At 63.3% G+C, this 111310-nt stretch carries 113 protein-coding genes and 2 tRNA genes (2 of these 115 only partly in view); 66 read left to right on the forward strand and 49 right to left on the reverse strand.

Annotation, left to right across the window (positions count from 1 at the left end; translation table 11 throughout):
- From FFI89_RS14685 to FFI89_RS14695, 3 genes are all read left to right on the forward strand, one after another.
- On the forward strand, positions 1–1699 hold the 3' portion of the coding sequence (locus tag FFI89_RS14685) for an acetyl/propionyl/methylcrotonyl-CoA carboxylase subunit alpha (RefSeq protein ID WP_138837655.1). The gene continues 317 nt to the left of window position 1, outside the view; the window shows 1699 of its 2016 coding nt (coding positions 318–2016); its start codon lies off the left edge, out of view; its stop codon occupies positions 1697–1699.
- Positions 1700–1841: 142 nt separating this feature from the next.
- Positions 1842–2705, forward strand: coding sequence for an oxaloacetate decarboxylase (locus tag FFI89_RS14690; protein ID WP_138837658.1), 864 nt, complete (start codon positions 1842–1844; stop codon positions 2703–2705).
- Between the two features lies 1 nt (position 2706).
- On the forward strand, positions 2707–3006 hold the full coding sequence (locus FFI89_RS14695; RefSeq protein ID WP_138837660.1) for an acylphosphatase: 300 nt from the start codon (positions 2707–2709) through the stop codon (positions 3004–3006).
- Positions 3007–3174: 168 nt separating this feature from the next.
- On the opposite strand, the gene FFI89_RS34330 is transcribed toward FFI89_RS14695, so the two are convergent.
- The 4 genes from FFI89_RS34330 to FFI89_RS14710 form a co-directional block, all read right to left on the reverse strand.
- Positions 3175–3327: a hypothetical protein gene (locus tag FFI89_RS34330; protein WP_168212892.1), complete on the reverse strand. Its 153-nt coding sequence runs from the start codon at positions 3325–3327 to the stop codon at positions 3175–3177.
- Between the two features lie 113 nt (positions 3328–3440).
- The gene (locus tag FFI89_RS14700; protein WP_138837662.1) at positions 3441–5417 is read right to left on the reverse strand and encodes a diguanylate cyclase domain-containing protein; all 1977 of its coding nucleotides are present in this window, start codon (positions 5415–5417) and stop codon (positions 3441–3443) included.
- 187 nt (positions 5418–5604) lie between these two features.
- The gene (locus FFI89_RS14705) at positions 5605–7140 is read right to left on the reverse strand and encodes a PAS domain-containing sensor histidine kinase (RefSeq protein ID WP_138837664.1); all 1536 of its coding nucleotides are present in this window, start codon (positions 7138–7140) and stop codon (positions 5605–5607) included.
- An 83-nt stretch (positions 7141–7223) separates the two neighbouring features.
- Positions 7224–8075 (reverse strand): LysR family transcriptional regulator, encoded by an 852-nt coding sequence (locus FFI89_RS14710; RefSeq protein ID WP_138837667.1) that lies wholly within the window; start codon positions 8073–8075, stop codon positions 7224–7226.
- A gap of 121 nt (positions 8076–8196) precedes the next feature.
- Between FFI89_RS14710 and FFI89_RS14715 the strand changes: the two genes are divergently transcribed.
- Positions 8197–8625, forward strand: coding sequence for a 4-oxalocrotonate tautomerase family protein (locus FFI89_RS14715; RefSeq protein WP_138837668.1), 429 nt, complete (start codon positions 8197–8199; stop codon positions 8623–8625).
- A 9-nt stretch (positions 8626–8634) separates the two neighbouring features.
- Here FFI89_RS14715 and lipB read toward each other — a convergent pair whose 3' ends face one another.
- Complete coding sequence (gene lipB, locus FFI89_RS14720; RefSeq protein ID WP_138837670.1) at positions 8635–9363, reverse strand: lipoyl(octanoyl) transferase LipB; 729 nt, start codon at positions 9361–9363, stop codon at positions 8635–8637.
- 64 nt (positions 9364–9427) lie between these two features.
- Here lipB and FFI89_RS14725 point away from each other — a divergent pair, with 64 nt between their 5' ends.
- From FFI89_RS14725 to FFI89_RS14735, 3 genes are all read left to right on the forward strand, one after another.
- Positions 9428–9670, forward strand: a complete 243-nt coding sequence (locus FFI89_RS14725) for a FliM/FliN family flagellar motor switch protein (RefSeq protein WP_074814426.1) — start codon at positions 9428–9430, stop codon at positions 9668–9670.
- Between the two features lie 98 nt (positions 9671–9768).
- Positions 9769–9853 (forward strand) — tRNA-Leu (locus tag FFI89_RS14730).
- Between the two features lie 200 nt (positions 9854–10053).
- On the forward strand, positions 10054–10428 hold the full coding sequence (locus FFI89_RS14735; RefSeq protein ID WP_138837672.1) for a hypothetical protein: 375 nt from the start codon (positions 10054–10056) through the stop codon (positions 10426–10428).
- Positions 10429–10450: 22 nt separating this feature from the next.
- On the opposite strand, the gene FFI89_RS14740 is transcribed toward FFI89_RS14735, so the two are convergent.
- Positions 10451–11815: a polysaccharide deacetylase family protein gene (locus tag FFI89_RS14740; protein ID WP_138837674.1), complete on the reverse strand. Its 1365-nt coding sequence runs from the start codon at positions 11813–11815 to the stop codon at positions 10451–10453.
- A gap of 210 nt (positions 11816–12025) precedes the next feature.
- Positions 12026–12820: a polysaccharide deacetylase family protein gene (locus FFI89_RS14745; RefSeq protein ID WP_138837676.1), complete on the reverse strand. Its 795-nt coding sequence runs from the start codon at positions 12818–12820 to the stop codon at positions 12026–12028.
- Positions 12821–12927: 107 nt separating this feature from the next.
- Here FFI89_RS14745 and mgtE point away from each other — a divergent pair, with 107 nt between their 5' ends.
- The 4 genes from mgtE (at position 12928) to FFI89_RS14765 (ending at position 16687) form a co-directional block, all read left to right on the forward strand.
- Positions 12928–14364, forward strand: coding sequence for a magnesium transporter (gene mgtE / locus FFI89_RS14750; protein WP_138837678.1), 1437 nt, complete (start codon positions 12928–12930; stop codon positions 14362–14364).
- Between the two features lie 85 nt (positions 14365–14449).
- Positions 14450–14821, forward strand: coding sequence for a DNA-binding transcriptional regulator (locus FFI89_RS14755; protein WP_138837681.1), 372 nt, complete (start codon positions 14450–14452; stop codon positions 14819–14821).
- 84 nt (positions 14822–14905) lie between these two features.
- Complete coding sequence (locus tag FFI89_RS14760) at positions 14906–15724, forward strand: aldo/keto reductase (RefSeq protein WP_138837683.1); 819 nt, start codon at positions 14906–14908, stop codon at positions 15722–15724.
- A 39-nt stretch (positions 15725–15763) separates the two neighbouring features.
- Positions 15764–16687 (forward strand): hypothetical protein, encoded by a 924-nt coding sequence (locus FFI89_RS14765; protein WP_246669464.1) that lies wholly within the window; start codon positions 15764–15766, stop codon positions 16685–16687.
- Positions 16688–16704: 17 nt separating this feature from the next.
- Here the strand turns inward: FFI89_RS14765 and FFI89_RS14770 are convergent, their stop codons facing one another.
- A complete protein-coding gene (locus FFI89_RS14770; RefSeq protein ID WP_138837685.1) occupies positions 16705–17754 on the reverse strand; it encodes a malate/lactate/ureidoglycolate dehydrogenase in 1050 nt (349 codons plus the stop codon).
- A 33-nt stretch (positions 17755–17787) separates the two neighbouring features.
- Positions 17788–18465 carry a DUF599 domain-containing protein gene (locus tag FFI89_RS14775; protein ID WP_138837687.1) on the reverse strand — a complete coding sequence of 226 codons (678 nt, stop codon included), beginning with the start codon at positions 18463–18465 and terminating at the stop codon, positions 17788–17790.
- Positions 18466–18574: 109 nt separating this feature from the next.
- On the opposite strand from FFI89_RS14775, the gene FFI89_RS14780 reads away from it, so the two are divergent.
- From FFI89_RS14780 to FFI89_RS14800, 5 genes are all read left to right on the forward strand, one after another.
- A complete protein-coding gene (locus tag FFI89_RS14780; protein ID WP_138837689.1) occupies positions 18575–19228 on the forward strand; it encodes a glutathione S-transferase family protein in 654 nt (217 codons plus the stop codon).
- Positions 19229–19320: 92 nt separating this feature from the next.
- Complete coding sequence (locus FFI89_RS14785) at positions 19321–19689, forward strand: YidB family protein (RefSeq protein ID WP_138837691.1); 369 nt, start codon at positions 19321–19323, stop codon at positions 19687–19689.
- Positions 19690–19898: 209 nt separating this feature from the next.
- Positions 19899–20102 carry a hypothetical protein gene (locus FFI89_RS14790; RefSeq protein ID WP_138839284.1) on the forward strand — a complete coding sequence of 68 codons (204 nt, stop codon included), beginning with the start codon at positions 19899–19901 and terminating at the stop codon, positions 20100–20102.
- Between the two features lie 153 nt (positions 20103–20255).
- Positions 20256–21230 carry a hypothetical protein gene (locus tag FFI89_RS14795; protein ID WP_138837693.1) on the forward strand — a complete coding sequence of 325 codons (975 nt, stop codon included), beginning with the start codon at positions 20256–20258 and terminating at the stop codon, positions 21228–21230.
- A gap of 41 nt (positions 21231–21271) precedes the next feature.
- Positions 21272–21712, forward strand: coding sequence for a DUF1489 family protein (locus tag FFI89_RS14800; RefSeq protein WP_138837695.1), 441 nt, complete (start codon positions 21272–21274; stop codon positions 21710–21712).
- A gap of 12 nt (positions 21713–21724) precedes the next feature.
- Here the strand turns inward: FFI89_RS14800 and FFI89_RS14805 are convergent, their stop codons facing one another.
- Positions 21725–22486, reverse strand: a complete 762-nt coding sequence (locus tag FFI89_RS14805) for a hypothetical protein (RefSeq protein WP_138837697.1) — start codon at positions 22484–22486, stop codon at positions 21725–21727.
- Between the two features lie 79 nt (positions 22487–22565).
- On the reverse strand, positions 22566–23417 hold the full coding sequence (gene panC / locus FFI89_RS14810; protein ID WP_138837699.1) for a pantoate--beta-alanine ligase: 852 nt from the start codon (positions 23415–23417) through the stop codon (positions 22566–22568).
- Positions 23418–23752: 335 nt separating this feature from the next.
- On the opposite strand from panC, the gene FFI89_RS14815 reads away from it, so the two are divergent.
- Complete coding sequence (locus FFI89_RS14815) at positions 23753–24676, forward strand: division plane positioning ATPase MipZ (protein ID WP_138837701.1); 924 nt, start codon at positions 23753–23755, stop codon at positions 24674–24676.
- 38 nt (positions 24677–24714) lie between these two features.
- On the opposite strand, the gene FFI89_RS14820 is transcribed toward FFI89_RS14815, so the two are convergent.
- Entirely contained in the window at positions 24715–25794 is a 1080-nt protein-coding gene (locus FFI89_RS14820) for a zinc-binding alcohol dehydrogenase family protein (RefSeq protein WP_138837703.1), read from the reverse strand.
- A gap of 126 nt (positions 25795–25920) precedes the next feature.
- Between FFI89_RS14820 and FFI89_RS14825 the strand changes: the two genes are divergently transcribed.
- The 4 genes from FFI89_RS14825 (at position 25921) to FFI89_RS14840 (ending at position 29539) form a co-directional block, all read left to right on the forward strand.
- Positions 25921–26694: a helix-turn-helix transcriptional regulator gene (locus tag FFI89_RS14825; RefSeq protein ID WP_138839286.1), complete on the forward strand. Its 774-nt coding sequence runs from the start codon at positions 25921–25923 to the stop codon at positions 26692–26694.
- 303 nt (positions 26695–26997) lie between these two features.
- Positions 26998–27882: an alpha/beta fold hydrolase gene (locus tag FFI89_RS14830; protein WP_138837705.1), complete on the forward strand. Its 885-nt coding sequence runs from the start codon at positions 26998–27000 to the stop codon at positions 27880–27882.
- Between the two features lie 111 nt (positions 27883–27993).
- Entirely contained in the window at positions 27994–28764 is a 771-nt protein-coding gene (locus tag FFI89_RS14835; RefSeq protein ID WP_138837707.1) for a VWA domain-containing protein, read from the forward strand.
- Between the two features lie 46 nt (positions 28765–28810).
- Positions 28811–29539 carry a DnaJ domain-containing protein gene (locus FFI89_RS14840; protein WP_138837709.1) on the forward strand — a complete coding sequence of 243 codons (729 nt, stop codon included), beginning with the start codon at positions 28811–28813 and terminating at the stop codon, positions 29537–29539.
- 275 nt (positions 29540–29814) lie between these two features.
- On the opposite strand, the gene FFI89_RS14845 is transcribed toward FFI89_RS14840, so the two are convergent.
- Complete coding sequence (locus tag FFI89_RS14845) at positions 29815–31683, reverse strand: D-alanyl-D-alanine carboxypeptidase (protein WP_138837711.1); 1869 nt, start codon at positions 31681–31683, stop codon at positions 29815–29817.
- 404 nt (positions 31684–32087) lie between these two features.
- Between FFI89_RS14845 and FFI89_RS14850 the strand changes: the two genes are divergently transcribed.
- The gene (locus FFI89_RS14850) at positions 32088–32426 is read left to right on the forward strand and encodes a phasin family protein (protein ID WP_138839288.1); all 339 of its coding nucleotides are present in this window, start codon (positions 32088–32090) and stop codon (positions 32424–32426) included.
- Between the two features lie 84 nt (positions 32427–32510).
- Here the strand turns inward: FFI89_RS14850 and FFI89_RS14855 are convergent, their stop codons facing one another.
- Complete coding sequence (locus FFI89_RS14855) at positions 32511–33863, reverse strand: pilus assembly protein (protein ID WP_138837713.1); 1353 nt, start codon at positions 33861–33863, stop codon at positions 32511–32513.
- A gap of 506 nt (positions 33864–34369) precedes the next feature.
- Here FFI89_RS14855 and clpS point away from each other — a divergent pair.
- The 4 genes from clpS to FFI89_RS35190 all read left to right on the forward strand — a co-directional run bounded on the left by clpS (position 34370) and on the right by FFI89_RS35190 (position 38375).
- Positions 34370–34702: an ATP-dependent Clp protease adapter ClpS gene (clpS, locus tag FFI89_RS14860; RefSeq protein WP_074814338.1), complete on the forward strand. Its 333-nt coding sequence runs from the start codon at positions 34370–34372 to the stop codon at positions 34700–34702.
- Between the two features lie 255 nt (positions 34703–34957).
- Positions 34958–37378 carry an ATP-dependent Clp protease ATP-binding subunit ClpA gene (gene clpA / locus FFI89_RS14865; protein ID WP_138837717.1) on the forward strand — a complete coding sequence of 807 codons (2421 nt, stop codon included), beginning with the start codon at positions 34958–34960 and terminating at the stop codon, positions 37376–37378.
- A gap of 416 nt (positions 37379–37794) precedes the next feature.
- Positions 37795–38190 (forward strand): GGDEF domain-containing protein, encoded by a 396-nt coding sequence (locus FFI89_RS35185; RefSeq protein ID WP_256379184.1) that lies wholly within the window; start codon positions 37795–37797, stop codon positions 38188–38190.
- Positions 38190–38375 carry a diguanylate cyclase gene (locus FFI89_RS35190; RefSeq protein WP_256379185.1) on the forward strand — a complete coding sequence of 62 codons (186 nt, stop codon included), beginning with the start codon at positions 38190–38192 and terminating at the stop codon, positions 38373–38375. Before FFI89_RS35185 ends, FFI89_RS35190 begins: the two co-directional genes overlap by 1 nt.
- 63 nt (positions 38376–38438) lie before the next feature.
- On the opposite strand, the gene FFI89_RS14875 is transcribed toward FFI89_RS35190, so the two are convergent.
- Together FFI89_RS14875 and FFI89_RS14880 are read right to left on the reverse strand one after the other, a co-directional pair.
- On the reverse strand, positions 38439–38795 hold the full coding sequence (locus FFI89_RS14875) for a PilZ domain-containing protein (protein ID WP_138837719.1): 357 nt from the start codon (positions 38793–38795) through the stop codon (positions 38439–38441).
- Between the two features lie 155 nt (positions 38796–38950).
- Positions 38951–39853, reverse strand: coding sequence for a dioxygenase (locus tag FFI89_RS14880; protein WP_138837721.1), 903 nt, complete (start codon positions 39851–39853; stop codon positions 38951–38953).
- Between the two features lie 150 nt (positions 39854–40003).
- Here FFI89_RS14880 and FFI89_RS14885 point away from each other — a divergent pair, with 150 nt between their 5' ends.
- The 5 genes from FFI89_RS14885 (at position 40004) to tsaA (ending at position 43830) form a co-directional block, all read left to right on the forward strand.
- A complete protein-coding gene (locus tag FFI89_RS14885; RefSeq protein WP_371722516.1) occupies positions 40004–40927 on the forward strand; it encodes a lytic transglycosylase domain-containing protein in 924 nt (307 codons plus the stop codon).
- Positions 40928–41124: 197 nt separating this feature from the next.
- A complete protein-coding gene (locus FFI89_RS14890) occupies positions 41125–41862 on the forward strand; it encodes an AzlC family ABC transporter permease (protein WP_138837727.1) in 738 nt (245 codons plus the stop codon).
- Complete coding sequence (locus FFI89_RS14895; protein ID WP_138837729.1) at positions 41859–42203, forward strand: AzlD domain-containing protein; 345 nt, start codon at positions 41859–41861, stop codon at positions 42201–42203. Before FFI89_RS14890 ends, FFI89_RS14895 begins: the two co-directional genes overlap by 4 nt.
- A 57-nt stretch (positions 42204–42260) precedes the next feature.
- Positions 42261–43232, forward strand: coding sequence for a tripartite tricarboxylate transporter substrate binding protein (locus tag FFI89_RS14900; RefSeq protein WP_138837731.1), 972 nt, complete (start codon positions 42261–42263; stop codon positions 43230–43232).
- A gap of 106 nt (positions 43233–43338) precedes the next feature.
- Positions 43339–43830: a tRNA (N6-threonylcarbamoyladenosine(37)-N6)-methyltransferase TrmO gene (gene tsaA / locus FFI89_RS14905; protein ID WP_138837733.1), complete on the forward strand. Its 492-nt coding sequence runs from the start codon at positions 43339–43341 to the stop codon at positions 43828–43830.
- Between the two features lie 131 nt (positions 43831–43961).
- On the opposite strand, the gene FFI89_RS14910 is transcribed toward tsaA, so the two are convergent.
- The 4 genes from FFI89_RS14910 to FFI89_RS14925 all read right to left on the reverse strand — a co-directional run bounded on the left by FFI89_RS14910 (position 43962) and on the right by FFI89_RS14925 (position 47025).
- Complete coding sequence (locus FFI89_RS14910; protein ID WP_138837735.1) at positions 43962–44384, reverse strand: HIT family protein; 423 nt, start codon at positions 44382–44384, stop codon at positions 43962–43964.
- Positions 44385–44435: 51 nt separating this feature from the next.
- Positions 44436–45683, reverse strand: coding sequence for a GNAT family N-acetyltransferase (locus FFI89_RS14915; RefSeq protein ID WP_138837737.1), 1248 nt, complete (start codon positions 45681–45683; stop codon positions 44436–44438).
- A 106-nt stretch (positions 45684–45789) separates the two neighbouring features.
- Positions 45790–46542, reverse strand: a complete 753-nt coding sequence (locus tag FFI89_RS14920) for a glycerophosphodiester phosphodiesterase family protein (protein ID WP_138837739.1) — start codon at positions 46540–46542, stop codon at positions 45790–45792.
- Positions 46543–46557: 15 nt separating this feature from the next.
- Entirely contained in the window at positions 46558–47025 is a 468-nt protein-coding gene (locus FFI89_RS14925; RefSeq protein WP_092508244.1) for a RidA family protein, read from the reverse strand.
- Positions 47026–47264: 239 nt separating this feature from the next.
- Here FFI89_RS14925 and FFI89_RS14930 point away from each other — a divergent pair, with 239 nt between their 5' ends.
- The gene (locus tag FFI89_RS14930) at positions 47265–48131 is read left to right on the forward strand and encodes a cell envelope integrity EipB family protein (protein WP_138837741.1); all 867 of its coding nucleotides are present in this window, start codon (positions 47265–47267) and stop codon (positions 48129–48131) included.
- Positions 48132–48254: 123 nt separating this feature from the next.
- On the opposite strand, the gene FFI89_RS14935 is transcribed toward FFI89_RS14930, so the two are convergent.
- Positions 48255–49562, reverse strand: coding sequence for a DNA polymerase IV (locus tag FFI89_RS14935; RefSeq protein WP_138837743.1), 1308 nt, complete (start codon positions 49560–49562; stop codon positions 48255–48257).
- Positions 49559–49858, reverse strand: a complete 300-nt coding sequence (locus FFI89_RS14940; RefSeq protein ID WP_138837745.1) for a DUF3572 domain-containing protein — start codon at positions 49856–49858, stop codon at positions 49559–49561. Before FFI89_RS14940 ends, FFI89_RS14935 begins: the two co-directional genes overlap by 4 nt.
- Before the next feature lie 251 nt (positions 49859–50109).
- On the opposite strand from FFI89_RS14940, the gene FFI89_RS14945 reads away from it, so the two are divergent.
- Both FFI89_RS14945 and FFI89_RS14950 read left to right on the forward strand, forming a co-directional pair.
- Positions 50110–50475, forward strand: coding sequence for a response regulator (locus FFI89_RS14945; protein WP_027538546.1), 366 nt, complete (start codon positions 50110–50112; stop codon positions 50473–50475).
- A 12-nt stretch (positions 50476–50487) separates the two neighbouring features.
- The gene (locus FFI89_RS14950) at positions 50488–51861 is read left to right on the forward strand and encodes a PleD family two-component system response regulator (protein WP_138837747.1); all 1374 of its coding nucleotides are present in this window, start codon (positions 50488–50490) and stop codon (positions 51859–51861) included.
- 41 nt (positions 51862–51902) lie between these two features.
- On the opposite strand, the gene FFI89_RS14955 is transcribed toward FFI89_RS14950, so the two are convergent.
- On the reverse strand, positions 51903–53120 hold the full coding sequence (locus FFI89_RS14955; RefSeq protein ID WP_138837749.1) for a serine hydrolase: 1218 nt from the start codon (positions 53118–53120) through the stop codon (positions 51903–51905).
- Positions 53121–53219: 99 nt separating this feature from the next.
- A complete protein-coding gene (locus FFI89_RS14960; protein WP_168213161.1) occupies positions 53220–53819 on the reverse strand; it encodes a TetR/AcrR family transcriptional regulator in 600 nt (199 codons plus the stop codon).
- Positions 53820–54025: 206 nt separating this feature from the next.
- Here FFI89_RS14960 and FFI89_RS14965 point away from each other — a divergent pair, with 206 nt between their 5' ends.
- The 3 genes from FFI89_RS14965 (at position 54026) to FFI89_RS35195 (ending at position 57481) form a co-directional block, all read left to right on the forward strand.
- Positions 54026–55258: an MFS transporter gene (locus tag FFI89_RS14965; RefSeq protein ID WP_138837753.1), complete on the forward strand. Its 1233-nt coding sequence runs from the start codon at positions 54026–54028 to the stop codon at positions 55256–55258.
- 599 nt (positions 55259–55857) lie between these two features.
- Entirely contained in the window at positions 55858–57174 is a 1317-nt protein-coding gene (locus FFI89_RS14970) for an ammonium transporter (RefSeq protein WP_305764656.1), read from the forward strand.
- A gap of 178 nt (positions 57175–57352) precedes the next feature.
- A complete protein-coding gene (locus tag FFI89_RS35195; protein ID WP_256379186.1) occupies positions 57353–57481 on the forward strand; it encodes a hypothetical protein in 129 nt (42 codons plus the stop codon).
- Positions 57482–57579: 98 nt separating this feature from the next.
- On the opposite strand, the gene FFI89_RS14975 is transcribed toward FFI89_RS35195, so the two are convergent.
- The 7 genes from FFI89_RS14975 to topA form a co-directional block, all read right to left on the reverse strand.
- The gene (locus FFI89_RS14975) at positions 57580–58110 is read right to left on the reverse strand and encodes a hypothetical protein (protein WP_138837757.1); all 531 of its coding nucleotides are present in this window, start codon (positions 58108–58110) and stop codon (positions 57580–57582) included.
- Between the two features lie 197 nt (positions 58111–58307).
- Positions 58308–58475, reverse strand: a complete 168-nt coding sequence (gene rpmG, locus FFI89_RS14980) for a 50S ribosomal protein L33 (RefSeq protein WP_027537094.1) — start codon at positions 58473–58475, stop codon at positions 58308–58310.
- Positions 58476–58663: 188 nt separating this feature from the next.
- Positions 58664–59989: an LLM class flavin-dependent oxidoreductase gene (locus FFI89_RS14985; RefSeq protein ID WP_138837759.1), complete on the reverse strand. Its 1326-nt coding sequence runs from the start codon at positions 59987–59989 to the stop codon at positions 58664–58666.
- Between the two features lie 212 nt (positions 59990–60201).
- Positions 60202–60939: an NUDIX domain-containing protein gene (locus FFI89_RS14990; protein ID WP_138837761.1), complete on the reverse strand. Its 738-nt coding sequence runs from the start codon at positions 60937–60939 to the stop codon at positions 60202–60204.
- A 37-nt stretch (positions 60940–60976) separates the two neighbouring features.
- Positions 60977–61417: a DUF983 domain-containing protein gene (locus FFI89_RS14995; protein ID WP_138837763.1), complete on the reverse strand. Its 441-nt coding sequence runs from the start codon at positions 61415–61417 to the stop codon at positions 60977–60979.
- Positions 61411–63792 (reverse strand): ribonuclease R, encoded by a 2382-nt coding sequence (rnr, locus tag FFI89_RS15000; protein WP_138837765.1) that lies wholly within the window; start codon positions 63790–63792, stop codon positions 61411–61413. Before rnr ends, FFI89_RS14995 begins: the two co-directional genes overlap by 7 nt.
- Positions 63793–66546 (reverse strand): type I DNA topoisomerase, encoded by a 2754-nt coding sequence (topA, locus tag FFI89_RS15005; protein WP_138837767.1) that lies wholly within the window; start codon positions 66544–66546, stop codon positions 63793–63795.
- Positions 66547–66755: 209 nt separating this feature from the next.
- Between topA and FFI89_RS15010 the strand changes: the two genes are divergently transcribed.
- Positions 66756–67019: a hypothetical protein gene (locus tag FFI89_RS15010; protein ID WP_168212894.1), complete on the forward strand. Its 264-nt coding sequence runs from the start codon at positions 66756–66758 to the stop codon at positions 67017–67019.
- Between the two features lie 6 nt (positions 67020–67025).
- Here the strand turns inward: FFI89_RS15010 and FFI89_RS15015 are convergent, their stop codons facing one another.
- Positions 67026–67502 (reverse strand): helix-turn-helix domain-containing protein, encoded by a 477-nt coding sequence (locus FFI89_RS15015; RefSeq protein WP_138837769.1) that lies wholly within the window; start codon positions 67500–67502, stop codon positions 67026–67028.
- A 112-nt stretch (positions 67503–67614) separates the two neighbouring features.
- Between FFI89_RS15015 and FFI89_RS15020 the strand changes: the two genes are divergently transcribed.
- Together FFI89_RS15020 and FFI89_RS34335 are read left to right on the forward strand one after the other, a co-directional pair.
- Complete coding sequence (locus tag FFI89_RS15020) at positions 67615–68388, forward strand: SDR family oxidoreductase (RefSeq protein WP_138837772.1); 774 nt, start codon at positions 67615–67617, stop codon at positions 68386–68388.
- Positions 68389–68578: 190 nt separating this feature from the next.
- Complete coding sequence (locus FFI89_RS34335; protein ID WP_168212895.1) at positions 68579–68737, forward strand: hypothetical protein; 159 nt, start codon at positions 68579–68581, stop codon at positions 68735–68737.
- A 74-nt stretch (positions 68738–68811) separates the two neighbouring features.
- Here the strand turns inward: FFI89_RS34335 and FFI89_RS15025 are convergent, their stop codons facing one another.
- The gene (locus FFI89_RS15025; RefSeq protein WP_138837774.1) at positions 68812–69420 is read right to left on the reverse strand and encodes an FMN-dependent NADH-azoreductase; all 609 of its coding nucleotides are present in this window, start codon (positions 69418–69420) and stop codon (positions 68812–68814) included.
- A gap of 96 nt (positions 69421–69516) precedes the next feature.
- Here FFI89_RS15025 and FFI89_RS15030 point away from each other — a divergent pair, with 96 nt between their 5' ends.
- Both FFI89_RS15030 and FFI89_RS15035 read left to right on the forward strand, forming a co-directional pair.
- Positions 69517–69948: a helix-turn-helix domain-containing protein gene (locus tag FFI89_RS15030; protein WP_138837775.1), complete on the forward strand. Its 432-nt coding sequence runs from the start codon at positions 69517–69519 to the stop codon at positions 69946–69948.
- Between the two features lie 417 nt (positions 69949–70365).
- Positions 70366–70773: a hypothetical protein gene (locus FFI89_RS15035; RefSeq protein WP_138837777.1), complete on the forward strand. Its 408-nt coding sequence runs from the start codon at positions 70366–70368 to the stop codon at positions 70771–70773.
- Positions 70774–70947: 174 nt separating this feature from the next.
- On the opposite strand, the gene FFI89_RS35200 is transcribed toward FFI89_RS15035, so the two are convergent.
- Entirely contained in the window at positions 70948–71076 is a 129-nt protein-coding gene (locus FFI89_RS35200) for a hypothetical protein (RefSeq protein ID WP_256379188.1), read from the reverse strand.
- A gap of 90 nt (positions 71077–71166) precedes the next feature.
- On the opposite strand from FFI89_RS35200, the gene FFI89_RS15040 reads away from it, so the two are divergent.
- The gene (locus FFI89_RS15040; RefSeq protein ID WP_138837778.1) at positions 71167–72153 is read left to right on the forward strand and encodes an ABC transporter substrate-binding protein; all 987 of its coding nucleotides are present in this window, start codon (positions 71167–71169) and stop codon (positions 72151–72153) included.
- Between the two features lie 15 nt (positions 72154–72168).
- Here the strand turns inward: FFI89_RS15040 and dprA are convergent, their stop codons facing one another.
- Entirely contained in the window at positions 72169–73272 is a 1104-nt protein-coding gene (gene dprA / locus FFI89_RS15045; RefSeq protein ID WP_138837780.1) for a DNA-processing protein DprA, read from the reverse strand.
- A gap of 125 nt (positions 73273–73397) precedes the next feature.
- Here dprA and FFI89_RS15050 point away from each other — a divergent pair, with 125 nt between their 5' ends.
- Positions 73398–74639, forward strand: coding sequence for an amidase (locus FFI89_RS15050; protein ID WP_138837781.1), 1242 nt, complete (start codon positions 73398–73400; stop codon positions 74637–74639).
- Between the two features lie 110 nt (positions 74640–74749).
- On the opposite strand, the gene plsY is transcribed toward FFI89_RS15050, so the two are convergent.
- From plsY to FFI89_RS15065, 3 genes are read right to left on the reverse strand one after another with little or no spacing between them, the layout of a single operon-like run.
- Positions 74750–75343, reverse strand: a complete 594-nt coding sequence (gene plsY / locus FFI89_RS15055; protein WP_138837782.1) for a glycerol-3-phosphate 1-O-acyltransferase PlsY — start codon at positions 75341–75343, stop codon at positions 74750–74752.
- Between the two features lie 50 nt (positions 75344–75393).
- Positions 75394–76695 carry a dihydroorotase gene (locus tag FFI89_RS15060; RefSeq protein ID WP_138837783.1) on the reverse strand — a complete coding sequence of 434 codons (1302 nt, stop codon included), beginning with the start codon at positions 76693–76695 and terminating at the stop codon, positions 75394–75396.
- A gap of 1 nt (position 76696) precedes the next feature.
- The gene (locus FFI89_RS15065) at positions 76697–77650 is read right to left on the reverse strand and encodes an aspartate carbamoyltransferase catalytic subunit (RefSeq protein ID WP_138837784.1); all 954 of its coding nucleotides are present in this window, start codon (positions 77648–77650) and stop codon (positions 76697–76699) included.
- 227 nt (positions 77651–77877) lie between these two features.
- Here FFI89_RS15065 and FFI89_RS15070 point away from each other — a divergent pair, with 227 nt between their 5' ends.
- From FFI89_RS15070 to FFI89_RS15080, 3 genes are read left to right on the forward strand one after another with little or no spacing between them, the layout of a single operon-like run.
- On the forward strand, positions 77878–78624 hold the full coding sequence (locus FFI89_RS15070; RefSeq protein ID WP_246669465.1) for a M15 family metallopeptidase: 747 nt from the start codon (positions 77878–77880) through the stop codon (positions 78622–78624).
- Positions 78625–78646: 22 nt separating this feature from the next.
- A complete protein-coding gene (locus FFI89_RS15075; protein ID WP_138837785.1) occupies positions 78647–80290 on the forward strand; it encodes an acyl-CoA dehydrogenase family protein in 1644 nt (547 codons plus the stop codon).
- A gap of 34 nt (positions 80291–80324) precedes the next feature.
- On the forward strand, positions 80325–81095 hold the full coding sequence (locus tag FFI89_RS15080; RefSeq protein WP_138837786.1) for a CPBP family intramembrane glutamic endopeptidase: 771 nt from the start codon (positions 80325–80327) through the stop codon (positions 81093–81095).
- 60 nt (positions 81096–81155) lie between these two features.
- On the opposite strand, the gene FFI89_RS15085 is transcribed toward FFI89_RS15080, so the two are convergent.
- From FFI89_RS15085 to ruvX, 3 genes are all read right to left on the reverse strand, one after another.
- Positions 81156–81557 carry a hypothetical protein gene (locus tag FFI89_RS15085; protein WP_138837787.1) on the reverse strand — a complete coding sequence of 134 codons (402 nt, stop codon included), beginning with the start codon at positions 81555–81557 and terminating at the stop codon, positions 81156–81158.
- Between the two features lie 140 nt (positions 81558–81697).
- Positions 81698–82627: an AEC family transporter gene (locus tag FFI89_RS15090; protein WP_138837788.1), complete on the reverse strand. Its 930-nt coding sequence runs from the start codon at positions 82625–82627 to the stop codon at positions 81698–81700.
- Positions 82628–82629: 2 nt separating this feature from the next.
- Entirely contained in the window at positions 82630–83112 is a 483-nt protein-coding gene (ruvX, locus tag FFI89_RS15095) for a Holliday junction resolvase RuvX (protein WP_138837789.1), read from the reverse strand.
- 42 nt (positions 83113–83154) lie between these two features.
- Here ruvX and FFI89_RS15100 point away from each other — a divergent pair, with 42 nt between their 5' ends.
- Entirely contained in the window at positions 83155–83370 is a 216-nt protein-coding gene (locus FFI89_RS15100) for a hypothetical protein (protein ID WP_138837790.1), read from the forward strand.
- Here FFI89_RS15100 and FFI89_RS15105 read toward each other — a convergent pair.
- Positions 83357–84238, reverse strand: a complete 882-nt coding sequence (locus FFI89_RS15105; protein WP_138837791.1) for a LysR family transcriptional regulator — start codon at positions 84236–84238, stop codon at positions 83357–83359. The genes FFI89_RS15100 and FFI89_RS15105 overlap by 14 nt on opposite strands.
- Positions 84239–84352: 114 nt before the next feature.
- Between FFI89_RS15105 and FFI89_RS15110 the strand changes: the two genes are divergently transcribed.
- Together FFI89_RS15110 and FFI89_RS15115 are read left to right on the forward strand one after the other, a co-directional pair.
- Positions 84353–85336, forward strand: a complete 984-nt coding sequence (locus FFI89_RS15110) for a nitronate monooxygenase family protein (protein WP_138837792.1) — start codon at positions 84353–84355, stop codon at positions 85334–85336.
- Between the two features lie 36 nt (positions 85337–85372).
- Positions 85373–86449, forward strand: a complete 1077-nt coding sequence (locus FFI89_RS15115; RefSeq protein WP_138837794.1) for a nitronate monooxygenase family protein — start codon at positions 85373–85375, stop codon at positions 86447–86449.
- Positions 86450–87026: 577 nt separating this feature from the next.
- On the opposite strand, the gene FFI89_RS15125 is transcribed toward FFI89_RS15115, so the two are convergent.
- A complete protein-coding gene (locus tag FFI89_RS15125; protein WP_138837798.1) occupies positions 87027–87257 on the reverse strand; it encodes a DUF1127 domain-containing protein in 231 nt (76 codons plus the stop codon).
- A gap of 162 nt (positions 87258–87419) precedes the next feature.
- Here FFI89_RS15125 and FFI89_RS15130 point away from each other — a divergent pair, with 162 nt between their 5' ends.
- Positions 87420–88985, forward strand: coding sequence for a winged helix-turn-helix domain-containing tetratricopeptide repeat protein (locus FFI89_RS15130; protein ID WP_138837800.1), 1566 nt, complete (start codon positions 87420–87422; stop codon positions 88983–88985).
- Positions 88986–89176: 191 nt separating this feature from the next.
- On the opposite strand, the gene FFI89_RS15135 is transcribed toward FFI89_RS15130, so the two are convergent.
- From FFI89_RS15135 to FFI89_RS34340, 3 genes are all read right to left on the reverse strand, one after another.
- The gene (locus FFI89_RS15135) at positions 89177–90076 is read right to left on the reverse strand and encodes an MBL fold metallo-hydrolase (RefSeq protein ID WP_138837802.1); all 900 of its coding nucleotides are present in this window, start codon (positions 90074–90076) and stop codon (positions 89177–89179) included.
- A gap of 118 nt (positions 90077–90194) precedes the next feature.
- A complete protein-coding gene (locus tag FFI89_RS15140) occupies positions 90195–90986 on the reverse strand; it encodes an alpha/beta fold hydrolase (protein ID WP_138837804.1) in 792 nt (263 codons plus the stop codon).
- Between the two features lie 237 nt (positions 90987–91223).
- Positions 91224–91388 (reverse strand): hypothetical protein, encoded by a 165-nt coding sequence (locus FFI89_RS34340; protein ID WP_168212896.1) that lies wholly within the window; start codon positions 91386–91388, stop codon positions 91224–91226.
- 406 nt (positions 91389–91794) lie between these two features.
- Here FFI89_RS34340 and gatC point away from each other — a divergent pair, with 406 nt between their 5' ends.
- From gatC to FFI89_RS15185, 9 genes are all read left to right on the forward strand, one after another.
- Positions 91795–92082, forward strand: coding sequence for an Asp-tRNA(Asn)/Glu-tRNA(Gln) amidotransferase subunit GatC (gene gatC, locus FFI89_RS15145; RefSeq protein WP_138837806.1), 288 nt, complete (start codon positions 91795–91797; stop codon positions 92080–92082).
- A gap of 32 nt (positions 92083–92114) precedes the next feature.
- Positions 92115–92330, forward strand: coding sequence for a hypothetical protein (locus FFI89_RS15150; protein ID WP_074814169.1), 216 nt, complete (start codon positions 92115–92117; stop codon positions 92328–92330).
- Complete coding sequence (gatA, locus tag FFI89_RS15155) at positions 92327–93802, forward strand: Asp-tRNA(Asn)/Glu-tRNA(Gln) amidotransferase subunit GatA (RefSeq protein WP_138837808.1); 1476 nt, start codon at positions 92327–92329, stop codon at positions 93800–93802. The genes FFI89_RS15150 and gatA overlap by 4 nt, the downstream gene beginning before the upstream one ends.
- A gap of 2 nt (positions 93803–93804) precedes the next feature.
- Positions 93805–94101 (forward strand): hypothetical protein, encoded by a 297-nt coding sequence (locus tag FFI89_RS15160; RefSeq protein WP_138837810.1) that lies wholly within the window; start codon positions 93805–93807, stop codon positions 94099–94101.
- Between the two features lie 102 nt (positions 94102–94203).
- Positions 94204–95586 (forward strand): patatin-like phospholipase family protein, encoded by a 1383-nt coding sequence (locus FFI89_RS15165; RefSeq protein WP_138837812.1) that lies wholly within the window; start codon positions 94204–94206, stop codon positions 95584–95586.
- A gap of 91 nt (positions 95587–95677) precedes the next feature.
- Complete coding sequence (gatB, locus tag FFI89_RS15170; protein WP_138837814.1) at positions 95678–97162, forward strand: Asp-tRNA(Asn)/Glu-tRNA(Gln) amidotransferase subunit GatB; 1485 nt, start codon at positions 95678–95680, stop codon at positions 97160–97162.
- A gap of 1639 nt (positions 97163–98801) precedes the next feature.
- Positions 98802–99068: a hypothetical protein gene (locus tag FFI89_RS15175; RefSeq protein ID WP_138837816.1), complete on the forward strand. Its 267-nt coding sequence runs from the start codon at positions 98802–98804 to the stop codon at positions 99066–99068.
- Between the two features lie 327 nt (positions 99069–99395).
- Positions 99396–99487: transfer RNA gene (locus tag FFI89_RS15180), tRNA-Ser, on the forward strand.
- A 1034-nt stretch (positions 99488–100521) separates the two neighbouring features.
- The gene (locus FFI89_RS15185) at positions 100522–102117 is read left to right on the forward strand and encodes a porin (protein ID WP_138837818.1); all 1596 of its coding nucleotides are present in this window, start codon (positions 100522–100524) and stop codon (positions 102115–102117) included.
- 381 nt (positions 102118–102498) lie between these two features.
- Here FFI89_RS15185 and FFI89_RS15190 read toward each other — a convergent pair whose 3' ends face one another.
- Complete coding sequence (locus FFI89_RS15190; RefSeq protein ID WP_138839293.1) at positions 102499–104709, reverse strand: lytic transglycosylase domain-containing protein; 2211 nt, start codon at positions 104707–104709, stop codon at positions 102499–102501.
- A gap of 297 nt (positions 104710–105006) precedes the next feature.
- Here FFI89_RS15190 and dapA point away from each other — a divergent pair, with 297 nt between their 5' ends.
- Genes dapA through FFI89_RS15210 form a run of 4 tightly spaced genes read left to right on the forward strand, consistent with a single transcriptional unit; the run spans position 105007 to position 107456 of the window.
- Entirely contained in the window at positions 105007–105897 is an 891-nt protein-coding gene (gene dapA, locus FFI89_RS15195; RefSeq protein WP_138837820.1) for a 4-hydroxy-tetrahydrodipicolinate synthase, read from the forward strand.
- 44 nt (positions 105898–105941) lie between these two features.
- Positions 105942–106358, forward strand: a complete 417-nt coding sequence (gene mscL / locus FFI89_RS15200) for a large conductance mechanosensitive channel protein MscL (RefSeq protein ID WP_138837822.1) — start codon at positions 105942–105944, stop codon at positions 106356–106358.
- 1 nt (position 106359) lies between these two features.
- A complete protein-coding gene (gene smpB, locus FFI89_RS15205) occupies positions 106360–106833 on the forward strand; it encodes an SsrA-binding protein SmpB (protein ID WP_138837824.1) in 474 nt (157 codons plus the stop codon).
- A gap of 47 nt (positions 106834–106880) precedes the next feature.
- Positions 106881–107456: a peroxiredoxin gene (locus tag FFI89_RS15210; protein ID WP_138837826.1), complete on the forward strand. Its 576-nt coding sequence runs from the start codon at positions 106881–106883 to the stop codon at positions 107454–107456.
- On the opposite strand, the gene FFI89_RS15215 is transcribed toward FFI89_RS15210, so the two are convergent.
- The gene (locus tag FFI89_RS15215) at positions 107371–108105 is read right to left on the reverse strand and encodes a uracil-DNA glycosylase (RefSeq protein WP_138837828.1); all 735 of its coding nucleotides are present in this window, start codon (positions 108103–108105) and stop codon (positions 107371–107373) included. The two genes, FFI89_RS15210 and FFI89_RS15215, sit on opposite strands and share 86 nt — an antisense overlap.
- A 58-nt stretch (positions 108106–108163) precedes the next feature.
- The gene (locus FFI89_RS15220) at positions 108164–108796 is read right to left on the reverse strand and encodes an NYN domain-containing protein (RefSeq protein ID WP_092508103.1); all 633 of its coding nucleotides are present in this window, start codon (positions 108794–108796) and stop codon (positions 108164–108166) included.
- 353 nt (positions 108797–109149) lie between these two features.
- Between FFI89_RS15220 and rpoZ the strand changes: the two genes are divergently transcribed.
- A complete protein-coding gene (gene rpoZ, locus FFI89_RS15225) occupies positions 109150–109542 on the forward strand; it encodes a DNA-directed RNA polymerase subunit omega (RefSeq protein WP_024512695.1) in 393 nt (130 codons plus the stop codon).
- 288 nt (positions 109543–109830) lie between these two features.
- Positions 109831–111310: the 5' portion of a bifunctional (p)ppGpp synthetase/guanosine-3',5'-bis(diphosphate) 3'-pyrophosphohydrolase gene (locus FFI89_RS15230; RefSeq protein ID WP_138837830.1), read on the forward strand. Its footprint extends 812 nt past the window's final position; the window shows 1480 of its 2292 coding nt (coding positions 1–1480); it begins with the start codon at positions 109831–109833; the stop codon falls past the right edge of the window.

Below are 111310 nucleotides of genomic sequence, written 5' to 3' on the forward strand. Positions count from 1 at the left end.
TCCCGGCGCCATCGCCGCGATGGGCGACAAGATCGAATCCAAGAAGGCCGCCGCAAAGGCCAATGTCTCGACGGTGCCCGGACATCTCGGAGTGATCGAGGACGAAAAGCATGCGGTGAAGATCGCCGACGAGATCGGCTATCCCGTGATGATCAAGGCCTCCGCCGGCGGCGGCGGCAAGGGGATGCGGATCGCGCATTCGACGTCCGAAGTCGCCGAAGGCTTCAACCTCGCCAAGGCCGAAGCCAAGTCGTCGTTCGGCGACGACCGCGTCTTCATTGAAAAATTCATCGTCGATCCCCGCCACATCGAAATCCAGGTGCTCGGCGACAAGCATGGCAACGTGATCTATCTCGGCGAGCGCGAATGTTCGATCCAGCGCCGCAACCAGAAGGTCATCGAGGAAGCGCCGTCGCCGCTGCTGGATGAGACCACCCGCCGCAAGATGGGCGAGCAGGCGGTGTCGCTGGCGAAAGCGGTCAATTACGATTCCGCGGGCACCGTCGAGTTCGTCGCCGGCCAGGACAAAAGCTTCTACTTCCTGGAGATGAACACCCGTCTGCAGGTCGAGCATCCCGTCACCGAACTGATCACCGGCATCGACCTCGTCGAGCAGATGATCCGCTCCGCCGCCGGCGAAAAGCTCTCGCTGGCGCAGAAGGACGTCACGCTGACCGGCTGGGCGGTGGAATCGCGCGTCTATGCCGAAGACCCGTTCCGCAATTTCCTGCCCTCGATCGGCCGGCTGGTGAAATACCGTCCGCCGGCGGAAGCCCGCCTCGATGGCATCACCGTCCGCAACGACACCGGCGTGCAGGAAGGCGGCGAAATCTCGATCTATTACGATCCGATGATTGCGAAGCTGGTCACCCACGCGCCGTCACGCGCAGCCGCGATCGAGGCGCAATCGACCGCGCTGGATGCCTTCTATATCGACGGCATCCGCCACAACATTCCGTTCCTGTCGGCGCTGATGAGCCATCCGCGCTGGCGCGAGGGCAAGCTCTCGACCGGATTCATCGCCGAGGAATTCCCGAAAGGGTTTGCCGCGCGTGCGCCGGAGGGCGAGATCGCGCGGCGGCTGGCCGCCGTGGGCGCTGCGATCGATCACGTGCTCGGCGAGCGCAAGCGACAGATTTCCGGCCAGATGAGCGGCCGGGTGGTGCAGCGCGAGCGCCGCCGCGCGGTGTGGCTGGGCCGCGAGGAGATCGCGCTTGACGTGGCGCGTGAGGCCGACGGCATCGCGGTGCGCTTCATCGGCGCCGATGGTCTGCCCGGCAACCCGCATCAACTGGTCTCGACTTGGAGGCCGGGCGAGCCGGTCTGGCAGGGCAGGATCGACGGCCAGTTTGTCGCGATGCAGGTGCGCGCGATTCCCAACGGCATCCGCCTCGCGCATCAGGGCTTTGAAGTCCCGGTCAACGTCTTCACCGAGGGCGAGGCGGCGTCCGCGCGGCTGATGCCGGTAACGTCGGCTGCGGACACGGGCAAGAAGCTACTGTGCCCGATGCCCGGCCTCGTGGTCTCGATCGCCGTCAACGAAGGCCAGGAGGTCAAGGCCGGCGAGACGCTCGCGGTGGTCGAGGCGATGAAGATGCAGAACGTGCTGCGCGCCGAGCGCGACGGCACGGTGAAGAAGATCCACGCTGCCGCCGGCGCGACGCTGGCGGTCGACGCGCTGATCCTGGAGTTTGCTTAGAGCGAACGGTGGTGAGACCGTCATTCCGGGGCGATGCGAAGCATCGAACTAGGATGTGCAATTGCACATCCGAGAATCTCGAGATTCCGGGTCTGGTCCTTCGGACCATCCCGGAATGACGAAGAACAACAAGAGGTAAGCCATGGCCTTCCGGAAACGCCGCGAGGCGCTGCGTTCGATCCTCAACGGTTCCGGCTGCATCCGGCCGGGCTCCGTCTACGACGCGACCTCGATCCGCATTGCCGAAGACCTCGGCTTCGAGGTCGGCATGTTCGGCGGCTCGGTCGCTTCACTGGCGGTGCTCGGCGATCCCGACATTGCGCTGATTACGCTCACCGAACTTTGCGAGCAGATGCGCCGGATGTCGCGCGGGGCAGCCTTGCCGGTGCTGGTCGATGCCGACCACGGTTATGGCAATGCGCTCAATGTCCGCCGTACCGTACAGGAACTCGAAGCCGCCGGTGCTGCCGGCCTGACCATCGAGGACACGCTGCTGCCGCAGGCGTTCGGGCAGGCCGAGACGCAGTTGATCTCGCGCGAGGAGGGCGTCGGCAAGATGAAGGCCGCGCTCGACGGGCGCAGCGATCCCTCGCTGGTCATCATCGGGCGCACCGGTGCGGTGTCGATCACGGGCCTTGATGACGCGATCGCGCGGGCGAAGGCCTATGAAGCCACCGGCGTCGACGCGCTGTTCTTCACCGGCATCAAGGATCGCGGCGAACTGGAGGCGGTCTCGGCCGCGACCCGATTGCCGATCGTGCTCGGTGGCGCGCCCGAATCGATGAGCGAGCTCGATTATCTCGCAGGCCTGCGGGTAAGAATCGCGTTGCAGGGCCACGCGCCGTTCGCAGCGGCCACGCAGGCGGTCTACGAGACGCTGAAGGCGCTGCGCGAGGGCGCATCGCCAAAGAACTTGAAGGGGTTGCCGTCGGCGGAACTGATCAACCGGGCGATGCGCGAAGCCGACACCAAGTCGCGCGCGAACGCATTTCTCGGACTGAAGTAACATGAGTGCCGTGGTTCGCCACGTCATGGTTCGCGGCCGCGTGCAGGGCGTCGGTTACCGCGCCTTCGTCGATCATGAGGCGCGGGCGCGCAATCTCGAAGGCTGGGTGCGCAACCTTAGGGATGGCAGCGTCGAGGCGCTGTTCGCAGGGCCTGCGGACGTGGTTGCGGCCATGATCGCGGCATGCCGGCGCGGGCCATCGCCTGCGCGAGTCGATGCGATGCAGGAAGAGGCCGGCAATTCCGACGCGCTGAATCTGCGAAGGGCAGGGGAGCGCTTTTCGGTGCTGCCGACAATCTAGAGGGTGATCGAATGAAAACGAGGGCTCCGCGACGCGACTGGAGGCGAATCCATCACTCACCGATATTCTGGGTCGGGGTGGTAATGTGCCTGGCGGCGATCACGATCTACGTGCTTTCGGATGACCTGTCGTGGCGGCCCGGAGCGCACTAGCTGCCAAGGGAAAGCGCTAGAACAATCCCGGACTGAGGTCGACGCCGTAGGTCATCAGCAGCACGGAGACGAACAGTCCCGCGAGGCAAAACAGCAGAAGCTGCTTGAGGGTTTCGACCTCGCTGACGCTGGCAAAGGCGCGTGACAGCGGGCGTGCGATAGCAGTCATATGCGACCTCCATGCTCCTGCGCCCGGCAGTGGCGAATTCGAAGCTAGCGCAGATCGCGGCGGCCGAATGTGAGCTGGCTCACCTGTCATAAAAATCAGACGGCTGAAGCCGTTTACGTGCGGGCGAGGTCGATGCGTTGGCGCGGCTCATTCTGTTCGCCTGCGGGGCCTTGCGGATCGGGCTGGATCGATGCGGCAGCGACGTATCGCAGGTCAAGCGCGGAATAGACCACGCTGCGGTTACGGCCGAGGCGCTTGGCTTCGTAGAGCGCGGCGTCGGCTTCCCCGACCAGCACGGATTGGTCGAGCGTGGCTGATGTCCTGGCGGCAATGCCGGCGCTGATGGTGACATAGCCGCGGTTGGCGGCGGCGTTGGTAATCCCCAGCGCCCGGACGGTCAGCCGGATGGACTCGGCGACCCTTAGCGCGGCGTCCTCCGACGTGTTCGGCAGCACGACCGCGAATTCCTCGCCGCCGTAGCGGGCCGACAGGCCCGAAACGGCCGCCATCGCGTCGCCGATCACCTTGGCGACGGCCTGCAGGCAGCGGTCGCCGGCCTGGTGTCCATAGGTGTCATTGTATCCCTTGAAATTGTCGATATCGAACAGCAGCACGGCGATCTGGTCGCAAGCTTCATATTCCCGGCGCAGGAAACTATCGAAGCTTCGCCGGTTGGTCAGCCCGGTCAGGCCGTCGGTCGCCGCCAGCTGGGTCAGGCGGCGGTTGAGCAGGTTGACCTCATCCTCCATCCGCTTGCGTTCCGTGACGTCGCGGAGCACGCCGACAAACTCCGCTTCAGTCGGATCGTCACTTTGCGATGCCATCTTGAAGTTGATCTCGACCCACGCGATTGAGCCATTGAGGCGGAACATCCGGAACATCACCGTGCTGACGCGTCCCGGTTCGGCCAGCCGTGCGCTTGCAGTCCTGGAGCTCTCCTTGTCGTCGGGATGGATCAGATCGAAGCATGATTTGCCGACCAGGTCCTGTGCGCGCAGCCCGAGCACGGGTTCGACCGAATGGGAGACGAAGCGAAGAATGCCGCGGGCATCGATCAGGATGATGACGTCGGCGATGTGGTTGGCAAGCAAGCGATAGCGGGCCTCGCTCTCCCGAAGCCTCCGCTCGGTCCGGATACGAAAGCGGAACTGGGACGAGAGCACGGCGGCGAGCAGGACGATGATACACAACAGCACGCCCGCGACCAGCGCGTCGGTGCGTAACGTCGTCAGCCATCCGGAAAGCAGCCAGTCCTCGGACATCGCTACCGTGACGACTACGGGATATTGCGGCGTTTCCTCGTAGCTGAAATATTTCACGATGCCGTCGAAGGGCGAGATAATCTTGTAGGCGCCGACGGAACTCAGCCGGAGATGCTTTGTGAACAGGTCCGTTTTCGACAGATCCGCGGTCGCATCCGAGTGCGGCCAGCGAATCAGAACGGTCCCGTCGCTCCGGATCAGGGTGATGCCGCCATCGGGACCGAGCTGGAACAACCGGTAGAAGCCGTTGAAATAGTCGCTGTCGATGGCGGCGGTGAGCACGCCGGCAAAACTGCCGTCCTGGTGCTCGATGCGTTTGGAAAGCAGGATCGTCGGCCGCCCGGTCAGGCGCGACTGCAGTGGCTCGCTGATGCGCAGCGCCTGGCCGGACGTGTCGCGATGGAAGATGAAGTATTTGCGGTCGGCATTGTTGTGATGCGGCGTCTGCGGCAGCGACGAATACCGCCACTCGCCGTTGGCGTCGAGCACGCCGATCTCGCGCAATTGCGGCAGCGTGGCGACCGTTTCCGCCAGGTATTTGTTGAACCGTTCCGGCAACGGGTCCTGATACCTCAGCAGGCTGACCATGGCGGTCAACGCGATGTCCGCCGCCTGAATGGTATGGGCGGCGTGCTCGGCCAGCGAGTGGGCGAGGTTTTGAATGTCGGTATTGCCGCGTGCCAGGGTGGCCGTCTTGGCTTCGAGCGCCTTCCAGACCACGATGCCGACGATGCAGGCGGTCATCACAAGCGCGAAAATGATCACGACCGCTCCCGGCGTAACCCGCCGCAGCGGCCCGCCGGAACCGGACTGACCTCGATCGCTCATCTCTCGCCTTGTCGGCCGTGGCCGGCCATTCCAACCGGTGGCTAAACGCGCGCCGGAATCTAACGGCCGAGAGGTGCCAATGAGGTTAACAGGTCAATCAGGAAAACAACGGAGGAAGGGCCGGCGTTGTTCCTCCGCGCGGAACTGGAACACTTCGGATGAGGGGCCGATCCGCGATCGGGATCGATCAGTCTTCGCCCGCCCGCGGCAATTTCGCGATCGCCTGGCTCAACTGGTGAATTTCATAGGGCTTGCGGAGAATGGGAAAATCGCCGCGCACGCTCGCGGCGGCGTTGCTGTAGCCGGTTGCCAGCAGGATCGGAAGGTCGGGCCGGATCGCCCTCAGGCGGCGCGCCAGGTCAAGCCCGTCTATTTTGCCCGGCATCACGACGTCGGAGAACACGAGGTCGACTCCGTTGTGCTCGATCGCGCGGAGGGCTGCTTCGGCATCGTCCACGCGGTGGACGGTATAACCGAGCTGCTCGAGCAGATTGGCGCTGACGGTCGCAACCTCCGGATTGTCTTCGACGAGAAGCACGGTGCCGCTGCCGCCGGTCTCGACGCCATGGCTTTGGTCGACCGCCGCACTGACATCCTTGCGCGGCAGCAGGATCGTCATCTTCGTGCCCTTGCCGATTTCACTTGCGACCCTGACCGTCCCGCCGGCCTGGTGCGCGAAACCGTGGACCTGCGAAAGTCCAAGCCCCGTCCCCTTGCCGATCGGCTTGGTCGTGAAGAAGGGATCAAATATCCGGCTCAACACATCCGGTGCGATGCCTATTCCGGTGTCCGCGACGGAGATGGCGACGTAGTCGCCGGCGCAGGCTTGCTCGTCGAGCGTAAGGTTGTGCGCCGAGATCGCAATGACGCCGCCGCCGGGCATCGCGTCGCGTGCGTTGACGGTGAGGTTGACCAGTGCCGTCTCGAACTCCGTGACGTCGACGACAACCGGCCAGATGTCCCGCGCGAGGTCGAATTGCAGCGTCACGGTGCCGCCGACGCCGGTATTGAGAATCTCGTGCACGGCATTGATCCGGGCGGCGACGTCGATGGCCTCGGGATTGACGCTTTGCCGCCGCGCGAAGGTCAGTAGCTGGCTGGTGAGAACGGCGCCGCGCTTGGCGGCCGTCTCGATCGCCGTCAGCGCGCGCAGACGTCCGGCTTCGTTGTCGTTGCCCTTCTTCAGCGTATGAAGACTGCCGCTGATGACCATGAGAAGATTGTTGAAATCGTGCGCCACGCCGCCGGTGAGCTGGCCTAGCGCCTCGAGCTTCTGCGACTCCGCCAGTTGCTGTTGCATCCGTTCGAGCTTGATCTGGGCCTCGCGGCGCTCGGTGATGTCGCGGGTGATCTTGGCGAAGCCGACGAGCCGGCCTTGCTCGCGGATGGGGTCGATGACGACGCTGGCCCAGAAGAAGGAGCCGTCCTTGCGGACGCGCCAGCCGTCCTCTTCATAGCGGCCCTGTTCCGCGGCAATCCGCAAAGCGCGCTTCGGCTTGCCATTGGCGCGGTCGGCTTCGGTATAAAAGCACGAGAAATGACGGCCCAGAATCTCCGCGGGCGAATAACCCTTGATCCGCTGGCCGCCGCTGTTCCAACTGGTGACGATGCCAGTCGGATCCAGCATGTAAAGCGCATAGTCGGCAACACCTTCGACCAAGAGTCGGAAACTACGTTCGCTCTCGAACAGATCCCGTTGCTGCTGTTTGTCTTTTCCGGACATCTGCGCCCCTGTCTAAGGTGCCGAAACGCACAGCGCGTGGATTCGTTCCGACCGCCTGGCAATTTGTTCTGCCGAAGACGCGGCTACCCCGTTGCCGCGCTTCGAAACGTCGCCGCCAGTATCCGCAATGCCGCCAGCTTGGCGGGGTCGCTGACCCTGGAATGCAGCATCACTTTCGAGGTTCCAAGTCGCGGCAGCCGCTCGGCCGATCCGATATCGATGAGGCCGGCAGGCGCAATCCGGCGGGCGAGCGGGGCAACCGCCAGTCCCGCCAGGGCCGCGGCGGCTACGGCCGTGACACCGCCGCCGACAAACGTCTCGTTCCAGGCGATGCCGGCCTTGTCGAGCGCGCGGACGGCGATCGCGCGCACGCCGCAGGGCGGCGCCAGCGTTGCCAGCCGCAACGGCTCGCCCCGGCGCCGGGCGAAACGCTTGGCGGCGAACCAGCCGAATTCATCGACCGTCAGCTTCTCGCCGCCGCGCCGGCTGCCTTCCTGCCGTACCACGATCGCGTCGAGTTCGCCGGCATCGTAGGCATCGACGATCGCGCGCGAAAAGCCGATCGTGACGTTAAGCGCCAGTTGCGATGACATCGCGTGCAGCCGCTCGAGCAGCGGCACCAGCTCCGGTCCGCCGGCGTGGTCGCTGATCCCGAGCGACAAAATCTGCCGCGCTGGCTTCTCGCCGGACAATGCGCGGTCGTGCGCCTCCATCAGCGTGCGGGCGTGATGCAGGAATGCCTCGCCGTCGGCGGTCAGTCCCACCGACCGCGGCGAGCGTTCGACCAGCCGCTTGCCGACCACGGCCTCGAGCCGCTGCAGTTTCAGGCTGACCGAGGCCTGGGTGGTGCCGAGCGCTTCGGCCGTGCGGGTGAAGCTCTGCAGTTCGGCGACCAGCAAGAAGGCCTGCACGGTATCGATGTCGAGGGTGCTCATGTCATCATGAATAATAGTTATCACTGTTATGAAGAGAGATAAGATACCAAAATGACGCTGGCAGGTCTAGTTGGAGGTGGCGCGGTCGATAACGCGCGAAGCAAGCCCACGGAGAACGATCATGCCGCTCATTACCGTCACCTATTCGAGCTTTCGGAAAGCGCCGTCGCTGAAGGCCGAGATTGCGTCCGCCGTCAGCGATCTGACCGCTGACATCCTGCACAAGGATCCCAGGGTCACGGCGGTTATCGTCAAGTCGGTCGACGCCGCTGACTGGTTCGCCGGCGGCAGGTCGCTCGGGGAACAGAGCCTCGCCAGCTTCTGGCTCGACGTCCATGTCAGCGAAGGCACCAACACCAAGGACGAGAAGGCGGCCTATCTTGCCGCCGTCTTCAAGCGCATGGGCGAACTGCTCGGGCCGCTGCATGAAGAGAGCTACGCGCATGTCGACGAGGTCAAAGGCGATGCCTACGGCTTCGGCGGCCTCACCCAGGAGCGTCGCTACATCGCCGGCAAGCTGGAAGTCGCGCCGCAGAAGGCCGTGGCGTAAGACCCCACGCTAGACCGTCGCTTCCGGCAGGCGCGCGCTCGTCGCGCCGAACACGTCCGCAAAGGCCTGCCGGAGCGCGACGTCGACGTCATGCATGGTCACGGGAAGGCCGAGATCGACCAGCGAGGTGACGCCGTATCTGACGTCGGTGACGCCGCAGGGCACGATCGCCTGGAAATGCGACAGGTCCGGCTCGACATTGATGGCGATGCCGTGGAACGACACCCAGCGCCGCAGGCGTACGCCGATCGCGGCGATCTTGTCTTCATGTCCGGCGCCCTTGTCGGGCCGGCGGACCCAGACGCCGACACGATCCTCGCGGCGCTCGCCACGAACGTTGAAGGCATCCAGCGTACGGATGATCCATTCTTCGAGGCCAGCGACATAGGCGCGCACGTCCGGCCGCCGCTGCTTCAGGTCGAGCATCACATAGGCCACCCGCTGGCCGGGACCGTGATAGGTGAGCTGGCCGCCGCGTCCGCTGGTGAACAGGGGGAATCGCGGATCGAGCAGGTCGTCCTGCCTGCCGCTGGTCCCGGAGGTGTAGAGCGGCGGATGCTCGAGCAGCCACACCAGCTCGGACGCCTTTTGATCGGCGATATCGGCGGCGCGGGTTTCCATCGCGGCGACGGCCTCGGGGTAGGGCACGGGATCAGCCTCAATCCGCCATTCGACGTCCGCGCCGCCCGGGGGCCGCGCGAAGGTCGTCAAATCAAGGCTTTGGCGGTCATTAACCATTGGCTAACCATAACGTGGTCAGTTGGAACCCAACAGATCTAGTTCTCGGTTTGGTGGTTCAGAAGTGGCGACCCTCGATAAAGTCAGCGTCGATCTCATGGTGGTGCTCGGCACCACGACAATGCCCGTCCACCAGGTCATGCGGCTGTCCCGCGGCGCCATCATCGAACTGGACGCCACCGAGGCGGACGAGGTCAAGATCCTCGCCAACAACCTGCCGGTGGCTTCCGGCGTCGTGCTGGTCGATCGCAACCGTATCGCGGTCGAAGTCAAGCAAATGCTGCCGAAATTGCCGGGTGTTAGGTAGTTATTTCAGTCGCAAAACCGCCTTGTCCCCCCATCTCTGATTTGTTACATCGGCGCCGTTGATCCGGCAGGCCTTCATCCTTCCAGCCGGTATCCCAAGCGCTCGTGGCGGAATTGGTAGACGCGCTGCCTTGAGGTGGCAGTGAGTAAAATCGTGGGGGTTCGAGTCCCTCCGAGCGCACCACAAAATCATGCAGTTTGGGTCTAACCCAATCGATTCGGCGAGCTCACGGGCTTGTCCGCGGCGTCGCGATTCCTTGGGGGCAAGGGGATGTCGAAACCTTACTGTAACACCGTTCGCGTAACCTGACCGGACCCGCCTGCTGGTGATTCCAGCCCGCTCACCGCAGTTCGGCACTTCCAAGACCATCCCGGAGCACTTGCATGCTGTTTCTGAGCTACGCCTACCGATTCCTGTCCAATTTCGTGTTCCTGGCGCTGGTCTATCTCGCTCTGAATTTCCTGGAAAAGTACCAGCATCGTGTCGTCGTCGCGGTTCTCGTGCTGGTCTATGCCGGCATGCACGCCGCATCGGCGCTGCGTTCGTTCCATTTCTTTCAGCGCATCGAGCGGCTGGAGATTGAGGCGCGCCGCCTGGTGGCTGCCTTGGGCGAGGGGCCCACGTCGACCTCCGCGCGCAAGCAGATCGTCACGGATGTCAGCGCGCTGCGCCATGCCGGCGAGATGAAGTCGTATATCGACTTGCTGTTTCTCGCTCTCGTCATCCTGCTCTGCATCACCAAGATCGTGACGAATTGAGCCGGGACGCCTTGCTGTTGCGCTAGCGCTTCTTCAGGCCGGCAACCCTGACCGAGCGTGGCTTCTTTTTGCCTTGCACCGCCTGCTTGGGGCCGGCCTGTGCGGCGTGTGGGGCCTGCTGTGCGGCGGGCTTGACGGCCATCTGCCCGCCATGCGCCTGCCGCGCCAGAGCGCCGCGCGCCTGTCGATGGAACTTGCCGGGCTGCACCGGAGCCAGCTTGGCTGAGGCTTCGGCTTCAAGCGCCGCCTGCGCGGCTTGTTCGGTGCGGCGCAGGGTTCCCAGCATCGTCACCCCAGTCGATTCCGGAATATTGAACAGGCTCGCGGCCGGAACCGGCAACGCCGCAGCGGCCCCATTTTGTGCGAGAATCATGTCCCGCGGCCACTGCGTCCTCTGCGCCAGCGGGACGCCACGCATACGGCGGGTCAAGATGCCGAGCTCGGCGTCGCGCCAGTCGAAATCGAACCAGGCAGGGGTGGGGAGCGCTGCCGTGGCGGCATAAACGAAATTCGGAATTTTCGGCCAGCGCGAAATCGCCACCGTCTCCGAGGTCGGATGCAACTGCCATTGCTGCGGCTCGGTCGGGGTTGCCGGCCGTTCCGGCGTCGCCGGCACCACGTGAACGATGCGATAGCCGCGCGCTTTCAGGGTTTGCAGGATCTTGGGCAGGGCGGCCACCGTGCGCGCCTGGATGTCGTGCAGCAGCAGAATGCCTTTTCCCTTGGCCTCCAGCCGCTGGATCGCGAGATCGTAGACGCGCTGCGGGGAGACGCGCCGCCAATCGTCGGCCGGAAAATCCGCGCTCCAGACCTGAATCCCCTTGGATTCCGCGTAGGCCTCGATGGCGTCATTGCGGCCGAGGCCGGGAATGCGGAAGAACGGCGCGGGCGCGGTTCCGTCGGCGAGTGCCGCCGTTACGGAGGCAATGCCATCCTCGATTTCCTTTTGCGCGCGGTCGATCGGCATCCGCTGCATGTTCGACGGATGGCTTTGGGTGTGGGTGGCGACGGTGTGGCCGGCGTCCCGGACTTTGCGCACGCCTTCCGGATTGGCCCTGGCCTGTTGTCCGACCAGGAAGAACGTCGCCTTCGCGCATTGGTCGGCGAGAATTTGCAGAATCTGGTTGCTGTTCTTCGGCAGCGGGCCATCGTCGAAGGTCAGCACCACCTCATGATCTCTGAGCGGCAGCGTCTTGGCGTATTGCATGGTGCCGATGATGGGATATTCGCGCGGATCGACCACCAGTGTGCGCGACGTGCCGAGCGCATCGGGATGGCCGGGGCAATCGGCAGCCAAAGCAGGCCGTGCCGGGATCGAAGCCAGCACGCCCAGGCACAGCGCGGCCGATATCCGGCCCCTGCGCCCCACACCTACGCTCGCAATCATAGAACCCCGGCTTCATTCCAAAGTGGACGCAAATTTCTACCTGTAGCGCCATGAATGACGCCTTAACCGTCCGAATTCCACCCCTAATTTGACCGCTGGTGACGATCCGGACCCAACGGGGCGCGACAGCAACAGGTGGAGTCCGGGTTGCCGGAAAGATGATGCCCAAACAATGAGATCAGATCATGATCCGATCCATTGCATCATGATCTAGCGCGCCTTGTCAGCGACGGTTTTCGGCGGGGCTGCGACCAGATGGACCACGCGGTAGTGATTGTCGCGGAGGTAGCGCAAGAAGGCCGGCAGCATTGCCGCGGTCTGTGCCTTGGGGTCGTGCAGCAGGATGATGCCCTTGCGGGCGATATTGAGCCGTTCGGTGAGCAGCTTCAGCTCCTGCTGCGGCGTCATCTTGTTCCAGTCGCTGGCCCAGAGGTCGGCGCCGAACACCGCAATGGCGCGTTTTTCCAGATTGTCGAGCGTCCGGGGCGTCATTTCGAAGTAGGGGAAGCGAAAGAACGGCGTCGTCGGGGTCGTAGTCGCGGCGCCGTGAAGGGCCGTCTCCACCGCCGCGATGCCCTTGTCGATCTCGGCGTCGGCAATTTCGGGCTTGGTGTGTTTGAGATTGCGATGGGTCCAGGTGTGATGCCCGATGGTATGGCCCTGGGCCGCCATCGTTCGCACCAGTTCGGGATGTTCCGAGGCTGATCTTCCGATCAGGAAGAACGTCGCGTGCACGCATTCGTCCGCCAGCGCCTTCAAAATCTTCGAGGTCGTCGCCGGCCACGGCCCGTCGTCGAAGGTCAGCACCACCTCGTGATCTCCGAGCGGCAATGTCTGCGGAAAGCTCTTCAGGCCCACGCGGGGCGAGGTCGCGGGGTCGACCGCAAGAATGCGTGAGGTGCCGAGCGCGTCCTTGCGCGCGCAGTCGGTTGCCTGCGCTGCCACGATCGTGGCGAATAAGGCGGCGACGGCCACGCACAGCGTCTTGATCGACTTCCCGGTCATTCCAAGTTCTACATATTTGTCATTGCGCTGGGCATTGCCGATTGGGTAATGCGTGCTGCGATAGCTCAGACGAGTTCTCTCATTCTGTCAAACCGGCGAGGCGCGGCATGGCCGAGAATATCGACGTGGCCCAACCCGCCAAGGCGCGCGCCGGCGACGCCGCCGTGCTCGACCATCTCCAGATGCGGGATCAAGACGGCCAAATCCGTCAGGAATTTGTCGAAGAGATTACGCGTGCCATCCGGGCCGGCGAAGCGCCACAGCTGCGTGAAGTCGTCGCGGAACTGCACGAGGCCGATCTCGGCGACCTGATCGGTGCGCTTGAACCCGAGGACCGCGTCAATCTGGTCGAATTGACCGGCACGGATTTCGACTTCTCGGCGCTGAACGAGGTCGATGACGCCGTCCGCGAGGAAATCCTCGAGGAACTCGAACCGCAAACGGTCGCCGAAGGCGTTCGCGAACTGGAATCCGACGACGCCGTCGAACTGCTCGAGGGCCTCGACGAGGAGGACCAGGAAGAGATCCTGGAAAAGCTGCCGCCGTCCGAGCGCGACGCGCTGGAGCGCAGCCTGCTGTATCCGGAAAACTCCGCCGGCCGCCGTATGCAGTCCGAATTCATCGCGGTGCCGCCGGACTGGACCGTGGGGCAGGCGATCGACTACATGCGCGACACGCCCGATCTGCCCGACCGCTTTTATGAAATCTACGTGGTCGATTCCGATAAGCACTGGCAGGGCGCGGTGTCGCTTGACGCGCTGTTGCGCGCGCGCCGCCCGGTCATGATCAGCGATCTCATTGACGAGGACCGCCGTCGCGTTTCGGTGCTGGACGACCAGGAAGAGGTCGCCCGGATGTTCGGCAAATACAATCTGGTCGCAGCCCCCGTGGTCGATACCACCGACCGTCTGGTCGGCGTCATCACCATCGACGACGTCGTCGACGTCATCGAGGAAGAGGCCGACGAAGACCTCAAGGCGCTCGGCGGCGTCACCAGCGACGAAGAACTGTCCGACAGCGTCTGGACCATCGCGCGGGCACGGTTCAACTGGCTGCTGGTCAATCTTGCGACGGCCTTTCTGGCATCCTCCGTGCTCGGCCTGTTCGAGGGCCAGCTCGAGAAGATGGTGGCGCTCGCGGTGCTGGCGCCGATCGTGGCGAGCCAGGGCGGCAACGCCGCAACCCAGACCATGACGGTGGCGGTGCGGGCGCTGGCGACCCGCGAACTCGGATCCAAGAATGCCATGCGGGTGGTGATGCGCGAGGCGATGGTCGGCCTCGTCAACGGGCTCGCGTTTGCCGTGATCACGGGCGTTGCCGCCGTGGCCTGGTTCAAGATCCCCGGCCTCGGCATCGTGATCGGCCTTGCCATCATCTGCAACCTGGTCGCCGGCGCGCTTGGTGGCATCCTGATCCCGATGGTGCTGGAGCGGGTTCGCGCCGATCCGGCGGTGGCATCGGGCACCTTCGTCACCACCATCACCGACGTGGTCGGCTTCTTCTCGTTTCTCGGCATCGCCACGCTGTGGTTCGGGTTGCAATAGGGATACGCGCCAAACCGAAAGACCCATCATCGTTAAGTGGGCCTTAAGGCGCATCGCCGATCATGTCGGGCCTACGAGGTCGAACATGCAGCGCCTGCGATTGAAAGCGGACGGACGGATCGTCGAATTGCGCGACGGGCAGGAGTTTCCGCTTGCGCCGGCGACGTCCGGGCTCGCGTCAGCGATGCCCGGGCTCGCGTCAGCGATGCCCGCCGAGGCTTTGACCGCCGGGCCCTGCGAAGCCGCCGCGTTACCTGCGGTGCGCGATTTGCGCCGCCGCGCGCGTCTCACCCAAACCGAATTCGCCAGCCGGCTCGGCGTACCCGTCGAAACCATCCGGAACTGGGAGCAGGGCAAGCGCGCCCCGCGTGGACCGGCACGGGCATTGCTCGCCGTGATCGCCCATTCGCCGGACACCGTGTTCGCGGCTTTGGCCAGCGAGCCGTCGCCCGCCTAATTCTTCCGCTGCGCCCGAAGACGCCGCGAGTTGGCACCGCTGCCGCGGCGGCTCATAATGGGCGCTCGATGTGAGAGTACCCGTATGAATTTTGTCGAGGCCAATGGCGCGAAAATTCCGGCGATCGGGCTGGGCACCTGGGAATTGCGCGGGCGGACCTGCGCGCGCCTCGTCGAGCAGGCGCTGCGGCTCGGCTATCGCCATGTCGATACCGCGCAGGCCTACGACAACGAGCGCGAGGTAGGAGACGGCCTGCGCGCCTCCGGCGTGAAGCGGGACGAGATATTCCTCACCACCAAGATCTGGACCACCCACTTCAAGCCGAACGATCTTGAGCGATCCGCCAAGGAGAGCCTGGCAAGGCTGCGCCTGACCGAGGTCGACCTGCTGCTGCTGCATTGGCCGAACCCGCAGGTGCCGCTCGCCGACACGCTGGGCGCGCTGGCGCGGGTCAAGAGCCAAGGCTTGGCGCGCCATATCGGCGTGTCCAATTTCACGGTGGCGCTGATCGAGGAGGCGGTCGCGGTATGTCCGGAGCCGCTGGTGTGCGACCAGGTCGAGTATCATCCCTATCTCGACCAGACCAAGGTCAGGGAGGCCTGCGCGCAGCACGGCATGGCTGTCGTGGCCTATAGCCCGGTCGCCAAGGGCCGCATCAAGAACGACCGCGCGCTGTTGCGGATCGGCGATCGCTACCGCAAGACCGCGGCGCAGGTTTGCCTGCGCTGGCTGGTGCAGCAGAATGTCGTGGCGATCCCGCGAACGTCGAAACTGGAACGGCTGTCGGAGAACATCGAGATCTTCGATTTCGAACTGTTCGAGGACGACATGAAAGCGATTTCCGCCATGGGACGCGCCGACGGCCGGCTCACCAATTTCGGTTTCGCGCCGAAATGGGATTGAGGCAAAAAGCCAAAAAGGCAAAAAGCCAAAGGGGATTGAGTGACGGCCGCGCCGGGCGCTATGCTGGCGGTCTGGGGAAACATCGAAACTTGTTCGGGTACGATGAACCTGCGGCGGATCATACCCACCGACATCACGGTATCGGCGATCGTTCATCTGTCGCTGTTGGCATTGCTGTTGCTGTTTTCCGAGGTGCATCAATTCGGCTCGGTGACCGCCGAGCCGATCGAGGTCAATATCGTCGCGCCTCAGGACATTCCGCAAACGCCGGCGACAGAGAAACAGCCGGAGCCGGTTCCGACGCCAACGCCGCTGCCTGATTTTTCCCTGCTCGATAGCAAGCCTGAAACGCCGAGCCCGGCTCAGCCGGCGGCAAAGCCAGGGGCGGCCGAGCGGCAGCAGAAGCAGGCCGCGCTGGCTGCGCCGCCCGCGGCCCAACCGCTGCCCGCCGCTCAACCGCAGTCGGCAGCCCAGCCGCCGCAACAGGCCGCGCCGGCCTACAAACAGCTCGAGCCTGACCTGACGCTCAAATATCAGGTGATGCTGGGCTTGCCGCCGGATCTCTCGCCGACCCTGCCTGCCGCGCCATCAGCGCCGCAGGCCAGCGCCAAGGGCGATGACAATTTCGACGCCGCGGCGACGCAGGATGCCGACGTCGCTTCCAGCGCCGTCGCCGCATTCCGGCGTCATCTCAGGACCTGCCTGAAATTGCCGCCTTCGCTGGCGGCGTCCGACGACGTCAGGGTCAAGCTGCGCGTGATGATGACGCAGCAGGGAAGGCTGGCCGCCGATCCGATCCTGATCGAGGCCAGCGCTTCAATGAAAGGGCCGCTGCTGATGCAGGGCGCTGTCAAAGCACTGGAGGCCTGCCAGCCCTATTCGATGCTGCCGGCAGACCGTTACGGCGAATGGAAGATACTCGATCTCAGCTTCACGCCGCAGGATTTCGGCGGCGCGTCGTAGAGCGCGATGACCGTTCTCTAGCGGTCGAGCGAAATCTGATAGCGTTCGGCGATCGCCATCAACTGGTTCCAGGTTTCTTCCTCAACCTCGATGCCGTTTTTGATGCGCTCGGCGCGCGCGATACGTTCGGGCTCGCCGGCCACCAGGACCGGGAGGTCCGGATCGGAAGGCCTGGCCGATTTCACCCAGCCGATCATGGCGTCGATCTCGGCCAGCATGCTGTCGCGCGTGGAAAGCCGGGCAGGGTCGATGACGATGCTCAGCATGCCGTTGATGATGCCGCGCTCGGGCGGTGTGTTGGTTGTCACGCTTGCCGAGCCGACAATGGCACCGGCCAACAGTTCGCACACCAGCGCCAGACCGGAGCCCTTGTGTTCGCCAAACGGCAGCACGACGCCGCGTGGCTCGGTGTACATGACGGCGGGATCGCTCGTCGGCTGGCCGGCATGATCGAGCAGTGCGCCGTCAAGCATCGGCTTGCCGGCATTGTGCGCCACGCGCACCTTTCCGAGCGCGACGCGGCTGGTGGCGAAATCGAGCAAAATCGGCTCGTTGCTGGCTGTGCCGGGAATAGCGATGCAGACCGGATTGGTCAGGAAACGCCCCTCGCGTCCGCGGAAGGGGGCAACCGGTGGCGGGCCCGATGCGACGTTGACGAAGTGCAGCGCCACCATGCCCGCGCGGGCGGCAATCTCGCCATAGGTGCCGACGCGACCGATGTGGTGCGCGTTGCGCAATCCATTGACCGCGACGCCATGCTGTTTGGCGGCCCCGATCGCCCACTCGACCGCCTGGCGGGCGACTACCTGGCCGTAGCCGGCATGCGCATCCCATACCGAGATCGTCCCGGTGTCCGAGACGATTTCCGGCGCCTGGTTGACCTTGAGCGTACCGGCCTCGAAATCGCGCACATAGGCAACCAGCATCCCGACGCCATGGCTGTCATGGCCGCGCAGGTTTGCCTCAACCAGATGTTCGGCAACGATGGCCGCTTCCGCAGGCGTACTGCCGCCGGCGGCGACGATGCGGTTTGCAAACGTGCGCAGCCTGGCGTGGTCGATAATCATGTTCTCTCCCTTTTTTCTTCTTGATTGCTCACTCTATTTTTCCATCGCCTTCCAGGCGTTCGACGCAAATTGCCTGCGCCAGGTCACGATGACAACCATGGCCGTGGTCACGAACAGCACCCACGGACTGACGAACCAGCCGAGATAGCCGAGCGCAAAGAAGAACGAGCGCTGGCCGCGGTTGAAGTGCTGGCCGGCGGATTCGAACAGCCGGGTAGTGCGCATCACATGTGCTTCCGCTTCCGGCGTATCGCTTTGCGAGGCCGGCGGCATCGCTCCGAGCAGGATCGCGACATAGTTGAACAGGCGATAGGCCCAGGAGAATTTGAAGAAGGCGTAGATGAAGATCAGGATCAGCCCGACGCATTTGACTTCCCACAGGGCGGGCGAGGGGCTGAGATCGATCGGCAGCGTGCCAAGCACAGCCAAGGCATCGTTGGTGGCGCGCAGCAGCGCCAGGCCGCCGCCGATCGCAATCAGGCTAGAGGAGGCGAAGAAGGCCGTGCCGTTTTGCAGCGAGGCCATGATCTGCATGTCGACCATGCGCGTCTCGCGATGCAGCAGATTCCGGATCCAGACCTCGCGATAGATGTGCATGCGGGCGGACAGGCTGTCGCGCCCGTAGGCGGTCCGCTCCAGCGTGAAGGCATACACCGTCCACTCCATGACGAAGAAGCCGACGGCGGCGATATCGAGCCAATATCCGCGCATGTTGCCTTCCTTATCGATCGCCGAGTCTTGTCGATGTTATGCCGATGTACAGGTTGAACGCCTGCGGCGCACTATGGCAAGATGGCCTCCCAACAGGATTTTCCTTGAAATGTTGAAACTCGTCATCGGTAACAAGAACTATTCGTCATGGTCGATGCGGCCGTGGCTGGCGCTGCGCGCCAACAACATCCCGTTCGAGGAAGTTTTCATCCCGCTCTACACCGGTAAGGCCGACAAGGACCGAATCCTGAGCGTTTCGCATTCGGGCAAGGTGCCGGCGCTGATCGACGGCGACGTCACGGTGTGGGATTCGCTGGCGATCATCGAGTACCTTGCCGAGAAATTCCCGCAAGCGAAACTGTGGCCGGCAGACCGCGCCCGGCGTGCGCATGCGCGCTCGATCTCGGCGGAGATGCATTCGGGCTTCATGCCGCTGCGTAACGAATGCGGCATGAACCTGCATCGACCGGTCGGCGCCGTCAAACTATCGGAGGACGCGCTGGCCAATGTGACGCGGGTTCAGGAGATCTGGGCAGATTGCCATCGGCGTTACGGCAACGAGGGCTCGTTCCTGTTCGGCGCCTTCGGCGGCGCAGACGCTATGTTCGCGCCTGTCGTGCACCGGTTTCGCACCTATGCGATCGAGGTGAAGGGCGATGCGCGGCACTATTTCGAGGCGATGACGGCGAACGCGGCCTTTCAGCAATGGACCCGCGAGGGGCTGGCCGAGACAATCCGGATCGAGCGATTCGAGACGGTCTGAGACCCGCTTTGTGACGTCATCACCGCTTGACGGAGCGCCGGTAAAGCAGTCTGAATCCGTCACCGGCGTTTGCCGGACGAAAGGACGCGACCATGGGAATTCTCGATTCACTGGAAAATTCGGATGCGTTCAAGGGCATGCTCGGTCAGCTCGAAGCTGCCGTGGTTCCGGTGGTGCTGGGCGAGGTGCTCGGCAATGGCGGCCAGGGCGGATTGTCGGCGATCGTCGCCAAGCTCCAGCAGGCCGGCCTCGGCGATCAGGTCAAATCCTGGCTCGGCAACGGCCAGAACCTGCCGATAACGGCCGAGCAACTGCAGCAGGTGCTCGGTAGCGACACCGTCAAGCAGCTCGCGGCGCGCTTCAACATTCCGGTCGACCAGCTCGCCAAGGTGCTGGCGCAGCAGCTCCCGACCGCCGTCGACCATGCCAGCCCGGACGGCAGGCTGCCGCACACCGCCTGACCGCGAAATCGCGGTCTGGATGGGGGCCATGCGGATTCCAACGGCCCCCCGGATTGTCTTATATCCTTCTGAAAACGCTTGGAAATCTGCGTGTGTTCCGGGTCCCGATGTTGCTGGCTTTTGGCGCCTTCGGTGTGCTAGGTTGACGCGGGGTTCTCAAGTCGGCCGAAAGCTAGCGGGACCGTGAGCGCGGCCGGCGTTCTTGCGTGATGGAGAGGGCGTTGAAGCATAAGTACTCCGTTGGAGAGACTGTCTATTTTACTGCCAGCAACGTTGCCCGTCCGGCCGCCACCGGCACCTATGAGGTGATCCGGCTGCTTCCGACCGATGGCGACGATTGTCAGTATCGCATCAAAAGCTCGACCGAAGCTTTCGAACGGGTCGCCAAGGAAAGCCAGCTCGCGATTTCCTGAGACTATCATGGGCTGGCAGCCGGCTGACGGTTCCACTTTCGACCGCCGTCAAAAGGCCCCGTTCGCAGAAAAATTCTGGCGAAGGTTGAATGCCGCCGAATGCGCATTCGCCTTCGACGATCGTGTTTTATGCTGCGTTGAGGGACACCGCGCATGAACTGGGCCTGGGCTTCGTCGCTGGATCAAATCTGGCGCTCACCGACGTTTCCGATGTGGCTGACACTGGCTGCGGCGGGATTTTTCGGCATCATCGTTCTGATCACGCTGTTGCGGGCGGAGAAATCCGTGGCCAACGGGGCGCTGACGGTCATCACGCTGCTGGCGATCGGCGTTGCGGTGGCCGCGACCATCCGGGGCTTCGGGCCGGACGGGCAGACCGCTTCCGCCCAAGCCCGCAACGTCTCGCCGGTGCGCGCGGGGTTGCCGCAGCTTTCCTGCATCGACGACCTCGCCGGCGATGCCGTGCTGAACGCCTGCGAGAAGGCATTGTTCGGTTCCGCTGAATCCTCCGCCGCGGCCGTTGCCTATGCGGCCTCCCTGATTACGCAACTGGTCGAGACCAGCGATGCCGCCGCCGACGGCAAGAATCCAAGTTCCGAATTTCTGACGCTGCGCCGCGCGGTCGAGCGCGATCGTTATGGGCTGATGGCCTATGTGCTGATGGCGCGCGACCATTGCACGCCGCAGGCCTGTCCGGCGTTTCGTTCGCTGGCCGATAGCCGGCAGGTCGCGGGCAACATGGACGAGCGCGTCTATGAAAACCTGATCACGCGTTACGCGCCGTCGTGGAACGCGCCGGTCCAGGCCGGGGCGGGGCTGGTGGCGGCGTTGCCGCCGTCGATGCCCACCGGCAAGCCCACCAACGCTGAATTTCCGACCGCGGCTTCGACGCCTGCGGTCAGCATCATGGCGCCGGAGCCTGGGCCCGGCGCGGCCAAGCCTGCAGCGGCAACCGCCGCCGGAGTACCCGCGCCGGCACCGCGTCCGGCGGCTGCGACAGCACCCGCGGCCCCCAAGAAGCAGGCGGCGGCGAAGCGAGCCCCTGCCGCTGCGGCGCCGGTACAGATCGCGCCAGCCGCTCCGGCTGCGCCAGCGCCCGCGCCCGCCAATGCGCCTTCGAATGAATGATCATTTGCAAAGTTAACGCAGGCCGCTAAACCGTTAGCGTAATGGCGCTTCATATTCTCAAGCTTGCGGTCGGGTGCGAGTCGGTCAAGGAACTCCGGGGCTGGGTCGCCGAACGGATGGCGACGGCCAAGAAAAAGGGCCTGCCGCTTCGGCACGTCCACGTCACGCGGATGACGCCGAAGCGCGACGAGGAAATCCTGGCGGGCGGCTCGCTCTACTGGGTGATCAAGGGCGAAATTGCCGCGCGCGAAAAGATCATCGCAATCGAGCCTTTCCGCGACAAGGATGGCATCGGACGTTGCCGCCTGGTGATGCAGCCGAAGGTCATCGCCGTCTCGCCGCGGCCGATGCGGCCGTTCCAGGGCTGGCGCTATCTGAAAGAGGATGCCGCGCCTCCCGACCTGACCAAATCCGCCGCCGCCGGCGTCGCCGCGATGCCGGAACCGATGCGCCGGGAATTGCGTGATCTCGGACTGCTGTAGCGGGATTAGTTGCTACAGCGACGCCGAGGTCACGATCCGCAGCCGAAGCCATTCCGACGCCGGCAGTTCGGTCTGACGGTGGGATTCCGAATTGCGGTCGACGATGTCGAGCAGTTCGGTGTCGACGCCCATGTCGCGCAGGTAGATCCGATAGAGTTCGCCAAATCGCACCGACAGGCCCTGTCGCCGTTCCTCGCTGACATTGGGCGCCAGCCGGTTGTGAATTTCCATGCCGCTCAAGATCATCTTGGTGCCGGGCGGCAGGCTACGATGGACCCCGCCGGCCAGCGTCAGCACGCAGGCGAGGTCGCAGGGCGCGTCCGGCGCCTTCAGTTTCGCATCCAGCGGCCCGCCCGGACGCTTCAGCGCAAAGCAATCCTCCTCGCTTTTTCCATGGCAGGCTTCGACCTCGGTCGAACCGGCCGTGGTGTCGACGCCTCGGGCGCGCAGGATCCGGCCAAGGCTGATGGCGACGTTGAGATTGGACTCGCCCCGACTATGGATGATCACCGGAAGCTTGCGCCCGGCCTGACGGTCGAGGATCGCAATCAGTCGCTTGTGGGTATCCCACTGGACGGTGCCTTCGGCGGCGATCCATTCCGAGCAGCCCGGTCCGCAGGCGCCCTCAGGTCCATGCGCGACATAAAAGATCATGGCATCGATCGGCGAACCGATACCGCCGACTGCCGGCCGGTGCGGGTCTTGCGCCTGGGCGATGCCGGCGAAGGCCATTAGTCCGCCGAAGATAATCGCAGTTAGGGACCACGCGCCCATGCTCGCCGCTCCTGATAAATCCCTATCCGAGGATATTCCGTCCAAGGATTGCGCCGGGCAAGCGGGACACCTGCAATTTCTAGATTCCGATATTGTCGATCAGCCGGGTCTTGCCGAGCCTCGCCGCGACCAGGATCCGCACCGGTCCGTCTTTTGCCGAGGCGATCGGCGCCAGCGTCTCGGCATGCCGGGCTTCGAAATAGTCCAGCACGAAGCCCGCCTGGGTGACCAGTTCCCGGCCGGTGGCCATCGCGATCTCACACGCCTCGCCGGCCTTCACCCGCTTGGCGGCTTCCTTCATGGCGCGATAGAGCACAGGTGCGGTCTGCCGTTCCTCCGGCGACAGGTAGACGTTGCGCGACGACATCGCGAGCCCATCGCGTTCCCGCACGGTGCGTGAGCCGACCACCCGGACGCCGAGGTCGAGATCCCCGGCCATTTGCGTCACGACCCGCAACTGCTGGAAATCCTTCTCGCCGAAGATCGCAACATCCGGCCGGCACTGGGTGAACAGCTTGCCGACCACGGTGGCGACGCCGCCGAAGAAGTGCGGGCGGAAGCGATCCTCGAGGCCAGCGACGGCCGGTCCCTCCGGCACGATCCGGGTCGCGAAGCCTTCCGGATACATCGCCTTGACGTCGGGGTTCCAGATCAGGTCGACCTTCTCGGCGGCGAGCCTGGCAACGTCGGCCTTCCAGGTGCGCGGGTAGGAACCAAAATCCTCCGTCGGCGCGAACTGGGTCGGGTTCACGAAGATCGAGACGACGACTTTCTGGGCACGACGTTTGGCGAGGTGAACCAGCGACACATGGCCATCATGGAGCGCTCCCATGGTTGGCACCAGCGCAATCGCGGCCTTTCTGGCGCGTAAGGCTTCAAGCGCGCGGCGCAATGCGGGAACGGTGCGGACAACCATGGGACTTCGCGACATCTGGGCTCGATCTCTCTGCGGTATTCCTGGGGGAGTGTACTCAGGGGTGTGCTTGGGAGTGTTCTTGCGGCCTGCCGACCATATAAGGCCCAGCCATTGCCGCCAAGGTAACTCGCAAGGTAACTCGAATCGTATTCAGGGACGGCTGGTCTGCGGCAGGTGAGGTGGCCGTCCTGGTTGGTGCGCGCCAACCAAGCGGTTGCGAGGGGAAGCGCGCGTTGCGCGCCTTACGGATTCATCATTAAGGCGGGCGGAGTGCGATTTGGAAGCGTCACCGCGCATTTCACTTGACCGCAGCCGCGCGTGATTTGAAGATATCGCGCGGGGATCAAGCGATGTTGCTACAAGCGAGTCAGAGTCAGTCCGGTTCGGCACACGTCGTGGTGCTGGGCAACGAGAAGGGCGGTTCGGGAAAGTCCACCACCGCCCTGCACATTGCTGTCGCGCTGATGAAGGCCGGACAGCGCGTCGCCACCATAGATCTCGACTGTCGCCAGCAGAGTTTCACCCGCTATATCGGCAACCGCGGCGCCTGGGCGCGTCGCACCGGGCTCGATCTCGAAATTCCCGTGCACTACTGCATCAAGCTCGGCGAGACGATGCAGATCGCCGACAACGAAAATTCCGAGTTCCAGCAGTTCATGGAGGCGGTCAGCACCGTCGAGCGCGCCTTCGATTTCATCGTCATCGATACGCCGGGATCGGACTCCTATCTGATGCGGCTTGCGCATTCGATGGCCGACACGCTGGTGACGCCGATCAACGACAGTTTCCTCGACTTCGACGTGCTCGGCACCGTCGATCCCGCCACCTATTCCGTGACCGGCGAGAGCCATTACGCCGAGATGGTGCGTGACGCCAGGCGCAAGCGTCGCCAACTCGACGGCGCCACCACCGACTGGATCGTGGTGCGCAACCGCCTGTCGATGATCGGGTCGCGCAACAAGCAACTCGTCGCCGACAGCCTGAAGGATCTTTCGCTGCGGCTCGGGTTCCGCTCGATCGATGGCTTCGCCGAACGGGTGGTCTACCGCGAGTTCTTCCCGCGCGGGCTCACCGCGCTCGACGACCTCGACGAGGCGACGCTCGGCACGCGGCCGAGCCTTGGCCACGTCACGGCGCGCGAGGAAGTCACGAGCCTGCTGCGCCAGCTCAAGCTGCCGCTCGACGAGCGCGGCCGTCGCCGCGCCGCCAACCGCGCCGAATGGTTCACCCAGGTCGACAAGCCGCTCGAAATCCACGACATCATCAGCGCCTAGCGTTTTCGCAAGAAAACACGTCCAGGCAGCGTGCGCCATCAGGGCTGGATAACCGTCATCTTGAACGGACCGCTGTTGGCGGCGGCGTGCGTCACGGCTTCGTTGGCGTGGTCCAGATCAAATGCGGTGACTTCGAAATGATCCAGGTTCACGAGACCTGAGCGAATCAGGCCGGTCATCAGCACGGCTGCATGCGGCGGATACATCCATTGGCCGTGAAGGGTGATGCAGTTCCGCATCATCCAGGGGTAGGGCAGGTCGAGACCGGCGCCGCCCTGCATGCCGACGCCGCCCATCAGCGCGATGCGTCCATGGGGCCGCACCGCCAGGATGGCGGTCCGCACTTGGATGGCGGTGGCGGCGGGCGGCAGGATGTCGAGCACGCAGTCGATCGGACCGGGCGAGGCCTGCATGATCCGCGCGCGATCGTCGTCCTCGTGGCCCTGCATCGTTACGGTTCGAACGCGCGCGCCGAACCGCCGCGCCAGGTCGCCGAGCGCCTTTTCGTTGCGGCCGGTGGCGATGACGCATTGCGCGCCCATCCCGAGCGCGACGGCGACAGCCGCGGAACCGAAGCCGCCGGTGGCGCCGTTGACGAGCACGGTTTCTCCCGGCTGCAGCCCGGCGGCGAGGAAGCCGCCATAGGGCACCAGCAGTGTGCCGAGCGCGCACCAGCGGCCGGCGTCCTTGGCATCGATCTCGCCGATCGCGACGACGTTCTCGGTCGGCAGCCGCATCTGTTCGGCCCAGGCGCCGTCATGGAAATATCGGTGCAGCTTGAGCCCGCCTTCGCTGCCGCCGGTCAGCCCCTGCAACATGATGTCGGGCGCCCTCGCATTGTCGCGCGAGCGCACGGTCGGATCGCAATAGACCCAGTCGCCGGGACGAAGCCGGGTCGCGTCAGGACCGGTGGCGCGGACGCGGCCGATGCCGCCGGGGCCGAACACGACGGGCAGTTCCAGCAGGTAGTTTCGCGCGCCGCTGAGTACCTCGTTGGCGTAGGACAGAACCCGGCTCGCCGCGACATCGACGATCACCTCGCCGCTTCCGAGCTCCGGGTCGGCCACGGTTTCGATGGCGAGTGGCGATCCGAATGATTTCAAGACGGCAGCCTTCATGGGGCACTCCTGCTTTGCGTTCTCTGGCGGAGGCCGCATTCTCGCAGGCTTCACCCGGGCAGCAAGACCTGGTATTATCCTAGGATTATAAAACCCTGCCGACGAGGCCTGCCCATGACCGACGTGATGACGAATTCCAGGCAAGGCGAACTCGGCGACTTCCTGCGGTCGCGGCGGGACAAGCTGACGCCGAAGGCGGTCGGTCTGCCGGACGGGCGACGACGGCGAACGCCGGGCTTGCGTCGGGAGGAGGTGGCCGACCTCGCCGGCATCGGCGTCGACTGGTACATCCGGCTCGAGCAGGGACGTTCCGTCAGTCCCTCCGCGGCGACGATCAACGCGCTGGCCCGCGCGCTGCGGCTTTCCAGGGCCGAGCACCGGCATTTGAAGGAGTTGACGGAAACCACCGACCGGCGCGCCTTCGTCCGCGAGACCGTTCCGCCGGCGGTCCGGCGCACCGTCGAAGCCCTGAACCAGCCGGCCTATATCACCGGCCGGCGCTGGGACGTGCTGGCCTGGAACGAGGCCGCCGACGAAATCTTCGGCTTCAGCCAGATCGCCGATGCCGATCGCAACAGTCTGGTGACCGTGCTGACCAAGCCGGCATCAAGGCGGTTGTTCGGGGCATCATGGGCCGACGTGGCAAGGCGCATGGTCGCCCAGTTTCGGGCGACCCATGATCTGTGGGCCGGCGATCCCGCCTTCCGTGACCTGCTGGCGCGCTTGCGGGACGGCTGTCCTGAATTCACGGGCTGGTGGGAGACGCACGATATCAGCGGTATTGCTGCCGGCCACAAATCCATCAGCCATCCCAAGAAGGGGCGGTTGAAGCTGGAATATGCGAGTTTCCAGGCCAACGACGATCCGGCGCTGAAGCTCGTCATCTACACCCCGGTCTGAATATCCGTATTCTTGCGGGGGCAGAGGCAACGGACCGCGAACAGCTGCGGAACAAGTCGGTCGGGACGCCGTTTTCATTAAAATTCTATCTGATGACCGAACCGAGCGTTGGTTGGGGCCGTCGTAAGGGGAGGAATGGAGAACTGAGCAGGTGCACAATGAATGGGTGCGCCGCACAATGATCAGGCGGTCAATTCACAACATTTGGACTTTATGTCACGCCGCTGTGACATATATCATCTCCAAGGGACCGAAGAGTCTCAAAGGTAAAGTGACCCCTCTGGTGGGGCGCCGAGGAAGAATATGAAACGTGGAATTACCGTTCTGCTTTCACTCTCCGTGCTACTCACGCTTGCGTACTTTACCGCGAGCAAGTGGGCTATCCGACATGAGACGATTTCGTTCCATGATCCGGCGCGCGACAACCGGCTGGTGGCGGTCGATATCGCGGTTCGATGGGACAAGGAAATGCAGGCCGATGCCGGCATGATCTCCTTGCCGGTCACAATCATCAACCACGGCAATACCGTCAAGCACACCGAGTATTCGTTCCTGGCCAACGTCTTTGCGGCGCGCGGCTATCTCGTGATCAGCCCCCAGCATGACCTGCCGACCGACCCGCCGATGGTGACCAAGGTCGGTGAAATCTATGTCGGCCGCCTGCCGCAGATCGAGCGCGGCGTCGCCAACATCCATTTCGCCATCAGGGAAATGAAAAAGATCCAGCCCAACGCCGACTACGGCCGGGTGACCATGGTCGGACATTCGATGGGCGGCGACATCACGATGTATTTCGCCAAACAATATCCCGACGAAATCAAGAAGGTCGTGACGCTGGATAATCTCCGCGTGCCGTTCCTGACCGAGGGCAAGTTCAAGATCCTGTCGTTCCGCTCGCATGATACCGAGTTCAAGCCGGACCCGGGCGTCATTCCCGATGAGGATGAGTGCGAGAAGGCCGGCATCACCGTCGTGAATACCGCCTTCCAGCATAACGACATGCGCGACACCGGACCGGACGCGGCCAAGACCTCGATCCAGACCATGCTCGACAAGTTCCTGGAAGATACCGACAGCAGCGCGCTGAAGCCGGTGCCGACCAAAGTGCCTGATGTGCTGACTATCAGCCCGGGACCGGTGCCGCTCGCGAGCAATTCGGCGCCGTCCAACAAACCGGTCGCCAACTAGGCTCCCGAACCAACGTCCGGAGCTGGTTGATCGGTGCTGAATCGAGACCGGATACATTGACCGCTGTCTGGCGCCGTCCCACATAAGGGGAACTGCGGATAGCGAGAGTCCATGGCCGGCGAACCCATCAAACCGAAATCGGCAGGCGACGTCGCGTCGGCGAAGACCCCGGAAGCGCGCAAAGGCAATCCATTGCCGGAAGCGAAGCCGTCGGCGGCCGAGGATATCGCCGCCTTTGTCGCCAAGGCACGCGCGATGTCGCCGCACCGCGCCGGCGCCAGGGGACGGCTGGTGTTTGCGCTCGACGCCACCATGAGCCGGCAGCCGACCTGGGATATGGCCTGCGCACTGCAAGCCGACATGTTCCGCGAGGCGGCTTCGCTCGGCAGCCTCGACATCCGCCTCGTCTATTACCGCGGCCTCAACGAATGCCGCGCCACGGGGTGGATTTCCGACTCCACGCAGCTCGCGAAATTGATGAGCAAGATCGACTGCCAGGGCGGCAGCACCCAGATCGGCAAGGTGCTGTCGGAAGCGCGGCGCGAGGCGGTCGCATCCGCCGTGCGCGCGGTCGTGTTTGTCGGCGACGCCATGGAGGAACAGGTCGACGACCTCTGCACCAAGGCCGGCGAGCTCGGCTTGCTCAAGGTGCCGGTATTCATGTTTCAGGAAGGTCACGACGCTGCGGCCGAACAGGCGTTCCGCGAGATCGCGCGGCTCACCGGCGGCGCATGGTGCCGGTTCGATCCCGGCGCCGCGGCGCAATTGCGCGAATTGCTGCGCGCGGCCGCAGCCTACGCCGCCGGTGGGCGCGAAGCACTGATGGCGCTGTCGAAGACCGCAAGCGGCGCGGCCAAGCTGATCGGGCAGATGAAGTCGTGATGCGCGCCGTTATGCATTTTGTCGCCGATGCTACTATATTGGACGGATGCCAACCCTGATTGCCGGCGTTGTCGCCGTTGTCGTTCTCTACTCGCTGCTGCAGATGTTCCGTGCGGCCAATCCGGTCGTGCTTGCGCGCGTCATCAAGATCGGGGGCGGCGTCGTGGCGCTGGCAGTCGCGGCCTTTACCGGGTTGCGGGGCGAATTGGCGGTGGCAATCCCGCTCGGCATTTTCGGCGCGGGGCTGCTCGGCTGGTCGCCGTTCGGTCCCGGTGGCTTCAGCAGTATCGGCGGGATGTTCGGCGGCGGAACGCAGCGCTCGTCGGGGCAGGGCTCGCGCGTGCGTTCGCAATTTCTCGACATGAGCCTCGATCACGACAGCGGCGAACTGTCGGGCCGGATCGTGGACGGGCCGGATGCCGGCCGCTCGCTCGACGAGTTCGACCTCGCCGGGCTGATCGCGATGATGCCGGGCTTCGACGCCGAGAGCGTCGCCTTACTTGAAAGCTATCTTGACCGCCGGTTTCCCGCCTGGCGTCAAAACGCGCAGGGCGACGCGGCAGGGGGGCAGCGCCGCGCGGCGTCGGGCGGCAAAATGACGGACGAGGAGGCTTACCAGATCCTTGGCCTGCAGCCGGGGGCGGGGCGTGACGACATCAGCCGGGCGCATCGCGCCCTGATGAAGAAACTGCATCCCGACCAGGGGGGCTCTACGTACCTCGCCGCCCGTGTAAACGAGGCCAAGGATACTTTGCTTCGCACGCATCTCAGCTAACTCCGGCTTACGCTACCAACGCAACAAACCGAGAGTTGCTTCCGTCCAGTTCTCTGATTGACGCCCCATATCGCCCGCCGTTGCCCGGCGTGGTCGATCCTCTTCTTCAAAACTTAACCGTAAAGTCTTGACGAGAAGTTTTCGCGGAGCCGAATTGCGGCATTCGGCCGGTCGGCGCGATCAATTCCGGGGCAGGCTTTCGCGTGAAGGCGCTCCGGAAAACGACAAAGCCGGCGCTTGCGGCGCCGGCTTTGCGATTTCGAGCGAAATAACGATCAGTTGCGGACGGTGATGCAGGAAATGTCGGCGCGCTTCAGCGTCTTGCAGACTGCTTCGGCCTGATCGCGCTCGAGGCCGGCGAAACGGGCACGGAACAGTTTGCGGTTGTCCTTGGCGACGACAGGCTCGGTGAAGGGGTCGGCCTTGCTCAGCAGGGCCGAAGCCTTGCTGCGGGCGAGGTCGATGCGCTGCTTGGCTTCGCCTTCGCTTTCCAGCGCGCCAACCTGGATGATCCAGCCGGTATGGGTTACGGCCGGAGCGACCGGCTTGATCGCGTCGTTCTGGGCGCGGGGCGCCGGATCGGCATAGGCCAGAGCTTGAGAAGAATTGGCTTGGGAAGAACTGGCCTGCGCAGAGCTGGCTTTCGAAGCGGCGGCCTGAGACGGGGCGGAGGCCACGCTGGAGGCGGGCAGGACGCCGAGCACGCCTTGCCCGGTGCCGTGATTGGCGGGCTGCGGCGGCATCTCGACCCGGGCCATTTCGGCCTTGTTGGTCTCGGTCGCTCTCGCCACCACGGCGCTGGAGGTCTCGGCGATTTCGGAGCGGGCCGGAATGGTGCTGGTGATCGGCGGCGCCGGCTGCGACGGGCCGGCGGATGCGAGCTTCATCGATCCTGCCTTGACCTGCACGGTCTTGACCTTGACCGGCTTCATCGGCTCGGCGGAGCCGGGGATCGCCGCGATCTGCTGGGTCTGGATCACGCCGCTGGTAAATTGTGCGGGCTCGGGCTTGGCTTGCGGCTCGAGCTTGGCCGGCGGCGGGGGCAGGGCCGCGGCGGCCGCCGCCATCAGTGAGGGCTTTGCAACCGGGCGTGCTGCGGCTTGCGCCGCCATTCCCGGCTCGGAGGCAGCGATCGCGCCATTGACCTGAGCCATCTCAGTCGGCCGGGAAGCGGCTTCGGCCTCGGCCACGTCGGTATTGGCGTCGGCGGGGTTACGCTCGGTGATTGCGGCAACGGTGCGCCTGGTCGCGCCCTTTTCGAGGTTCTCGGCGAGCAGGTTGCGCATGATGGCGTCGCGCGAACCGCCGCTGCGGCCGCCCAGCACCACGCCGACCAGGTGGCGGTTGCCGCGGCGCATCGAGGTCACGAGGTTGAAGCCCGAGGCTCGGGTGTAACCGGTCTTGATGCCATCGACGCCTTCGACATTGCCGAGCAGGCGATTGTGGTTGCGGATGGCCTGGCCGTGATAGTTGAACACCGAGGTCGAGAAGTAACGGTAGTAGCGCGGGAAGCGATCCTGGATCGCGCGGCCGAGGGTGGCCTGGTCGCGCGCCGTCGTTACCTGTTCGTCGTTGGGCAGGCCCGAGGCGTTGCGATAGGTCGTCTTGGTCATGCCGAGTGCGCGCGCCTTGCGCGTCATCATCTTGGCGAAGTCGTCTTCATCGCCGCCGATCGCTTCGGCGATCACGACGGCTGCGTCGTTGGCCGAGCGCGTGACGAGACCCTTGATGGCGTCTTCGACCTTGATGGTCTGGCCCGGGCGCAGGCCGAGCTTGGTCGGCGCCTGTTCGGAAGCGTGCTCGGACACGTCCATTTCGGTGTCGAGGTTCATCTTGTTGGCTTCGAGACGCTCGAACAGCAAATAGAGCGTCATGATCTTGGTCAGCGAGGCCGGGTGACGGCTGCCGTCGGGGTTGTTCGAGGTCAGCACCGCACCGGAATTGCCGTCGACGATGATCGACGAAAATTGCGGGCTGTAGCTCTCGCTCGCAACGTGGCTGCGGTGATGGCTGGCGACGTGGCGATGCCGGTAGCGGCGCGCTTCGGCGCTGTCGCTCGTGATGAGGATCGCCGTCGTGAAGGTAGCCAGTCCGAGAACGCAAACTCGCAAGGTGCGCGAGGAAGCCAAGGTTGTGCGAAGCATTTACTTCCCCGTCCCATTTCTATCTTGATCACCGGTTCGTGAGGCAAAATTGTGCCCGACGACCCCCGGTGTTTTCCTGCTCGAAGTGCCGATCCGGCCAAAACGCTAGGCCCGGTCGGCCGATCAGGCCGCTCTTCTAGCTAAGGTGCTGTTCACAAACAGCTTTCATGCTGCCTGTCGGAAGGCGAACAAGTCCAAGAATCAGGTTAGGCGGAGCGAGTTTCCAAAAGCTTAACGAACCGTTGCGTAACACCCCGGGGTTCTCAGCAAATTGACCGTATTTGTGCGGCGCACAAAATTCCTTGACTTCATTGTGCACTGCACATATAGAAGTCGTGTCAGGGAGCCGGGACCTCCCGGCAATCGGTTTTGCACACGTTCAGTCTGGGAAAAAGGACTCCATGATGGTCAAGGTTGAAGACATTCAGAACTACGGAAAAGAGCATCTCGAATCGGTTGCCGCTTCCGCGAGCAACCTGCAGAGCGGCGTTCAGGCGATCGCAACCGCCTATGGCGATTACGCCAAGAAGTCGTTCGAAGACACCAAGTCGTTTGTTGAAAAGTTGTCCGGCGTGAAGTCGGTGGACAAGGTGCTGGAAGTGCAGACCGAGTTCGCGCGTTCGGCCTACGAGACCTTCGTCGCCGAGTCGCAGAAGATTGCCGGCCTCTACACCGATCTCGCCAAGCAGACCTTCAAGCCCTACGAGGGCCTGGTCGCGAAGTTGGTTCCGGCTGCGCAGTAATCTCCGCAAGCGCTCTGTTCGCCCAAATCAAAAAGCCCGGCCGTTACGGCCGGGCTTTTTCGTGGGCGTCGATGCTTGCGGCGGTTATTTCGCGACGCGCAGCTTGGCGAGCGACGTGCCGATCGAATTGAACACGGACAGCGTCTGGTTGGCGCTGGTCACCATGAAGAATTTGTCAGGACTACTGGCGCAATTTTGCAGTACCGTCGAGGTCGGATCGGCCGGCGAGCTGGTGTTGACCTGAATGGTGTAGACCGTAACGCTGGCGGCCTTGGCGTTGGTGCACAGGATACTCTGGCGGACATCAATCGAGGCCGCATCGGTGTACCAGCGGTCCTGCGTGTTCAGACCGTCCGACAGCAGAATGATCGCGTCCTTGTAGGTGTATGCCGGATCCTTGGCCGGCGCGTTGAGCGGTGCCGTCTGAGCCAGCGACTGCCAGGCCCACGCCATGCCGATGGCCTGGTTGGTGTTGCCGTTCGGGGTCATGGTGTCGATCAGCGCCTTCAGATTGGTCCAGTTGTAGCTGAGCGGCATCAAGGCAATTGGGCACGCACTCCACTGTTCCGCCGGGAACAGTGTGTTGACGTTCGACGCCGTCGGCGCGGTATTGAGCGTGTCGAAACCCGGATTGGTCGAGTCTTTGTCGCGGTCCCAAACGCAGCCGTTCCAAGTATTGTGGTTGGCTGGTGTCCAGGTTTTGCCGTTAGCTTGGCAGGTCGACTGCTTTTTGTAGGTATTATTGCTGCACTTGCCGTTGATCGTGTCCCAGGTTGTGAAGTCGACCCAATACTGATTGTAATTGCTGGCGCCGACGTTGACGTCCTTGGCGAAGGGAATGATCGAAATGTAGACGTCGCCGGTCGTTTTGGCGAGCGCGCTGAGCTGATCGATCAGGCTCTTGGCCGCGGTCTGCAGCGCGCCGATCTTGCCGTCCTGGGCCATCGATCCCGTGTTGTCGAGCGCCATCGCCACGCGCATGCGCACGTTGCCCCAGGCCGAGGTCGAATTGGTACTGAAGCCGAGGCTCGGGAAGCCCGCGATCTTCATGAAGTCGGTCGTCACGCTGCCGGAGCCGCTCAACAGGATCGTCGAACCACTGCCGGCTGCGGCCGTGTAGGTCGCGCTGACCGCGACCGACTTGGCGTCCTTATTGGTGTAGAGCGCATTGAAATAGGCCGTTGCCTTCGTGCTGATCTGCGAGGTCGTGATGGTGCCGTCGGTCAGGTCCTTGCCCAGCATCAGGGCGGTGGAGTCGAGCGCCGCCTGCATCGCCGAGCGGGCGGCGTTGGCGCGGGTATAGTCGATCGCGGCCCCGACGAAGCTGATGAGCGGCACCGCGGCAACCGCAAACATCACTGCGAAATTACCCTGGTTGGCACCCGCGAACCGGCAGGTTGCCGCGCGAATGCGGCTGAAAATGGTGGTATCGAGCATTACTTTTCACCGCAATGTGGTTTCTGCGGTCATTTCCGCTTGGGTCGCTAAACAGCAGGTAAACCGGTTCCAAAAAAAACGCTTCAAAGACCGCGCATGGGCGAATCGGGCGCCGATAGCGCCTGCTATCCTCAATGGGGGCTAAACGGGCAGGCACCTTCCTTTGTCAAACCCGACAGAAACGATTAACCTTGGGCGGATCGCCGGGCCTTAGAATCGGGCCGGTCGCGGGTCGCCACGGCTTTCGTTTATGCGCTTGCGGGGACGCGGTGCCGGACCCATATTCCAGAAGCCGATCCGGCCGCCGATCCGGTCAATGGGTCGGACCGGGAGCGGCGATCCGGGACGCTGCCGGGTACCTTGCGACGGCCGCATGGGCCTGTGGCGGGGTGCCGGGATACGCGGACTGGTTTTCCCTGGGGATTTCGAACGCCTGAGCCATGTTGCAGTTAACTTTCAAAGCCCGTTCGTCCGCGCCGGCGATGCCAGCCGCTTTTGCTCCCCGAATGAGCAATGACGAGAACCGCAATCCCGGCACCAATGGGCCGTCGACGTCGGTCATCACCAAGGTCAAGCCGAAGACCAAGCGTCCGAACCTGTATCGCGTGCTGATTCTGAACGACGACTACACGCCGATGGAGTTCGTGGTCCACGTGCTGGAGAAGTTCTTCCAGAAGGACGCCGAAGCAGCCACCAAGATCATGCTGCACGTCCATCACCACGGGATCGGCGAGTGTGGCGTGTTTACCTACGAGATTGCCGAGACCAAAGTGACGCAGGTGATGGATTTCGCGCGCAAGCACCAGCACCCGCTGCAATGCGTGATGGAAAAGAAATAGCCGCGCATGACCGCCGACCCGGCCGAAAAAGGAACGGGTCTTGCATTGATTTGTTGATGAAGGCCTGCGGCATTCCCAGTAGTTTCTCGGGGGTGTCCGCCGTTCCGGTGGTGCCTGAATCTAGAGGAAAACCACTTTAGCGGAGCCGGTCTTTCGCCACGATCGGACGTAACTATATGACAGGGGATGACGAAGGTTGTTGTTGCCCAACCGGGTAATGGCGATCATGATGACCGGGGGCCATAGAGGACGCGAATGCCAACTTTTTCCCAAAGCCTTGAACAATCTCTGCATCGTGCGCTGGCGATTGCAAACGAGCGTCATCATCAGTATGCGACGCTCGAACACCTTCTGCTGTCGTTGATCGATGACTCGGATGCGGCGGCGGTGATGCGTGCCTGCAGCGTCGATCTCGACAAGCTGCGCACCAGCCTCGTCAACTATCTCGAGACCGAATTCGAAAATCTGGTGACTGACGGCGCCGATGACGCCAAGCCGACTGCCGGCTTCCAGCGCGTGATCCAGCGCGCCGTGATTCACGTTCAGTCCTCCGGTCGCGAAGAAGTGACCGGCGCCAACGTGCTGATCGCGATCTTCGCGGAGCGCGAAAGCCATGCCGCCTATTTCCTGCAGGAGCAGGACATGACGCGGTACGACGCGGTCAACTACATCAGCCACGGCATCGCCAAGCGGCCCGGTGTCTCCGAGGCGCGGCCGGTTCGCGGCGTCGACGAGGAAACCGAGACCAAGGGCAACGACGACTCCAAGAAGAAGGGGGAGGCGCTCGATACCTATTGCGTCAACCTCAACAAGAAGGCGCGCGACGGCAAGATCGATCCGGTGATCGGGCGCAATGCCGAGATCAACCGCGCCATCCAGGTATTGTGCCGCCGGCAGAAGAACAATCCGCTGTTCGTAGGTGAAGCCGGCGTCGGCAAGACCGCGATCGCGGAAGGGCTTGCCAAGCGCATTGTCGATTCCGAAGTGCCGGAAGTCCTGGCCGCGGCCACCGTGTTCTCGCTCGACATGGGCACGCTGCTCGCAGGCACGCGCTATCGCGGCGATTTCGAAGAACGGCTGAAGCAGGTGCTGAAGGAACTGGAGGCGCATCCGAACGCCATCCTGTTCATCGACGAAATCCACACCGTGATCGGCGCCGGCGCCACCTCCGGCGGCGCGATGGATGCATCGAACCTGCTCAAGCCGGCGCTGGCTTCGGGCACGATCCGCTGCATGGGGTCGACCACCTACAAGGAATACCGTCAGCACTTCGAGAAGGACCGCGCGCTGGTGCGCCGGTTCCAGAAGATCGACGTCAACGAGCCGACGGTGGAAGACGCCATCGCGATCCTCAAGGGCCTGAAACCCTATTTCGAGGATTACCACCGGCTGAAATACACCAACGAGGCGATCGAAGCCGCGGTGCAGTTATCGTCGCGCTACATCCATGATCGCAAGCTGCCCGACAAGGCGATCGACGTGATCGACGAGTCAGGCGCGGCGCAGATGCTGGTTGCCGAGAACAAGCGCAAGAAGACCATCGGCATCAAGGAAATCGAGACCACGATCGCGACCATGGCGCGGATTCCGCCCAAGACCGTGTCGAAGGACGATGCCGAGGTGCTGAAGCATCTCGAAACGACCCTGAAGCGCGTGGTGTTCGGCCAGGACAAGGCGATCGAAGCGCTTTCGGCGTCGATCAAGCTGTCGCGGGCGGGCTTGCGCGAACCGGAAAAGCCGATCGGCTCCTACCTGTTCTCGGGTCCGACCGGCGTCGGCAAGACCGAAGTCGCCAAACAGCTCGCGGCGTCGCTCGGCGTCGAGCTGATCCGGTTCGACATGTCCGAATATATGGAGCGGCACACCGTGTCGCGCCTGATCGGCGCGCCTCCCGGCTATGTCGGCTTCGACCAGGGAGGCCTGTTGACCGACGGCGTCGATCAGCACCCGCATTGCGTGGTGCTGCTCGACGAAATCGAGAAGGCGCATCCGGATCTCTACAACGTGCTGCTGCAGATCATGGATCACGGCCGGCTCACCGACCATAACGGCAAGCAGGTCAACTTCCGTAACGTGATCCTGATCATGACGACGAACGCCGGCGCGGCCGACCTCGCGCGTCAGGCCTTCGGCTTCACGCGCAGCAAGCGGGAAGGCGACGACCACGAAGCCATCAACCGGCAGTTTGCGCCCGAGTTCCGCAATCGTCTGGATGCGATCGTGTCGTTCGCCCATCTCAATGTCGATGTCATCGGCATGGTGGTCGAGAAGTTCGTCCTCCAGCTCGAGGCTCAACTGGCCGACCGCGACGTCACCATCGAACTGTCGGAGCCTGCCAAGGCCTGGCTGATCGAGCGCGGCTACGACGAGCAGATGGGCGCACGGCCGATGGCCCGCGTGATCCAGGAGCACATCAAGAAGCCGCTGGCGGATGAAGTGCTGTTCGGTCACCTCAAGGGCGGTGGCCATGTCCGGGTCATCCTGGTCAAGGACGAGGCGAGCGCCGAGGCCAAGGATGAGGCGAAGGACAAGATCGGTTTCGAGTTCGTCGAAGGGCCGGTCACGCCGAAGCCGGAAAAGCTGCCCGGCACGCGCAAGCGCAAGCCGAAGTCGGGCGGACCAAACGGAGGCGGTTCCAAGGGCCCGGCCTCCCGAGGCCCGCTGGTCAAGGTCTGATCGGCTGAGATAGCGAACTGCCAATCTAGCGAATTGCAAATCTGGCGAATTGAAAGGCCGGCGTGTCGCAAGACCGCCGGCTTTTTGCTGCGCGGCCGGCGCCGATCCCGGACCGGCGCGCGGTCGTTCCTCGTTAACCGTCTGTTAGCAATAGGCGCGACTCCAGTTTCTGAACTTGAGGATGCGAAGGTTCTGGGGCGTGACGGACGAGCAGGCCGCCGCGCATCCATCCTATTCCTCGCTGATCAGGAGTTCGCCGCATTCGGACGATCGCGGCATGACGCCGGCTGAGCTGAATGCGTTCTCCGACAGCCGGGTTGCCGCAGTCCGCGACGGCAGCGAATCGTTACGGGATCTGCAAACCACCGACGGCCGCCACATCCGCGCACTGTTCGGTGCAGAAAAACGGCGGCCGAATGCTGACCTATTGCGATGTGACCGATCTGGTTCACAACGCGCAGCAGATGGAGACGCTTGCGACCATCGATTCGATGACGGGTCTGTGCAACCGGCGGCATTTTCTGGCGCTGGCCGCCGCGGAGTGGAGCCGCTTTCAACGCTATTACCGGCCGCTGTCCGTTCTGATGATCGCCGTCGACCACTTCAAGTCGGTCAACGACCGTTACGGACACGCCGTCGGTGACGAAGCGCTGATAGCGGTCGCCAATGCCTGTACGGAAGGCAAGCGAACCTCCGATATCGTGGGCCGGCTAGGCGGCGAGGAATTTGCGATGCTGTTGCCGGAGACCGATCTCGACCAGGCCAGGATCGTGGCGGAACGGATTCGCAAGCGCGTCGCTGCCGATCGTTGATGGCTCACGCGGTCCACTTCAACGTCACGGCCAGTGTCGGCTTTGCGGCCGCGACCGTCAGCATGTCGGGATTTGAGGCTTTGCTGAACGCGGCAGACCAGGCGCTTTATCAGGCCAAGGAGCAGGGCCGGAACCGGATCGTAGCATGGTCGCCGCCACCGGCCGCGAAACTTGCCGCGGAATAATCCATAGCGTTTTCAAGCGAAGTGGATACCGGTTCGCGTTAAGAAAACGCGTCAAATAAGGCTCTACCGATCGCTCAGCAGTTCCTGGATACGGCGCTGCAACTGGCGCTTCTTGATTTCGCTCTTGCGCAGCCGCTCCTCGAGATCGGAGACCGGGGCGGCGGGGCTTTCCGCCCGAAAGGCAACGCCGACAAAATTGTCGCGCCACCAGATCACTTTGGCCAGGAACGAGCGGCCCTTGCGCGCGATGCGCAGCGATATCTGCTCCTTCGGCAGCGTGACGGCATTGCTGAATTCGATGGTCGCGCCGTGGTCGGAGATGTTGCGGACGATGCAGTCGCGCGTTGCGCCGCGCTCGCCGATTTCGGCGACGCCGCCATACATCACCTTGTTGCGCGCGCTCTGGCGTCGGTCCGGCATTGATTAATCTCCCAGCAATCGGGGAGACTTTTACGCGGCTTTGTTCCCCGCGTAAGGCCGACCTAAGCAAAATGCGCCGTTAACGTAAATTTACGGCAGATGTTATCGGGCGCATTTTGCGACGGCTGGGGCGCGTACGCCGCGGGCGGTCCGGCTCACACGGTGACCTTGGCGTGGATCGGCGCCACCGGACGCCGCGCCTCGCCGGGCTCCAGGACGAAGCGCTGGTCGAGCGAATACCAGGGGGCCGCAAGGCCTTCGCCGGAAGGCTCGTCGTGACGCCGATAGTCGCCGATCAGCGCGCGGGTGACGCCAAACTGCACGTCGGAATCAAGATGCTCGTCGTCAGGCGAGTAGATTTGCGAGATCATCGTTTTGAAGCCGGGCTTGTAGATCATGAAGTGCAGGTGGGCCGGCCGGTAATGGTGGCGGCGGGTCGCCCGGACCAGATCGCCGACGGGCCCGTCGATCGGGATCGGATATCCGGCCGGCTTCACGCTCAGGAACTGAAAGCGGCCGGACGCGTCGGTCATGAAGCGTCCGCGCAGGTTCATCTCGGCCTGCGCCGGGTCCTGGTTCTCGTACAGTCCTTCCGGTGATGAGTGCCAGACGTCGACCTCGGCGCCCGCCACCGGAACGCCCTCCCGGTCGGTGACGCGGACGTCCACGGCGAGCCCGGGTCCCGGCGTGGGCGAACGCATCAGCGTATCGCCGCTGGCGCACATCGGCTGGTCGTCGCGCCAGAACGGACCCAGCAGGTTCGCCTGGGTTTCGGTCTGGCCGTTATCGCCGTTGTTGAGCAGGCAAACCAGCGCGGATACGCCGAGCGAGCCCGCCATCAGCACCACCTCGTTGTGCGAAGGGGTGGTCTTCTGGCCCATCGCCGCGATGATCCGCACAGCCTCCTGAAACTCCCGTTCGCTGAGGCGGACCTCGCGCACGAAGCCGTGCAGGTGCCGCACCAGCGCCAGCAGGATTTCACGCAGGCGCGGGTCCTCGGTGCGGCCAAACGCTTCAATGACGGCGTCGGTGACCGCGGCCTGGTTTTCGATGATCATGGTTCACCCCGTGGCCTCCGCTCTCATCTGCGCGCCATTATTGTCGTTAAAAGTTGGACGGCGCCTTCAGGTGTCAAGCTCGATCCGGTACTCTAGATAGACCACATGCGATCAGTCCATCCCATCCGCGCCATCCTGTGCCTCGCCGGGATGGTGTTGTGGCAGTCGCAGGCGCTGGCGGAGGATACGCCCCCCGCATTGGCCGGCATCGCCCGGCCGAGTGTCGAGGAATTGGCGATCCCGCTGCAAAAGCCGGCCGAGGCGGCGCGCGAAAGCGAAGCGCGCGAGGCGATGTGCCTGATGATCGAATCGGCGGCGAGAGCGGCCAGCCTGCCGCTGGAATTTTTCGCGCGGGTGATCTGGCAGGAGAGCCGCTTTCAGCCCGATGCGGTGGGCCCGGTGACGCGGAGCGGCGCGCGCGCCCAGGGCATCGCGCAGTTCATGCCGGGAACCGCCAGCGAGCGCCGGCTGCTCGATCCCTTCGATCCCGTGCAGGCGCTGCCGAAATCCGCCGAATTTCTCGGCGAGTTGCGCAGCCAGTTCGGCAATCTCGGGCTGGCGGCGGCGGCCTACAATGCCGGGCCGCGGCGGGTGCAGGAATGGCTCGCAGGCTCAGGCCCGATGCCGCAGGAAACCCGCAACTACGTTTCGGCCATCACCGGCTCCACGGTGGAGGACTGGCGAGAGGCAGGACGCAGCGGCAAGATACCCGAGCGCGCGGGGACATCGAGCTGCCGCGAACTGATGGCGCTGCTCCGGCGCGCGCCGAATCCGTTCGTGACCGGGCTCGAACAGCATATCACGTTGGCCGCCGCCAAACTGTGGGGCGTGCAGCTCGCGGCCGGCTTCAGTCGCGACAAGGCGCTGGCGATGTATGCGCGAGCGATGAATCGGCTCAGCGGCGTGATCGGCGATCAGGATCCGAGCCTGCTCTCATCGGTCATGCGCAACCGCGGCACGCGATTGTTCTACCAGGTGCGGATCGGCGCCGACACGCGCCCCGCGGCCGACGACCTCTGCAACCGCATCCGCCGCGCGGGCGGAGCGTGCTTCGTGCTGCGAAACCGGGCGTGATTTGTCCCGTCATTCCGGGATGGTCCGAAGGACCAGACCCGGAATCTCGAGATTCCGGGTTCGATACTGCGCATCGCCCCGGAATGACGTTGTGAAGTTGTCGTCGCCTGCATAACTGCCCTGATCCTCCACTTGCTTGACGCCACCTGCTTTCCCCAGCCCTATGCCATCGACGACTCACACCTCATTCGGTCCCCGTGGCGCTACCTCCACTCGACTCCCAGAGATGGCAAAGCTCGCTTCGCGCGTTCGGCTGGGGCATGCGGTGCACCGGCTCGACGGTGCTCGCGCTGGTGCTGTTCGTCACCTATATCGGCATCGGCGCGCTGTCCCACGATACGCATTTCAGCCTGGCCTGGGCGCTGACGGCCACGCTTCTGGTATGGGCGGGGCCGGCGCAGATCATTCTGATCTCGACGCTCGGTTCCGGCGCGACCGTCGTGCAGGCGGCCATCGCCGTGACCGTCACCGCGATCAGGCTGTTTCCGATGGTGGTGTCGGTGCTGCCGATGACGCGGACGCCGACCACCAAGCGGCGACACCTCATTCTGGTCGCGCATTTCATTGCCGTCACGATGTGGGTGGAATGCTATCGCTTTCTGCCGCAGGTGCCACGCGAACGGCGAATTGCTTTCGTGCACGGGCTCGGCACCGGCCTGGTGTGCATCGGCCTGACGGCAACGACGATCGGCTATCTGCTGGCCGCCAACCTGTCGCAGCTGTTTGCCGCCGCGATCCTGCTATTGACGCCGCTGGCGTTTCTGTTTTCCACCGCACGCAACTCCCGGGAAGTGGCCGACGTCGTGGCATTGGTGCTCGGACTGGTGCTGTATCCGGTGGCGTCGATGATGAACAGCGGCGTCGATATCCTCGTCAGCGGCGTGGTCGCCGGCACCGTCGCCTATGGCGTTCACCGATGGAAGGCGCGCGCATGAGCGACTTCATCGGCGATTGGCACGCGCTGTTGGTCCTGCTGGTCGCGGGCGTCCTTCCCAACCAGATATGGCGCATGCTCGGACTCTGGTTCGGTGGCGGGCTCGACGAGGGTTCGGAATTGCTGGTGTGGGTGAGGGCGGTCGCGACCGCCGTTCTGGCCGGTGTCATCGCCCAAATCGTGGTGCAGCCGCCCGGCGCGTTGGCGAGTGTGCCCGACTGGCTGCGCTATAGCGCGGTCGTGGCGGGCTTTGCGGCGTTCATGCTGTCGCGGAAATCGATCTTTGCCGGCGTGGTTGCCGGCGAGATCGTCATGCTGGCGGGCAAATGGTGGCTCGGTTGATTGCAGCGGCGACATAATGCGGTACTCTCGGACATAAGAAAATTCAGGGGGAACGGCATGAATTGGCGCACCTTATCGGCTCTGGCTTGCGGCCTGGCGCTGGCCGCGCCGCAAGGCCACGCGGCGGAATATCCGACGCGCGCGATCAAGCTGATCGTGCCCTATGCCGCGGGTGGACCGACCGACGTGCTCGGCCGCATGATCGGCGATTATCTCGGCCGCGACCTCAAACAGACGGTAGTGGTCGAGAACAAGGCCGGTGCGCAGGGCGCGATCGGCGCCGAAGCTGCGGCGCGCTCCGAACCCGACGGCTACACGCTGTTCTTTACGGCGGCTTCGCTGTTCGTGCTCAATCCGCAGCTCTACAAGAAGCTGCCGTATGATGCCGACAAGGATTTCCGGATGCTGGCCGTCATCACCGATCTGCCGGTTCTCATGGAGATTCACCCCTCCGTGCCGGCCAAGACGGTTGCGGAGTTCGTGGCCTACGCCAGGCAAAATCCCGGCAAACTCAATTTCGGATCGGCCGGCACCGGCGGCACCACCCATCTTGCCGGCGAGATGTTCAAGCAGATGGCCGGCGTCGACATGGTTCATGTCGCCTACAAGGGCGCAGGTCCGGCGCTGACCGATTTGCTGTCCGGCAATATCCAGTTGATGTTCGATACGCTCGGCACCGCGCTGCCGCCGGTCAAGGCCGGACTGCTGCGGCCGCTCGCGGTCAGTTCGGCGCAGCGCATCGCGGAGCTGCCCGACGTGCCGACCATGGCCGAGAGCGGCTATCCCGATTATGCCGTCAGCGTCTGGTACGGCGTCGCCGCGCCGTCTAAAGTGCCTGGCGATGTCGTGCAAAAACTCAAGGCCAGTCTCGACCGCGCCTTGAGCGATGACACGTTCCGCGCCGCGCTCGACAAGGTAGGCTTCACGCCGCTGCGCCCGAAGAGCCAGGCCGAGATCGACAAATTCGTGACAACCGATCGCGCGCGGTGGGCCGCCGTGATCAAGGCCCTCAACATCTCACTGGATTAGTGTTTTCGAGCGAAGTGGGTACCGGTTCGCATAGCAATCAAGTTTACGCAGATAGCGTAGACTTATCTGCGGTAGAAAACGCGTCAAAACGCAAGAGCATCAAGTCATGGTTCGGGAAAGTGAACTCCGCGACGGCGAACTCACCGTCGATATGCCACCGGCCCGCGATGCCGGCCTCGTCTTCATCGGCCGCATCCGCACGCCGTGGACCTCGCGCCTGGAGACGCCACGGCAGGGTCGCCACGACGGTCCGGTCTGTCGCCTCGAGATTTTCGAGCCCTGGGTGCCCGCGATCAAGGGTGTCGATTTCTATTCCAATCTCGAAGTGATCTACTGGCTGCATCTGTCGCGGCGCGACCTGGTGCTGCAGAGCCCGAAGAACAACCAGAAAACGCGCGGCACGTTCTCGCTGCGCTCGCCGGTGCGGCCCAATCCGATCGCCACCTCGATCGTCAAGCTGGTCGGGATCGAGGGCAATGTGGTCCTGGTGCGCGGCCTGGATTGCCTCGACGAGACGCCGCTACTGGATCTGAAACCCGATCGCTGCGAATTCACGCCGCTGGCGCCCCCGCAGGCCGGAGATTTCGAGACGGAGTGATTGATTTGTAGCCTGGATGAGCGAAGCGACATCCGGGGCCATTGTGAGACGGGTCCCGGATTTCGCGGAGCCTGTCATCGGGCGCGCATTCGCGCGACCCGTTGGCTCATCCGGGCTACGAGGTCTCGACTCTACCCCAGCGCCGCGATCAGCTTGGTTGCGTTGTCTTCCAGCACCTTGACGTCTTCCTTGCGACTGGCCGGCGGCAGCAGGGCGACGCCGTCATGGCGCGGCATCACATGCATGTGCAGGTGGAACACCACCTGTCCGCCGGCGGCTTCGTTGAACTGCTGCACGGTAATGCCGTCGGCATTGAAGGCCTTCATCGCCGCTGCAGCGATCTTGTGGGCGCCGCGCGCGACATGGGCATAGTCGTCCGGCTTGATGTCGAGGATGTTGCGGGCAAGTGCCTTGGGGATGACAAGCGTGTGGCCGGGCGAACGCGGCATGATGTCGAGGAAGGCCAGCACGTGCTCGTCCTCATAGACCTTGTGGCAGGGAAACTCGCCGCGCAGGATCTTTGCGAAGATGTTGTTGGTGTCATAGGCGGGCATGGCGTCTTCCCTTCACGTTTCGTCTCGATCTCATTTCGGTAGCAGAACGGGTCAGGCCTCGTCGACGGCCTTGCGGAATGGTCCGGCTTCGGTCAGTTCGCGTCCGACCTCGGCCACATAGGCGCGTTCGCGCTTCAGGTAATCCGCAATGGCCCGCCGCAGGTCGGGATCAGCGATGTAATGCGCGGAGTAGGTGGTTTGCGGCAGGTAGCCGCGCGCCAGCTTGTGCTCGCCTTGCGCGCCGGCTTCCACCGTTTTCAGGCCGCGTTCGATCGCAAACTCGATGGCCTGGTAGTAGCAGACCTCGAAATGCAGGAACGGGTGGTGCTCGACCGCGCCCCAGTTGCGGCCAAACAGCGCGTCCGAGCCGATGAAATTGATGGCGCCGGCAATCCAGCGGCCATTTCGTTTGGCCATCACCAGCAGCACGTCCCGGCTCATGCTCTCGCCGATCAGCGAGAAGAAGCTTCGGGTGAGATACGGCCGGCCCCATTTGCGCGAACCGGTCTCCATATAGAATTCGAAGAACGCGTCCCACGCGTCCTCGGTGATATCAGCCCCGGTCAGCCGGTGGATCGTGATGCCGGAGGCCAGCGCCTCGCGCCGTTCGCGCTTGATCGCCTTGCGATGGCGCGAATTCAGCGTGGCGAGGAAATCGTCAAACGTCTCGTAGCCGCCATTGCGCCAGTGGAACTGCTGGTCGTTGCGCTGCAGGAAGCCGTGCTCGCCCAAAAACTTCGCTTCGGCTTCGGGCGCAAAGGTCACATGGACGGAGGAGGCGTTGGTGGCATTGCACAGTGCCATCAGTCCGCTCGCCAGCGCCGTGCCGATCCGCTCGTGGTCGACACCGCCGCGGATCAACAGCCGCGGCCCGGTGGCGGGCGTGAACGGCACCGAAGCCTGCAGTTTCGGGTAATAGCGGCCGCCGGCGCGCTCATAGGCATCGGCCCAGCCGCGGTCGAAGACATATTCGCCTTGGGAATGCGATTTCAGATAGCAGGGCACGACACCGACGATGGCGCCATCGAGCCTTGCCAGAAGATGCCGCGGACCCCAGCCGGTGCGCGCGCAGGCCGAACCGGAGGCTTCGGCGGCCGCGAAAAAAGCGTGAGAAACGAATGGGTTATAGCCAGGCTTTGCATCGGCAGACGAGCAGCCTTGCGCGCCAGGTGAAGCCAGGGTGTCGAGATTTTCAAGGCTGGCGGGATCAGGACGCGGATTGGCGCAGGCGTCCCAATCCTCAGCCTTGATGTCGCTGGCGGAGCGGACGGCTTCGAGGGTGATTTCGGATAACGCCATCGAGAATTCAGACCGGTCCCGTCGTGCAATCAGCCGGCGCGTATGGCGACCAACCCTCTGAAAGATCGTGCATTGCAGCGACGACTTCAAGTCCGCCGCGAGCGGATCAGGTTCCCGGCAGAAAGCCTTCAAAGATCATCTGGTCGGCATATCGGGCGGCGCGCGCGCGCTGTTCCGGCGTGCGCACGGTCCAGCTCAGCAGCGGCAGGCCGAAGACGTTGCGGGCGATCCAGGGCGCTACCGCCGGCAGCTCGTTGACCCAATAGGCGACGAAATGCGGCCGGGTGCGGAACGCATGGCGCAAATGCGTCATGCCCCGGCGCTGCTCGGCTGACGCTTCCGGCCATTCGGCCTCGGTATATTCGTGCTCGGCGACGATGCCGCGGACGAGCTGGGGCATGAGCTCCCGGAGCGCCATCACTTGGTCGGGATCAAAGGACATGCCGACCGCCGGTCCCGAATAGCCGCCGAGCACCTCCGCCATTCGCTTCACCAGTCTGCGGTCGCCGTCAAAATGGCTCTTCACCTCGATCACCAGCGGCACGCGGCCGGCGACCAGTGTGCAGAGGTCGCCGAGCGTGATCATCCGCTCGTCCGTGTTCTTGAACCTGACCGCCTTGAGTTCGGCCGCGGTCTTGCCGCGCAACGCGCCGGAACCTTCGGTGAGGCGTCCGAGCGCGTCGTCGTGATGTACCATCGCTTCGCCATCCGCGCTGAGCTGGATGTCGCATTCGATCGCGAAATTCGCGTTGACGGCGGCCAGGGCGGCCGCCGGCATGTTCTCGATGATGCCGCGCGCGACATCATGCAGGCCGCGGTGAGCGACCGGCCGCGCCGTCAGCCAATCCGGGGCGCGCACCGCCACCGCTCCGCTTTAGGATACCTCGAAGATGCCGTCGACTTCGACGGCGGCGTCGGAGGGCAGGGAGGCGACGCCGACGGTGGTACGGGCATGGCGGCCCTTGTCGCCGAAGGCCTCAACCATCAGGTCGGAAGCGCCGTTCAGTACCTTGGGACCGTCGAGGAAATCGGGCGCTGAGTTGATGAAGCCGCCGAGCCGTACCACCCGCACCACCTTGTCGAGATCGCCCAGCGCCGCCTTGACCTGCGCCAGCAGGTTGACGCCGCAACCCTTTGCGGCGTGGTAGCCTTGTTCGATCGTGACGCCGGCGCCGAGCTTGCCCTTGGCGATGAGCTTGCCTTCGCCGTCGGCGCAAACCTGGCCCGAAACGAACAGCAGATTTCCGGTGCGGACGAAGCCGACGTAATTGGCCATGGCGGCGCGGGGCTCCGGCAGGGTGATGCCTTGTGCCGCCAGCTTCTGTTCGACCGTACCCGCCATGTTTCCGTCCCCGATTGGTTTGACTGTTTCTGTGCCTGATCAGGCGCATTGTTTCGCGCATCGCGCCGTCTGTTGCAAGCGAGGGCGAAAGGGCGTCGCGTGCCGATAATCACGCCGAAATCGCTGAAAAACGTGGCAGGGCGGCGTCAAAATACTACGTTTTCGTGAAGCCGCCCTAGTTGCGACGCAATAGAGCCGTCACTAATGTAACGAATCTCCCATCGAGGAAAAAACAGAACATGGCCAGCTCGCTCCCGATTCCGGTCCGCGCTTTGGTGTTCTCGGTTGCCGCCACCTTCGGAGCCGCGTTCACCCACGTGCCGGCGGTCGCCGCCGCCGGCGGGCCGTTTCTCTCCCATCAGGCGCTGTATGAATTGAGCCTCGTGAAGTCGCGCGGCTCCAACGCCATCAGCAACGCGCGCGGGCGGATCCTCTACAATTTCTCCGGCAGTTCCTGCGAGGGATACACCTCGGAATTCCGTCAGGTGTCGGAACTCGACAGCGGCGAGGGCAAGCTGACGCTGAGCGATTTGCGCTCGTCCTCCTGGGAGGACGCGGCCGGCAAGAGCTATCGCTTCAAGATCGATACAAGGATGAACGATAGCGATTCCACGCCCGTCGATGGCGTGGCCGAGCGCGTCGGCGATCACATTACGGTCAAGCTGAAGCAGCCGGTGACGAAGACATTCAACCTCGACGGCAAAGTAGTGTTCCCGACGGAGCAGATCCAACACATCATCGCCGCGGCCCGCGAAGGCAAGTCGGTGCTGGAGCTCACAGTCTATGACGGCTCCGACAACGGCGAAAAGGTCTACAATACGCTGTCCGTCATCGGACAGCCGATCCCGGGCACCCGCAACATCGCCTCGCCCGATCCTTCCACCGCCAACGATCAGATGAAGACGCTGACGCGCTGGCCGGTCACCGTCAGCTATTACGACCGCGACGCCAAGTCCAAGGACGGCGAGCAAACGCCGGTCTATGCGATGTCGTTCGAGCTGTTCGAGAATGGCGTCTCCCGCGCACTGGTGCTCGACTACAACGACTTCGTGATCTCGGGCGCGATGGGCAAATTCGACGTCAAGGATTCCAAGCCGTGTAAGTGACGTTCAGGGCGCAAAGCGCCCTGAACGTCATGCGCGGGCTTGACCCGCGTATCCACGTCTTTGGTGCTGCACGAAGAAAGACGTGGATGGCCGGGTCAAGCCCGGCCATGACGAAGGATGGATTTACTCCTCCTCTTCATCCTCTTCTTTCTCCGGCCCCTCATACGCAATGCCCCGGATCACGGCGGCATTGCCGAACTTCTTCCGAAGATTATCCATCGCCCGTTCGGCGTGGGCCGAGCGGCGGTCGAGCATGTCTGAATCCTCGGCCTGGGCGCCCGGGCGCAGCGCGCTGACTCCGGTGCCCATCAGGCGAAAGGACGTGCCGTCGATCTCCCTGGCCAGCATCTCTCGCGACACCGCAAAGATTTTCGCGGCGAGCTGGGTCGGTGTCTGGATCGATTGCGAGCGGGTGCGCTGGCGGAAATCGGCGGTCTTCAGTTTCAGCGTGATGGTGAGGCCTGAAAGTTCGCTGCTTTTCAGCCGCGAGGACACTTTCTCCGACAGCCGCCACAGCAATTTTTCCAGCGTGGCGAAGTCCTTGATGTCCTTCTCGAAGGTGGTTTCGTTGGAGATGGTCTTGGCGCCGCGATCGGCCACCACCAGGCGCTCGTCGATACCGCGCGCCAGCCGCCACAGCCTGCGGCCTTCCGTGCCGAACTGCTTCATCAGTTCGACCTCGTCGGCGCGCTGCAGATCGGCGATGGTGCGAAAACCCCGCTGCTGCAGTTTTTCCTGCGTGGCAGGCCCGACGCCGTAGATGAAGCCGACCGGTCTGTCGGCCAGCATCTCGCGGGCCTCGTCCTGGTCGAGGGCTGCAAAGCCGCGCGGCTTGTCGAGATCGGAGGCGATCTTGGCGAGGAACTTGTTGCAGGACAGGCCGACGGACACGGTGATGCCGATGTCGCGCTCGACGTCACGGGCAAAGCGCGCCAGCACCTTGGCCGGGATCATGCCGTGGACGCGCTGGGTGCCGGAAAGGTCGAGAAACGCCTCGTCGATCGACAACGGTTCGACCAGCGGCGTCAGCGTCTGCATGGCGTGGCGCACCTCGCGGCCGACCCGGACGTATTTTGCCATGTCGGGCCGGATCACGACCGCCTGGGGGCAAAGCGCCAGCGCCTTGAACATCGGCATCGCCGAACGCACGCCGAAGGTCCGGGAGATGTAGCAGGCCGCCGACACCACCCCGCGCTTGCCGCCGCCGATGATGACGGGTTTGTCGGCGATAGCGGGGTTGTCGCGCTTTTCGACGGTGGCATAGAACGCGTCGCAGTCGATATGGGCCAGCGTCAACGAGGGCAGAGCGCGGTGGCGGACCAGCCGGGGCGAGCCGCATTTGCCGCATCGGATGGCCTTGATGTCGAGGTCGCCGAAGCAATCCCGGCAAAAGCAGCGCGGACCGTCAAGTGCCGGCGCCGGCGCGCTCACGGCACGTCGCGCTCCCAGTCCGGGTCGCCCAGCACCTGGCGGGCGGCGGCGACGTTGGTCGGGTGGAGTTGCGAGGCGTCGGCAAAGGCCTTCACGGTTGCGTCATCGCGCATGACGAAATCGAGCACGGATGCCAAAAATTGCGGATTGGCGGCGGCGGTTCGCAGCGTCTCCGGGCCCAAGCCGCTTTCAGCCAGAAATAGCCCCAGCCGCTCGGGATCGCCGGCGACGAAGGTCAGCGCTTGAATCGCAACGATTTCAGCTACTTCGCGGGGGGTGTGAACAGGCTTTTTCAACAGGCGGTTTGCCTTTCCGTTAACTTATGGGCTCTACTTTGAAACCATCATGCCCGAGTCTGCGGAGTGTGTTCAAGCAAGTGAAAACCGCTTTGCAGAAAGAAGGCACGTGGGTTTAACGGGTTAGAGCGAATCTGACGCTAGTTTGATTTCACTTTTCGACAAGGGCGGCGGCGGTGCAGGGCGCACCGAAAGGCCAGGCCCGGTCGTTGCGGTTGTAGTTACGTTTCCTGGGGCAAGGGAGGGACGGGATGGCCAAAACCGTCCTGATCGTCGAGGACAACGAGCTCAATATGAAGCTCTTTCGCGATCTGTTGGAAGCGCACGGCTATCAGACCTCGGGCACCAGCAATGGTTTCGAGGCGCTCGATCTCGTCCGCAAGCTTCGCCCCGACCTGATCCTGATGGATATCCAGCTGCCGCAGGTATCCGGCCTCGAAGTGACGCGCTGGATCAAGGACGATCCGGAACTGCGCGCCATTCCGGTGGTCGCGGTGACCGCCTTCGCGATGAAGGGCGACGAGGAACGCATCCGCGAGGGCGGCTGCGAGGCGTATTTGTCCAAACCAATTTCGGTCGGCAAGTTTATTGAAACGGTGCGACGTTTTATCGGGTAGGAGTGAGTTTGGATGTCTGCGCGTATCCTGGTCGTCGATGATGTTCCCGCCAACGTCAAGCTGCTGGAAGCCCGTCTGTCGGCCGAATATTTCGACGTGCTGACCGCTGCCAACGGTGCCCAGGCGCTGGACGTGTGTTCGCGCGCCGAATGCGACATCATCCTGCTCGACGTCATGATGCCCGACATGGACGGTTTCGAGGTTTGCCGCCGGCTGAAGTCCAACCCGGCCACGCATTACATTCCGGTGGTGATCGTCACGGCGCTGGACAGCGCGGCCGATCGCGTCCGCGGGCTCGAGGCAGGCGCCGACGATTTCCTGACCAAGCCGGTGTCCGACGTTGTGCTGATCGCGCGCGTCCGTTCATTGACGCGGCTGAAGATGATGACCGACGAGCTGCGCATGCGCGCCATCACCTCGCTGGAAATCGGCATGGAGGCACCGGAGCGCAGCGCCGTCGCCGACAAGGGCCTCGGCGGACGAATCCTGCTGGTCGACGACCGGCCGTCGTCCTACGAGCGGCTGGCGCCGATCCTTGCCGCCGAGCACACCGTCGATGTCGAGACCAATCCGGCGGAAGCACTGTTTCATGCCGCCGACGGCAACTACGACCTGCTGATCGTCTCGCTCAGCCTGGAGAACTATGACGGGCTGCGGCTGTGCAGCCAGGCGCGCTCCCTGGAGCGTACCCGCCAGATGCCGATCCTTGCTATTTCCGATGCCGACAACAACACGCGGCTGCTGCGCGGGCTTGAAATCGGCGTCAACGATTACCTGCTGCGCCCGGTCGACAAGAACGAGCTGCTGGCGCGGGCGCGCACCCAGATCCGCAAGCGGCGCTACACCGACCATCTGCGCGACAATGTGCAGAACTCGATCGAAATGGCGATCACCGACGCGCTGACCGGGCTGCATAATCGCCGCTACATGGAAAGCCATCTGCAGACGCTGGCCGAGCAGGCCTCGAGCCGCGGCAAGCCTCTGGCGCTGATGATCATCGACATCGATTTCTTCAAGGCCATCAACGACAATTACGGTCACGACGCCGGCGACGACGTGCTGCGCGAATTTGCGGTGCGGATCCGCAAGTCGATTCGCGGCATCGATCTGGCTTGCCGCTACGGCGGCGAGGAATTCGTCATCGTGATGCCGGAAACCGACCTTCACGTCGCCGGCATGGTGGCGGAACGGCTGCGCCGCTCGATCGCCGGCGAGACTTTCGCCGTCAACAAGGGCGCCAAGCGCATCGAGGTCACGATCTCGATCGGGCTGACGACGCTGGAGCGCAAGGGCGAGCCGGTCGCCGACGTGCTGAAACGCGCCGACACCGCGCTGTACCGTGCCAAGCACGACGGCCGCAACCGGGTGGTTTCCGCGGCGGCGTAGCCGTTGTCCCCGCGAATGCAAGGACAACGGAAGTCGCTGCGTCAGGCGACGGCCCTGGCGCCTTGTTTGACGGCCTCATACGCTAGCCGCTTGAACTCGAACGAGAACGGATGGACGAACGCCATCTGGCGCTGTGCCATCATCACGCCGGCCATGTTGCGCTTCGGCGAGATCCACCATTGCGTGCCGGCCACGCCGCCCCAATAGAATTCGCCTGACGCATCGGGATGATCGAACGCCGAGGGCTTCAGGATGAGCCCGCCGGCCAACCCATGCGCCTTGCCGGGCTGTTCGCCCATCATGGCAAAGCGGATCCACTGGCCATCGGGCAACTGGTTGGTCATCATCTGCGCGATCGTCTCCGGCTTGAGCAGGGTACGGCCGCCGGGCAACAGGCTTCGGATCAACGCGACCATATCGGGCATTGTCGAGACCAGACCACCACCGCCATTGAGCCTTGCGACAGGGTGCAGATAGGCGCCGGGGAAGGGCGCATTGTCGGTACGGGTGAGGCCCGGCTTCATCGGCTCCATCAGGTCGGCGCCGGCGTAATACGCTACCAGCCGTCCCTGATCTTTCTCCGGAACGACGAAGCCGGTATCGACCATGCCCAGCGGATCGAGGATCCGGGCCTTGATGAACGTATCAAAACTCTGGCCGCTGATGACTTCGACCAACCGTGCCACCACGTCGATCGCGAGCGAGTATTCCCATGACGTCCCCGGCTGATAGATCAGCGGCAGGTCGGCCAGCACGTCTACCATCTGCGCCAGCGTGGTCATGGGATTGTGGACGCCGCGCTCGTTGAGCGCCTTGAAGATGATGGTGCCGGGATCGAAAAAGCCGTAGCTCAGACCGGAGCTGTGGCTCAGGAGCTGACGGATCGTGATCGAGCTCTTCGCCGGTTCGGTGTCATCCAGCGAGGTCGCGCCAGGGCGTAACACCTTCCGATTTCCAAGCTGCGGAATATACTTCTCGATGGGATCATCAAGTCCGAATTTTCCTTCCTCGAACAGCAGCAGCGCCGCGCAGGAGGTGATCAGCTTGGTGTTGGAAAAAACCCGGAAAATATGGTCGGTGCGAAGAGGCGTCTGCGCTTCCTTGTCGGCCCATCCGACGCAGTTCACGTCCACCAGATCCCGGCCGACCATCACCGCCCAGGAAATGCCGGACAGCAGGTTGCCGTCGATATAGCGCTGCATGGCCGCACGTGCCGGGTTGAAGTCGTAACCATCAGCGGTCACTTTCAGGTCTTCCATGGTGTTTCCTCTGCTGCCGCTTTCTTGTGGCTGAGGTACCTACCACATGGCCACACTGAATGGCCACGGCCCAAGGTTGGAGGGTCACGGGTAAAGAGTTCAAATCGGGGAGGATGGCCGAGGCCTTTTCGTCGCAGGGTGCGGCTTCGGTGCGACTGCACCGCTGCCGACCTTCACCCCGGCATTCTCCAGCAGCACCGCCGCGGCTTGCTTGGCCGCGCGCGCCATCGCGGGGTCGTTGCGGACGAGGTCCTGGGCGATCGAGCCGTCAACCAGCAAAGCGAGCTGTGTTGCCAATCCCTCGGCATCGGCGACGCCGAGCTCTAGCAGCAGATCGCGGAACCATAGCCTTCGGCTTTCCTTGAAGGCGACCGCGATCTTGCGCACCGATTGGTCCTCGCTGCCGAGTTCGGCGACCGCGTTGACGAACGGGCAGCCGCGAAAATCCTTGGCCGAGAATCGCCGTTCCAGCGAATCGAAAGTACCGAGAATCTGTTCGGCGGGCGGTTTCTCCGATGGCCGCGGCGCCACGAAGCGCCGCGCCAGATAGGCCGAGATCAGCGCGTCCTTTGACGGAAAATGATTGTAGAGCGTGCGCTTGCTGATGCCGATTTCGGCCGCGATGGTGTCGACGCCGACAGCGCGAATCCCCTGCAGGTAGAACAGCCTGTCCGCGGTTTCCAGGATCCGGTCCTTCATGGCAGGCTTTTGCATTGCAGGCTTTTGCATCGAAGGTTTTGGCGTGGAGGTTTTGGTGTGCGGGGGTGGCATGCGAATCCGCGAGGTCGGTTGGCCTTGACAGCAGGACCACTCTATATCCTATTTACACAGGTCTGTGTACCCATTTCAGACGCCAAATGCAGGACGCGCCTTTCGTGCCGCGGCCCCAAGGGAGAATAAGAACAATGCCCCTGCTGCAAGTCCTGCGCCCCACGCTGCCCATCCTGATCGGCGCCTCGCTGATGCTGACGCTGAGCATGGGCCTGCGGCAATCGCTCGGCATCTTCATGCAGCCGCTGACTCATGACATCGGCATATCGGTCTCCGACTTCACGCTGGCGATTGCCGTGCAAAACCTCGCCTGGGGTTTTCTCCAGCCGCTCGCCGGCGCGATGACGGTGCGTTATGGCTTTCGCAGCATCATGGTGATCGGCTCGTTGTTTTACATCGCTGGCCTGACGTTGATGGCGGGCGCGCACGGCTTTCTCAGCGTCATGATCGGTGGCGGCGTGCTGATCGGCATGTCGCTGGCCTGCACCGCGGCGGCGATTGCGATGTCGGTCGCAGCGCGCGCGGTGCCGGCGACGGTGCGCAGCACAGTGATGGGCCTGGTGTCAGGGGCGGGATCGCTCGGCGCCCTGTTGTCGGCGCCGCTCGGGCAGATCCTGAATGAAGGCTATGGGTGGCGCGTGGGCCTTGCAGGGTTCGTGGTGCTGGCGCTGGCGATGATTCCCGCGGCCTGGTTTGCCGGCGGCGTCGACCGGATTCCGCTGCCGAAGCCGGCGTCGGACGACATCGGTAACACCTCGGCCAGCGTCGCGGTCAAGGTCGCATTCTCCAACCCGTCCTTCGTGGTGATGACCTGCGCCTATTTCGTCTGCGGCATGCAGCTCGTCTTCCTCACCACGCATCTGCCGTCCTATCTGGCGATCTGTGGCATGGACCCGATGCTGAGCGCGCAGACGCTCGGCATGATCGGTGGCTTCAACGTGCTCGGCAGTATCTTCTTCGGCTGGGCCGGCCAGCGCTGGAACAAGCTGGCGCTGCTCGGCGGCATCTACATCGTCCGTTCCATCGCGCTTGCCTGGTACTTCACGTTGCCGCCGACGCCGGCCACGACATTGCTGTTCGGCGCCATCATGGGTTTCCTGTGGATGGGCGTTGGGCCGCTGGTGGCGGGTGCGGTCGCCGAAATGTTCGGCCTGAAATGGCAGGCGATGATCCAGGGGCTCGCCTTCATGAGCCATCAGCTCGGCAGCTTCCTCGGCGCCTTCGGCGGCGGGGTGCTGTACGACCAGCTGGGCTCCTACACCATGGCCTGGCGCATCGGCGTCGCGCTGGGTCTCGCCGGTGGAATCATCCAGGTCGCATTCGCGCTGATCCGGCCGAGCGGGCCGCCGCTGTTGCGAACGGCGTAAGGCTGACCCGGAGGTAGCTTAAAAAGAGGCAGTGGAAAGTGCTGCCTGCGTTTTAAGCAATTGTGCCGTTAAAAGCGGCAGAAAACCAGAACGCCTTCGCACGGGAAGCCAAAAATCGATGATAATTCATTTGGTTAACCGAATGCCTTCGATGGCATGAATCTTGTCTGACCAAGGTTAAGAATCGGGTTCGGGAAACGTCATCGACATCGTCCGCCCTTGGTTGAACGTCAGGGGAAGGCAGGTAGTTCATGAGGCTGGCAGCCGCCAATCCCCAGCCATTTCAACTCGACGTTGCCGCGACGTCGAGCATCCCGAGTCTTTTGCCCAAAATCGGCGTTGATCCTGCCGTCGCCGCTCTAGGCACCGGACGGTTCATGCGCGCCATTCAAGACAGTCTCAGAAACAAACTAAAGGGCGCACCAATTTTCGCATCGTGCTGATGGCGCGCCGTTCGCATTCGCATGGGAGAGATCGACAAAGTGGCTGGGTAAACCTTCACCGACATCCGTAGGAGAGAGACGATGGGACACTGGAAATACACGTGCCAAAGACTCGCGCCTTTCGTGGTTGCACTCTTGGGGATTGCGCTTTTCTGCATGCTGTTCGGTGACATCGCGCTCGCGGAAGACGCGGGGCCGCCAGCCTGCGGTGGCAAGATTCTCGAGAAGTGTACACCCAACTCCGGCGATACCGCATGGATGCTGACGTCGGTCGCGCTCGTCTTGATGATGACCGTTCCGGGTCTCGGCCTGTTCTATGGTGGCATGGTGCGCAAGAAGAACGTGGGCGACACGGTGATGACCAGCTTTGCCGTCACCTGCCTCGTCACCATTCTGTTCGCGCTCTTTACCTACAGTATGGCGTTTCGCGCCGGCTCGCCGTTCATCGGGGGCCTGGATAGGATGTTCTTGAAGGACATCCTGAGCGACATCGGCAAGGGAGGTATCGGCAATCCCAATCCGCTCGCCGCGACCATTCCTGAGAGCGTGTACATCTGCTTTCAGATGACGTTCGCCATCATTACGCCAGCGTTGATCGCCGGCGCGTTTGCCGAGCGGATGAAGTTCTCGGCCATGCTCTGGTTCATCGGCCTGTGGGCAATTTTCGTCTATGCGCCGATTGCGCACTGGGTCTGGGGACCCGACGGCATCTTCTCCGCCGGCAACGACGCCGCGTGGGTGAAAGTGCTGGATTTCGCCGGCGGCACTGTCGTGCATATCAACGCCGGTGTTGCTGGGCTGATGTGCGCGATCATGCTTGGCAAACGGAAAGAAACCGGGCCGGCGCACAACATGGTGCTCACCTTCATCGGCGCCTCCCTGTTGTGGGTTGGCTGGTTCGGATTCAACGCCGGCTCCGCCGTGACCGCGGGCATGCAAGCCGGAATGGCGATGCTGGTAACCCAGATTGCTACCGCAGTTGCCGGCTTTACCTGGATGCTGGTGGAATGGGCGCTGAAGGGCAAGCCGACCGTCGTCGGCATCTGCTCGGGCGCGGTCGCCGGCCTTGTCGCGATTACGCCGGCTTCCGGCTTCGTCGGGCCGGTCGGCGCCTTCGCCATCGGAATCGCGGCAGGCGTCTTCTGCTACTGGGGGTGCACCGGCTTGAAGCGCTTGTTCAGCTATGACGACGCGCTGGATTGTTTCGGCGTTCATGCGATCGGCGGCATCGTCGGGGCGCTTCTGACCGGGGTGTTCGCGGTCGAGCAATACGGTGGAACCCCAGGCGCTCTGGAGGGTAACGTTGGACAGTTCTTCAACCAATGCATCGGGGTGGCCACCGTTTTCGTTTATGACGCCGTCGTCAGCCTGATCATCCTTTTCGTGGTCAAGATGTTCGTCGGTCTTCGCGTGACGCAAGACATCGAGCGGGAAGGGCTGGACCTCGCGCTGCACGGAGAAGTCGTGCAATAATATAGAGTCAAGGCAGCGTCCTGCAGCGCCGGCGTTCATCGCCGGCCGTTGTGGAAAAAAAGCTGCCCCTGAACCGGGCTGGAAACGATCGAGGCGGCCAAAACCTCGATGGGGGTGTTGGGTCCAGCCAGTTCTAACTACTTTACTGCTCGCGGTGATCACTCGGCGAGGAGATCACATGAACTGGTTCTATTGGAACACAGCTTGGTCGCTGTTCTTCAGCCTCGTTTGGTTCATGACCATCACGCATAATCCCGAAGCGCGGATCTCTGATGCGCATTTGCGCGATGAGGCCTTCGGCGGCTGAATGAAGACCTACGTTACAAAGCGGATCGGGCCGATACCACGGACGCCCGAGCGCTCTTCGCCGTGCCAACCTGTCCCGAGACATCGCGACGGGCTAGTCTAGCTCCGATAGAAGCGCCACATCCTGAGGAATGTTCGGTGGATCACATCCGGCGGCTGATCGAACGGCTCCAGACTGATCCGCAAGGCGCCATTGTGGTCCATGCGCCAAGGTAGGCGCATCAGCAGGCGATAGATTGGCTGCTTGCGCCAATCGACGACGAGAGCGCTGCGGAGCGGTGCGTTGAGCACAATCTGCAGCTCATGGACCGTCATCGCCCGCTCGGCGATCTGAACGACATCGATGCGCTCGATGGCCCGCCAGCGTATCAATCCGAAGGCCTGGATGAAGATGCCATATTGATTGGCGCCGATGGTCGGCCGCCCGGTCTCCAGCAGGGGGATGTTGTAGTAGGTGAAGCTGGCCGCTGCCACGGCAGGCAATGACCAATAGATGGCGCCGGTGATCCAGGTGGCCGTGCAGAATATCGCAGCCAGCGCAGCACTGATGTAGACGGGAAAGTAGATGTCTTCGCGCACATAGGCGACCGAGTAGCCACCGGCATTTCGCTCGTCCAGGGTTGCGCTCATGTGAACCCGATGCCCAGGGCCTACCAGAGAGGCACAAGTCGGCGCGGCGGAATCGCTTAACTCAACACGGTGTTCGGAAACCGGTTCCCGAGCGAGGATAACAGTGCGCGGGTCCTGGTGCCACCTTGCGGGTGGCGGGCCGCAAAATGAAAACGGGGCCGCAAGGCCCCGTTGAACTCAGTACCATGCCAGCGGTCTTACTTGATCTTCGATTCCTTGAACTCGACGTGCTTGCGCGCGACCGGATCGTACTTCTTCTTGACCAGCTTGTCGGTCATGGTGCGCGAATTCTTCTTGGCGACGTAATAGAAGCCGGTATCCGCCGTGGAAACGAGCTTGACCTTGATGGTGACCGCTTTGGCCATGTTCGGAACCTCAAAAATGGGGGTGTCAGGCGCCGGCCAAATCGGCCTGCATTTGCCGCGCAACCTACCGTCGATCCGCCCAAAGTCAAGGTTTTCGGGGCAAAAACCAGCCTGATTCCGGGTGGAATCCATGCTTTTGCGCGTATTCTGATCGCAAAACCGGTACCCACTTTTGTGGAATAGGCGCGCTAGGCCTCAAAGAACCGGTTTTTCGGCCGCGGCAGCCCCAAATTCTCCCGCAACGTCCGGCCCTCATATTCTTTGCGGAAAATCCCGCGCTTCTGCAGTTCCGGCACAACCTTGTCGACGAAATCATCCAGGCCCGCGGGCAGGAACGGGAACATGATGTTGAAGCCGTCGCTGCCGCGGCTGGTTAGCCATTCCTCCATCTGGTCGGCGATGGTCACGGGCGTGCCGACAAAGGAGAGCCCGCCATAGCCGCCGACGCGTTGCGCGAGCTGGCGCACCGTCAGCTTGTCGCGGGCGGCGGCGTCGACGAGGCGCTGGCGACCGCTCTTGCTGGCATTGGTCTCGGGGATCGGCGGCAACTGCCCATCGGGGTCGAAGCCGGAGGCGTCGGTGCCGAGCTGGACCGACAACGAGGCGATGGCGCTGTCGTAGTGCACCATGCTGTCGAGTTTCGCGCGCTTCTCCTTGGCCTCTTCGACGCTGTCGCCAACCACGACGAAGGCGCCGGGCAGGATCTTCAGGTGCTCGGGATCGCGGCCGATCTTTTCCATGCGCCCCTTGATGTCGGCATAGAGCTTCTGGCTGTCGGCAAGGCTGCCACCGCCGGTGAACACGGCTTCCGCGGTTTCGGCCGCAAGCTGCTTGCCGTCCTCGGATGCGCCGGCCTGCACGATCAACGGCCAGCCCTGAACGGGGCGGGCGATGTTGAGCGGGCCACGGACGGAAAGATATTTTCCCTTGTGGTTGAGCACGTGCATCTTGGCGGGATCGAAATACAGGCCCTGTTCGACGTCGCGCACGAAGGCGTCGTCGGCGAAGGAATCCCACAGGCCCGTAACGACGTCATAGAATTCACGCGCCCGCTTGTAGCGCTCGGCGTGCTCCATATGGTCGTCGAGCCCGAAATTCAGCGCGGCGTCCGGATTGGAGGTGGTGACGATATTCCATCCGGCACGGCCGCCAGAGATGTGATCGAGGGAAGCAAAGCGGCGGGCGACATGATAGGGCTCGTCGAACGTCGTCGATCCCGTTGCGATCAGGCCGATATGTTCGGTGGCGCCGGCCAGCGCCGACAGCAGCGTGAACGGCTCGAACGAGGTCACGGTGTGGCTGCGTTTCAGCGCATTGACCGGCATGTTCAGCACGGCCAGATGGTCGGCCATAAAGAAGGCGTCGAACTTTCCGGCCTCCAGTTTCTGGATCAGTTTCTTGATATGCGGGAAATTGAAATTGGCATCGGGCCACGCGCCCGGATAACGCCACGCGCCGGTGTGGATAGAGACCGGCCGCATGAACGCGCCGAGCTTGAGTTGCCGCTTCGCCATTTGCCCCATTCCGAACTGTTATTGTTGGGACAGAGATAGGGATGCGAACAAGACGGCGCTATCCGGATAGCCCGAAAAGAATATTGCAATTTGAGGGATGTCCGCAGGACGTTTTCAGCGTCATTGCGAGCGAAGCGAAGCAATCCATCGCGCGGCAGAAGCAAGAATGGATTGCTGCGTCGCTCACGCTCCTCGCAATGACGGTCGGAGGCTTACGCCCCCAGCACGTCCTTCTGCATCTTGCCGCCGTAGAAATGGAAGAACGGCACTGGCGCGTCGTGGTGCAGCGGACCGGTGGCGAGGCGGCGGTCGAGCTCGGCCAGCACGTTCTTGGTCATGGCATGGGCATCGGCCAACGGCTTGGAGCCGATCTCGACCCAGACCAGCTCCACCAGCTCGGCATCGGGATGAATCACGCCCTCGACGCGATGGGCGATCGCGGATGCATCCGCGGTGAAGAAGCGGGTGTCGAAGCGGCGGACGCGGCCGGGCGGGGTGATCGCACGCGCAATCAGGAACAGGCTGGACGGATCGGGCAGCAGACCCGCGTCGCTGAACGGCTTCCAGGCGCCTTCGAGCGTCACCTTCGTGTCGACCTTGCGGCCGAGGCAGAGGCCGGTTTCCTCGCAGGCTTCACGAATCGCGGCGACCGCGAGCGCGCGTGCGCGCGAAGCTGCGATCTTGGGGCTGCCCTTGAGCAGGTTGGACTCAAGCTCCGGCGTAATCGGGGCGGCGACGGGGACGCGGTTGTCTGACTTGTCGACGCGGCCGCCGGGAAACACGAACTTGCCCGGCATGAACACCACATTGTCGTGGCGCTTGCCGACCAGCACCTTGGGCTTTTCCCCGGAACGATCGATCAGGATCAGTGTCGCCGCGTCTTTCGGCCGGAAATAGGGATGATGGTCGGCTTCTTTTTCTTCCTTGGGCGCCGTCGCAGCTTCGGTCATTCCATCCCCGTTCATGCTTTTGTTATTGGTGGTTTAGCTAGACGGGAGGAACGTCGCTAGGGGCATTCTCGTCAAACCCGTGCATGCGCATCGCCCATTGGAAGCCGACCACGGCGCCCTTGACCGGTTGCAGCAGCGCCAGCGATGCAATCAATGTGACCGGCAGGTAGATCGAAAGCTGCAGCCATACCGGCGGCGCGTAATCGGTTTCGATCCATAGGATAACCGGTACCAGGATGTGGCCGACAATGATGATCACGAGATAGGCCGGCAAATCGTCGGCGCGGTGCGGCGTGTAGTCGAGCCCGCACACCGAGCAGTTGTTGTCCACCTTCAGGAAGGCGCGAAACAGCTTGCCTTCGCCGCAGCGCGGGCACCGGCAGCGAAAGCCGCGTTTCATCGCGGTCCATAGGTCGCGCTTTTCGCCCTTCACGGAATCCTGGCTCCAGACTGCCGTCGCGGTGCTCACCGTTACCATGATTTGCCTCTCTTCGATTTGCCGGATTTGGATTTACCCGGCTTGAACTTTACGGACTTCCCTTTGCCAGACTTGCCCTTGCCGAACTTGCCTTTGCCGGGCGCGCCGGCCTTGTCGTTCGGGCTGCGGCCTGGACGCGCTTTCGACGGCTTTGTCGACGCTCGCGATCCGTCACGTTTTCTGCCGCGCGGAATGGACTTACCTTCCGACAACAGCTCGAACCGCAACGCGCCGGCTACTGGTGCTGCTTCTACCAGACGCACGTCGACAACGTCACCCAGCCGATGCATGGCACCGCTGCGTGTGCCGATGAGCGCATGGCGCGTCTCGTCGTAGTTGAAATACTCGGTGCCGAGCGTGCGGATCGGGATCAGCCCGTCTGCGCCGGTTTCGCTGAGTTTGACGAACAGCCCGGCGCGGGTGACGCCGGAAATGCGGCCCTGGAAGCTCGCGCCGATGCGATCGGCGAGGAAATGCGCGATCAGGCGGTCCGCGGTCTCGCGTTCCGCCTTCATGGCGCGACGTTCTGTCACGGAAATTTGGGCTGCGACTTCGCCAAGGGTTTCCAGCGTCTCGGTTTCCGGCAGCGCGCCTTCGCCGAGGCCGAGCGCCCGGATCAGCGCGCGATGCACGATCAGATCCGCGTATCGCCTGATAGGCGAAGTGAAATGCGCGTAGCGGCGCAGGTTGAGGCCGAAATGGCCGTAATTCTCCGCCGAATATTCCGCCTGCGCCTGCGAGCGCAACACCACTTCGTTCACCAGCGGTTCGTAGTCCTCGCCGCGAACTTGGCCCAGCACGCGATTGAACAGCGCAGGGCGCAGCGCGCCGGCCTTTGCGAACGGCAGATCGAGCGTCTTGAGGAATTCCGCGAGGTTATGCACCTTCTCCTGCGACGGTTCGTCGTGCACCCGGTAGATCAGCGGCAGCGCCTTCTTTTCAAGCATCTCGGCTGCGGCGACGTTGGCAAGGATCATGAACTCTTCGATCAGCTTATGTGCGTCCAGCCGCTCCGGCACGACGACGCGATCGACGGTGCCGTCGGCTTTCAACAAAATCTTGCGTTCGGGCAGATCGAGATCGAGCGGATCGCGTTCGTCACGGGCGAGTTTGACCAGCGCATAGGCCGCATAGAGCGGCTTGAGGATCGGCTCGAGCAGAGGGCCCGTGGTGTCGTCGGGCCGGCCGTCGATGGCAGCCTGTGCCTGCGCGTAGTTGAGCTTCGCGGCCGAGCGCATCAGCACGCGATGAAAACTGTGCGATCGCTTGCGGCCGTCACTGCCGATCACCATCCGCACCGCGAGCGCGCCGCGCGGCTCGCCCGGCACCAGCGAACAGAGATCGTTGGAGATGCGCTCGGGCAACATCGGCACCACGCGATCGGGGAAATACACCGAATTGCCGCGCGTCAGCGCATCGCGGTCCAGCGCCGAGCCCGGCCGCACGTAGAAGGCAACGTCGGCGATGGCGACATGGACGATATAGCCGCCCTTGTTGCTCGGATCCGGATCGGGCGCGGCATGCACCGCGTCGTCGTGATCCTTGGCGTCGGGCGGATCGATGGTCACGAGCGGCAGGTCGCGCCAGTCCTCGCGGCCCTTCAAGGTCGCGGGCTGCGCATCCTCGGCCTCGCGCAACGCTGACGGTGAAAACACCTGCGGGATTTCATGGGCGTGGATCGCGATCAGGCTGACGGCTTTCTCGGTCGCGAGCGAGCCGAGCCGCTCCTTCACCTTGCCCGACGCCAGTCCATAGCCGCGCGTGCGCACGAGATCGACGCTGACAAGGTCGCCGTCCTCGGCGCCGCCGGTGTCGTCTTTCGCGATATTCAGTTCGCGGCCGGCCTGCTTCTTGTCGACGGGAACGAGACGGCCGCCGCCGGCGGGCAAAGCGCGGAAGATACCGAGCAGGCGGGTACGGGCGTGATCGATGACCTTGATGACGCGCCCGCGATAGGGCGTGCCGTCGTTGTCACCGGTCTTTTCGATGCGCAGCAGCGCGCGGTCGCCGACGCCGGCGGCGGTGCCGGGTTGCGGTCGGCGCGGAACGTGGATGTGGATTTTCGGGGCGGGTCCGTCCTGCTCGGTATCCCACTCGGTGGGAACCGCGAGCAGTTCGCCGTCGGTGTCGCGGCCGGTGATATCGGCCATCACGGTCGGGGGAAGGGCTGCCGGCTCCAGAATTTTGCGGCCGCGCTTGGCGACCGAGCCGTCATCGGCGAGCTCGCGCAGGATCTGCTTCAGCGCGACGCGGTCGGCGTTCTTCAGGCCGAACTCGCGCGCGATCTCGCGCGTGCCGATCTTGCCGGGATTCGCGCGGATGAAGGCGACGATGGCGTCCCGGCTCGGAAAACCACTGTCGTGCTTCTTGTTCACTTATCCCCGGGCCTTGCCCGCGCTCTTCTTCGCGGGCGGTTTGGATGCTGCCGGCTTGGCCGCCGACGTCTTGGCTGCAGAGGCAACCGGCGCGCGCGCCTTGCTCACGGCATTCGCCTTCGGTTTCGCTGCCGCCTTCTTCACCGCGGCCTTCTTGGCAGGCTTTGGCGCGTCGGGATCGGCAGGTTTGGCGGCGGCCTTCTTCGGCGCGGCTTTCTTGGCGCCACGCTTGGGCTTGCCGCCGCCCTTGGCGGCGCGTTCGTCGATCAGCGCGATGGCTTCCGCGAGCGTAATCGTCTCCGGCGTCTTGTCGCTCGGGATCGTGGCATTGACGCCACCTGACGTGACATACGCACCGTAGCGGCCGTTCTTAACCGCAACCCCGCCGAGGCTCGGGTGTTCGCCGAGCGGCTTGCCGGGATCGGCGCCGAAACGACGTCCGCTCGGGCCTTTTGCAATTTTTTCGGCGATCAGCGTCACCGCGCGGTTGAGGCCGATGTCGAACACCTCGTCGCCGGCCTCCAGGCTCGCATAGGTTTTTTCGTGGCGCACGAACGGGCCGAAGCGGCCGATGCCGGCGGTGATCGGCTCGCCGGTTTCCGGATGCTTGCCGATTTCGCGCGGGAGCGACAATAGCTTCAGCGCCAGTTCGAGCTCCATGTCGCCGGGCGACATGTTCTTCGGAATGCCGGCGCGCCGGGGTTTTTCGCCCTCGGCATAATCCTTTTGCTCGCCGAGCTGGATGTAGGGACCGAAGCGTCCGGCTTTCACCGTGACGTCGAGATCGGTCGCCGGATCCTTGCCGAGCACGCGGTCGGCGCCGGCTTCGCCGTCGGCAGCCAGCGGACGCGTGTGCCGACATTCGGGATAGTTCGAGCAGCCGACAAAGGCGCCGAACTTGCCGGCCTTCAGGTTGAGCCTGCCGGTGCCGCAGGTCGGGCATTGCCTGACATCGCCGCCATCCGCGCGCGGCGGATAGATGTGCGGTCCCAACATGTCGTCGAGCACGTCGAGCACTTCGGAGACGCGAATGTCCTTGATGTCGGCGACCGCGCCGGAAAAGCCGACCCAGAACTCCTTCAGCACCTGCTGCCAGGAGATCTCGTTGTTGGAAATGCGGTCGAGCTGCTCCTCCAGATTGGCGGTGAAATCGTATTCCACATAGCGCGCGAAGAAGTTCTCCAGGAACGCGACCACGACGCGTCCCTTGTCCTCGCCATGCAGTCGCTTCTTCTCGAGCTTGACGTAACCGCGGTCCTTCAGCACCTGCAGGATCGATGCGTAGGTCGAGGGACGGCCGATGCCGAGCTCTTCCATCCGCTTGACCAATGATGCTTCCGAGAAGCGCGGCGGCGGTTCGGTGAAGTGCTGCGTGACCGCAAGGTTCTGCCGCTTCAGCGCTTCGCCCTCGCTCATGGCGGGGAGGCGGCGACTGTCGTCATCGTCGGCGTCGTCGTCGCGGCCTTCCTGGTAGAGCGCGAGGAAGCCGTCGAACTTCACGACCTGACCGCTGGCGCGCAGGTCCAGCACGCGGGAGCCGGCCTTCGCGGCGATATCCACCGTGGTGCGTTCGAGTTCGGCCGATTCCATCTGGCTCGCGATGGTGCGGATCCAGATCAGCTCATAGAGCTTGGCCTGATCGGTATCGAGGCGGCGGCGCATTTCGGCGGGCCGGCGCGACAGGTCGGTCGGGCGGATCGCTTCGTGCGCTTCCTGCGCGTTCTTGGCCTTGGTCTGGTACTGGCGCGGCGCATCCGGCACATAGGCGTTGCCGTAGTCCTCGCCGATCACCTTGCGCGCCTGCGTGATCGCAGAGCCGTCGATCTGCACGCCGTCGGTTCGCATATAGGTAATGAGACCGGTGGTCTCGCCGCCGATATCGATGCCCTCATAGAGCCGCTGTGCGATCCGCATCGTATGCGCCGGCGCAAAGCCGAGCTTGCGGCTCGCTTCCTGCTGCAGTGTCGAGGTGGTGAAGGGCGCCTGCGGATTGCGGCGCGCCGGTTTGGCTTCGACCGTCGAAACCGTGAAGTTCGCGGCCTCGATCGCCTTCTTGAACTCTTCGGCTTCCGCGCCCGATCCGATGTCGAGCCGCTGGATCTTCTTGCCGTCGGCGCCGACCAGGCGGGCCTCGAAGGCGTCGCCGCGCGGCGTCGTCAGCGTTGCCACCAGCGACCAGTATTCGCGCGCGACGAACTTCTCGATCTCGAGTTCGCGGTCGCACACCAGCCGCAGCGCCACCGACTGCACGCGGCCGGCCGAGCGCGCGCCCGGCAACTTGCGCCACAACACCGGCGAGAGCGTGAAGCCGACTAGATAGTCGAGCGCCCGGCGCGCCATATAGGCGTCGACCAGCGCGCCGTCGATCTGGCGCGGCGCCTTCATGGCATCCGTCACCGCCTGTTTGGTGATCGCGTTGAACACGACGCGCTCGATCTTGTGGTCCTTGATCGCGCGCTTCTCTTTCAGCACTTCCAGCACGTGCCAGGAAATCGCTTCGCCCTCGCGGTCAGGGTCGGTTGCGAGGATCAGGCGGTCGGCGCCCTTGAGGGCCTTGGCGATGTCGTTGAGCCGGCCGGCCGCCTTGGGGTCGACCTCCCAGATCATCTGAAAATTGGCTTCCGGATCGACCGATCCGTTCTTGGCAGGCAGGTCGCGAACATGGCCGAACGAGGCCAGAACCTCATAGGAGGCGCCCAAATATTTGTTGATCGTCTTGGCTTTCGCCGGCGACTCCACAATGACGATATTCATGTCATTCCAATAGCTTACGGGAAAAGATAAAGGCCGGTATCGCGAGACTCGCGCCAGCCGTTTCGGACCGAACATGGGGTGGTGAGGCCCCCCTGTCAAATCGACAGATATTGAGCAGGGAGGCGCGGGATGCGACTTTGTATTTATAGCGCTGCAGAATACGTCCTAGAGTTGTGTCAATAAACCGGCTATTTCTGAATTATATTGTGTTGGATTGGGATACCGATTTATTGAGCAAGGCACGGGGCGGCCGGAAGCGCACGGCTTCGGGTGGAGCCGGGCGATCTTCAACGGATGAACGCGACGGGGAGGGCGGCCCCGACGAGGCCGTGGCCTTCATCGCGGAAACCGTGGCCGAATTGGTCAAGCTCGCAAAGAACCACCGGCTTGAGGTCCTCAGCCACCTGCTCGGCATGGCACAGCTCGAGGCGGAAGAGCGGATGCGGACCCGCAGCAAGCGCAAGCTGTCGTGAGCGCCGCTATGTCGTAACCCGCTGGCCAGGCTTTCCGGCAGGTCGTCGCTGCAACGCCGTATCCGCCTGTGTCAGCAGCCTTCCGTCCTCGGAATGCAGTTCGAGTTTGCGCACCGGCCGGCCGTTCTCCTTGTCGACCAGGATGGTGGCAATCTCCTCCGGCCGCTCGTCGAATTCCTCGCTCCATTGGCGTAGCGCGACCAGAACAGGAAACACGCCGCGGCCCTTCGGCGTCAGCAGATATTCCTGATAGGCGCTGCCGTCGGAGGCGGGCGCCGTTTTCAGGATGCCCTGATCGACCAGCGCCCGCAGCCGCACCGTCAGAATATTCTTGGCGAGCCCCAGTTTCTTCTGGAATTCGCCGAAACGACGGCTGCCAAACAAGGCCTCGCGAATAATCAGCATCGACCACCAGTCGCCGATCGCATCCAGCGATCGTGCGATCGGGCAGTCGTCGCGCTCAAAGCTCGTCCGTTTCACCATGGCTATCTCCGCCGGGACAGCAGGACCGATCACGGTCTTGTGTGGTTGCATTATAAAACCAGACGCCCTACGTAGGCAATCTAGTTTAATAATGCAACCAACGGAGACTGTTATGAGGCTGGCAAACAAGACGGCGTGGATCACCGGCGGCAATGCCGGCATCGGCTTGGCGACTGCGAAACTGTTCGTTGCGGAGGGCGCGAAAGTGCTGATCACGGGACGAAACCAGGCGACGCTGGAGGCCGCCGCAAAGGAACTCGGGCCGAATGCGCTCGCGATCGTCGCCGATGCGACCGATATCGCCGCCACCGACGCCGCCCTCAAGCAGGCCGCGGCAAAGTTCGGCAAGCTCGATATCGTGTTTGCCAATGCAGGCATCGCCGGACCGTCGCCACTCGGTAGCACCACGCTTGCGGCGTTCGACAATGTGATCCGGACCAATCTCACCTCGGTGTTCTTCACGGTGCAGTCGGCGCTGCCGCACCTCAACGACAACGCCTCGATCATTTTGAACGGATCCGTGATTTCCGTGCTCGGCATTCCCGGCCAATCGGCCTATGCCGCGGCCAAGGCCGGCGTCCGCGCGATGGCGCGCTCCATGGCGTCGGAACTGTCGCCGCGCGGCATCCGCGTCAATGTCGTGTCACCCGGCGCGATCCGCACAGCGATCTGGGGTGCTGCGGTCGCAACGCCGGAAGCCGAAAAGGCGTTTGAAAAGCGGATTGCATTGTCCACCCCGCTCGGACGGCTCGGCGAGACCGATCAGGTGGCCAAGACGGTGCTGTTCCTCGCTTCCGATGACGCCTCTCACGTTCAGGCCCAGGAACTGTTCGTCGATGGCGGCGCGACGGCGTCACCGAGCGGCGCACCGATCTATCGCGGATAAACTTCTTCCAAATTATCGAATCGGGTCAGTGCCATCGGGCGAAAAATTCTTTCACCGGTTGCGCTGTCCGGTTCCCTCGTCTGGCGGACGTATTTTTGAGGCGCGCTCAAAAACATTGAACCTTCGTGGCAGGTGCCAAGACATTCCCAAGGGCCGGGATTTTTGACTACGAAATTCATTGGAGGCAGTCATGCCGAAAGCCGCCCGCATCGCTAAGCCGATTGTCACCGAGTCCGCATCAGAGAATTCGGATATCACCCAACTGGTTTCAATCGCGTTGTTTTCAGGTATCGGTCTTTTGATCTCGCTCGTTGCCGTCATCCTGGGCGTACAGGGCGTCTGGTACTGAAAATCTCCGTCATCATGTGACACCCGCCTGCCGCAGTCGTCAGGCGGCAGGCGGTGCCGGCACGAAGTTTCCTGCTACGCAGCGTTGAGGCTGCCCGCTGCTCTCAAGGCATCTGCCACCGCTTTTTCGCGATGCTCGGGGCCGACCTGGATACCGTCGGCGGAAATGAATTCGGGATTGGCCACGCCTATAAAGCCGAACACCCAACGCAGGTAGGTTTCCAGATGTTCGCCGACCGCAGCCGGCGTGCCCGCGCCATAAAATCCGCCGCGTGAGATCGCAACGATGACGCGCTTGTTGCCGACGAGGCCTTCAACACCCTGCGCGCTGTATTTGAACGTCTTGCCCGCCACCAGGATGCGGTCGATCCAGGCCTTGAGCTGGCTCGGAATCGTGAAATTGTACATGGGCGCGCCGAGCACGACGATGTCGGCGGCGAGAAACTCTTCCAGCACGGTCTGGCCGGCGGCGATGTCCGACTGTAGCGCGGCCTCGGGCTCGGCGCCCTGACCGGCGGCCAGATGAGATCCTGAGAGATGTGCCAGTGGCGTCAGCGTCAGGTCGCGGTAGCTGACGTCGAGGTGAGGGGTTGCCTTGCGCAGCCGATCGACGATGGCGGCGGAAACCTGGCGGCTGACGGAGTGGGGCCCCAGCACGCTGGAGTCGATGTGGAGAAGTTTCATAGGTGTCACCCTTGGTATAAGTTTGTAACTGGCGCTATATGAGTGACCACCTATATTTCCCGCAAGAACGCACAATTTTGAAACCCGAGCACAGTCTTGAAACCTGAGCACACCCATGTGCCTGTCCTGCCGCCCAGTCCGCATCTCGACAGCGACTGCCGCGGCGTCGCCTCGATCCTGGCCCGGGTCGGCGACAAATGGAGCGTGTTCGTCATCATGATGCTCGGCGACGGCCCGAAGCGCTTCAACGAGATCAAGCGCATGATCGGCGGCATCTCGCAGCGAATGTTGACGCTGACGCTGCGCGGCCTCGAGCGGGATGGCCTGGTGACGCGAACCGTATTCCCGACCATCCCGCCGCGCGTCGATTACGAACTCACCGATCTCGGGCGCGGTCTGTCGAAACCGGTCGAGGCGCTCGGCAAATGGGCGTTCGATCATCGGGTCGAGATCGAAAGCGCGCGAACGAAATTCGACGGGCGCAACGACAAAGCGTTTTCAAGCGAAGTGGATACCGGTTCGCGTTAAGAAAACGCGTCAAATAATAATCGACTAGGCCGTGAACCCATGCATCTACCTGGCGGACGGCCTGCTAAAGTCCGCTGTGCACCGATGGCGACCAAATTCTGCAACGCAGCTAAATGACGCAATGGGCCAACTCCGGACATTCCCAGGAGCCGCAGTCGCCGCCTCCGGGCAGTATGCCAATCGGACCTTCGGGCGAAGCCACCTGTTTCTCAACCGCGTCAGGTGGCGTAGAATGTAGTTGCCCTTGAAGCGGGACGTGCCGAAATCGCCGTTCGGGGCGAACGAGCAGCACTGGTGCCATCGGCAGGCACGTTCCCTTAAGAGACCGACCCTTTTTTCGGTTTCGCGCCACCATTCACCACGAAGTGTGCACGCCGCTTCTGCGGCGGCTCGCTGCGTAACGTCGGGAGAAAGGCGATGAACAAGATCGATCGAAGGTCAGCACTGGGAATCGGGTTGGCAGCGGCTTCGGCGGCTATGATGAAGCCCGCCGCCGCTCAAACCACGGGCTACAAGGATACGACGCCGTGGCCGGGTGTCGTGGTGCGTGCTTATGATGGCGAGACACCATCCCTCATCCCCGGTTTTAAGACCGTCTCAATGCGTGATGTGATCATGCAGCCGGGATCGAAGACGATGGGTCCCCCGATGATGAATGCCATGATCTGCCATATCCCCGAGGGGGAGCTTCGGATCGAGCAGGAGGGAAAGACCTTTACGGCCAAGAAGAACTTTGTCTGGACCTGCAACAAGGACACAAAGGAGCAGGCGCACAACGATGGGAATGCGGTCGCAATCATGCGGATCGCGGACCTGAAGGCTTAAGGCTCGTTTCTTCGCAAGAGACCGATTACAGGTGCGGATAGCCTACGCGACGAGGATCGCGCCGCCGAGAGTCTATGGGTCATAACGACCCGACATGACAAACTCGCGGCCAACTATCATTCATCAAGCTCGCATCAATCGGATTTGGCTACGTGCTAATGAGTCCGCGCCCTACTAGATCAGCGACACCAATCCGCCGCCGTGACGTTCCAGCCGTCCGGCCAGCGTCATTGAGGGCAATGCCGACATTCCGGTTGCCAGCCCGGACTTCTCAGTTTGACCCAAAAGCGACTTGGCAATCATTCAACAGATGTCGCCTGAACAGGTCTCCCACGGCTTTCAGCCTGCCAGTTGGGCCGCTATTATATCTTGCCCTGAATATGGAAACCCTTCATGAGACGACGCGAATTTATTGCGACCGCCGGTGCTTTGGCGGTATGGCCGGAGTTGAGCCGGGCACAGCGCGCGGGCGATCGAATGGCGCGCATCATTTATCTCGGCGCAACAAGCGCCTCCGCGATTGATCCGCGCCAGATCGAGCAGTTCAGGCGGGGCCTCGCCGACAACGGGTTGGTTGAGGGACGCAACATTGCGATTGAATATCTGTGGGCAGAAGGCAGGTTGGATCGGCTACAGTCGTTGTCGGACGAATTGGCGCGGCGCGATCTCGACCTTATTATCACTGCGGGCGGGCAGGCCGTACATGCGCTGATCGCGGCCCAGCTGAAGGCTCCGATCGTATTCGCGATCTATGGCGATCCCGTCGGCGATGGTGTTGTCGAGAGCCTGGCGCGCCCGGGCAAGAATCTGACCGGCCTGTCAATGGCGAATTCGCATCTGGAGAGCAAGCGGCTTGAACTGTTGAAGGAAGCATTTTCACCGCTCAAGCGCGTGGCCGTCCTGCACGACCCGAGCGCGTCGTCTTCGGCGGCCGTTATCGCCGATGTGCAATCCGGCGCGAGAACTCTGGGGGTTGAGGCCATGATCTTCGAGGCTTCTGACCCCGCACGGTTCGATACCATCTTCGCTGAAGCGGTCGATCGGGGCGCAAACGGCTTGGCGGCGATGGCCTCTGCGGTCCTCAATTTTCACCACCGGTATCTGTGTGAGCTGGCCATGCGGCACCGCCTGCCTTCGATCTGGGAATCCTCCGGATATGTCAGGGATGGTGGGTTGCTCTCCTATGGCCCGAGCTTCCCCGACATGTATCGGCAAGCCGCCGGCTACGTCGCGAAGATTTTGAAGGGAACGAAGGCGAGCGACCTTCCGATTGAGCAACCGGTCAAATTCGAGCTCGCCGTCAACCTCAAAACTGCCAAGGCGCTCGGCCTCAACGTTCCGTCCACACTCATCACCCGAGCCGACGAGGTGATCGAATAGAGCTGTTTTTGCTGCCTAGATCAGCGACACCAACCCGCCGCCGTGACGTTCCAGCCGTCCGGCCAATTCGAGCTCGAGCAGCACCGTGCGCACGATCGTGGGCGAGGCGCCGGACATCCGGATCAGGTCGTCGAGGCTGACGGGGCTCGGCCCGAGCAGATCGATGATGCGTGTGCGTTCGCTGGCGCCGGCGTCGAAATCGAGCGGTTCGCTCGCATCAAAGACGATCGGCCGCTCCATGATCGGCGTCACCGCGTTGATGACGTCGGCGGCTTCCGTGGTCAGCGTCGCACCCTGCTTGATCAGGTCGTTCGTGCCGGCAGCGCGCGGATCGAGCGGCGAGCCGGGTACGGCAAAAACCTCGCGGCCCTGTTCGGCGGCCATCCGCGCCGTGATCAGCGAACCCGAGCGATGGGCCGCCTCGACCACGACGACACCGAGTGCCGCGCCGGAAATCAGCCGGTTGCGGCGTGGAAAGTCGCGGGCGCGCGGCACGTGGCCGAGCGGCATTTCGGAGATCGCGCCGCCATGCGTGAGCAAGGTGGCCAAGAGATCCTCATGCTCGGGCGGATAGATCCGGTCGTGGCCGCCGGCCAGCACCGCAACCGTGCCGGTTGGGATCGTGGATCGATGCGCGGCCTGATCAATGCCGCGCGCCAGCCCGGAAATGACGACGAAGCCGGCGTCGCCGAGATCGCGCGCCAATTGGCTGGCGAATTTCAGCCCGGCACCGGAGGCGTTGCGAGAGCCGACGATCGCGATCATCGGCCGCATCAGGACATCGGGCGCACCGCGCACGCCGAGCAGGGGAGGCGCATCGTCAAGCGTCGCCAGCCGAGGCGGATAGCCGGCTTCATCGGGGGCGACCAGCGAAACGCCGATCTTCCTGGCCGCCGCGAGTTCGGTCCGCGCCTCATCCTCGCTGCAAATTCGCCCGGAGCGCGCCGCCCCTCCGCGCCGCGCCAGATCGGGCAGCCGCTCCAGCGCCGTCCGCGCGTCGCCGAAATGGTTCAGCAGCGAGCGAAACGTCCGCGGGCCGACATTGTCGGACCGGATCAGCCGCAGCCGGTCGATCCGGTCGGCGTCGGTGAGGCGTGGTGTTTGTGGCCGGTCGTGCATGCGGCCACAGCTTTGCCCAACCGGAGATTGCGATCAACTTGTTTGATAGCGGCGCCATGCGCCGGCTTGCCCCATTCCAGCCCGCTCCGTAAAACCCTGCTTCGTCATCGCAGGAAACACCGCCCATGATCTCGCTCGCCGATCTTCAACGCCGCATCGCGTCCGGCGATCTTTCCGCCGATGCGGCGCTTGCCCAATCGCTGGAGGCGATCGGCGCGCAAGACAAGACCATCGGTGCCTTCGTCTGCCGCGCCGACCTTTTGAGCGCGGCGAGCGCCGGGCCGCTGCGCGGCATTGCCGTCGGCATCAAGGACATCATGGATACATCGAACTTCCCGACCGAGATGGGCTCGCCGATCTACCGGGGACATCGGTCGCGCGGCGATGCAGCCGTAGTGATGATGTTGAAGCGGGCGGGTGCCAGCATCGTCGGCAAGACCACGACCACGGCGTTCGCCTCAACCGATCCGACCGCGACGCTCAATCCCCACAACCACGGTCACACGCCCGGCGGATCCTCATCGGGTTCGGCGGCGGCGGTCGCGGCCGGCATGATCCCGCTGGCGCTGGGGACGCAGACCGGCGGCTCGGTGATCCGCCCGGCGTCGTTCTGCGGCGTCGCCGCGATCAAGCCGTCCTATCGTCTGCTGCCGACGGTCGGCGTTAAATGCTATTCGTGGACACTGGACACGGTTGGCCTGTTCGCGGCTGGGGTCAGCGACGTCGCGCACGGGCTGGCGGCGATGACCGGGCGCCCCGAATTGCTGCCGCAGGCGTCCGTGCCGCCGCCGCGCATCGGCATCGTGACGCAGGATTTTGCCGGTGCGCCGGACGCGTCGGGCGGCGAGGCGCTGCGGATCGCGACCAAGGCCACTGAGCGCGCCGGAGCCTCGGTGCGTGCGCTTGAACTGCCGGAGATCGTCGCCGAAGCGTGGCGCGCGCATCCGGTCATACAGGAATTCGAGGCCCATCAGGCGCTGGCCTGGGAGTATCTCGAAAATTACGACGCGATGGCGCCGCTGCTTCGCGGCCGACTCGACGAGAGCAAAGGCACGCTGCCGGCCGCCTATGACGAGGCCATGCGAATTGCGAGCCACGCGCAGCACGCGCTGGCAAAAGTGTTCGAAGAGGTCGACGTGCTGCTGACCCTGTCCGCGCCGGGCGCAGCACCAAAGGGATTGGGCTCGACGGGCGACGCCCGTTACAACCGGCTGTGGACGCTGATGGGCGTGCCTTGCGTCAATGTTCCCGCTTATATGGCGGACGGTGGACTGCCGGTGGGCGTGCAGGTCATTGCGCGATATGGCGCGGATGCAGAAGCGCTGGCGGCGGCCCGGTTTGTGGAACAGGCGCTGAAGTTGAAATAAATGATGTCATTCCGGGGCGTGCGAAGCACGAACTACGATGCGCAATTGCGCATCTGAGAATCTCGAGATTCCGGGTGCGATGCTTCGCATCGCCCCGGAATGACGATCCCTTACTTCGCCCCGATCTTGCTTTCCGTACCCGCCTGCAGCCGCTTGATGTTTTCGCGATGCGCGTAGAACAGCAGCAAGGTCAGCACGACAGCCAGCGACGCCAGCGCCGGGTGGCCGAACCACCACAGGAACAGCGGCGTGATAAACGCCGCGACGAGCGCTGACAGCGACGAGTAGCGGGTGGCGAAAGCGACGGCGAGCCACATCACGCAGAACACTATCGCGGCCGGCCAGAACAGGCCGATCAGCACGCCGATATAGGTCGCGACGCCTTTGCCGCCTTTGAATTTGAGCCAGACCGGAAACAGGTGGCCGAGAAACGCGCCGAGTGCAGCCAGCATCGCCGCATTGGGGCCGGCGTAGTAGCCCATGATGACGACCGCGATCGTGCCCTTGAGCGCATCGCCGAGCAGCGTTCCCACGGCGAGGCCCTTGCTGCCGGTGCGCAACACGTTGGTGGCGCCGATACTGCCGGAGCCGATCGAGCGCAGATCTTGGGTACCGGCGAGTTTGGTCAGGATCAGTCCGAACGGAATCGAGCCGAACAGATAGCCGATCCCGAACGCGACGACGAGAAACGCGTCAGACGTCATGGCCGTTGCTCCCGTCGCTGCAAATTTCCCGCGCATCGCTCGAATAGGCCCTAGACATGCTCATAGACCGTCCGTCCGCCCACGATAGTACGCACGACGCGCCCCGAGAAGCGGGCTTCGTCGAACGGCGTATTTTTGCATTGCGATTTGAGGTCGGCGGGATCCAGCACCCAAGGCGTATCGGGATCGATCACGACGAGGTCGGCCGGAGATCCGGCGCGGAGCGAACCGCCGGGCAGGCCGAGCAGCTCGGCCGGACGGGTCGACATCGCCCGGATCAGCGTCTTGAAGTCCATCTCGCCGTTGTGAATGAGCCGCAACGCCGCCGGCAGCATGGTCTGCAGGCCGACCGCGCCGCTTGCCGCCTCCGCGAACGGCAGCCGTTTCACCTCGACGTCCTGCGGGTTGTGGTCGGACATCACGACGTCGATCAGCCCGGAGGCAACCGCTGCCACCAGCGCGAGGCGATCCTCCTCGCTGCGTAGCGGCGGCGACAGTTTCAGGAACGTCCGGTAGGGGCCGATGTCGTTTTCGTTCAAGGTAACGTGATTGATCGACACCGATGCACTGACGTTGAGGCCGGCGTCGCGGGCCCGTTTGAGGATTTCCAGCGACTCGATCGATGACAGCGATGCCGCGTGGTAGCGTCCGCCGGTCAGCGCCACGAGCCGCATATCGCGCTCCAGCATGACGGCTTCGGCGGCATTGGGAATGCCGACCAGCCCCAGTCGCGCGGCGAATTCGCCCTCGTTCATCACGCCTTCGCCGACCAGGTCGGGGTCTTCGGTGTGGTGGACGATCAGCGCATCGAAATCGCGCGCGTAAGTCAGCGCCCGGCGCATCACCTGCGCGTTGGTGACACTGCGGTCGCCATCGGTGAAGGCCACCGCACCGGCGGCCTTCAACAGGCCGATCTCGGTCATTTCCTCGCCGCGCATGCCCTTGGTGAGCGCCGCCATCGGGTGGATGTTGACGATCGCGGTATCGCGGGCGCGGCGCAGCACGAAATCGACGGTGGCCGAATTGTCGATGACGGGCGAGGTATCGGGCTGGCAGATGATCGTGGTGATGCCGCCCGCGGCGGCCGCCTGGCTCGCGGACGCAAAGGTTTCGCGGTGGCTGGCGCCGGGCTCGCCGACAAAGGCGCGCATGTCGATCAGCCCTGGGGCCACGATCATGCCGGCGCAATTGATGATGTCGGTACCTTCGGGGACGCCGGCGGCGCCGATGCCGCGCCTGGAGTCGCGGATGATGCCGTCGGCAATGAGGACGTCGCCGGGACCGTCGAAATCCCTGGAGGGATCGACGACGCGGGCATTGGCGAGCAGGATCGGGCGGCGGTCTGTCAGCATGTCAAGCGTTCGGCAGGTTGCGGGCGAGCGCTTCGAGCACCGCCATCCGCACCGCCACTCCCATTTCCACCTGTTCGCGGATCAGCGATTGCGCGCCGTCCGCCACGATCGAGTCGATCTCGACGCCGCGGTTCATCGGACCCGGATGCATCACCAGCGCGTCAGGCTTGGCATAAGCCAGCTTCTTCTGGTCGAGGCCGAAATAATGGAAGTATTCCTGGCTCGACGGCACGAACGACCCGTTCATGCGCTCGCGCTGCAGCCGCAGCATCATGACGATATCGGCGCCGTTGAGGCCCTCGCGCATGTCGCGCGCCACCTCGACGCCCATCCGCTCGATGCCGCGCGGCAGCAGCGTGGAGGGCGCCACCACGCGGACGCGGGCGCCCATGGTGTTGAGCAGCAGGATATTGGAGCGGGCGACGCGGGAATGCATCACGTCGCCGCAGATCGCGATGACGAGGCCTTCCAGCCGGCCTTTGTTGCGGCGGATGGTCAGCGCGTCCAATAGCGCCTGGGTCGGATGCTCGTGGCTGCCGTCGCCGGCATTGATCACGGAACCGTCAACCTTGCGCGCCAGGAGTTCCACCGCGCCGGAGGCGTGGTGCCGCACCACCAGGATATCCGGGTGCATGGCGTTGAGCGTCACCGCCGTGTCCATCAGGGTCTCGCCCTTGCGGATCGAGGACGATGACACCGACATGTTCATGACGTCGGCGCCCAGCCGTTTGCCCGCCAGCTCGAACGAGGATTGGGTACGGGTCGAGGCCTCGAAGAACAGGTTCACCTGGGTGCGACCGCGCAACGACGTGCGCTTTTTGTCCACCTGGCGGTTGAGCTCGACATATTCCTCGGAAAGGTCGAGCAGGCCGGTAATATCGGCAGCGGAAAGTCCCTCGATTCCCAGCAGATGCCGGTGACCGAGGACGAAGGTCGATTTCGATGCAGGGGTCATTAAAACGAGAGCTATAGGGGCGGATGGTGGGCGGGGCAAGCGCGAATAAAGCGGTTCGGAGTTATCCCCCGGTCTGTCCATTCCTCGTCATGCCCGCGCTTGGCGCGGGCATCCACGTCTTCTGTAGAATTAACCGTAAAAAAGGCGTGGATGGCCGGGACATAGGCGAGCGGAAGCGACGCCGTCCTTCGGACGGCTATGCCGGCCATGACGGCAGGGGACGTATCTTGAAGGCAATTGTTGTCGCGCTTGTGATCGTTGCCTCGGTCTCACAGGTCTTTGCGCAGGGCCTGCCAGGCGACTTCGCATATCTCCGGGACATCGATCCGACCATCATCCAGGACATCCGCTACGCCGGCTCGAATAATTTCATGGGCCGCCCGCTGGCGGGTTACGGGGCAGCCGAGTGCGTCGTGAAGCGCCAAGTCGGGCTGGCCCTGAGAGCCATCCAGCAGGAACTCGCCAGACAGAAACTGTCGCTGAAGATGTTCGATTGCTATCGCCCGGCGCGCGCCTCCCACGACATGGTGCTGTGGGCGCAGAACGGCCGGGAGACGCCGGCCGAGCGGCGCTATAACCCCGGCTTCGGCAAGCAGGAACTGTTCCGGCTCGGCTATATCGCCGAGCGCTCCCAGCATTCGAACGGCGCCGCGCTCGACCTGACGCTGGTCGATCTGGCGGCGGATAATTCCGCCGCGTTCGATCCGGCCAAGGCCTATGCCGACTGCACCGCGCCGGTGAGCGCCCGCGCGCCGGAAGGCAGCGTCGATATGGGGACCGGCTATGATTGCTCCGATACCAAAGCGCATACGGCGGCGCGCTCCATCACATCAGCACAACGCCGGTGGCGAGACACACTGGTCAATGCGATGTCGAAGCAAGGCTTTGTGAACTATTCGAAGGAGTGGTGGCACTTTTCCCTGCCGGGCGCGGGCGGGCCGGCCTATGATTTCCCGATTCCGCGACGCAATTGATTCCGGATCGTCAGGACCCGCCATGAGCCAGGCATCATTCGCGACCCACGAGGTCTTCAACCAGTCGCCGCCGTTCGAAAACGTCGACCTGTTTAGGGTGGACCGGCCGCTCGTGGACGCCGTGGCCGCCAATGGCGGCGCGTCGGCGCTAGCCGAACTGTCCGATTTCGGCCGTCATTGGGGTTCGGCCGCGATGGCCGAGCGGGGCCGCGTCGCCAACGAGAACACGCCGAAACTTCGGACCTTCGATGCCAGAGGTAATCGTCGCGACGAGGTCGAGTTTCATCCGGCCTATCACGAGCTGATGGCGCATTCGGCGCACGCCGGCGTGCATAATTCGACCTGGAACGCGGAGGGCCAGCCCGCCGGTGGTGCGTTGGAAGTCATCCGCGCCGCCAGGTTCTACATGGCCGCCCAGGTCGAGACCGGGCACCTCTGTCCGATCACGATGACGCGCGCCTCGGTCGCGGCACTGGCGGAGCAGCCGGATCTGCTGGCCAGGGTGATGCCGGTATTGGGAACGCGCGCCTACGATCCTTCTTTTGCGCCGTGGTGGACCAAGCGCGGCATGACGCTCGGCATGGGCATGACCGAGAAGCAGGGCGGCACCGACGTTCGCTCCAACATGACCCGGGCGGAGCGCGACGGCAGCGCCTATCGCATCACCGGGCATAAATGGTTCATGTCGGCGCCGATGTGCGACGCCTTTCTGGTGCTGGCGCAGGCCGACGATGGACTGAGCTGTTTCCTGATGCCGCGCTTTGCCCCTGACGGGTCGATCAACGCGATCCGGTTCCAGCGGCTGAAGGACAAGCTCGGCAACCGCTCCAACGCCTCCTCCGAAGTCGAATTCACCGGCGCCTATGCCGAACGTGTCGGCGCCGAGGGCAAGGGAATTCGCACCATCATCCAGATGGTGCAGCTGACGCGGCAGGATTGCGCGATTGCCTCCGCCGGCCTGATGCGGTCGGGACTGGCGCATGCGCTGCATCACGCGCGCCATCGCAGCGTGTTCCAGAAGCATCTGGCCGATCAGCCGCTGATGCAGGCGGTGCTGTCGGACATGGCGCTGCACGTCGAGGCCTCGATTGCGCTGGTGATGCGGCTGTGCCGTGCGTTCGACCGCGCGCCCGCCGACGCCGGGGAGGCCGCCTATATGCGGCTGCTGACGCCGGCGATCAAATACTGGGTCTGCAAGAGCGCGCCGGGCTTTCTCTACGAGGCGATGGAGTGCCTCGGCGGCAACGGCTATGTCGAGGAGGGCATTCTGGCGCGGCATTACCGGGAGTCCCCGGTCAACGCGATCTGGGAAGGCTCGGGCAATGTGATGTGCCTCGATGTGCTCCGCGCGCTGTCGCGCGAGGCCGACGCGGCGCTCGCCGTGTTGCGCGACCTCGCCGGGCAAACGCAGGGCCTGTCCGGTGCGGCCGAGGCGGCAGCCTTCATCGGCAAGACGTTCGGCCGCGCCGACAGCGAACGCGTCGCGCGGCTCGCCGTCGAGAAGTTGGCGCTGCTTGCCGCCTGCGCCGCGCTCAACGCGGTGTCGCCCCGGCATGCGGAATTGTTTGCCATGACGCGCCTTGCCGGGAATCACGCCAGCATGTACGGCGCCGTCGACCTTCCAGCCGGCGATGTCAGCGCGTTGCTGGAACGGGCGTTGCCATGACGCCACCGACCGAACACACAACGGAAGTCATTTGATGGATTCCCTCAATCCCGAAAGTCCGCCGCCGATCGTTGCGCTCGCACGGGCACCGCGCATCTGGAAATTCTGGGGCACGGCGCTGTGGGGCCTGTTCATCTTTGCCGGGATGTTCGTCGGCCAGGTCGCTGTGATCGTGTACTTCTGGGCGCGCCAAGGTGGCGCGATGGATGTTGCGTCCGCGATCCAGGTGGTCGGCGGCGGACTGACGATCTCGCTGTCGGTCATCATGGGATTGCCGGCGGTCATGATCGCCGCCTGGATCGCGATCCGTCCGACGCGCACGCCGTTTGCCGACTACCTCGCGCTGCGCTGGACCACGTGGGGCAACCTCCTGCTCGGCGTCGTCGCGCTCGTCGTTCTCGTCGGCGGCTGGGATATGGTGTCGCGCGCGCTCGGCCGCGAGGTGACGCCGGGCTTCATGGGCGACGTGCTCAAATCGGCCCAGGCCGACGGCGCGCTGTGGCTATTGGCGATCGCGTTCTGCATCGCCGCCCCGATGTCGGAAGAGATCTTTGCGCGCGGCTTTCTCTACCGCGGCTGGGCGGAATCGCGGCTCGGCGTTCCCGGCGCCATCGTGCTGTCCTCGCTGGCCTGGACCTCGCTGCATCTGCAGTACGACTGGTTCTTTTTCGGCGAGGTGTTCTGCATCGGCCTGCTGCTCGGCTACCTCCGCTACCGCAGCGGCTCGACCTGGCTGACCATCGTCATTCACGGCCTCAACAACTTTGCGGCGACCGTGCAGACGTTCTGGCTGGCGGGGAATTAGAGCGTGGGTCGGGCTTGCTGGCGCCTGATGGTGTCGCAAATGACCCAAAGCACCCTCCAGCTAGGTGGCGAGCTTCGTGTCGAAGTCTTCTAGAGTTTTGGCTATTTCCGCGCGGGTTAGCCTCATGCTCGTCGACCCAAAATCACCTGCAAACTTGATGTTCACTTGATCCGGAACCCGTGGCACAACTCGACAATCCGCTGTGCAAATGATTTCGCCAGCTTCCACTTGCCGGATGTCTTTGTGACTATGCGCTGTCCGAATGGCTTCAAATATCTCTCTTGCCTGAGCGGGCGATACTCCGGCGCTCAGCCCCGTATCAGCTAGACCGGCAAACAGTTTCACCTTGGTGGGCGAAATCTGAAAGTAAATGGCACCGTTTCCAAATTTTATCCTTCGAGAATTATCAATCAAGAAGAACGTTTGGATGAACCTCCTCACGAACTGCCAAATAGTGGTCATCGCTTTTCACTTAAAGTAAGATAAGTTTTCGATCTACCAAAGGTAGCATGACTTACTAATGATTTGCTTCGAAGCCCAGCGGAAAATGGCCCGCGCCAATCAAACTCGCCCATGAGTACGCGCCTTGGTGTGCCCGGTAACTAAAACCACGCCGCCAGCGCGATCGCGACCGGCATCGTGATCGCGGCCAGAATTGTCTGCAACGTGATGATCTGCGCCAGCAGCGGCGCGTCGCCGCCCATCTGGCGGGCCAGCACATAGGCGCTGGAGGAGGCCGGCACCGCCGAACAGGCGGTCACGATGGCGAGGTTGGAGCCGGAGAGCCCGAACCAGAGCGCCAATGCGACCCCCATGACCGGCATAAGCACCAGTTTCAGAAACACCGCGACCGAAGCGGCGAGGCTCGGGCGAAATAGGCCGTCGAGATGCAGGCCGGCGCCGGTGACCAGCAGGCCGATCGCGAGCGAAGAACGGCCGAGCGCGTCGGCGACCTCATGCCATAGTTTTGGCAGCGGGATGTGGGTGACGTTGAGGGCGAGCCCGATCACGCAGGCCCAGATCAGGGGATTGCGCACCACCGTCATCGCGATCGAGCCGGCGGAGCGCTTTCCGGGCGAAGCGTAATGCGCCAGCACCGCGACGCTGAACACATTGACCAGCGGAATGATGGCCACCATCGCCACCGAGGCCAGCGCCAGTCCGACATCGCCGAACAGATTGCCGGAGACGGCGAGCGCCACATAGGTCTGCCAGCGCGTGGCGCCCTGGAAGATCGAGGTGAAGGCCGGGCCGTCGACGGCGAAACGCGCGAGCAGGGGCCGCAGCGCCAGGCACAGCAGCGACATCAGCAGTGCGGACAGCAACAGCGCGCCGCCGACGCCGGCGACCGGCACCTTGCTCAGGTCGGCCTTCACCAGCGTCTGGACCAGGAGCACCGGAAACAACACGTAATAGGTCAGCCGTTCCAGCCCGTGCCACTGCGTCTCAAGCCGCATCAGGCTTCGCTTCAGGATGAAGCCGAGCACGATCAGCAAGAACACCGGCAGCAGCGCCGCAATTACCACCGGCATCGTCAGCGATCCCCGCGCAAGGTGGCCAGCCGGTCCAGCGCGCCCTGCAGGATGAAGATCGCGGCGTGCTCGTCGATCACCTCGGCGCGGCGGGCGCGGCTCATGTCCATGCCGATCAGTTCGCGCTCGACCGCGACGGTGGAGAGCCGCTCATCCCACAAAGCCAGCGCTAGCTCAGTGAGTTTGGAAAAATTCCGCGCAAAGGCGCGGGTCGATTGCGCGCGCGGCCCTTCGCTGCCGTCCATGTTGATGGGCAGGCCGAGCACGAAGCCGACCACGTTGCGTTCAGCCGCGATAGCCAGTAACCGCGCCGCATCGGCCTTGAAGGCCTTGCGCTGGATGGTCTCGACGCCGGTGGCGAGCCTGCGGTCGGGATTGGACACGGCAACGCCGATGGTCTTGGTGCCGAGATCGAGGCCGACGAGGGCGCCGCGCTCGGGCCAGTGCGTTGCGGCTTCGATCAGGGGTAGGATGAGGGCAGGCATGGGCCCGCTTACCACGCGGCGCGGAAGGCGGGAAAGAGTGCAATGGATGCGCTGACACTATTTGGATTGTTCGCGGTCACGGCGATGCTGGTAACCTACGCGCTGGAGGACCGCAGCCGCTGGTTCATCCTCGGCTTTGCGGTTTCCTGCGCGCTCGGCTCGATTTACGGATTCCTCCAGGGCGCCTGGCCGTTCGGGCTAGTCGAGGCGATCTGGGCTGGTGTCGCGCTGCGGCGCTGGGTCGTCAGGCGGCGATGACGGCGCCGTTGTTTTCCAGGCAGGCGACAAATCCCTGCAGCGCGCTGTACTGGTGGGCGGCGCGGCGCGTGATGAAGAGGGTCTCGACCCGCGATTGAACCGGGCTCAGCGTGTGGACGGTGACGGTTTCGTTTCGCCCGACCACGGCGCGCGGCAGCATGGTGACGCCCATGTCGGCGGCGACGCAACCGATCATGCCGTCGAGCGTGCCGAGCTCGAAGCGCGCGGCCGACGGCCAGCCGAATTCCGTAAACACCTGCTCGAGCCGCTGCCGGTAGGTGCAGCCGGTGCGGAACACCAGTGCGGTGGGGCCGGATTCCGGCGTGCCGGCGCGCAGCGCCTTGAGGTTTTGCCAGCGGCGCGCGGAAACCAGCACCAGTTCTTCCCGGAACGCTATCCGACTGTCGAGTTCGGCATGCTCGATCGGACCGGCGACAAAGGCGCCGTCGAGGCTGCCGTCGAGCACGCCGGCAACGAGGTCCGCGGTCGTCGACGTCCGCAGGCTGAGCCGTACCGCCGGGAAGCGGCGATGGAATTCGGCCAGAAGTGACGGCAGGCGCACGGCCGCCGTCGTCTCCATCGAGCCGATCGAGAGCGGTCCCTTCGGCTCGCCGTCATCGCGCGCGGCCAGCATCGCTTCGCGCGAGAGTGCGGCCATGCGCTGGGCATAGGGCAGCAGGCGGCGACCGGCGCCGGTCAGTGTCATGCCGCGGCTGTGCCGCTCGAACAAAGCGGTGCCGATCTCGGCCTCTAGCGCCTTCACCCGTTGGGTGACGTTGGATTGCACGGTGTTGAGTTCGTCGGCGGCGCGGGTGATGCCGCCGAGCCGGGCCACGACGGAAAAGGTCAGGAGATCGCTCAGTTCCATGGCGAATTTCGTTTCATTTTAGAGATGGTTACATTCTCTAGTATTCATTTTTAGAGAATGATAGTTCGGCCTAGATTGTCTGTCCAGATTGCCGGGGCACGGAGCGGGATCGACATGACGATATCAACGCCGTTGACCCTTCGTTTGGGTATCCGGCATCCGATCCTGTCGGCGCCGATGGACGGGATCGCGGGCGCGCGCCTGACTGCGGCGGTGAGCACCGCCGGCGGCTTCGGCATTCTCGGCGGCGGCTATGGCGAACGGGCGTGGCTGGAGCAGGAGACCGCCAAGCTCGCCGGCGTGTCCGCGCCGTTCGGCATCGGCTTCATCACCTGGAGCCTCGCCAAGCAACCTGACCTGCTGGACATTGCCTTGAAGGCGCGCCCACGCGCGATCATGCTGTCGTTCGGCGATCCCAAACCGTTTGCGCTGCGCATCAAGTCCTCGGGTGCGCTGCTGATCTGCCAGGTCCAGGACGAGGCGATGGCGCGGCAGGCGCTGGAGGCGGGTGCCGACATTCTCATCGCGCAGGGAACCGAGGCCGGCGGCCACGGCGCGTCGCGCACCACCATCGACATTGTGCCGGCGATTGTCGATCTGGCGGCCGGCCGGGTGCCGGTGGTGGCCGCGGGTGGCATCGGCGACGGCCGCGGATTGGCGGCGATGATGATGCTCGGCGCTTCCGGCGTGCTGCTCGGTACGCGCTTTTACGCCAGTCAGGAGTGCGACGGCGCCGAAGAGGCCAAGAAACGCATCTGCGCCGCCAGCAGCGGCAGCAGCTTCAGGGGCATCATCTTCGACCTGTCGCGCAACAATGTCTGGCCGGCACCGTTTAACGGCCGCTGCCTGGTCAACGACCATGCGCGGCGCTGGATCGGACGCGAGGTCGAACTGATGCAAAACGTCAGCGCGGTGGCGGCCGAATATGCCGCGGCGAAGGCGGCCGGCAACTTCGATATTGCCGCCGTCATCGCCGGCGAAGCCGTCGGGCTGATCCATGACATTCCACCGGCGGCCGAAATCGTTGACAGGATCGTCACCGAGGCCGACCAGATCCTGAGCGGAAGGCGCAACTCTTCCGCCGCGTCGAGAGCATAGACCGCGTCAACCCCGTCCATCCAAGCGAGCAGAACCATGTGGCCAGATCGCCGGATTATCGACCTCTTCAAGACCGAATTTCCGATCGTGCTCGCGCCGATGGCGGGCATCATGGATGCGGATCTCGTGATCGCGGCGGCGCAGGGCGGCGCGCTGGGCTCGCTGCCCTGTGCGATGATTTCGGCCGAGAAGGCGCGCGAACAGGTCAACATCATCCGCCAGCGCGTCGCGGCGCCGGTCAACATGAACTTCTTCTGCCACACGCCCGTCAATTCCGACCCGGCGCGCGAGGCCGGATGGAAGGCGCGGCTGAAATCCTATTATCAGGAGCTGGGTCTCGATCCCGCAGCCCCCGTCAACGCCGCCAACCGCGCGCCGTTCGATGAGACGATGTGCGCGCTGGTGGAGGAACTGAAGCCGGAAGTGGTCAGCTTCCATTTCGGTCTGCCAGACGCGGCGATGGTGAAGCGCGTCAAGGCGGCCGGTTGCATCGTGATGTCGTCGGCGACGACGGTGAAGGAAGCGATCTGGCTGGAGGCGCACGGCGCCGACGTCATCATCGCGCAGGGCGCCGAAGCCGGCGGCCATCGCGGCATGTTCCTGACCGACAATATCGCCGAGCAGCCGGGGACGTTCGCACTGGTGCCGCAGGTGGTCGACGCGGTGAAGGTGCCGGTCATCGCGGCCGGCGGCATCGCCGACGGGCGCGGTATCGCGGCGGCGTTTGCGCTCGGTGCATCGGGCGTGCAGATCGGCACCGCCTATCTGCGCTGTCCGGAATCCAGGGTGAGTGCGCCCGCGCGCGTGGCGCTGGCCCAGGCGTGGGATGACTCCACCGTCATCACCAATGTCATGACCGGACGGCCCGCCCGCGGTGTCCCCAACCGCGTCATGCGCGAAGTCGGCCCGATTTCGCCGGATGCGCCGGCGTTTCCGCACGCGGCAACCGCGCTCGGACCGTTGAAGGCGGCCGCGGAAAAGCTCGGCAAGGTCGATTTCACCAATCTGTGGGCCGGCCAGGCGGTGCGAATGGGCCGCGACATGCCGGCGGCCGAACTGACGCGCGCGCTCGCGGGCAGCGCTTTGGCGCGGCTGAGCGCGCTCGGCGGTTAGGGCGTGAATTCATAGGCGCGTAGCGGGTCCGAGGTGGGTCGGATTGCAGACGTGCCTAGCTGTCGGGCCGAGGTCTCGGTTTGGCCCACGACGGACATTGAGAAGACATTCGCAGGTGACACGCCGGAAACGAGCCAACTTTTAATTGCAGTTCTCGAAGCTTAAGAATGACTTCCTTCCGCGTGACTATCCCACTCCTGCGAGGACCCTAAACCTATACCCCTACCAGCCGCGCCGTCGGGGTGGCCGGCCTCGCAATTCTCTTCGGGAACTACAGGGGTACCGGGCCAAAGCAGGAGCTGCTTCCGCATCTCAGCGAGGCGCGCACGGCAAAATTCGCGGTAAAGCACGTCAAATATAATGGGCATGATCGAACTCCATGCTTGATCATCGCCGTGAGCACCCCTTCTACGGCATCTGTAGGCGTACAGGCTGTGAACTAGATCACGCGGTCGCCAAAAGGTCTCGCGACGTTCGGCGAAGCCGCCCTTTGACCCAGTCGGCCTCTGCTGTGCGTCTAACCGTGTGCACTTCGGGCCATCCACCGCTGCCAGATATCGGATGTTCATCCGGCGGATCAGATGCCTCGCGGGTCGATACCTCGGTTCGAGGCGACATAGTCGATCTCGCCGCGCGTAGTACCGATATCCATGAGCTCCCTGTCACTTAGGTCGTACAATGTGGCTCGTAACCTCTGGCGTTTGCGCCGTTCTTGAAACGCAACCCAATATCTCTTGAAAAAACTGGAGACGCGCTGCGTCGATGCGGCGGTCTGTCCCAATCCTGTTGCCCCATAAGTCGTGCTCATCGCGGCATCTCCTGGGTGTTTGTTTCTACCCAGTGTGCCAAGACAGGGGCGGCCGCGCTTGACATTCGGCTTACATTTTCCTTATCGGCGGCTTATTCTTTGCGCCCTAAGCCATAGTAGTGTCCCGACGATTGATCGGAGACCACCCGAGGGATTGGCAGCTTGCGTTATCTCTTCGAGGATTACGCTCTCGACACCGACCGCCGCGAGCTGCATCGCGGCGATGATGTGGTCCGGACCGCACCGCAGGTTTTTGATCTGCTCGATTATTTGATCCGCAACAGGGACCGCGTCGTCAGTAAAGACGATCTCGCGAGCGCAATTTGGAAAGGACGTATCGTATCTGACGCGGCGCTAACGACCCGCCTCAACGCTGCCCGAAGCTTGATCGGCGATTCCGGCGACGAACAACGTCTTATCAAAACACTGCCGCGGAAGGGTTTTCGTTTCGTCGCCACAGTTCGCGAGGAGGATAGGCCTTCTGGTGGCGCGGCCGTCTCAGACAGCAGCGTGGAATCGTCAAAGCCCGCATTCGCGCTCCCGGACAAACCATCGATCGCGGTATTGCCGTTCGAGAATATGAGCGGCGATCCAGAGCAGCAATATTTTGCCGACGGAATGGTCGAGGAGATCACGACGGCGCTTTCGCGATTCAAATGGCTGTTCGTCATTGCCCGAAACTCGAGCTTCACGTTCAAGGGCAGAGCGGTCGATATCAAGGAAGTTGGGCGTAGGCTCGGAGTACGCTATGTCCTTGAGGGGGCGGTGCGCAAGGCATCGGGAAAAGTTCGGATCACAGGCCAGTTGATTGATGCGGTTACTGGTGCTCACATCTGGGCCGACAAGTTCGAGCGTGACCTGACAGACGTTTTTGCTCTCCAGGACGAAGTGACGGTTGCCGTCGTCTCAGCCATTGAGCCAAAATTGCTTCAAACGGAAATTGCAATGGCTGCGCGGCGGCGACCAGAGAACCTCACCGCATATGATTTTTATCTCCGAGCCAGGCAACAGTATTACCTGACGACCCGCGAAGGGTTGGCCGAGGCGATAAGGCTGGCGCATCGCGCCTTGGAACTAGACCCTCGGTTGGGCTTGGTCGCGGCTCTGGCAGGGGCGTGTCACATGCTAAACGTCCTCTTGGGCTATGCGATCGATCCGCAATTCGAGCGCAAGGAAGCAGTTCGGCTTCTTCACCTAGCATTGAGCCTCGACGATAGTGATCCAGACACCTTAGCGTGGGCTAGCATGATCTCCGCGTTTATGGTCGGCGATAGTGAGAGTGAGATCGAAATGGCTGACCGGGCGGTCGCGCTCAACCCAAATTCATTTAACGCATGGCACTACAGAGGCTGGGTTTACAAAATTGCTGGGTTGCCGGAGGAAGCGATCCGGAGCTTTGAACGTGCCATTCGCATGAGCCCGGTAGACCCGCTGCTACACCGCTCGCTTTCTGGGATGGGGGCGACCTTTGTTGAGCTTCGTCGCTTTGACGAGGCCATCGTCGCCGGGAAGAAAGCCCTGCGTCAAAACCCCTCCTATTCGCCAGCTTACCGCAATCTTGCGTCGGCTTTCGCCCATCTCGGACGTGACGCTGAGATGCGCGAGGCGGCGGCGCTTTTGCTTGAGCTTGATCCCGCCTTTACCATATCGGCGTTTATCGCGCGGGGCGGGCAATCGAACGCGACGCTTTTGATCGAGGGTCTCCGGAAGGCGGGGTTGCCCGAATGAGCCGGGCTCGTGGGCATCATGAGGCGATCGAACATAGACGGCTTTTGTGCGATGCATGAGTCCGGAGTTGGCGCGAAACCGATCAACCGAGCCGGTCGGATGATGCCCGTTGATCGGGGTGGACCGGTAGTGGCAGTTCAGGGCCGTCAGGACCGTTGCGCTGACGCGGCTGAGTGCGCTCGGCGGCTAGATCATTTCACCGGCGGGATCGCATCGAGATCGTGGATCCAGGCCTCGGGGTAGAGTACGTAGGCGTCGCCGCGCCGCGCGAGCCGCGAGAAGGCTGGGAAATGCAGATGCATCCCGGCGATCAGGACGCCGTCGGCGGAGACGCGATCGAACATACGCTTGCGCGCAGCGGCCGCTGCCGCCAGATCGGTGTCGAAGGCCATGCCGGCCTCGGGATACGCGGTCTGGACTTCCGGCACATGCACGGTGTCGCCCCAGATCATCAGCTGATCGTCGCCGGACGCGATCAGATAGGCAGTATGGCCCGGCGTATGGCCGTGGCTCGGCACTGCGGTGACGCCGGGGAAGACTTCGCCCTGCGTGAACAGCCGCGTTTGCTTCTTGTAGGGCTCGACCTGTTCGCGGCCGGCCTGGAAGAAGAGTTTCTTATCGCGCTCGTTCGCCTTTGCCATCGCACCGTCGTCGAACCAATGCGGCAATTCGTTTTCGTGCATCACCAGTTCGGCGTTCGGAAACAGCAGCTTGCCGTTCGTCATGTCGGTCAGTCCGGCGGAATGATCCGGATGCATGTGCGTCAGCAGCACCGTATCAATTGACCTTGCATCGATCCCGGCGCCGGCGAGGTTCTGCTGCACCCGACCGGCGCTGGGCTGCATATAGTTCCCCGAGCCGGTATCGACGATCGCGGTGCGGCCTTTGGAATGGATCAGGAAGGTGTTGACGCTGGTGCGACGCGCCGGCCGGAACGCGTCGGTCAGGATCTGCAGCGCCCTGTCGAGATCGACGTTGCGCATCACCTCTAACGTGCTGTCGAGATAGCCGTCGCTGATCGCTGACACGACGATGTCGCCGATCTTGCGGTGATAGACGCCGGGAATCTGCTGGGCCGGTTGCGGGTTCATTTCGGGGAGACCTCGGTTGGCGGGGAGGGGGATTGTCGAGGGGGGCCGGCCTTCAGCGGCGATCGGCTACTTTGCATGGGGTTGTTTTCGATATTTTAGTCGGGAGTGCGGTGCGGCCTCAGGCCGCGACCGATTTCAGGAAATCGTCGATGCAGTCGAAGATCAGGTCCGGCGTCTGCACCGACATGTAATGACCGGTGCGGAGTTCGACGTAGCGCGCGCCGGGAATGGCCTTGGCCACGCCTTCCGCCAATGCCGGCGGGCGCACGCGGTCGAGGCTGCCGCCGATCACCAGCACGGGACAGCTCAGGCCGGCCAGCTCGCTTTGCATGTCCGCATTCGCCAGCATGCGCCAGATCGTGGCGTAGCTCGAGGGATCGTTGCCGAGCCAGCGGGTCCGGAATCGTTCGAATCGCCTGAGGTCGTCGCGAAGCTCCGGGGCGTAGCCGTTGTGCATGGAATCCTCGACCGCGAAGGCCATGCCCGCGGCCTCGATTTTCGCGAGGCGTTCGAGGGCAGGGGCGCGGCGCTCCGCTGCGATCCCGGTGGCGGGGCTGCCGACCACGACGGCGCTGGTGCGCTTGGGATGTCGGGCCGCAAAATGCAGGGCGATCGCTCCGCCGACGGCGATGCCCGCCAGCGCAACCTTGCCGGAAATGCCGTACGCATCCAGCAGCGCGGCGATATCGTCGGCCATCGTGTCGAGGGTAAGCTCGCCACGTACCTTCTGCGACAAGCCGGCGCCGCGGGTGTCATAGCGCAGGACGCGGCGGGAGTTGGCGAACCGCGGCGCGACGTCGTCCCAGCTTTCGAGCGAGCCGCCCATCTCGTGAACCAGCACCAGCGTGCGTTCACCCCCGCCAGTCAGCTCGCAGCGCAGCCCAACGCCGTTGGCTTCAATGAAATCCATCCCTGCGCTCCCCGGTTTCTTCCCGTTTGATCTTGTTGTTGGTCACGCGCGATCGGCCAGTTAGCCCGGTGATCCCCCGCCTACGATACGGGAGACGACATGAAACTCAAACTCCCGAAGTCCGGGAGCGGGGCGCGTTGTGGGGCAACTTTCTCAGGGGAGGCCAGGCGTTGATCGAACACGCGGGACCGCGAGCCGGAATGCCGGCCCGCCCCCGAAAGCGCGTTTCATGCGGGATTAGTGCGCCGGCTCGTCGCGCTTGACGTCGAGATGCTCGACGGCGAGGGATCGATAATGCGCGGCCATCTCTTTGTAATGCTGGCGCGAGATCGGGTCGGCCGCACTTTCGGCGCGGCGCTCGAACATTTCCGCCTTTTCCTGGAGCAATTTGGCTCGCGACACGGGGTTCTCCATCAGGCCAGGCAGGCGACGTAGAGGATAGCGGCGCCGATCACGGTGCCGATGGTCCAGAGGGCGGGATCCCAACCTTCTGAATGGGCGCTGTCGTTTTCGAGGGGCGACATGACGAGGGCTCCAATGTGGTTGGCGCGAGTACAGCCCCCGTTTGTTTCCAGACGACTACGCCCGGAGCCCAAAATGGTTTCGTCGGCGGGCTATCCTCTCGAAATGTTGTGATCGGCCTTGGGGGGCAATTTGATCGCCTGGGGCGGCCGGCCGCACCTCCGAATTGCCTTGTTTGCAAAAAGCCCTGTTCGGAAAAGGCCTTGGACGGCATTCCCGGTGTTGCGGCGCAAAAGCGGCCTCTGCTATATGGCGGGTGCGATTTCCCCGTTTGAGGCCTATATTAATGTCCGTAGATGCCGCCACCGTTCGCCGCATCGCGCATCTGGCGCGAATTGCGGTCACCGAGGCCGAGGTTCCCCATCTGCAGGGCGAACTGAATGCCATGCTCGCCTTCGTGGAGCAGCTTTCCGAGGTGAACGTCGACGGCGTCGAACCGATGACCTCGGTGACCCCGATGGAAATGAAAAAGCGCCCCGACGTGGTCAATGACGGCGAGATCGCCGACGCCGTGGTGCGGAATGCCCCTGACACCGTGAACCACTTCTTCCTGGTGCCAAAGGTCGTCGAGTAACCAACTCTATTTAGTTCGAGATCGGAAATCCGATGTGCATGCTCTGCGACGATGAAAAGGCCTATCAAGCCTACATGAACTATGTCGACGCGATGGAGCGGCAGGGTAAGGTCGCCGACCCCGACAAGGCGATGGACGCCGTGCTCGATCAACTCGAGGCCGCCGACAAGGCCCGGGCCCAGGAATCGAATAATCCCGCCAACGACAAGACGCTTTCCCCGTTCTTCTGCAGCCCGATCAATAAATGACCGATTTAACTTCGATGACGATCGCCGAGGCTAGAAATGGCCTCGCGAGCAAGTCTTTCACCGCGCTTGAACTGACCGACGCGCATCTGGCCGCGATCGAAGCCGCGCGTGCGCTCAATGCGTACATATTGGAAACGCCGGATCAGGCCCGCGCCATGGCGCGCGCGGTCGACGCCAGGATCGCCAAAGGCGAGGGCGGTCCGCTGGCCGGTATTCCGCTCGGGATCAAGGACCTGTTCGCGACCAAGGACGTGCGCACCACCGCGTGTTCGAAAATCCTCGGCAATTTCGTGCCGCCCTACGAGTCGACCGTGACTTCGCAGCTCTGGCGCGATGGCGCCGTGATGCTCGGCAAGCTCAACAATGACGAATTCGCCATGGGCTCGTCGAACGAGACCTCGTGCTTCGGCCCGGTGGTCAATCCGTGGCGGCGCGAAGGCTCCAACACCACGCTGGTGCCGGGCGGCTCCTCCGGCGGATCGGCGTCCGCCGTCGCAGCCCAGCTCTGCATGGGCGCGACAGCGACCGACACCGGCGGTTCGATCCGCCAGCCGGCGGCGTTTACGGCGACCGTCGGCGTCAAGCCGACCTACGGTCGCTGTTCGCGCTGGGGCATCGTGGCGTTCGCGTCCTCGCTCGACCAGGCCGGTCCGATCGCCCGCACCACGCGCGATGCCGCGATCCTGATGCGCTCGATGGCGGGGCACGATCCGAAGGACACCACCTCGGTCAATCGCGCAGTGCCGGACTACGAGGCCGCGATCGGCAAGTCCGTGAAGGGCATGAAGATCGGAATTCCGAAGGAGTACCGGCTCGACGGCATGCCGGCCGAGATCGAAAAGCTCTGGAGCGAGGGCGCGGCCTGGCTGAAGGCGGCCGGCGCCGAACTGGTCGAGGTATCGCTGCCGCACACCAAATATGCATTGCCGGCCTATTACATCGTGGCGCCGGCGGAAGCGTCGTCAAATCTCGCGCGCTACGATGGCGTGCGTTATGGGCTTCGCGAACCGGGCCGCTCGATCGGCGAAATGTACGAGAGTACCCGGGCCGAAGGTTTCGGGGCCGAGGTGCGCCGCCGCGTCATGATCGGGACCTATGTGCTGTCGGCCGGCTATTACGACGCTTACTATTTGCGCGCGCAGAAAGTTCGCACGCTGATCAAGAAGGACTTTGAGGATTGCTTCGCCAAGGGCGTCAACGCGATCCTGACGCCGGCGACACCGTCGGCGGCCTTCGGCGTCGGCGAGAAGGGCGGCGCCGATCCGGTCGAGATGTATCTGAATGACATCTTCACGGTGACCGTGAACATGGCGGGACTGCCGGGCATCGCCGTGCCTGCCGGCAAGGATGCGCAGGGCCTGCCGCTCGGCCTGCAGCTGATTGGGCGTCCGTTCGACGAAGAGACGCTGTTCTCGCTCGGCGAAGTGATCGAGCGGGAAGCCGGTCGCTTCACGCCGCCGCGGTGGTGGTAGGCATGACGGCGATCGCAGCGGATTTCAGTGCCAGTCTGTCGGCCTCGGCGCCGGCATCTGGTCTGAAGCCGCCGCTGGCGGCGCTGTGGTGGGCCGCCAAGGGCCAATGGGACGAAGCGCACAAGATCGTGCAGGACGAAGCTACGCCAGAGGCCGCCTGGGTGCATGCCTATCTGCATCGGGTCGAGGGCGATCTCGGCAATGCCGGTTACTGGTACCGCCAGGCCGGCCAGCCGGTGGCGAAGGATTCTCTGGAAGCCGAATGGGAGCGGATCGTGTCCGCGCTGCTGACGCATTAACCCTGTTTGAGCGGGACCGCTGGGTCACGCCGCCGCCACCTTTGATCATGATAGGTTAGTCCACGGGCGGGGGGCCCGCGGCGGAAAGTCTGAGCTTTGAATATGCGGGCGTGGGTTCTGAGTGGTGTGGCCATAGCGTTCGCAGTCTTCGCCGCGGGATGCGCGTCGGTCTACAATCTACCGGGCAATGCGCCGCTCGGTGCGGCGCTCGCGGACAACAATTTCGGCCGGGAACTTCCAGTCTACGACGATGACGTGCTGCTGGCGCTGTCATTCTCAGGCGGCGGAACGCGGGCCGCGGCGTTTTCGTTCGGGGTGCTCAGCGAACTCGACCGTTCCCGGATTGGATCCGGCCAGTCCAAATCGCTGCTCGATCGTGTCGACTTCGTCTCCGGCGTGTCCGGCGGGTCGGTGACGGCGGCGTATTTCGGTCTCAAGAAACGCGCGGCACTCGATGACTTCCGCGAACGTTTCCTGCTGCGTAACGCCGAAGAAGCACTCAATACCCGGGTATCGCTCGGCAATATCGGCCGCGCGCTCGGTGGCGGCGTCAATGACAGCCAGTTCACCAGCTGGCTCGATAGCAACCTGTTCGATGGCGCGCGCTTCGAAAGCTTCCGCGAGGACCGCCGGCCGCGGGTCTGGATCAACGCCTCCGACATCTACAATCGCACGCCATTCGTGTTCGGAAAGACCGCTTTCGACGCGCTGTGCAGCGACATCAGACCCTATCGGGTTGCCGAGGCGGTCGCGGCCTCCGCGGCGGTGCCGCTGGCCTTCGCGCCGATCGTGCTGGAAACCTATCCGGGTGGCTGCGCGGCGCCGTTGCCGGCGTGGCTCGAACGCGCCCGCAGCGATCCGAACGGGCAGCCGTTGTTGAAATCGTTCGCCGAAGCCAATGCGCGCTACCGCGACGGCTCGATGCGTTATGTAAAACTGCTCGACGGCGGTCTGGTCGACAATTACGGCTTGTCCGGCTTCAGCATCGGGCTCCTGGCGGCACAGCGCCCGTTCGAGCCGATGACCGAACAGCAAGCCGTGAAGGTGCGGCGGATCATGTTCCTCGTCGTTGATGCCGGCCGCGGGGTCTCCGGCGATTTCGCCCAACGCATTGAAGGGCCGAACGGCGTCGAACTGGTCGCGGCGGCCGCGGACACCGCGATCGATGCCAGCGTTCGGGCAAGCTATGCGGCGTTCTCGAGCCTGGCCACCGACTGGTCCGGCAAGGTAAGGCGCTGGCGTTGCGGTCTGTCGGCGGCGGAGCGTTCGCGCCTCGGCGTCGGCAAGAACTGGCGCTGCGGCGATGTCAGCTTTGCCATCGACCGCGTGAGCTTCGACCAGCTTGGCCCGGCGCGCGCCGGCATTCTCAATGCCATCCCGACACGGTTTGCGCTGCCGGCGGAGCAGGTCGATATCCTGATCGAAAGCGGCGCCGACGCGCTGCGCCAGAACAAGTCCTATCAGGCGTTTCGCCGCGGGCTTTGACCATCGGAATGCCAATTTCTCCGGCTTGACTGGTGCGGTCCGTTGCGCGAAGCCCAAGCTTGCAGGGTATTAGGTTCGGAAGCAGAATCCCATGAACGTATCGGTTAAACCGGCAAAACTGATCAAGGGCCAGACCGGCGACTGGGAAGTCGTGATCGGGATGGAAATTCACGCCCAGGTCACCTCGAACTCAAAGCTGTTTTCCGGCGCCTCGACCGAATTCGGCGGCGAGCCGAACGACCATGTCTCGCTGGTCGATGCGGCGATGCCGGGCATGCTGCCCGTGATCAACGAGGAATGCATCCGTCAGGCCGTGCGCACCGGGCTTGGCCTCAACGCGCAGATCAACCTGCGCTCGGTGTTCGACCGCAAGAACTACTTCTATCCGGATTCGCCGCAGGGCTATCAGATCAGCCAGTACAAGTCGCCGGTTGTCGGCGAGGGCGTGGTCGAGGTCGAACTCGACGGCGGCCATACCGTCACCATCGGCATTGAGCGGCTGCATCTGGAGCAGGACGCCGGCAAATTGCTGCACGACCGGTCGCCGACCATGTCCTATGTCGATCTCAACCGGTCCGGCGTGGCGCTGATGGAGATCGTGTCCAAGCCCGACATCCGCGATGCCGAGCAGGCCAAGGCCTATGTGACCAAGCTGCGCTCGATCCTGCGTTATCTCGGCACCTGCGACGGCGACATGGAGAAGGGTAGCCTGCGCGCCGACGTCAACGTCTCCGTGCGCAAGCCCGGCGGGCCGCTCGGCACCCGTTGCGAGATCAAGAACATGAACTCGATCACCTTCATCGGCCAGGCGATCGAGTATGAAGCGCGGCGCCAGATCGAGATCATCGAGGACGGCGGCACGATCGACCAGGAAACCCGGCTGTACGACCCCAACAAGAACGAGACCCGGTCGATGCGCTCCAAGGAAGAGGCGCACGACTATCGCTATTTCCCGGATCCCGACCTGCTGCCGCTCGAATTCAGCCAGGCCTATGTCGATGAACTCAGGTCGCAGTTGCCGGAACTGCCGGACCAGAAGAAGGCGCGTTTCATCGAAGCCTTCGGACTGTCGCCCTATGACGCCGGCGTGCTGGTGGCCGAGCGCGAGAGCGCCGACTTCTATGAAACCGTGCTGGCCGCGCTCGCTGACAAGGCGCGCGACGGCAAGCTTGCCGCCAACTGGGTGATCAACGAGCTGTTCGGCCGTCTCAACAAGGAAGGCCGTGATATTACGGGGTCGCCGGTCTCCGCAGTACAGCTTGGGAGCATCGTCGGCTTGATCGGCGAAGGCACGATCTCCGGAAAGATCGCGAAAGACCTGTTCGAGATCGTCTGGCTGGAAGGCGGCGACCCGCGCGAGCTGGTCGAGACGCGCGGCATGAAGCAGGTCACCGACCTCAGCGCGATCGAAAAGGTGGTCGACGACATCATCGCGGCCAATCCGGACAAGGTTGCCCAGGCGAAAGCCAAGCCGCAGCTCGCCGGCTGGTTCGTCGGCCAGGTGATGAAGTCGTCCGGCGGCAAGGCCAACCCGCAGGCCGTGAACGATATACTGAAAGCGAAGCTCGGTATCTGAGCGTCCCGTAACGGGACGACTTCGTCGTTACTCGGTGCGACTTCGTCGTCACCTCGGGCGCGACTTGGTCGTCGCCGAGTACGAGTTCGTCGTCGCCGAATGTCGCGATCGATGCACGCGAGCGTGCGTCGTTCGTTCGCACGATCCAAAATCCATCGTCGCGACCGGAAACGCGTCTCCGAATCGGTTGTCGCGATTCGTCCGAAAATTCGGTTTTGGCGAGCGCGGGTGAGACGCCGGCGCCGTGACCACAAAAATTTTTTTATTGCCAAAAATTGCGACTCAGAGTCCACGCCGACGGCTTTTTCGCAGCGTCGCCGAGTCGCGACGACATCGAACATGCGTCGATCGTTGTCGGTACGAATTCAAGAAACATCTGCGGCACAGGCGCTTCCTTCAATATTGACAAATGCCGATGTCGGCCGCTGCGGCACTTTTTGCATCGACATGTGAACGTGTTGTGGTGTCGCCGTTGGTGATGCCTCGCGCGCTCCCGGATCGCTGCGTCAACACTTCCTTAAGCGGGACGCTGTTTTTTTGAGTGTGTTGGTGTATTCGGGATGTAGTGCATCTCGATTCCCGAGTGCACGCAGCGATTAAGCCATCTCACGACATTAGGAGGGCAACATGGCCAAGAAAGCTAAGAAGGCGAAGAAGGCGAAGAGCGCAGTGAAGAAGACTGCGAAGAAGACCCGCAAGGTCGCCAAGAAGAAGAAGTAACTTCTGCTTCTAAAAATTGCCGGCGGCTTGATGCCGGCACGTCACACGAGCCCTCTGGACTAATCGCGGGACAAAATCCCGAGACGACATCCGAAGGCTCTGGTCGACGAAAGAGGGTGTCGGCGAGACATCAGGTCAAACGGCTGGATCGTATTTCGAAAGAGTTCGCTCTCTCAAAAACGGTCCGGCAGAAGAAACAGGTTTTCTTCGTTCGGTGCGGATCTTCCGGTCCGCAATTTCGCCGGGCCCAAAGCCCGGACTGAAATCTGGTCCTGACGTGTTCGCCGACGCCCTCGTTCCCCGGAACGTCTTCGTTCCCCGGGACGTCTCCGTTCCCTGGAGCGTCTTCGTTTCCCCGAACGTTCGGTTTCCCGGAACGTCTCGTTTCCAGGAACGCGTGTTTCCCGGAACGTCTTCAAGCCCGCGCTTCCGGCGCCTGGCTTTGTCTCTTCCAGACTCATCCTCGATCGTTCGCAAGACGCAGGCCGATGGCTCCGCCGATCAATGGCGGCGCTTGTCACGGCGCGATGGAATTGCCTTTCAACCAGCGTTTCGAATCGCTGTTGCTCGACAACGCCGAGTCGCCGGCCTGTGCCGCCAAGTAACCGCACGATGTTGGCGCAATGGTTATCGTTGTGCCAAGCGGCAGGGTAAACCGAACTTCACGATCTACGACTTATCGCTGCGGGACAGGCACTTCTGCGATTTCGTGATCGGCCGTGCGACGCGCGCGTTTACACCCCGTTCATCGCGATACTTAAACTGCCCTTCAAATTTGATCGGTCATGATGATCCCAACAAGCCGGCAAACGGCAAGCGCACGACGACAAGATCATGCGCCGGAATAACGGGACGTTTTGACAGTGGACAGGGGCCGCGCTCGGGGGAGGGCGGCCAACAACAAAAACAGGAGACGGGGATGTTTCAGGGGCACTTTGATCTGGAGACTGCAACGCCGGTGGAAGCCACCGCTATCCCGGACGTGCTGTTCGAGCGCGGCCTTTACTGGGCGAGCGGTCGTTCCGGCGTCGTCAATCTCGTTGCGGCCCACAAATGGTTCAATCTCGCAGCTCTGAAGGGGCGCCCTGATGCGATCTCCATGCGCCGCGAGGTCGCCGAGATGATGTCGGATGCCGAGATCGCCGCGGCTCAGCGCGAGGCGCGCGCCTGGATCACCACGCACTAAAGCGTTTTCCAGCGAAGCATGCCCTCGGACTTGATCCGCGGGTGGAAACCGGTTCGCTTCAAGAAACCGCGTCAAATCAAAAATCTGGAGCCCCGTTCCGATTCCATCGGATCGGAAAACGGCTCTAGAAAGCTGGCGCCGGTTCGACGAAACCAGCCGTCTGACAGTGGCAGACGGCCGCTCGCGCGCAATTTTGCCCGGGTGGCCTTGTCGCTGGCCGCCGGATCGCTCCCTTCCGCCATTCCCAACGATTTCGTAAACAAAATCAGTTGGCGCCCGCCTTCCGGTTTGACCCTTCCAGTCGATTCGAGTCATAAGACCGGCACCGGAGAGGTGGCCGAGTGGCTGAAGGCAGCGCTTTGCTAAAGCGCCATACGGCGAAAGTTGTATCAAGGGTTCGAATCCCTTCCTCTCCGCCACTCCCGAACATCAGCAAGCAACGCCGTTCCGAGGCGTGAACGTTGCGATAGCCCGGCATTGCTTGTTCCGAATGCCCGCGCCACGAAAACGGCCGCATGTCTTCCGCAACGAGCCGCAATACCGGGGAGTTGGACCGGATGCGGTTCCCTCAAAACGCATCTTTTATGACAGCTGCGAAATGCCAGATGCGAAGTGACATTCATCCAGGGCACGCTTCATCCGTGGAAACGTCGGAACACCGCGAAGCCCTGTTTTTATAGGGTAAGCGGTGATTTCGGTGTGGCGTTGACGCCGTTTGCGTGGCGCTTCGGCGATCGTGCCTTCGATTCGATCTCGCGCGGTCCCGGCACGGTCATCGAACCGCATTTCGATCCAGCGAAGATGACGGCCTTGTCGTTTTACCGGCGGTCCGCCGGATCATTGACGACCGTCGCGATCGCTGGCCGGAATTGGGCAAGAAATGGGCAGGAAATGGCAGCCTGCCGGCCGTCATTAGTACCGGTGCCCCAGGCCGGACGAGGGACCAGCCCGACCACGCCAGCTTCAGCGACCGCGTCGCCTTTATAATGGGTGATGATTTGGGGGGTCAGATTCGGGGTTTTGGAGCTCTTCGATTCGACGCGATCAGCGCCCCAGAAGGAGAAGCCGCCTGATCGCTGTCCGCGGCCGCTATTCACGCGCCAAATGGAACTATCAAAAAATAACGAATAATAACAATATCTTGCGAGGAAAGCTCGATCACGACTGCGTGTTATTTGTGCAACACCCATCGGAAAAGGGGCGGCATCAGGGTGTTGAGAGCGGTTCCTTTGTTGCGTGTGCAGGAGTCCTCGGTAATTGTGATGACGCGACGGAGGGGGGCATCCCGAGGTCGTCCCGTTAGGTGGTTCGCTTAAGTCCCTCGCGTGATGCGGGAGTGTCCGAAGGCGCGAAGCGACTAAGCGGGTTTCAGGGGATTAAGGGAACCAACCTTAGGGTGTCTGACACCCGGCGGATCCGGAACCTTCCCTACAGAGCAACTTGGAGGTTTAACATGAAGATGGTTAAGAGCCTTATTCTCGGCTCAGCGGCGGGTCTCATCGCCATGAGTGGAGCTCAGGCTGCCGATCTTCCCGTCAAGGCCAAAGCGGTCGAGTACGTGAGGATCTGCTCCCTGTACGGTGCTGGTTTCTTCTACATTCCCGGCACTGACACCTGCATCAAGCTGGGTGGTTACCTGCGCGTCGACACCACGTTCAACGGCAGCATCTACGACCAGCCGGCGTGGTCGGGCGATCTCGGCCAGGGCAATCGCTTCCGCGATTACTTCGCCGCTCGTTCCCGTATGGCGCTGACGGTTGATACCCGCACCGCGACTGAATATGGCGTTGTCCGCACCTTCGGTCAGGCCGACTTCCAGTTCACGACCCAGGGCAACAACTCGGTCAACCCGGCCGTGTTCACCGGTTCTCCGGCTGCCGGCACCAACACCAGCCTGCTGAATCAGCCCGGCGAAGGTTATGTCGCCGTCGAAATGGCGTTCATCCAGTTCGCTGGTTTCACCTTCGGTAAGTCGGCTTCGGCCTATGCCACTCCTTGGCATGGTTATCCAGGCAACAACACGTCGTTTCTCCTCGGCGGTCATGACACCGTCACCGGCGTGAACAACATCCAGTACACCGCGCAGTTCGGCAACGGCGTGTCGGCCACCATCGGTCTCGATGATCCGACCGTGTTCAACCGTACCGTTGTTGGCAACCTGACTCTCGGCCTCACCTCGACCGGTGGTATCGCCAACACCTACGCGGGCACGCATGCTCCCGACGTCGTTGGTAACATTCGCGTCGACCAGGCTTGGGGTCTGTTCCAGATTTCGGGCGCGCTGCATGAAGTCAGCGGTTCCTACAACGTCCTGAACACCACTCCTGCTGCTGCTGGCCAGGTTGGCGTAGCGGGTGGTACTTCGACGGCATTGTCGGAAATCAACGGCCACCCCGACACCAAGTGGGGCGGATCGGTGATGGCTGCGTTGCAGATCAAGAACATCCCGACCGGTGCAGGCGACGACTTCAAGATCGACGCAAGCTGGGCCAAGGGTGACACGAAGAACGTGATCTCCACCAGCGCAGCTTCGCCGACCTTCACGATGTTCAGCGGCACGGGCCGTCCCGGTGCTTATCAGAGCATTGGCTTCGGTGCGACGACGGACGCCGTCTTCCTTCCGGCATTCGCCGGTGGTGACGGATCCTTGCATCTGACGACCGCTTACGGTGTTCGTGGCGCGTTCAACCACAACTGGGATCCGTACTGGTCGACCAGCCTGTTCGGCAGCTACTCGGCGGTTCGCTATGACGGCACTGCGGCGGCCAACATTTGCGCGGCCTACACTGGCGCTGCGATTGCCAGAGGCGGCGTGAGCGCGGATTACACCTGTAATCCGAACTACAATGTCGCGCAGGTCGGCGTGGTTACCCGTTGGACTCCCGTCAAGAACCTGACGTTCTCGGCTGAAGTCATGGGCTTCTTCCTCGATCAGAAGTTCACGGGCGCTGCTGTCTTGGGCCCGACGGCTCCGAAGCCGGTCGCGGTCTACGAGTTCAAGGACCAGAGCACCGTGTCCTTCAACGTTCGCGCTCAGCGTAACTTCTGATCTCGATCGTCTGATACTCCTCTAAAAGAACCCCCGGCAGGAAGCTGCCGGGGGTTTTTCTTGGGTTTTTTCTTGGCCTGATCGCATCGCCAGGCCATCCGGCCCAATCGTCGTCGTGGTTGGCCCAAGAGCCTTATCGGTTCTGATTGAATCAGAACCGGGCTCTACTTCGTGTTTTGACGCGTTTTCTTTACGCGAACCGGCGTCCACCCACGGATCAAGTCCGAGGGCATGCTTCGCTCGAAAACGCTTTAGCTCCAACCAGAGCGGCTCAACGGGAGCCCGGCGATCAATCGGGTCACCATGGCTATCGGGTTTTCCGGATAAAATGGTCGGCGCTCCGCGCCTGATGCGGGCCAGGGAGGCCCGGTGGCGCGATCGCTATTCGACGCTGCCGCGGTGCAGGTCGGCTTCAATCTGGAGTCTCGTCCCGCCGCCGAACCGTGCGCGGTAGACCTGCAGGTTCTCCATGATCCGCTGCACATAGTTCCGCGTCTCGGAGAACGGGATCTGTTCGACCCAGTCGACGGCGTCGACCTTGGGATCGCGCGGATCGCCATAACGTTCGACCCATTTTCTAACGCTGCCGCGGCCGGCATTGTAGCCGGCGAAAGTCATGATGTAGGAGCCGCGATAGTCCTCGAGCAGGCCGCCGAGCTCGGCCGCGCCGAGCGTGGCATTGTAGACCGGGTCGGTCTTCATCCGGCTGAGGTCGAAGCTGACGCCGGCGCGCTTGCAGACGTAGCGTCCGGCATCCGGGGTCACCTGCATCAGGCCGTAGGCCTGGGCCGGCGATACCACCGCCTGGTTGAAGGCGCTTTCCTGCCGGGCGATCGCGTAGACGACGCTGGGTTCGACTTCCGGACCGATCTGCCGGAACGCCGGAATCCCGTTGACGGGGTAGGCGTAGTGGTCGAACGGCAGCCCGCGATTGAGCGCGGCCTTGCCGAGCAGCAGCATCCCGCGCGCGTCGTTGTTGCGCGCGGTGAGTTCGGCCAGGCCCACCACGGCGTCGGGATCGCCGTTCTCGCCCATGTCGGCGAAAATCGGGATCGCGATTTCGCGCTCGTCGAGCTCATAGAGCAATTGCACCGCGCGCACGATCTCCAGCCGTTCGACGCCGCGGCCGCGGCCGGTCGGGGCGCCGTTCAATTCGAGCTGCGGCAGGCCGAGCTTGGCGCGCGCCAGCTGGCCATAATAGCTGGTCGATTGCTCGGCGGCGCGGCCGTAAGCGGCGCGGGCTTCCTGTGCGCGGCCGGCGGCTTCCGCCGCGCGGCCTTGCCAATAGCCGGCGCGTGCCAGCGCGGTCGGGTTGACGCTGCCGACGCCGATGCGGGCGAAATGCTGCGCGGCCACCGACGGATCGTTCAGGAAGCGCAGCGCGATCCATCCGGCGGTGAATTCCTGCTCGGTCTTGTAGATATCGCGCGACGGCAGCGCTGCGTCCCGCGCAATCAGATAGGCGGTGCGGTGCTCGCCGACGTCGAGCATCTTGCGCGACAGCAGCCTTCGTTCGATCCACCATTCGTCGAGATTGTGCAGGCGGCTCGGATCCTTCGGCGCGCTCAGCATCAATTGCGCGGCCTCGGCGAATTTCTCCTCGCGGCGAAGCAGCTGGATTTTCGCGAACAGGTAGCCGGTATCGCCGCGCAATTCGCTCGGCACCGCCTCGAGCAGCGCCCTGGCGTTGGAGGCCTTCCGGTTCGAGGCGATGCGTGCCTTGGCGAGCGCGACATGGCCGGAACCCAGCCGCTTCGCCGCGCGCATGCCGCCGGCTTCCTGCTCGGTGCCGTAGAGCAAGGTGTCCATCCGCGCCTTGTGATCGCCCGCCGTCAGCAGCGCGCCGAACAGGTCGAGCGCCGTGCTCTCGGTATCTTCCGTCATGCCGTCGCCGCGCCAGGCCTCGCGCACCAGGCGTTCGGCATTGGCGCGGTCGCCGCGCCCGATCATCACCCGCGCCAGCGCGAAGCGGCCCTTGGCCGATACCGGCGATTCGTTTTCAAACCAGGACCAGACGGTGGCGTCGTCGCGATGGTCGTCCCAAAGTGCGGCCTCGATGCGCCGTCGCAGGAATGTCTGCGATGGCCAGCTCGGATTGGCTGATACGAAGGCGCGATAGCGCTCGACGGAAGCGCCGTTGTCGTCGCTGCGCAGGATCAGCCATTCCGCGAGCTTGCGGGCGACCGGATCCGAGATCACGGCTTGCGCCTGCGCGGCATCCGAAGGCTTGTGCTTGCGCACGAGCTCGATGACGTTCTCCAGCGCGTCCTTGTCGGATTGCGGCGTCGACGAGGTCGCGGCGACCGCTGCCGGCGTCACCAGCTTTCGCGGTGGCGGCAGGGCGGCATGCTGGCGCGTCGCCGGTGCCAACGAAGGCGTGGCTGAAGGTGCGGCTGCCGGGGCAGGGGCGGCGGCGGTATTCGTCGCGCCCGGCTGCTTGGGAGTGGCGCTGCGGGCGATCGGCCGCGGCTTCGGCAAGGGAACTTTCGGCTTCGCCCAGGCCTCGACCGAGAGCGCGGACAGGCCGACAGCCAGCGCCAGACTTGTCGCCAGTGCGGTCGATCGCAATGCGGCTGCGCGGGCGGAAGGGATCACGGCTTTCCTCTGCGGCGGCGAATCATTCAATCGCTCAAGCCTTAGGTCTATTTGATTGAATATGTGGACAAAATGATAAAAACGTCGCGGCGGTGCCTGTTTGCGCCATCACCACGGCAAAATCGCGGCCATGGCGTTGCGGCCTGAAGTGGTCCCGGGTTGAGGTCGGGAAAGGACCTCAAAACGATGCGCCAGGCGACTTTACGGAACGGCCTTTCGCCTGATCGCCGGACCCGGTATGAATTGAAATCCCATCATCGGTCGCGCCGTATCTGAAGCGTTTGGAGGAAGTCGATGGCAGCCAAGACAAATTTCCGGGGCTCCTTCACCGCCTTGGTCACGCCATTCAAGAACGGCTCGCTCGACGAGGCGGCCTTCCGCGGCCTGGTGAGCTGGCAGATCGAGCAGGGGTCGCACGGTCTCGTTCCCGTCGGCACCACCGGAGAGAGCCCGACCCTCAGCCATGATGAGCATCACAGGGTGGTCGAAATGTGCATCGATGAGGCGAAGGGTCGCGTTCCCGTGATCGCCGGCGCCGGCTCGAACTCGACCCGCGAAGCCGTCGATCTGGCTGTCCACGCGGAGAAAGCCGGCGCCGATGCCGTGCTGGTGGTGACGCCGTATTACAACAAGCCCACCCAGGAAGGGATGTATCAGCACTTCAAGGCGGTGAATGACGCGATCGGCATCCCGATCATCATCTACAACATCCCGCCGCGCTCCGTTGTCGACATGTCCGTGGAGACCATGACCCGGCTGTTCGAACTGAAGAACATCGCCGGCGTCAAGGACGCCACCGCCAATCTCGCCCGCGTCTCGCAGCAGCGCCACGCGATGGGGCCGGATTTCATCCAGCTTTCCGGCGAGGACATGACGGCGCTGGCCTATATGGCCGCCGGTGGACATGGTTGCATCTCGGTCGTCGCCAACGTGGCGCCGAAGCTGTGCGCCGATCTGATGTCCGCGGTCCTCAAGGGCGATTACGCCACCGGACTGAAAATTCAGGACCGGCTGGTACCGCTGCATGATGCGATCTTCAAGGAGCCGGGCCTTGCCGGGGCCAAGCATGGCCTCAAGCTCTTGGGGCGGCTGGACGAAGAAGTGCGCCTGCCGCTGATGACGGTGACGCCGCCAACCGGCGCGGTGATCCGCGACGCCATGGTGCATGCCGGCCTGATCAACTAAGGCGGCCGCTCGCTTCGCCCGTTGAACGAAAAAGGGAATCGATCATGCTGAAGGAGTTCCGCGACTTCGCGATGAAGGGCAACGTGGTTGACCTCGCGGTCGGCGTCATCATCGGCGTGGCCTTCGGCGCGATCGTGACCTCGCTGGTCGGCGATATCATCATGCCGGTGATAGGTGCGATCACCGGCGGGCTCGATTTCTCGAACTATTTCACCGGGCTTTCCGCGAAGGTCACGGCAACCAATCTGGCCGAGGCCAAAAAGCAGGGCGCCGTCTTGGCTTGGGGCAATTTCCTCACGCTGACGATCAATTTCATCATCATCGCCTTTGCGCTGTTCATGGTCATTCGCGGCATGAACAAGTTGAAGCGGAAGGATGAAGCGAAACCTGCCGAGCCGCCGAAGCCGTCGGCCGAGGTGGTGCTGCTGACCGAGATCCGCGATCTCCTCAAGAAGGCTTGATGTGGCCGAAAAGAACGAACGCCCGATCAAGGTCGTCGCCGAAAACCGCAAGGCGCGGTTCAACTACGCGATCGAGGACACCATCGAGGCCGGCATCGCGCTGACCGGCACCGAAGTGAAATCGATCCGCAACGGCAAGACCACGATTGCGGAATCCTATGCCGATACCAAGGATGGCGAGATCTGGCTGATCAACGCCAATATTCCCGAATATCTGCAGGCCAACCGCTTCAACCACGAGCCGAAACGCCCGCGCAAGCTGCTGCTGCACCGAAAGCAGATCAACAAGCTGATGGGCGCGGTCGATCGCGACGGCATGACGCTGATTCCGCTAAAGCTCTATTTCAACGAACGCGGGCGCGCCAAGCTGCTGCTGGCGGTCGCCAAGGGCAAGAAGCTGCACGACAAGCGCGAGAGCGAAAAGAAGCGCGACTGGGGCCGGGAAAAGGGCCGCTTGTTGCGGGCGCGCGGATAATCGGTGCGGGGAAAAGCATCGCAACGATCGATAGGACCCAGGCAGCCATGAACCAGAAGAACCTGCTCGAAGTCGACTGGAGCAAGATCCCGGCGCCATCGGACGATGGCGCGGCGAAGCATCTGGTCGGGATGGCGATCCCGCGGCTCGGCCTGCTGGCCACCGACGACACGTCGGTGACGTTGTCGGAATTGCCCGGCCGCACGGTCGTATTCGCCTATCCCCGAACCGGCGAGCCCGGCAAGATCAGTCTGGTCGATGACTGGGACATGATCCCCGGCGCACGCGGCTGCACCCCGCAAACCTGTTCGTTCCGCGACCTGTTCGCGGAGCTCAAGGCCGCCGGCGCCCGACATGTGTTCGGACTGTCGACGCAGGACAATGTCTATCAGACCGAGATGGCGTCGCGGCTGCATCTGCCGTTTCCAGTCCTGTCGGATGAAAAACTGGCGCTGACCCGCGCCCTTGATTTGCCGACCATGCAGGTAGCGGGACTGACGCTGATCAAGCGGCTGGCGATGATCGTCGACGATGGCGTCATCCGCCACGTGTTCTATCCGGTGTTTCCGCCCGACCGGAACGCCGGCGACGTGCTGGCGTGGCTGAAGAAAAATCCGGTTTAGCGTTATCCAAATCGGCGCGCACCTTCGCGAATACGTTGCGAAACATTTCCGGTGTTAGCACCCGCGTGTTGGTGTTGTAGCGCGAGCAATGATAGGTATCGTAGAGCCGGAGATGGCCGGCCTCGTGCACCGCGCCGTGCGCGAACGGCGCGGCGGCATTGCGAATGCCCAGCGCCTTCAACGTCGAATCATGGGCAATCCGGCCGAGCGCGACGATGGCGCGAAGCTTCGGCATCCCAGCCATCGTGGCGATCAGGAATGGCCGGCAGGTGTTGATCTCGACCGGCAGCGGCTTGTTCTGCGGCGGCACGCAGTGCACGGCATTGCCGATCCGGCAGTCGACCAGCTTGAGCCCGTCGTCAGGCCGAGCCTGATAGACGCCCTTGGCAAAGCCATATTCCAGCAAGGTGGCATAGAGCAGGTCGCCGGCGTAATCGCCGGTGAAGGGTCGTCCGGTGCGATTGGCGCCCTGCATGCCCGGCGCCAGACCGACGATCAGCAGCCGGCCCTTGGCATCGCCGAATGCCGGCACCGGCGAATTGAACCAGTCGGGGTGAAGCGCTCTGGCTTCTGCGCGAAAGTCGACGAGCCGCGGGCACAGCGGGCAATTGCGATCGGGTTGTGCGGAAGTGCTGATGGCGTTAGCCAAAACAAAAAGGCCTCGGTTCTCTTGGAGAGCCGAGGCCTAGCAGTTGATGGCGTGACGCTCAATCGTCGAATTCTTCGTCGTCGGCGCCGCGGGGCGCCATCGTGGTCGCGCGCTGCAGGAATTGCGGGGCGTGATGACGCGGCTCGCGCGGGGCAGGGCGTTCGGAAGGATCGCGGCCGAGCTTGGACTGCAGTTCGACGAGATCGGTGAAGACGTCGGCCTGGCGGCGCAGCTCGTCGGCGATCATCGGCGGCTGGCTCGAAATCGTCGAAACCACGGTGACGCGAACACCGCGCCGCTGCACGGCTTCGACCAGCGAGCGGAAATCGCCGTCACCGGAGAACAGCACGATCTGGTCGACATGTTCGGCGAGCTCCATGGCATCGACCGCGAGTTCGATGTCCATATTGCCCTTCACCTTGCGGCGGCCAGAGGCGTCGATGAATTCCTTGGTCGCCTTGGTGACGACGGTGTAGCCGTTGTAGTCGAGCCAGTCGATCAGGGGACGGATCGACGAATATTCCTGATCCTCGATAATCGCGGTGTAGTAGAACGCGCGAACCAACGTTCCGCGGCTCTGGAATTCCTTGAGAAGGCGCTTGTAGTCGATGTCGAAGCCGAGCGTTTTAGCGGTTGCATAGAGGTTGGCGCCATCGATGAAGAGCGCGATCTTGTTGGAAACTGGTGACATCAAGTGTTTCTCGCGTGGTTGTTAGCGTTTTTGGCGCAGCGGCGACGGACCGCGCGCACTTTTTGTGTTTCGCTGCCTAAAGTTCGGTGAATCGGGCCCCCCCACAGTCACCACTGTAATTATGGTGAGGGGAGGGCGAAAAACCTAGTCTTTTGATGCTGCAATGAAGAGATTTACTTGTCCTGTACGGCAACCCTGCCGCGTCTGGACGCTCCGGCCTTCTGGCCCCAGGGTGGGTTAGCAGAGCCCATTAGGAACGCAAATCACAAATTTAGTCTTGCGAAACCCCACCCACCGCTATAACTAGCCCCCATAACCAACATATTGGGCCCCATTTAACGGAGCGACAGTCTATGGCGCGCGTCACCGTGGAAGATTGCATTGATAAGGTCGACAACCGGTTCGACCTCGTGCTGCTGGCAGCACATCGTGCCCGGATGATTTCGTCGGGCTCACAACTCACGGTTGATCGCGACAATGATAAAAACCCCGTGGTTTCGCTGCGGGAAATCGCCGATTCCACCATCTCCCCGGAAGACCTGCGGGAGGAACTGGTTCATTCCCTGCAGAAATTCGTCGAGGTCGATGAGCCCGAGCCCGATACCGTGCCCTTGATCGGCTCAGCCGGCGCCAGCGTCGATGCCGACGATACCGAAGTCGCGGTCGAGCGGATGACCGAGGAAGAGCTCCTGAAGGGTCTCGAAGGCCTCGCGCCGCCGGAAGAGCAGCCCGAAGAGGACGAATAGTTCCGTACCGGGACGTCCTGAACTCCCCGATCTGTCAAAAGGCCCGGACATTCGTCCGGGCCTTTGCTTTTGTTGACATTTTTGCGGTTACCGTGCGTCCTTGGCGGAGGCAGCCGAAATCGCCGGAATCGATTTTCGCCGCAAGCTGGCCACGGGTTGGGCGTTGGATGGCCCGAAGCCATGCGAAAGTGAACGTTTCTGGGCTTTGAACGGGTGCAGCTTCGTTCGAAAGCGCATTAGATATCCAAAAGCGGGCCAATCCGGTCCGCGGAAGAAGGCAGTGATTCGATGGCGTTTTGGCGCCGCAGCCCCCGGCAGATGCAGGCCGCAACCGAGCAGGTTGCGGTGGCGCCGACGTCGCCTGTGGCGGAGAAGCCGAAGACGCCCCGCGCGCGCATGATGCGGCAATATGATCTCGTCGATCGCGTCAGGTCGTATAACCCCGACACCAACGAAGACCTGCTGAACCGCGCCTATGTCTACGCCATGAAGGCGCATGGCACGCAAACGCGCGCGTCCGGCGATCCCTATTTCTCGCATCCGCTCGAGGTCGCGGCGATCCTGACCGGGCTGAAGCTCGATGACGCCACCATCGTGGCCGCGCTGCTGCACGACACCATCGAGGATACCGAGGCGACGCGCGCCGAGATCGACCATATCTTCGGCCACGAGATCGGCGCGCTGGTGGAGGGGCTCACCAAGCTGAAACGGCTGGAGCTGGTCTCGCGCGAAGCCAAGCAGGCCGAGAACCTGCGCAAGCTGTTGCTCGCCATCGCCGACGATGTCCGCGTGCTGCTGGTCAAGCTCGCCGATCGCCTGCACAACATGCGCACGCTCGAATTCGTGCCGCACGCCTCGCGCCGCCGCATCGCCGAGGAGACGCTGGACATCTATGCCCCGCTCGCCGGCCGCATGGGTATGCAGGAGATGCGGGAAGAGCTCGAAGACCTGTCGTTCCATACGCTGGATCCGGAAGCCTATGCGGTGGTGATGCAGCGGCTCGACGCGCTGGCCGACCGCAACCGCAACCTGATCGGCGAGATCGAAAGCCAGCTCTCCAAGAACCTGCAGAAGAACGGCATCACCGCGCGGGTCTACGGCCGCCGCAAGCAGCCGTTTTCGATCTGGACCAAGATGGAGCGCAAGTCGGTCGGCTTCGAGCAGTTGTCCGACATCTACGGCTTCCGCGTCGTGATGCCGGATGTCGAGGCCTGCTACCGCGCGCTCGGCGTCGTCCACACCACTTGGCCGGTGGTGCCCGGGCGCTTCAAGGACTACATCTCGACGCCGAAGCAGAACGACTATCGCTCGATCCACACCACCGTGATCGGTCCCGGCAACCAGCGCGTCGAACTGCAGATCCGCACCGAGGAAATGAACCAGATCGCCGAATTCGGCATCGCGGCGCACGCGTTCTACAAGGAAGGCATGGGGTCGCCGACCGAGCGGCTCAAGCACGAATCCTCAGCCTTTGCCTGGCTGCGCCACACCGTCGGCATCCTCTCGGAAAGCTCCAATCCGGAAGAGTTTCTCGAACATACCAAGCTGGAGCTGTTCCACGACCAGGTGTTCTGCTTCACGCCGAAGGGCAAGCTGATCGCGCTGCCGCGCCAGGCCAACGTGATCGACTTCGCCTATGCCGTGCACACCGATGTCGGCAACAGCGCGGTCGGCTGCAAGATCAACGGCAAGTTCGCGCCACTGTCGTCCGAATTGCAGAACGGCGACGAGGTCGAGGTCTTGACCTCGCAGGCGCAGTCGGCGCCGC

This window comes from Bradyrhizobium sp. KBS0727, from assembly GCF_005937885.2.
GTDB lineage: Bacteria > Pseudomonadota > Alphaproteobacteria > Rhizobiales > Xanthobacteraceae > Bradyrhizobium.

Bases quoted from the DNA above. Each gene is read 5' to 3' on its own strand.
- FFI89_RS14705 (WP_138837664.1), bottom strand. From the start codon at position 7,140: ATGTCCGGAAAAGACAAACAGCAGCAACGGGATCTGTTCGAGAGCGAA.
- clpA (WP_138837717.1), top strand. From the start codon at position 34,958: ATGCCAACTTTTTCCCAAAGCCTTGAACAATCTCTGCATCGTGCGCTG.
- panC (WP_138837699.1), bottom strand. From the start codon at position 23,417: ATGTCGCGAAGTCCCATGGTTGTCCGCACCGTTCCCGCATTGCGCCGC.
- FFI89_RS14740 (WP_138837674.1), bottom strand. From the start codon at position 11,815: ATGATTGCGAGCGTAGGTGTGGGGCGCAGGGGCCGGATATCGGCCGCG.
- FFI89_RS14900 (WP_138837731.1), top strand. From the start codon at position 42,261: ATGAATTGGCGCACCTTATCGGCTCTGGCTTGCGGCCTGGCGCTGGCC.
- mscL (WP_138837822.1), top strand. From the start codon at position 105,942: ATGCTGAAGGAGTTCCGCGACTTCGCGATGAAGGGCAACGTGGTTGAC.
- FFI89_RS14880 (WP_138837721.1), bottom strand. From the start codon at position 39,853: ATGATCATCGAAAACCAGGCCGCGGTCACCGACGCCGTCATTGAAGCG.
- FFI89_RS15150 (WP_074814169.1), top strand. From the start codon at position 92,115: ATGTGCATGCTCTGCGACGATGAAAAGGCCTATCAAGCCTACATGAAC.
- plsY (WP_138837782.1), bottom strand. From the start codon at position 75,343: ATGACGTCTGACGCGTTTCTCGTCGTCGCGTTCGGGATCGGCTATCTG.
- FFI89_RS14840 (WP_138837709.1), top strand. From the start codon at position 28,811: ATGCCAACCCTGATTGCCGGCGTTGTCGCCGTTGTCGTTCTCTACTCG.
- FFI89_RS15020 (WP_138837772.1), top strand. From the start codon at position 67,615: ATGAGGCTGGCAAACAAGACGGCGTGGATCACCGGCGGCAATGCCGGC.
- FFI89_RS14995 (WP_138837763.1), bottom strand. From the start codon at position 61,417: ATGGTAACGGTGAGCACCGCGACGGCAGTCTGGAGCCAGGATTCCGTG.
- FFI89_RS14835 (WP_138837707.1), top strand. From the start codon at position 27,994: ATGGCCGGCGAACCCATCAAACCGAAATCGGCAGGCGACGTCGCGTCG.
- FFI89_RS14960 (WP_168213161.1), bottom strand. From the start codon at position 53,819: ATGAAGGACCGGATCCTGGAAACCGCGGACAGGCTGTTCTACCTGCAG.
- FFI89_RS14755 (WP_138837681.1), top strand. From the start codon at position 14,450: ATGCAGCGCCTGCGATTGAAAGCGGACGGACGGATCGTCGAATTGCGC.
- FFI89_RS14845 (WP_138837711.1), bottom strand. From the start codon at position 31,683: ATGCTTCGCACAACCTTGGCTTCCTCGCGCACCTTGCGAGTTTGCGTT.
- FFI89_RS34335 (WP_168212895.1), top strand. From the start codon at position 68,579: ATGCCGAAAGCCGCCCGCATCGCTAAGCCGATTGTCACCGAGTCCGCA.
- FFI89_RS15185 (WP_138837818.1), top strand. From the start codon at position 100,522: ATGAAGATGGTTAAGAGCCTTATTCTCGGCTCAGCGGCGGGTCTCATC.
- tsaA (WP_138837733.1), top strand. From the start codon at position 43,339: ATGGTTCGGGAAAGTGAACTCCGCGACGGCGAACTCACCGTCGATATG.
- FFI89_RS14790 (WP_138839284.1), top strand. From the start codon at position 19,899: ATGGAGAGGGCGTTGAAGCATAAGTACTCCGTTGGAGAGACTGTCTAT.
- lipB (WP_138837670.1), bottom strand. From the start codon at position 9,363: ATGGTTAATGACCGCCAAAGCCTTGATTTGACGACCTTCGCGCGGCCC.
- FFI89_RS15160 (WP_138837810.1), top strand. From the start codon at position 93,805: ATGACGGCGATCGCAGCGGATTTCAGTGCCAGTCTGTCGGCCTCGGCG.
- FFI89_RS14965 (WP_138837753.1), top strand. From the start codon at position 54,026: ATGCCCCTGCTGCAAGTCCTGCGCCCCACGCTGCCCATCCTGATCGGC.
- FFI89_RS35190 (WP_256379185.1), top strand. From the start codon at position 38,190: ATGGCTCACGCGGTCCACTTCAACGTCACGGCCAGTGTCGGCTTTGCG.
- FFI89_RS14970 (WP_305764656.1), top strand. From the start codon at position 55,858: ATGCTGTTCGGTGACATCGCGCTCGCGGAAGACGCGGGGCCGCCAGCC.
- rpoZ (WP_024512695.1), top strand. From the start codon at position 109,150: ATGGCGCGCGTCACCGTGGAAGATTGCATTGATAAGGTCGACAACCGG.
- FFI89_RS15140 (WP_138837804.1), bottom strand. From the start codon at position 90,986: ATGGATTTCATTGAAGCCAACGGCGTTGGGCTGCGCTGCGAGCTGACT.
- FFI89_RS35200 (WP_256379188.1), bottom strand. From the start codon at position 71,076: ATGATTGCCAAGTCGCTTTTGGGTCAAACTGAGAAGTCCGGGCTGGCA.
- clpS (WP_074814338.1), top strand. From the start codon at position 34,370: ATGAGCAATGACGAGAACCGCAATCCCGGCACCAATGGGCCGTCGACG.
- FFI89_RS14795 (WP_138837693.1), top strand. From the start codon at position 20,256: ATGAACTGGGCCTGGGCTTCGTCGCTGGATCAAATCTGGCGCTCACCG.
- FFI89_RS14925 (WP_092508244.1), bottom strand. From the start codon at position 47,025: ATGGCGGGTACGGTCGAACAGAAGCTGGCGGCACAAGGCATCACCCTG.
- FFI89_RS15060 (WP_138837783.1), bottom strand. From the start codon at position 76,695: ATGCTGACAGACCGCCGCCCGATCCTGCTCGCCAATGCCCGCGTCGTC.
- FFI89_RS14895 (WP_138837729.1), top strand. From the start codon at position 41,859: ATGAGCGACTTCATCGGCGATTGGCACGCGCTGTTGGTCCTGCTGGTC.
- FFI89_RS35185 (WP_256379184.1), top strand. From the start codon at position 37,795: ATGCTGACCTATTGCGATGTGACCGATCTGGTTCACAACGCGCAGCAG.
- FFI89_RS15220 (WP_092508103.1), bottom strand. From the start codon at position 108,796: ATGTCACCAGTTTCCAACAAGATCGCGCTCTTCATCGATGGCGCCAAC.
- FFI89_RS14770 (WP_138837685.1), bottom strand. From the start codon at position 17,754: ATGATTATCGACCACGCCAGGCTGCGCACGTTTGCAAACCGCATCGTC.
- FFI89_RS14695 (WP_138837660.1), top strand. From the start codon at position 2,707: ATGAGTGCCGTGGTTCGCCACGTCATGGTTCGCGGCCGCGTGCAGGGC.
- FFI89_RS14715 (WP_138837668.1), top strand. From the start codon at position 8,197: ATGCCGCTCATTACCGTCACCTATTCGAGCTTTCGGAAAGCGCCGTCG.
- FFI89_RS14975 (WP_138837757.1), bottom strand. From the start codon at position 58,110: ATGAGCGCAACCCTGGACGAGCGAAATGCCGGTGGCTACTCGGTCGCC.
- gatA (WP_138837808.1), top strand. From the start codon at position 92,327: ATGACCGATTTAACTTCGATGACGATCGCCGAGGCTAGAAATGGCCTC.
- FFI89_RS15040 (WP_138837778.1), top strand. From the start codon at position 71,167: ATGAGACGACGCGAATTTATTGCGACCGCCGGTGCTTTGGCGGTATGG.
- FFI89_RS14805 (WP_138837697.1), bottom strand. From the start codon at position 22,486: ATGGGCGCGTGGTCCCTAACTGCGATTATCTTCGGCGGACTAATGGCC.
- FFI89_RS14800 (WP_138837695.1), top strand. From the start codon at position 21,272: ATGGCGCTTCATATTCTCAAGCTTGCGGTCGGGTGCGAGTCGGTCAAG.
- FFI89_RS15015 (WP_138837769.1), bottom strand. From the start codon at position 67,502: ATGGTGAAACGGACGAGCTTTGAGCGCGACGACTGCCCGATCGCACGA.
- ruvX (WP_138837789.1), bottom strand. From the start codon at position 83,112: ATGCCTGCCCTCATCCTACCCCTGATCGAAGCCGCAACGCACTGGCCC.
- FFI89_RS14690 (WP_138837658.1), top strand. From the start codon at position 1,842: ATGGCCTTCCGGAAACGCCGCGAGGCGCTGCGTTCGATCCTCAACGGT.
- FFI89_RS15075 (WP_138837785.1), top strand. From the start codon at position 78,647: ATGAGCCAGGCATCATTCGCGACCCACGAGGTCTTCAACCAGTCGCCG.
- FFI89_RS15065 (WP_138837784.1), bottom strand. From the start codon at position 77,650: ATGACCCCTGCATCGAAATCGACCTTCGTCCTCGGTCACCGGCATCTG.
- FFI89_RS14830 (WP_138837705.1), top strand. From the start codon at position 26,998: ATGAAACGTGGAATTACCGTTCTGCTTTCACTCTCCGTGCTACTCACG.
- FFI89_RS15025 (WP_138837774.1), bottom strand. From the start codon at position 69,420: ATGAAACTTCTCCACATCGACTCCAGCGTGCTGGGGCCCCACTCCGTC.
- dapA (WP_138837820.1), top strand. From the start codon at position 105,007: ATGGCAGCCAAGACAAATTTCCGGGGCTCCTTCACCGCCTTGGTCACG.
- FFI89_RS14985 (WP_138837759.1), bottom strand. From the start codon at position 59,989: ATGGCGAAGCGGCAACTCAAGCTCGGCGCGTTCATGCGGCCGGTCTCT.
- FFI89_RS14785 (WP_138837691.1), top strand. From the start codon at position 19,321: ATGGGAATTCTCGATTCACTGGAAAATTCGGATGCGTTCAAGGGCATG.
- FFI89_RS14910 (WP_138837735.1), bottom strand. From the start codon at position 44,384: ATGCCCGCCTATGACACCAACAACATCTTCGCAAAGATCCTGCGCGGC.
- FFI89_RS14885 (WP_371722516.1), top strand. From the start codon at position 40,004: ATGGTGTTGTGGCAGTCGCAGGCGCTGGCGGAGGATACGCCCCCCGCA.
- FFI89_RS14825 (WP_138839286.1), top strand. From the start codon at position 25,921: ATGACGAATTCCAGGCAAGGCGAACTCGGCGACTTCCTGCGGTCGCGG.
- FFI89_RS15105 (WP_138837791.1), bottom strand. From the start codon at position 84,238: ATGGAACTGAGCGATCTCCTGACCTTTTCCGTCGTGGCCCGGCTCGGC.
- FFI89_RS15210 (WP_138837826.1), top strand. From the start codon at position 106,881: ATGAACCAGAAGAACCTGCTCGAAGTCGACTGGAGCAAGATCCCGGCG.
- FFI89_RS14955 (WP_138837749.1), bottom strand. From the start codon at position 53,120: ATGGAAGACCTGAAAGTGACCGCTGATGGTTACGACTTCAACCCGGCA.
- FFI89_RS14745 (WP_138837676.1), bottom strand. From the start codon at position 12,820: ATGACCGGGAAGTCGATCAAGACGCTGTGCGTGGCCGTCGCCGCCTTA.
- FFI89_RS15035 (WP_138837777.1), top strand. From the start codon at position 70,366: ATGAACAAGATCGATCGAAGGTCAGCACTGGGAATCGGGTTGGCAGCG.
- FFI89_RS15085 (WP_138837787.1), bottom strand. From the start codon at position 81,557: ATGACCACTATTTGGCAGTTCGTGAGGAGGTTCATCCAAACGTTCTTC.
- rpmG (WP_027537094.1), bottom strand. From the start codon at position 58,475: ATGGCCAAAGCGGTCACCATCAAGGTCAAGCTCGTTTCCACGGCGGAT.
- FFI89_RS15125 (WP_138837798.1), bottom strand. From the start codon at position 87,257: ATGAGCACGACTTATGGGGCAACAGGATTGGGACAGACCGCCGCATCG.
- FFI89_RS15090 (WP_138837788.1), bottom strand. From the start codon at position 82,627: ATGCCGGTGGTAATTGCGGCGCTGCTGCCGGTGTTCTTGCTGATCGTG.
- FFI89_RS15175 (WP_138837816.1), top strand. From the start codon at position 98,802: ATGTTTCAGGGGCACTTTGATCTGGAGACTGCAACGCCGGTGGAAGCC.
- FFI89_RS14930 (WP_138837741.1), top strand. From the start codon at position 47,265: ATGGCCAGCTCGCTCCCGATTCCGGTCCGCGCTTTGGTGTTCTCGGTT.
- FFI89_RS14915 (WP_138837737.1), bottom strand. From the start codon at position 45,683: ATGGCGTTATCCGAAATCACCCTCGAAGCCGTCCGCTCCGCCAGCGAC.
- topA (WP_138837767.1), bottom strand. From the start codon at position 66,546: ATGAATATCGTCATTGTGGAGTCGCCGGCGAAAGCCAAGACGATCAAC.
- FFI89_RS14735 (WP_138837672.1), top strand. From the start codon at position 10,054: ATGCTGTTTCTGAGCTACGCCTACCGATTCCTGTCCAATTTCGTGTTC.
- FFI89_RS35195 (WP_256379186.1), top strand. From the start codon at position 57,353: ATGAACTGGTTCTATTGGAACACAGCTTGGTCGCTGTTCTTCAGCCTC.
- FFI89_RS15050 (WP_138837781.1), top strand. From the start codon at position 73,398: ATGATCTCGCTCGCCGATCTTCAACGCCGCATCGCGTCCGGCGATCTT.
- FFI89_RS14850 (WP_138839288.1), top strand. From the start codon at position 32,088: ATGGTCAAGGTTGAAGACATTCAGAACTACGGAAAAGAGCATCTCGAA.
- FFI89_RS14855 (WP_138837713.1), bottom strand. From the start codon at position 33,863: ATGCTCGATACCACCATTTTCAGCCGCATTCGCGCGGCAACCTGCCGG.
- FFI89_RS14775 (WP_138837687.1), bottom strand. From the start codon at position 18,465: ATGCGCGGATATTGGCTCGATATCGCCGCCGTCGGCTTCTTCGTCATG.
- FFI89_RS34330 (WP_168212892.1), bottom strand. From the start codon at position 3,327: ATGACTGCTATCGCACGCCCGCTGTCACGCGCCTTTGCCAGCGTCAGC.
- FFI89_RS14990 (WP_138837761.1), bottom strand. From the start codon at position 60,939: ATGACCGAAGCTGCGACGGCGCCCAAGGAAGAAAAAGAAGCCGACCAT.
- FFI89_RS15135 (WP_138837802.1), bottom strand. From the start codon at position 90,076: ATGAACCCGCAACCGGCCCAGCAGATTCCCGGCGTCTATCACCGCAAG.
- FFI89_RS14950 (WP_138837747.1), top strand. From the start codon at position 50,488: ATGTCTGCGCGTATCCTGGTCGTCGATGATGTTCCCGCCAACGTCAAG.
- gatC (WP_138837806.1), top strand. From the start codon at position 91,795: ATGTCCGTAGATGCCGCCACCGTTCGCCGCATCGCGCATCTGGCGCGA.
- FFI89_RS15115 (WP_138837794.1), top strand. From the start codon at position 85,373: ATGTGGCCAGATCGCCGGATTATCGACCTCTTCAAGACCGAATTTCCG.
- FFI89_RS14710 (WP_138837667.1), bottom strand. From the start codon at position 8,075: ATGAGCACCCTCGACATCGATACCGTGCAGGCCTTCTTGCTGGTCGCC.
- FFI89_RS14760 (WP_138837683.1), top strand. From the start codon at position 14,906: ATGAATTTTGTCGAGGCCAATGGCGCGAAAATTCCGGCGATCGGGCTG.
- FFI89_RS14700 (WP_138837662.1), bottom strand. From the start codon at position 5,417: ATGAGCGATCGAGGTCAGTCCGGTTCCGGCGGGCCGCTGCGGCGGGTT.
- FFI89_RS14820 (WP_138837703.1), bottom strand. From the start codon at position 25,794: ATGAAGGCTGCCGTCTTGAAATCATTCGGATCGCCACTCGCCATCGAA.
- FFI89_RS15165 (WP_138837812.1), top strand. From the start codon at position 94,204: ATGCGGGCGTGGGTTCTGAGTGGTGTGGCCATAGCGTTCGCAGTCTTC.
- FFI89_RS14875 (WP_138837719.1), bottom strand. From the start codon at position 38,795: ATGCCGGACCGACGCCAGAGCGCGCGCAACAAGGTGATGTATGGCGGC.
- mgtE (WP_138837678.1), top strand. From the start codon at position 12,928: ATGGCCGAGAATATCGACGTGGCCCAACCCGCCAAGGCGCGCGCCGGC.
- FFI89_RS14815 (WP_138837701.1), top strand. From the start codon at position 23,753: ATGTTGCTACAAGCGAGTCAGAGTCAGTCCGGTTCGGCACACGTCGTG.
- FFI89_RS15100 (WP_138837790.1), top strand. From the start codon at position 83,155: ATGGATGCGCTGACACTATTTGGATTGTTCGCGGTCACGGCGATGCTG.
- FFI89_RS15110 (WP_138837792.1), top strand. From the start codon at position 84,353: ATGACGATATCAACGCCGTTGACCCTTCGTTTGGGTATCCGGCATCCG.
- FFI89_RS15080 (WP_138837786.1), top strand. From the start codon at position 80,325: ATGGATTCCCTCAATCCCGAAAGTCCGCCGCCGATCGTTGCGCTCGCA.
- FFI89_RS14780 (WP_138837689.1), top strand. From the start codon at position 18,575: ATGTTGAAACTCGTCATCGGTAACAAGAACTATTCGTCATGGTCGATG.
- gatB (WP_138837814.1), top strand. From the start codon at position 95,678: ATGAACGTATCGGTTAAACCGGCAAAACTGATCAAGGGCCAGACCGGC.
- FFI89_RS14945 (WP_027538546.1), top strand. From the start codon at position 50,110: ATGGCCAAAACCGTCCTGATCGTCGAGGACAACGAGCTCAATATGAAG.
- dprA (WP_138837780.1), bottom strand. From the start codon at position 73,272: ATGCACGACCGGCCACAAACACCACGCCTCACCGACGCCGACCGGATC.